The 113,384-nt window shown below is 72.3% G+C and carries 102 protein-coding genes, 1 rRNA gene and 1 pseudogene (1 of these 104 running past the window's edge); 49 read left to right on the top strand and 55 right to left on the bottom strand.

Annotated features, from left to right (window positions below):
- Window positions 1-108: ribosomal RNA gene (locus BLS99_RS12495) — 16S ribosomal RNA — on the bottom strand; the annotation flags it as partial.
- Between the two features lie 663 nt (window positions 109-771).
- Between BLS99_RS12495 and BLS99_RS12500 the strand changes: the two genes are divergently transcribed.
- Complete coding sequence (locus tag BLS99_RS12500; protein ID WP_091049725.1) at window positions 772-1,197, top strand: OsmC family peroxiredoxin; 426 nt, start codon at window positions 772-774, stop codon at window positions 1,195-1,197.
- Window positions 1,198-1,425: 228 nt separating this feature from the next.
- The gene (locus BLS99_RS12505) at window positions 1,426-2,718 is read left to right on the top strand and encodes a KamA family radical SAM protein (protein ID WP_091049727.1); all 1,293 of its coding nucleotides are present in this window, start codon (window positions 1,426-1,428) and stop codon (window positions 2,716-2,718) included.
- A gap of 83 nt (window positions 2,719-2,801) precedes the next feature.
- Here the strand turns inward: BLS99_RS12505 and BLS99_RS12510 are convergent, their stop codons facing one another.
- Window positions 2,802-3,554: an NAD(P)H-dependent oxidoreductase gene (locus BLS99_RS12510; protein ID WP_091051353.1), complete on the bottom strand. Its 753-nt coding sequence runs from the start codon at window positions 3,552-3,554 to the stop codon at window positions 2,802-2,804.
- A gap of 131 nt (window positions 3,555-3,685) precedes the next feature.
- On the opposite strand from BLS99_RS12510, the gene BLS99_RS12515 reads away from it, so the two are divergent.
- A complete protein-coding gene (locus tag BLS99_RS12515) occupies window positions 3,686-4,537 on the top strand; it encodes a helix-turn-helix transcriptional regulator (protein WP_091049731.1) in 852 nt (283 codons plus the stop codon).
- A gap of 18 nt (window positions 4,538-4,555) precedes the next feature.
- On the opposite strand, the gene BLS99_RS12520 is transcribed toward BLS99_RS12515, so the two are convergent.
- Genes BLS99_RS12520 through BLS99_RS12530 form a run of 3 tightly spaced genes read right to left on the bottom strand, consistent with a single transcriptional unit; the run spans window position 4,556 to window position 7,184 of the window.
- The gene (locus tag BLS99_RS12520) at window positions 4,556-5,419 is read right to left on the bottom strand and encodes an NAD(P)-dependent oxidoreductase (protein WP_091049734.1); all 864 of its coding nucleotides are present in this window, start codon (window positions 5,417-5,419) and stop codon (window positions 4,556-4,558) included.
- Window positions 5,420-5,441: 22 nt separating this feature from the next.
- The gene (locus BLS99_RS27420) at window positions 5,442-6,308 is read right to left on the bottom strand and encodes an NAD(P)-dependent oxidoreductase (RefSeq protein WP_091049738.1); all 867 of its coding nucleotides are present in this window, start codon (window positions 6,306-6,308) and stop codon (window positions 5,442-5,444) included.
- Between the two features lie 12 nt (window positions 6,309-6,320).
- A complete protein-coding gene (locus BLS99_RS12530; RefSeq protein ID WP_091049742.1) occupies window positions 6,321-7,184 on the bottom strand; it encodes an NAD(P)-dependent oxidoreductase in 864 nt (287 codons plus the stop codon).
- 149 nt (window positions 7,185-7,333) lie between these two features.
- Here BLS99_RS12530 and BLS99_RS12535 point away from each other — a divergent pair, with 149 nt between their 5' ends.
- Window positions 7,334-7,678, top strand: coding sequence for a winged helix-turn-helix transcriptional regulator (locus BLS99_RS12535; protein WP_342761278.1), 345 nt, complete (start codon window positions 7,334-7,336; stop codon window positions 7,676-7,678).
- A 4-nt stretch (window positions 7,679-7,682) separates the two neighbouring features.
- On the opposite strand, the gene BLS99_RS12540 is transcribed toward BLS99_RS12535, so the two are convergent.
- From BLS99_RS12540 to metH, 4 genes are all read right to left on the bottom strand, one after another.
- Window positions 7,683-8,210 (bottom strand): DUF2087 domain-containing protein, encoded by a 528-nt coding sequence (locus BLS99_RS12540; protein WP_091049748.1) that lies wholly within the window; start codon window positions 8,208-8,210, stop codon window positions 7,683-7,685.
- A gap of 41 nt (window positions 8,211-8,251) precedes the next feature.
- Window positions 8,252-8,941 (bottom strand): HAD family hydrolase, encoded by a 690-nt coding sequence (locus BLS99_RS12545; protein ID WP_245712239.1) that lies wholly within the window; start codon window positions 8,939-8,941, stop codon window positions 8,252-8,254.
- Window positions 8,942-9,013: 72 nt separating this feature from the next.
- Window positions 9,014-9,571, bottom strand: coding sequence for a thymidine kinase (locus tag BLS99_RS12550; protein WP_091049752.1), 558 nt, complete (start codon window positions 9,569-9,571; stop codon window positions 9,014-9,016).
- Window positions 9,572-9,662: 91 nt separating this feature from the next.
- Entirely contained in the window at window positions 9,663-13,211 is a 3,549-nt protein-coding gene (gene metH / locus BLS99_RS12555) for a methionine synthase (protein WP_245712240.1), read from the bottom strand.
- Between the two features lie 100 nt (window positions 13,212-13,311).
- Here metH and BLS99_RS26220 point away from each other — a divergent pair, with 100 nt between their 5' ends.
- The gene (locus BLS99_RS26220) at window positions 13,312-13,461 is read left to right on the top strand and encodes a hypothetical protein (protein ID WP_176953338.1); all 150 of its coding nucleotides are present in this window, start codon (window positions 13,312-13,314) and stop codon (window positions 13,459-13,461) included.
- A gap of 23 nt (window positions 13,462-13,484) precedes the next feature.
- Window positions 13,485-14,120: a pyridoxamine 5'-phosphate oxidase family protein gene (locus tag BLS99_RS12560; protein ID WP_091049758.1), complete on the top strand. Its 636-nt coding sequence runs from the start codon at window positions 13,485-13,487 to the stop codon at window positions 14,118-14,120.
- Between the two features lie 70 nt (window positions 14,121-14,190).
- On the opposite strand, the gene BLS99_RS12565 is transcribed toward BLS99_RS12560, so the two are convergent.
- The 3 genes from BLS99_RS12565 to mshC form a co-directional block, all read right to left on the bottom strand.
- On the bottom strand, window positions 14,191-15,078 hold the full coding sequence (locus tag BLS99_RS12565) for a phenylalanine 4-monooxygenase (RefSeq protein ID WP_091049762.1): 888 nt from the start codon (window positions 15,076-15,078) through the stop codon (window positions 14,191-14,193).
- A 48-nt stretch (window positions 15,079-15,126) separates the two neighbouring features.
- A complete protein-coding gene (locus BLS99_RS12570) occupies window positions 15,127-16,779 on the bottom strand; it encodes an enoyl-CoA hydratase-related protein (protein WP_091049766.1) in 1,653 nt (550 codons plus the stop codon).
- A gap of 72 nt (window positions 16,780-16,851) precedes the next feature.
- Complete coding sequence (gene mshC / locus BLS99_RS12575) at window positions 16,852-18,093, bottom strand: cysteine--1-D-myo-inosityl 2-amino-2-deoxy-alpha-D-glucopyranoside ligase (RefSeq protein WP_091049771.1); 1,242 nt, start codon at window positions 18,091-18,093, stop codon at window positions 16,852-16,854.
- A 117-nt stretch (window positions 18,094-18,210) separates the two neighbouring features.
- Between mshC and BLS99_RS12580 the strand changes: the two genes are divergently transcribed.
- Window positions 18,211-19,185, top strand: a complete 975-nt coding sequence (locus tag BLS99_RS12580) for an aldo/keto reductase (protein WP_091049775.1) — start codon at window positions 18,211-18,213, stop codon at window positions 19,183-19,185.
- Between the two features lie 38 nt (window positions 19,186-19,223).
- Here the strand turns inward: BLS99_RS12580 and BLS99_RS12585 are convergent, their stop codons facing one another.
- On the bottom strand, window positions 19,224-19,706 hold the full coding sequence (locus tag BLS99_RS12585; protein ID WP_091049780.1) for a VOC family protein: 483 nt from the start codon (window positions 19,704-19,706) through the stop codon (window positions 19,224-19,226).
- 73 nt (window positions 19,707-19,779) lie between these two features.
- Between BLS99_RS12585 and BLS99_RS26225 the strand changes: the two genes are divergently transcribed.
- Window positions 19,780-20,616, top strand: a complete 837-nt coding sequence (locus BLS99_RS26225) for an AraC family transcriptional regulator (RefSeq protein WP_091049784.1) — start codon at window positions 19,780-19,782, stop codon at window positions 20,614-20,616.
- Here the strand turns inward: BLS99_RS26225 and abc-f are convergent.
- From abc-f to kdd, 10 genes are all read right to left on the bottom strand, one after another.
- Window positions 20,600-22,225, bottom strand: a complete 1,626-nt coding sequence (gene abc-f / locus BLS99_RS12595; RefSeq protein ID WP_091049788.1) for a ribosomal protection-like ABC-F family protein — start codon at window positions 22,223-22,225, stop codon at window positions 20,600-20,602. The two genes, BLS99_RS26225 and abc-f, sit on opposite strands and share 17 nt — an antisense overlap.
- Before the next feature lie 253 nt (window positions 22,226-22,478).
- Window positions 22,479-23,798, bottom strand: a complete 1,320-nt coding sequence (locus BLS99_RS12600; protein ID WP_091049791.1) for a M20/M25/M40 family metallo-hydrolase — start codon at window positions 23,796-23,798, stop codon at window positions 22,479-22,481.
- A 158-nt stretch (window positions 23,799-23,956) separates the two neighbouring features.
- A complete protein-coding gene (locus BLS99_RS12605; protein ID WP_091049792.1) occupies window positions 23,957-25,150 on the bottom strand; it encodes a cation:proton antiporter in 1,194 nt (397 codons plus the stop codon).
- Window positions 25,150-25,635 (bottom strand): cation:proton antiporter regulatory subunit, encoded by a 486-nt coding sequence (locus BLS99_RS12610; protein WP_091049797.1) that lies wholly within the window; start codon window positions 25,633-25,635, stop codon window positions 25,150-25,152. The genes BLS99_RS12605 and BLS99_RS12610 overlap by 1 nt, the downstream gene beginning before the upstream one ends.
- A 165-nt stretch (window positions 25,636-25,800) precedes the next feature.
- Window positions 25,801-26,820, bottom strand: coding sequence for a serine hydrolase (locus BLS99_RS12615; RefSeq protein WP_091049800.1), 1,020 nt, complete (start codon window positions 26,818-26,820; stop codon window positions 25,801-25,803).
- Window positions 26,821-26,903: 83 nt separating this feature from the next.
- Window positions 26,904-28,235: a glutamate mutase L gene (locus tag BLS99_RS12620; RefSeq protein WP_091049802.1), complete on the bottom strand. Its 1,332-nt coding sequence runs from the start codon at window positions 28,233-28,235 to the stop codon at window positions 26,904-26,906.
- Window positions 28,236-28,240: 5 nt separating this feature from the next.
- Window positions 28,241-28,621: a 3-aminobutyryl-CoA ammonia lyase gene (gene kal, locus BLS99_RS12625; protein ID WP_091049805.1), complete on the bottom strand. Its 381-nt coding sequence runs from the start codon at window positions 28,619-28,621 to the stop codon at window positions 28,241-28,243.
- Window positions 28,618-29,367, bottom strand: a complete 750-nt coding sequence (gene kamE, locus BLS99_RS12630) for a lysine 5,6-aminomutase subunit beta (protein WP_091049808.1) — start codon at window positions 29,365-29,367, stop codon at window positions 28,618-28,620. The genes kal and kamE overlap by 4 nt, the downstream gene beginning before the upstream one ends.
- On the bottom strand, window positions 29,364-30,935 hold the full coding sequence (gene kamD / locus BLS99_RS12635) for a lysine 5,6-aminomutase subunit alpha (protein ID WP_091049810.1): 1,572 nt from the start codon (window positions 30,933-30,935) through the stop codon (window positions 29,364-29,366). Before kamD ends, kamE begins: the two co-directional genes overlap by 4 nt.
- Window positions 30,932-31,981: an L-erythro-3,5-diaminohexanoate dehydrogenase gene (gene kdd / locus BLS99_RS27425; RefSeq protein WP_091049813.1), complete on the bottom strand. Its 1,050-nt coding sequence runs from the start codon at window positions 31,979-31,981 to the stop codon at window positions 30,932-30,934. The genes kamD and kdd overlap by 4 nt, the downstream gene beginning before the upstream one ends.
- Window positions 31,982-32,171: 190 nt before the next feature.
- On the opposite strand from kdd, the gene BLS99_RS12645 reads away from it, so the two are divergent.
- Window positions 32,172-33,614 (top strand): KamA family radical SAM protein, encoded by a 1,443-nt coding sequence (locus tag BLS99_RS12645; RefSeq protein ID WP_091049815.1) that lies wholly within the window; start codon window positions 32,172-32,174, stop codon window positions 33,612-33,614.
- A complete protein-coding gene (locus tag BLS99_RS12650) occupies window positions 33,611-34,450 on the top strand; it encodes a beta-keto acid cleavage family enzyme (RefSeq protein WP_091049819.1) in 840 nt (279 codons plus the stop codon). Before BLS99_RS12645 ends, BLS99_RS12650 begins: the two co-directional genes overlap by 4 nt.
- 47 nt (window positions 34,451-34,497) lie before the next feature.
- Here the strand turns inward: BLS99_RS12650 and BLS99_RS12655 are convergent, their stop codons facing one another.
- The gene (locus BLS99_RS12655) at window positions 34,498-35,055 is read right to left on the bottom strand and encodes a DinB family protein (protein ID WP_091049823.1); all 558 of its coding nucleotides are present in this window, start codon (window positions 35,053-35,055) and stop codon (window positions 34,498-34,500) included.
- 127 nt (window positions 35,056-35,182) lie between these two features.
- Complete coding sequence (locus tag BLS99_RS12660) at window positions 35,183-35,485, bottom strand: hypothetical protein (RefSeq protein WP_091049827.1); 303 nt, start codon at window positions 35,483-35,485, stop codon at window positions 35,183-35,185.
- 164 nt (window positions 35,486-35,649) lie between these two features.
- Here BLS99_RS12660 and BLS99_RS12665 point away from each other — a divergent pair, with 164 nt between their 5' ends.
- From BLS99_RS12665 to BLS99_RS12675, 3 genes are read left to right on the top strand one after another with little or no spacing between them, the layout of a single operon-like run.
- Window positions 35,650-37,299 (top strand): ABC transporter transmembrane domain-containing protein, encoded by a 1,650-nt coding sequence (locus tag BLS99_RS12665; protein WP_091049830.1) that lies wholly within the window; start codon window positions 35,650-35,652, stop codon window positions 37,297-37,299.
- 21 nt (window positions 37,300-37,320) lie between these two features.
- Window positions 37,321-39,063, top strand: coding sequence for an ABC transporter ATP-binding protein (locus BLS99_RS12670; protein WP_091049834.1), 1,743 nt, complete (start codon window positions 37,321-37,323; stop codon window positions 39,061-39,063).
- 50 nt (window positions 39,064-39,113) lie between these two features.
- A complete protein-coding gene (locus BLS99_RS12675; protein WP_218126458.1) occupies window positions 39,114-39,746 on the top strand; it encodes a hypothetical protein in 633 nt (210 codons plus the stop codon).
- A gap of 11 nt (window positions 39,747-39,757) precedes the next feature.
- Here BLS99_RS12675 and BLS99_RS12680 read toward each other — a convergent pair whose 3' ends face one another.
- Both BLS99_RS12680 and BLS99_RS12685 read right to left on the bottom strand, forming a co-directional pair.
- Window positions 39,758-40,960, bottom strand: a complete 1,203-nt coding sequence (locus tag BLS99_RS12680) for a serpin family protein (RefSeq protein ID WP_091049838.1) — start codon at window positions 40,958-40,960, stop codon at window positions 39,758-39,760.
- Window positions 40,957-42,153: a serpin family protein gene (locus BLS99_RS12685; RefSeq protein ID WP_176953339.1), complete on the bottom strand. Its 1,197-nt coding sequence runs from the start codon at window positions 42,151-42,153 to the stop codon at window positions 40,957-40,959. The genes BLS99_RS12680 and BLS99_RS12685 overlap by 4 nt, the downstream gene beginning before the upstream one ends.
- 170 nt (window positions 42,154-42,323) lie before the next feature.
- Between BLS99_RS12685 and BLS99_RS12690 the strand changes: the two genes are divergently transcribed.
- The 10 genes from BLS99_RS12690 to BLS99_RS12735 all read left to right on the top strand — a co-directional run bounded on the left by BLS99_RS12690 (window position 42,324) and on the right by BLS99_RS12735 (window position 54,552).
- Window positions 42,324-44,225 (top strand): elongation factor G, encoded by a 1,902-nt coding sequence (locus BLS99_RS12690; protein WP_091049845.1) that lies wholly within the window; start codon window positions 42,324-42,326, stop codon window positions 44,223-44,225.
- 9 nt (window positions 44,226-44,234) lie between these two features.
- Window positions 44,235-44,984 (top strand): GNAT family N-acetyltransferase, encoded by a 750-nt coding sequence (locus tag BLS99_RS12695; protein ID WP_091049848.1) that lies wholly within the window; start codon window positions 44,235-44,237, stop codon window positions 44,982-44,984.
- Window positions 44,985-45,128: 144 nt separating this feature from the next.
- Window positions 45,129-46,307 carry an FAD-dependent oxidoreductase gene (locus BLS99_RS12700; protein WP_091051357.1) on the top strand — a complete coding sequence of 393 codons (1,179 nt, stop codon included), beginning with the start codon at window positions 45,129-45,131 and terminating at the stop codon, window positions 46,305-46,307.
- Window positions 46,308-46,337: 30 nt separating this feature from the next.
- Complete coding sequence (locus tag BLS99_RS12705) at window positions 46,338-46,595, top strand: (2Fe-2S)-binding protein (protein ID WP_091049850.1); 258 nt, start codon at window positions 46,338-46,340, stop codon at window positions 46,593-46,595.
- Entirely contained in the window at window positions 46,592-47,977 is a 1,386-nt protein-coding gene (locus BLS99_RS27430) for an FAD-dependent oxidoreductase (RefSeq protein ID WP_091049853.1), read from the top strand. Before BLS99_RS12705 ends, BLS99_RS27430 begins: the two co-directional genes overlap by 4 nt.
- A gap of 94 nt (window positions 47,978-48,071) precedes the next feature.
- Window positions 48,072-49,148 (top strand): LacI family DNA-binding transcriptional regulator, encoded by a 1,077-nt coding sequence (locus tag BLS99_RS12715; RefSeq protein WP_218126459.1) that lies wholly within the window; start codon window positions 48,072-48,074, stop codon window positions 49,146-49,148.
- Complete coding sequence (locus BLS99_RS12720) at window positions 49,145-50,497, top strand: ABC transporter substrate-binding protein (RefSeq protein ID WP_091049857.1); 1,353 nt, start codon at window positions 49,145-49,147, stop codon at window positions 50,495-50,497. The genes BLS99_RS12715 and BLS99_RS12720 overlap by 4 nt, the downstream gene beginning before the upstream one ends.
- Window positions 50,494-51,453, top strand: coding sequence for a carbohydrate ABC transporter permease (locus tag BLS99_RS12725; protein WP_091049860.1), 960 nt, complete (start codon window positions 50,494-50,496; stop codon window positions 51,451-51,453). Before BLS99_RS12720 ends, BLS99_RS12725 begins: the two co-directional genes overlap by 4 nt.
- Window positions 51,450-52,367, top strand: coding sequence for a carbohydrate ABC transporter permease (locus tag BLS99_RS12730; protein WP_091049864.1), 918 nt, complete (start codon window positions 51,450-51,452; stop codon window positions 52,365-52,367). Before BLS99_RS12725 ends, BLS99_RS12730 begins: the two co-directional genes overlap by 4 nt.
- 64 nt (window positions 52,368-52,431) lie before the next feature.
- Window positions 52,432-54,552, top strand: a complete 2,121-nt coding sequence (locus BLS99_RS12735; RefSeq protein ID WP_091049867.1) for a beta-galactosidase — start codon at window positions 52,432-52,434, stop codon at window positions 54,550-54,552.
- A 1,088-nt stretch (window positions 54,553-55,640) separates the two neighbouring features.
- Here the strand turns inward: BLS99_RS12735 and BLS99_RS12740 are convergent.
- Together BLS99_RS12740 and BLS99_RS12745 are read right to left on the bottom strand one after the other, a co-directional pair.
- Window positions 55,641-56,543, bottom strand: coding sequence for a sigma-70 family RNA polymerase sigma factor (locus BLS99_RS12740; protein WP_091049869.1), 903 nt, complete (start codon window positions 56,541-56,543; stop codon window positions 55,641-55,643).
- Between the two features lie 58 nt (window positions 56,544-56,601).
- Entirely contained in the window at window positions 56,602-57,171 is a 570-nt protein-coding gene (locus tag BLS99_RS12745; protein ID WP_091049872.1) for a TetR/AcrR family transcriptional regulator, read from the bottom strand.
- A gap of 107 nt (window positions 57,172-57,278) precedes the next feature.
- Here BLS99_RS12745 and BLS99_RS12750 point away from each other — a divergent pair, with 107 nt between their 5' ends.
- Complete coding sequence (locus BLS99_RS12750; protein ID WP_218126460.1) at window positions 57,279-57,704, top strand: DUF4267 domain-containing protein; 426 nt, start codon at window positions 57,279-57,281, stop codon at window positions 57,702-57,704.
- Between the two features lie 90 nt (window positions 57,705-57,794).
- On the top strand, window positions 57,795-58,745 hold the full coding sequence (locus BLS99_RS12755; protein ID WP_091049878.1) for a hypothetical protein: 951 nt from the start codon (window positions 57,795-57,797) through the stop codon (window positions 58,743-58,745).
- Here BLS99_RS12755 and BLS99_RS12760 read toward each other — a convergent pair.
- Window positions 58,742-60,040 (bottom strand): MFS transporter, encoded by a 1,299-nt coding sequence (locus BLS99_RS12760; RefSeq protein ID WP_091049882.1) that lies wholly within the window; start codon window positions 60,038-60,040, stop codon window positions 58,742-58,744. The genes BLS99_RS12755 and BLS99_RS12760 overlap by 4 nt on opposite strands.
- Window positions 60,041-60,100: 60 nt before the next feature.
- Between BLS99_RS12760 and BLS99_RS12765 the strand changes: the two genes are divergently transcribed.
- The gene (locus BLS99_RS12765; protein ID WP_091049885.1) at window positions 60,101-60,646 is read left to right on the top strand and encodes an ArsR/SmtB family transcription factor; all 546 of its coding nucleotides are present in this window, start codon (window positions 60,101-60,103) and stop codon (window positions 60,644-60,646) included.
- Between the two features lie 493 nt (window positions 60,647-61,139).
- On the opposite strand, the gene BLS99_RS12770 is transcribed toward BLS99_RS12765, so the two are convergent.
- From BLS99_RS12770 to BLS99_RS12790, 5 genes are all read right to left on the bottom strand, one after another.
- Window positions 61,140-62,786 (bottom strand): glycerol-3-phosphate dehydrogenase/oxidase, encoded by a 1,647-nt coding sequence (locus tag BLS99_RS12770; RefSeq protein ID WP_091049889.1) that lies wholly within the window; start codon window positions 62,784-62,786, stop codon window positions 61,140-61,142.
- 35 nt (window positions 62,787-62,821) lie between these two features.
- Complete coding sequence (glpK, locus tag BLS99_RS12775) at window positions 62,822-64,351, bottom strand: glycerol kinase GlpK (RefSeq protein WP_091049892.1); 1,530 nt, start codon at window positions 64,349-64,351, stop codon at window positions 62,822-62,824.
- 55 nt (window positions 64,352-64,406) lie between these two features.
- Complete coding sequence (locus BLS99_RS12780) at window positions 64,407-65,180, bottom strand: MIP/aquaporin family protein (protein WP_091049895.1); 774 nt, start codon at window positions 65,178-65,180, stop codon at window positions 64,407-64,409.
- A 275-nt stretch (window positions 65,181-65,455) separates the two neighbouring features.
- Complete coding sequence (locus BLS99_RS12785) at window positions 65,456-66,220, bottom strand: IclR family transcriptional regulator (RefSeq protein ID WP_091049899.1); 765 nt, start codon at window positions 66,218-66,220, stop codon at window positions 65,456-65,458.
- Between the two features lie 254 nt (window positions 66,221-66,474).
- Window positions 66,475-67,719 (bottom strand): cellulose-binding domain-containing protein, encoded by a 1,245-nt coding sequence (locus tag BLS99_RS12790; protein ID WP_218126461.1) that lies wholly within the window; start codon window positions 67,717-67,719, stop codon window positions 66,475-66,477.
- 163 nt (window positions 67,720-67,882) lie between these two features.
- Between BLS99_RS12790 and BLS99_RS12795 the strand changes: the two genes are divergently transcribed.
- Window positions 67,883-68,773 carry an SMP-30/gluconolactonase/LRE family protein gene (locus BLS99_RS12795; protein WP_091049903.1) on the top strand — a complete coding sequence of 297 codons (891 nt, stop codon included), beginning with the start codon at window positions 67,883-67,885 and terminating at the stop codon, window positions 68,771-68,773.
- Window positions 68,774-68,777: 4 nt separating this feature from the next.
- Here the strand turns inward: BLS99_RS12795 and aspT (BLS99_RS12800) are convergent, their stop codons facing one another.
- Genes aspT (BLS99_RS12800) through aspT (BLS99_RS12810) form a run of 3 tightly spaced genes read right to left on the bottom strand, consistent with a single transcriptional unit; the run spans window position 68,778 to window position 73,812 of the window.
- On the bottom strand, window positions 68,778-70,463 hold the full coding sequence (gene aspT, locus BLS99_RS12800) for an aspartate-alanine antiporter (RefSeq protein WP_091049907.1): 1,686 nt from the start codon (window positions 70,461-70,463) through the stop codon (window positions 68,778-68,780).
- A 6-nt stretch (window positions 70,464-70,469) separates the two neighbouring features.
- Entirely contained in the window at window positions 70,470-72,086 is a 1,617-nt protein-coding gene (locus tag BLS99_RS12805; protein WP_091049910.1) for an aspartate 4-decarboxylase, read from the bottom strand.
- Window positions 72,087-72,114: 28 nt separating this feature from the next.
- Complete coding sequence (gene aspT / locus BLS99_RS12810) at window positions 72,115-73,812, bottom strand: aspartate-alanine antiporter (RefSeq protein ID WP_091049913.1); 1,698 nt, start codon at window positions 73,810-73,812, stop codon at window positions 72,115-72,117.
- Window positions 73,813-74,048: 236 nt separating this feature from the next.
- On the opposite strand from aspT (BLS99_RS12810), the gene BLS99_RS12815 reads away from it, so the two are divergent.
- From BLS99_RS12815 to BLS99_RS27770, 12 genes and pseudogenes are all read left to right on the top strand, one after another.
- The gene (locus BLS99_RS12815) at window positions 74,049-75,863 is read left to right on the top strand and encodes an ABC transporter substrate-binding protein (protein ID WP_091049917.1); all 1,815 of its coding nucleotides are present in this window, start codon (window positions 74,049-74,051) and stop codon (window positions 75,861-75,863) included.
- Window positions 75,860-76,921 carry an ABC transporter permease gene (locus BLS99_RS12820; protein ID WP_091049921.1) on the top strand — a complete coding sequence of 354 codons (1,062 nt, stop codon included), beginning with the start codon at window positions 75,860-75,862 and terminating at the stop codon, window positions 76,919-76,921. The genes BLS99_RS12815 and BLS99_RS12820 overlap by 4 nt, the downstream gene beginning before the upstream one ends.
- Window positions 76,918-77,859 carry an ABC transporter permease gene (locus BLS99_RS12825; protein ID WP_091049924.1) on the top strand — a complete coding sequence of 314 codons (942 nt, stop codon included), beginning with the start codon at window positions 76,918-76,920 and terminating at the stop codon, window positions 77,857-77,859. Before BLS99_RS12820 ends, BLS99_RS12825 begins: the two co-directional genes overlap by 4 nt.
- The gene (locus BLS99_RS12830; protein WP_091049928.1) at window positions 77,856-78,839 is read left to right on the top strand and encodes an ABC transporter ATP-binding protein; all 984 of its coding nucleotides are present in this window, start codon (window positions 77,856-77,858) and stop codon (window positions 78,837-78,839) included. Before BLS99_RS12825 ends, BLS99_RS12830 begins: the two co-directional genes overlap by 4 nt.
- Window positions 78,826-79,845 (top strand): ABC transporter ATP-binding protein, encoded by a 1,020-nt coding sequence (locus BLS99_RS12835; RefSeq protein WP_245712243.1) that lies wholly within the window; start codon window positions 78,826-78,828, stop codon window positions 79,843-79,845. The genes BLS99_RS12830 and BLS99_RS12835 overlap by 14 nt, the downstream gene beginning before the upstream one ends.
- Window positions 79,842-80,672 (top strand): M55 family metallopeptidase, encoded by an 831-nt coding sequence (locus BLS99_RS12840; protein ID WP_091049934.1) that lies wholly within the window; start codon window positions 79,842-79,844, stop codon window positions 80,670-80,672. Before BLS99_RS12835 ends, BLS99_RS12840 begins: the two co-directional genes overlap by 4 nt.
- On the top strand, window positions 80,665-81,957 hold the full coding sequence (locus tag BLS99_RS12845) for a M20/M25/M40 family metallo-hydrolase (protein ID WP_091049936.1): 1,293 nt from the start codon (window positions 80,665-80,667) through the stop codon (window positions 81,955-81,957). Before BLS99_RS12840 ends, BLS99_RS12845 begins: the two co-directional genes overlap by 8 nt.
- Before the next feature lie 8 nt (window positions 81,958-81,965).
- Window positions 81,966-83,945, top strand: a complete 1,980-nt coding sequence (locus tag BLS99_RS12850; protein WP_091049938.1) for a S9 family peptidase — start codon at window positions 81,966-81,968, stop codon at window positions 83,943-83,945.
- Window positions 83,942-84,859, top strand: coding sequence for a S66 peptidase family protein (locus BLS99_RS12855; protein WP_218126462.1), 918 nt, complete (start codon window positions 83,942-83,944; stop codon window positions 84,857-84,859). The genes BLS99_RS12850 and BLS99_RS12855 overlap by 4 nt, the downstream gene beginning before the upstream one ends.
- A gap of 128 nt (window positions 84,860-84,987) precedes the next feature.
- Complete coding sequence (locus BLS99_RS12860) at window positions 84,988-86,772, top strand: glycoside hydrolase family 3 protein (protein ID WP_091049940.1); 1,785 nt, start codon at window positions 84,988-84,990, stop codon at window positions 86,770-86,772.
- A gap of 10 nt (window positions 86,773-86,782) precedes the next feature.
- On the top strand, window positions 86,783-88,033 hold the full coding sequence (locus BLS99_RS12865) for an exo-beta-N-acetylmuramidase NamZ family protein (protein WP_091049942.1): 1,251 nt from the start codon (window positions 86,783-86,785) through the stop codon (window positions 88,031-88,033).
- A gap of 263 nt (window positions 88,034-88,296) precedes the next feature.
- Window positions 88,297-89,271, top strand: a pseudogene (locus BLS99_RS27770) (serine hydrolase domain-containing protein); the annotation flags it as partial.
- Window positions 89,272-89,805: 534 nt separating this feature from the next.
- Here BLS99_RS27770 and BLS99_RS12875 read toward each other — a convergent pair.
- Both BLS99_RS12875 and BLS99_RS12880 read right to left on the bottom strand, forming a co-directional pair.
- On the bottom strand, window positions 89,806-90,810 hold the full coding sequence (locus BLS99_RS12875; RefSeq protein ID WP_218126463.1) for an SDR family oxidoreductase: 1,005 nt from the start codon (window positions 90,808-90,810) through the stop codon (window positions 89,806-89,808).
- Between the two features lie 372 nt (window positions 90,811-91,182).
- A complete protein-coding gene (locus BLS99_RS12880; protein WP_091049946.1) occupies window positions 91,183-91,362 on the bottom strand; it encodes a hypothetical protein in 180 nt (59 codons plus the stop codon).
- An 85-nt stretch (window positions 91,363-91,447) separates the two neighbouring features.
- Between BLS99_RS12880 and BLS99_RS12885 the strand changes: the two genes are divergently transcribed.
- On the top strand, window positions 91,448-92,113 hold the full coding sequence (locus BLS99_RS12885; RefSeq protein WP_143034784.1) for a hypothetical protein: 666 nt from the start codon (window positions 91,448-91,450) through the stop codon (window positions 92,111-92,113).
- Here the strand turns inward: BLS99_RS12885 and BLS99_RS12890 are convergent.
- Window positions 92,110-93,039, bottom strand: coding sequence for an AraC family transcriptional regulator (locus BLS99_RS12890; RefSeq protein WP_091049953.1), 930 nt, complete (start codon window positions 93,037-93,039; stop codon window positions 92,110-92,112). The two genes, BLS99_RS12885 and BLS99_RS12890, sit on opposite strands and share 4 nt — an antisense overlap.
- Before the next feature lie 80 nt (window positions 93,040-93,119).
- Here BLS99_RS12890 and BLS99_RS12895 point away from each other — a divergent pair, with 80 nt between their 5' ends.
- Complete coding sequence (locus tag BLS99_RS12895) at window positions 93,120-93,728, top strand: NAD(P)H oxidoreductase (protein ID WP_218126464.1); 609 nt, start codon at window positions 93,120-93,122, stop codon at window positions 93,726-93,728.
- Window positions 93,729-93,779: 51 nt separating this feature from the next.
- On the opposite strand, the gene BLS99_RS12900 is transcribed toward BLS99_RS12895, so the two are convergent.
- The 6 genes from BLS99_RS12900 to BLS99_RS12925 form a co-directional block, all read right to left on the bottom strand.
- Complete coding sequence (locus BLS99_RS12900) at window positions 93,780-94,343, bottom strand: hypothetical protein (RefSeq protein WP_091049960.1); 564 nt, start codon at window positions 94,341-94,343, stop codon at window positions 93,780-93,782.
- Window positions 94,340-94,861 (bottom strand): DUF6286 domain-containing protein, encoded by a 522-nt coding sequence (locus BLS99_RS12905; RefSeq protein ID WP_091049963.1) that lies wholly within the window; start codon window positions 94,859-94,861, stop codon window positions 94,340-94,342. The genes BLS99_RS12900 and BLS99_RS12905 overlap by 4 nt, the downstream gene beginning before the upstream one ends.
- A complete protein-coding gene (locus BLS99_RS12910; protein WP_091049967.1) occupies window positions 94,858-95,226 on the bottom strand; it encodes a hypothetical protein in 369 nt (122 codons plus the stop codon). Before BLS99_RS12910 ends, BLS99_RS12905 begins: the two co-directional genes overlap by 4 nt.
- Window positions 95,216-95,395: a DUF2273 domain-containing protein gene (locus BLS99_RS12915; protein WP_091049970.1), complete on the bottom strand. Its 180-nt coding sequence runs from the start codon at window positions 95,393-95,395 to the stop codon at window positions 95,216-95,218. Before BLS99_RS12915 ends, BLS99_RS12910 begins: the two co-directional genes overlap by 11 nt.
- Before the next feature lie 2 nt (window positions 95,396-95,397).
- On the bottom strand, window positions 95,398-95,889 hold the full coding sequence (locus BLS99_RS26610) for a hypothetical protein (RefSeq protein WP_218126465.1): 492 nt from the start codon (window positions 95,887-95,889) through the stop codon (window positions 95,398-95,400).
- A gap of 63 nt (window positions 95,890-95,952) precedes the next feature.
- The gene (locus BLS99_RS12925; RefSeq protein WP_091049973.1) at window positions 95,953-96,396 is read right to left on the bottom strand and encodes an Asp23/Gls24 family envelope stress response protein; all 444 of its coding nucleotides are present in this window, start codon (window positions 96,394-96,396) and stop codon (window positions 95,953-95,955) included.
- A 172-nt stretch (window positions 96,397-96,568) separates the two neighbouring features.
- Between BLS99_RS12925 and BLS99_RS12930 the strand changes: the two genes are divergently transcribed.
- Window positions 96,569-98,026 carry a glycoside hydrolase gene (locus BLS99_RS12930; RefSeq protein ID WP_091049975.1) on the top strand — a complete coding sequence of 486 codons (1,458 nt, stop codon included), beginning with the start codon at window positions 96,569-96,571 and terminating at the stop codon, window positions 98,024-98,026.
- Window positions 98,027-98,081: 55 nt separating this feature from the next.
- On the opposite strand, the gene BLS99_RS12935 is transcribed toward BLS99_RS12930, so the two are convergent.
- From BLS99_RS12935 to BLS99_RS12955, 5 genes are all read right to left on the bottom strand, one after another.
- Window positions 98,082-99,164 carry a cellulose binding domain-containing protein gene (locus BLS99_RS12935; RefSeq protein WP_091049978.1) on the bottom strand — a complete coding sequence of 361 codons (1,083 nt, stop codon included), beginning with the start codon at window positions 99,162-99,164 and terminating at the stop codon, window positions 98,082-98,084.
- A gap of 228 nt (window positions 99,165-99,392) precedes the next feature.
- Window positions 99,393-99,965, bottom strand: coding sequence for a GNAT family N-acetyltransferase (locus BLS99_RS12940; RefSeq protein WP_143034785.1), 573 nt, complete (start codon window positions 99,963-99,965; stop codon window positions 99,393-99,395).
- On the bottom strand, window positions 99,955-101,454 hold the full coding sequence (locus tag BLS99_RS12945) for an APC family permease (RefSeq protein WP_091049985.1): 1,500 nt from the start codon (window positions 101,452-101,454) through the stop codon (window positions 99,955-99,957). The genes BLS99_RS12940 and BLS99_RS12945 overlap by 11 nt, the downstream gene beginning before the upstream one ends.
- Window positions 101,455-101,481: 27 nt before the next feature.
- On the bottom strand, window positions 101,482-102,153 hold the full coding sequence (locus tag BLS99_RS12950; protein WP_176953340.1) for a GPP34 family phosphoprotein: 672 nt from the start codon (window positions 102,151-102,153) through the stop codon (window positions 101,482-101,484).
- Between the two features lie 263 nt (window positions 102,154-102,416).
- Window positions 102,417-102,791 carry a hypothetical protein gene (locus BLS99_RS12955; RefSeq protein WP_091049988.1) on the bottom strand — a complete coding sequence of 125 codons (375 nt, stop codon included), beginning with the start codon at window positions 102,789-102,791 and terminating at the stop codon, window positions 102,417-102,419.
- A gap of 45 nt (window positions 102,792-102,836) precedes the next feature.
- Between BLS99_RS12955 and BLS99_RS25675 the strand changes: the two genes are divergently transcribed.
- A complete protein-coding gene (locus BLS99_RS25675; protein ID WP_143034786.1) occupies window positions 102,837-103,085 on the top strand; it encodes a VOC family protein in 249 nt (82 codons plus the stop codon).
- Here the strand turns inward: BLS99_RS25675 and BLS99_RS12960 are convergent.
- The gene (locus BLS99_RS12960; protein ID WP_091049991.1) at window positions 103,082-104,239 is read right to left on the bottom strand and encodes a sensor histidine kinase; all 1,158 of its coding nucleotides are present in this window, start codon (window positions 104,237-104,239) and stop codon (window positions 103,082-103,084) included. The genes BLS99_RS25675 and BLS99_RS12960 overlap by 4 nt on opposite strands.
- Window positions 104,236-104,940, bottom strand: coding sequence for a response regulator transcription factor (locus BLS99_RS12965; protein ID WP_091049993.1), 705 nt, complete (start codon window positions 104,938-104,940; stop codon window positions 104,236-104,238). The genes BLS99_RS12960 and BLS99_RS12965 overlap by 4 nt, the downstream gene beginning before the upstream one ends.
- A 135-nt stretch (window positions 104,941-105,075) precedes the next feature.
- Here BLS99_RS12965 and BLS99_RS12970 point away from each other — a divergent pair, with 135 nt between their 5' ends.
- From BLS99_RS12970 to BLS99_RS12985, 4 genes are read left to right on the top strand one after another with little or no spacing between them, the layout of a single operon-like run.
- Complete coding sequence (locus BLS99_RS12970; RefSeq protein ID WP_091049996.1) at window positions 105,076-105,579, top strand: hypothetical protein; 504 nt, start codon at window positions 105,076-105,078, stop codon at window positions 105,577-105,579.
- Entirely contained in the window at window positions 105,576-106,616 is a 1,041-nt protein-coding gene (locus BLS99_RS12975; RefSeq protein ID WP_176953341.1) for a peptidoglycan-binding protein, read from the top strand. Before BLS99_RS12970 ends, BLS99_RS12975 begins: the two co-directional genes overlap by 4 nt.
- Window positions 106,613-107,281, top strand: coding sequence for an ABC transporter ATP-binding protein (locus BLS99_RS12980; protein WP_091050003.1), 669 nt, complete (start codon window positions 106,613-106,615; stop codon window positions 107,279-107,281). Before BLS99_RS12975 ends, BLS99_RS12980 begins: the two co-directional genes overlap by 4 nt.
- A complete protein-coding gene (locus BLS99_RS12985; protein WP_091050007.1) occupies window positions 107,268-108,437 on the top strand; it encodes an ABC transporter permease in 1,170 nt (389 codons plus the stop codon). The genes BLS99_RS12980 and BLS99_RS12985 overlap by 14 nt, the downstream gene beginning before the upstream one ends.
- Before the next feature lie 174 nt (window positions 108,438-108,611).
- Here the strand turns inward: BLS99_RS12985 and BLS99_RS12990 are convergent, their stop codons facing one another.
- Window positions 108,612-112,067: a DUF4132 domain-containing protein gene (locus BLS99_RS12990; RefSeq protein WP_091050010.1), complete on the bottom strand. Its 3,456-nt coding sequence runs from the start codon at window positions 112,065-112,067 to the stop codon at window positions 108,612-108,614.
- Window positions 112,068-112,148: 81 nt separating this feature from the next.
- Here BLS99_RS12990 and BLS99_RS12995 point away from each other — a divergent pair, with 81 nt between their 5' ends.
- Together BLS99_RS12995 and BLS99_RS13000 are read left to right on the top strand one after the other, a co-directional pair.
- Window positions 112,149-113,087: a helix-turn-helix transcriptional regulator gene (locus tag BLS99_RS12995; protein WP_091050014.1), complete on the top strand. Its 939-nt coding sequence runs from the start codon at window positions 112,149-112,151 to the stop codon at window positions 113,085-113,087.
- A 189-nt stretch (window positions 113,088-113,276) separates the two neighbouring features.
- Window positions 113,277-113,384: the 5' portion of an SAM-dependent methyltransferase gene (locus BLS99_RS13000; protein ID WP_091050016.1), read on the top strand. 639 nt of this gene lie beyond the right edge of the window; only the first 108 of its 747 coding nucleotides appear in the window; the start codon lies at window positions 113,277-113,279; its stop codon lies beyond the right edge, outside the window.

Consider the following 113,384-nt stretch of genomic DNA (forward strand, 5'->3'; position numbering starts at 1 on the left):
TCACCCGTTCGCCACTCGAGTACCCGCAAGCGGGCCTTTCCGTTCGACTTGCATGTGTGAAGCACGCCGCCAGCGTTCGTCCTGAGCCAGGATCAAACTCTCCAACAAAAACTTGTCGCGCACCGCGCTCTTGCGAACCCGGTGACTCACAGTATGTGTCGAAGCATGCCCTGACCGATTTTCACGAGACACTCAAGCAAAGTGCCCCAAGGAAAAGACAGTCAAAAACAGTACCAGCCAGAACCACTCAGGAACCTAGCCCCAAGCATCCCAGCCAGCCCACACGCTGACCATCCAAACACCCTGTTGAGTTCTCAAACAACACGCCACAACAAAGACTTCATCCGTTTTGGGATTCGTTCTCCGCCGGAGCAACCCGAACAACATTACTAGTCTCAATTCGCGATGTCCAACCGGGGGTGATTGACCCTGGTCACATGCAATTGAGCCTCTATGGAGTCTCAGGTGATCCCCGCGCTGCGATCCGGACCGCGCCGTGGCTCTGAGAGCCAGTCGCGTGCCTCCGTGATCTCCGAACCGGCTTGGCCGTTCCGTTCCCCCGCGGGCAGAGACAAATATACACACCCTCGAAGGGGCCGAAACCAGGGGGGTCACCTGTCGTTCAACGTTACGCTTGACCTGCGAAGACGGCAAGCACTTCGCAGAACACGGCGGCAGGTCGGCAGGGACGACCGCCGTCGCGGACCGTCTTCAGGCGTCAAGTTCGACTGTTAGCCTGCGAGCGAAGGAACTCCGACTGAAGGAGAAGGCATGTCAGTCACTCGCAACGCACGCACCCGATGGACCGGCGGTCTCCAGGACGGCGGCGGTGTCACCAGCTTCGTGTCGTCCGGCCTGCCGGACACTCCGGTGACCTGGGCGTCGCGCGCGAACGACCCGGAGGGCAAGACCAGCCCCGAGGAGCTCATCGCCGCGGCCCACGCCTCTTGCTACTCCATGGCGCTCTCGGCGGGCCTGGGCAAGGCCGGCTACACCGCGGAGGAGATCGTCTCCGAAGCCGGCGTCGACTTCAAGCCCGGCACGGGCATCACCGGCATCGCGCTCACCGTGCGGGCCGTGATCCCCGGGATCGAGAAGGACGAGTTCGACGAGATCGCGGCGGCGACCAAGGACGGCTGCCCCGTGAGCCAGGCGTTGAAGTCGGTCCCGATCTCGCTGGAAGCGACCCTGGGCTAGGGGGTTGCGGCGGCTCTGGTTAGGGTCGTCACAATCAACTGAAAACTTCATATTCACGCACAGTGTGCGCGAAAGCATCGGGTGCACCATCCGTGGCGGAAACACCACGGAGCCGACAAGGACACGAGTCCGCGGAGGCCGGGTGAGCGTTGGTTTCGCGCACTTGTTTGTAATCAGGGCCCTGCCGGCCGCGTTGCAAACCGACAACCGCAAGAGGAGGGAGTTCTCGTGACTGCTCCTGAAAGCACCGGTAGGCGGTTCCACGCCTACACCATTCGTCATCTCGACGATCTGCTCCAACGAGCGCCGCTGTCGGAGGAGCAGCGGCTTCGCACCAGGGCCGTCGCATCGGTCCTGCCGTTCCGGACGAACCAGTACGTGGTCGATGAGCTCATCGACTGGGACCGGCCGTTCGAGGACCCGATGTTCCGGCTGGTGTTCCCGCAGGAGGACATGCTTCCGGCGGAGGACGTCGACCGCATCGCGGAGCTGCTCAAGGCCGATGCCTCCAAGCAGGAGCTGACGGCCGCGGCGAACGAGGTGCGGTTCCGGCTCAACCCGCATCCGGCGGGCCAGCTCCAGCTCAACATCCCGAAGGAGGGCGAGGAGCCCATCCCGGGGCTCCAGCACAAGTACCGCGAGACGGTGCTGTTCTTCCCGCAGCAGGGCCAGACCTGCCACGCCTACTGCACCTACTGCTTCAGGTGGGCGCAGTTCGTGGGGATCGCCGACCTGAAGATGGCGAACAACGACGTGGAGCAGCTCACCGGCTACGTGCGGGAGCATCCCGAGGTGAGCAGCGTGCTGCTGACCGGCGGCGACCCGATGATCATGGGCGAGCCCGTGCTGCGGCGCTACATCGAGCCGCTGCTGGGCATGGACCACGTCGAGTCGATCCGCATCGGCTCGAAGGCGCTCGCGTACTGGCCGCAGCGGTTCGTGACGGACCCCGACGCGGACGACACGCTGCGGCTGTTCGAGCAGGTCGTGGACTCGGGGCGGAACCTCGCGTTCATGGCGCACTTCTCGCACCAGAAGGAGCTCGAGTCCGACATCGTGCGGGAGGCGGTGCGGCGCATCCGGTCCACGGGTGCGGTGATCCGGACCCAGGCGCCGCTCATCCGGACGATCAACGACGACGCGGACCAGTGGGCCGGGATGTGGAGGACCCAGCACCGCATGGGGATGATCCCGTACTACATGTTCATCGAGCGCGACACCGGTCCGCAGGAGTACTTCTCGGTGCCGCTCGCGCGGGCCTGGGAGATCTTCCGGGACGCGTTCGCGCAGGTCTCCGGCTTGTGCCGGACCGTGAGGGGCCCGTCGATGTCGGCCACGCCGGGCAAGGTCGCGGTGGACGGGGTCGTCCAGATCGGCGAGGAGAAGGTGTTCGCGCTGCGGATGCTCCAGGCGCGGGACCCCGAGATCGTCGGGATCCCGTTCTACGCGAAGTTCGACGAGAACGCCGTGTGGGTGGACGACCTGAAGCCCGCGTTCGCGGACAGGTTCCCGTTCCAGTAGACCCGTCCTCATCGGCTGGACGGCGTCTGCACTGAAGTACGGCGCGAGCCGGAGCGGCCTGGACCGCTCCGGCTCGCGGCGTGTCAGGCGACGTGCAGGGCGAACCCGGTGGCGCCCTCGGGTTCGAGGCCGGGCTTGAGGCGCCGGTCGGCGTCGTAGTCCTCGGCCTGCTTGCGGTAGGCGATCGGCGCGGACTCGGCGACGGTCTCCAGGCGCGAGCGCAGTTCCTTCACGGCGTCGGCGTAGTCGGACTCGCCGAATCCCGGGTGGGCGCCGGTCACCACCACCGGCGGCAGGACCTGCATGCCCGTGTAGAACAGGACGCCGTGCTGGAGCGGGAAGAGCAGGCTGTCGATGTCGCCGTTGACGCCCCGGTCGGAGAGGTGGGACTCGGCGGCGCCGGTGGTCACGACGACCATGGCGCGCTTGCCGGCGAGGACGCCGTCGCCGAAGCGGGGCCAGTCGCGGGAGGTGCCGTAGCCGAAGCCGTTGGTGAAGACCCGGTCGATCCAGCCCTTGAGGATCGCGGGGACGGTGTACCACCACAGCGGGAACTGGAGGATCACCAGGTCGGCGGCGAGGAGCTTCGCCTGCTCGGCCGTGATGTCCGGGGCGATCGTGCCCCGCTCCCACGCCTCCCCGGCGGCGGGCATGAACGCCGCGTTCTCGGTGGGGCCGAAGTCGTCGTAGTCGGCGACGGCCTTCCAGCCCATGGCGTACAGGTCGGAGACCGTCGCGGTGTGGCCGAGGGCTTCGAGGGTCCGGACGGCCTCGTCGCGGAGCGCGGCGTTCAGGGAGGCGGCGTGCGGGTGGGCGTAGACGATGTGGATCTGCATGGGGACCATGCTGCGGCCGATCCCGGAGGTCTGCCAGACGTCTGTTCGACCTGGGGTCGTTCGACCCTAGGACTGACAGACCTAGGCACCGCGGCGCGGACCCGGGCATGCTTGCCGCGGAGGTTTGAGTGATGTCATCTGATGCGACCGGGATCCACAAGCTCGAGGACGTCGTGGACTTGGGCAAGTTCCTGCAGGCCAGGCGGGCTCGGGTGAACCCCGGCGAGGTCGGGCTGCCGGACGACGCGCGGCGCCGGGTCCCGGGCCTGCGGCGCGAGGAGCTGGCCCTGCTGGCCGGGGTGAGCGTGGACTACTACACGCGCCTGGAGCAGGGGCGGGCGAAGCGGCCGTCCGATCAGGTGCTCGACGCGGTGGCGCGCGCGCTGCGCCTGGACGAGACCACGCGGGCGCACCTGCACCGGTTGGCGGGGAACTCCCGGCGCGACATGCTGCGCGAGCGCTCGGGCGTGCGGCCCTCCCTGGAGACGATGCTCGCGGCGATCGACGGCTTCCCGGCGCTGATCCTCAACCACCGGCAGGACGTCCTCGCCTCGAACCGGCTGGCCCGGCTGCTGTACGGCGGTTTCGGCTGGGAGCTGGAGTCGGGTCCGAACTTCGTGCGGCTGCTGTTCGACGACGACTCGCGGGAGTTCTTCCCCGACTGGTACGCGGTGTGCTCGCACGAGACGGTGGCGCAGCTGCGGAAGATGGCGGCGCTGTTCCCCGACGACGCCGAGATGACCGCGCTCATCGGCGAGCTGTCGGTGCGGCACCGGGACTTCGCGGAGATGTGGGCGCACGCCGAGGTCATGGACTGCAACATCGGATGGGTGCGGTTCGAGCACCCGATGGTGGGCCTGCTCCAGCTGTACAAGGACCAGTTCCGGGTCGCGGACGGCTCCGGGCAGATGCTCGTGACGCTGACGGCGGCGCCGGGCACGGACGGGTACGAGAAGCTGGCGCTGCTGGGGGCGGAGGGGTAGTCCCCCGCCCCCAGGCGGCTAGCGGATCGTGAGCTGCTCGGTGACGCTGGTCCAGTCGGCGCCGCCGCGGCCGGTGGCGCTGAGCTCGTCGAGGCGGCTGAGGAGCGGTTCGAGGAAGTCGGCGCCGACGCCCTGCTCGCGGGCGGCGGTGACGAGCGAGCCGATCGCGGCGCGGGTGAAGTCGACGCTCTGGCCGCCTTCGTACGTGCGCTCGTCGATGACGGCGCCGAACTGGTCGAGGTGCGGCAGGATCGCGCCGAGCCAGCCGGTGACCTCGGCGGCCGTGGCGGCGGCGGGGACGCCGACCGTGCGCATCATCGCGGCGGCCTGCACGAGCCCGCTGAACATCTGGTACATCGCGGTGAGCAGGGCCATGTCCTTGAGCGAGGCGAGCCCGGCGTCCTCCCCCTCGTAGTCGGCGGCGCCGAGGACCGCCAGCGCGTCGTGCGCGGTGTCGTAGGCGGTGCGGTCGCCGGAGTAGAGGATCCGCGAGGCCGGGGTGCCGATCATGTCCGGGGTGGCCATGATGGCGCCGTCGAGGTAGGTGAGGCCGTGGTCGGCGGCCCAGGCGGCGGTGTCGCGGGCCTGGTTGGGCGTGGTGGTGGTGAGGTTGACGATCACCTTGTCTTTGAGGTCGGCGGCGAGCGGTTCGAGGTGTTCGCGGACGCTGGCGTGGTCGAGGAGGACGACGAGGATGGTGTCGGCGAGCGCGGCGGCGTCGGCGGGGGTGGGTGCGGCGCGGGAGCCGGCTTCGGTGTGGGGTGCGGTCTTGGCGGCGGTGCGGTTCCATACGACGGTGTCGTGGCCGGTGTCGCGGAGGCGGGCGGCGATGGCGGATCCCATGGCGCCGAGGCCGAGGACGGCGGTGGTCCGGTTCGTCATGTGCGGCTTCCCTTCGATGGTCTTAGCGGGGGACGGTGAGGCGGTCGATGATGCGGGGCCAGTCGCTGGCGCCGTGGCCGGTGGCGGCGAGTTCGTCGAGGAGCCGGCGGTGCGGTTCGAGGAGGGCGGCGCTGACGCCCTGCTCGCGGCTGGCGGTGATGAGTGAGGCGAGGCCGTGGCGGTCGAAGTCGACGCTCTGGCCGCCGGTGTCGTAGGCGGCGCCGTCGATGATGGCGGCGATCTCCCTGCCGTGCGGGAGCATGGCGGCGAGCCAGGCTTCGACTTCGGCGGCGGTGTCGGCCGCGGTGGCGCCGGCGGTGCGCATCATGGCGATGGCCTGGAGGTAGCCCATGAGCATGAGGTCCATGGCGGCGAGCAGGGCCGTGTCCTTGAGTGCGGCGAGGCCGGGGTCGGTGCCGGTGTATTCGGCGGTGCCGAGGGTGTCGAGTGCGGTCCGGGCGATGGCGTAGGCGTTCTCGTCGCCGGAGTAGAGGAGGCGGGCCTCGGGGGTGCCGATCATGTCCGGGACGGCCATGACGGCGCCGTCGAGGTAGGTGATGCCGTGGTCGGCGGCCCAGGCGGCGGTGTCGCGGGCCTGGTTGGGCGTGGTGGTGACGAGGTTGACGACGACCTTGCCGCGGAGGTGCGCGGCGGCGGGGTCGAGGTGTTCGCGGACGCTGGCGTGGTCGAGGAGGACGACGAAGACGACGTCTCCGGCGTCGGCCGCCGCGGCGACCGTGGGTGCCGCGTGTGCGCCGGCCGCGGTGTGGGGTGCGGTCTTGGCGGCGGTGCGGTTCCAGACGGTGACGGTGTATCCGGCGGTGCGGAGGCGGTGCGCGACCGCGCTGCCCATGGCGCCGAGGCCGAGGACGGTGAGGTTGCCTTGCATGGGCGGGCCCTTCTAGTGGTCGCCGCGGAAGAGGCGGTAGACGGGGACGACGGCGCCGGTGCGCTCGGTGGCGTCGAGTGCGCGCTGGTAGTAGTCCTGGATGGTGCGGGTGATGGCGGCGTCGACGCCCGCGTCCTCGCTGGCGTCGATGACGTGCTGGGCGCCGGCGTGCATCATCTTGAGGCTGGCGAGGTCGTCCCAGCCGCCGTTCTTGGCGGCCTGCGCGAAGTAGAGGGAGAAGTCGCGCTGGCTGCCGGCGTCGTCCTTGCTGAGTTCGAGGAAGGTGTCGATGTCGCCGCCGGAGCGCTCGATCATGGCGAACGCCTGCTGGAGCGAGATGAGGTAGGCGTGGAACATGGCGAGTCCGGCCTGGTAGTAGAGCTGGGCGAGGCCGTAGTCGCCGCCGAGGTGGACGTTGGCGCAGAGCGATTCGAGCATGGGCCGCAGCTCCTCGTGGAGGTCGGCGGGGCCGCTGACGTAGAGCTTGGAGGCCGGGTGGGCGATGTCGTCGCTCTGGGTCATGTAGGCGCCGGTGAGGAAGCGCGCGCCGCGGGCGAGGACCCAGTCGGCGCCCTTGGCGGTGTTGGCCGGGGAGTCGGAGGAGAGGTTGACGACGGTCTTGCCGGTGAGGTCGGCCGCTTCCAGGACGCCGTACATGGCGTCGTAGTGGATGAGGGAGAGCAGGACGGTGTCGTTGGCGGCGACGGCTTCGGCGGCGGTGGCGGCGGGTTTGGCGCCGAGTTCGGCGAGGGCCTCGGTCTTGCCGGGGCTGCGGTTCCAGACGGTGACGTCGTAGCCGGCGGCGAGGAGGAGGCGCACGGTGGCGCGGCCCATCGGGCCGAGGCCGAGGACGGAGACGGACTTGATTGCAGACATGTTGGGCCCCTTCGGGAGTGGTGATCCATGGTTCGTGTTGACGGGTTCCATGGTCGGTCGGCCCGGGTAGGCTCGGCAAGACCGCACTTCCAGGTGGGGTTGCTTACGTCGAGGTTCGAAATACGGTCGGGAGGCGTGCGACGGTGGCGATGGGTGACGGAGATCAAACCTGCGGGATGACGATCGCGATCGACGTCGTGGGCGGCAAGTGGAAGATGCACCTCATGTGGGTGCTCGCCGAGGGGCCGGTGCGGTTCGGGCAGATCCGGCGCAAGCTCGACGGGGTGAGCGAGAAGGTGCTCGCGGAGAACCTGCGGCAGCTGGAGGCGAGCGGGGTGGTGCACCGCGAGCTGTACGCGGAGGTGCCGCCGCGCGTGGAGTACTCGCTGACGCGGCTCGGGGAGTCGCTGAACGCGGCGCTCGCGCCGTTGGAGGCGTGGGGCGACGAGCACCGCGAGGCGGTGGAGACGCGGCTCAAGGTCGCGGCCTCCTAGGGGCTCAGAGCGGCGGGGCCTCGCGGCGGCGGTACTCGCGGCCGCCGAGGGTGCGTTCGAGGAGGAGTTCGTCGACGAGTTCGCGGCGGAGCGTCAGCGGGTCGTCGTGGACTTCGGCGAGCGCGTCGGTGACCTCGGCCTGCGTGTAGACGCGGTCGAACTCGAAGAGCCGTTCGGCGAGGTCGCGCAGGACCGCGACGCGGGTGGCGCGGCGGGTGGGGATGACGGTGAGGCGCCCGGCCGTGTAGAGGTGCGCGACGCCCGGGTCGGTGCCCTCGGGCGCGTCGGGGACGGTGGAGCGGGCCGCGGCGGCGGCGTCGCGGAAGACCCGGGGGTCGGCGCGGAGGCCGCTCTCGGCGGAGGTCACGAGTCCGGCGCGGACGAGCCGCGGGATCGCCTGGTCGGCGCCGGGGTGGTCGCCGCGGAGCGCGGCGAGGCCGGTGCCGTTGTCGCCGGCGAGGACGATCGCGGCGAAGACGCGGAGCCGGGCGGGGTCGGCGAGGGCCTTGACGATCTCGTGGCTGGGTTCCATGGACCCACGATCGCCGCGGGCGCCTGCGGCGTCAAGGAGTTTTAGGCCCCGGCGATGGCGCGGAGGCGGTCGAGGGTGACACCGTCGAGCGTGGTGAGCCGGTGCGCGGGGATCTCCGGGGGCAGGGCGACCTCGCTGGGGACGGCGAAGGCGACGGCCCCGGCGGCCAGCGCGGACTCGGTGCCGGAGCGGGAGTCCTCGATGACGGCGGCGCGGGTGATGTCGACGCCGAGTTTCGCGGCGGCGGTGAGGTAGGGCTCGGGGTCGGGTTTGCGGGCCTGGACCTCGTCGCCGCAGATGATGACGTCGAAGTTGGCGGGGTCGAGGGTCCGGAGCAGGACCTCGGTGAGTTCGCGCGCGGTGGAGGTGACCAGGGCGGTGGGGACGCCGGCGGCGCGGACCTCGAGCAGGAGTTCGCGGGCGCCGGGCTTCCAGTCGACGCCGGCGGCGAAGAGGGTCTTCATGCGGTTGCGCAGCCAGGCGACGTGCTCGGGGAAGTCCTCGACGGGGAGGCCGAGGTCTTCGAGCAGGAAGATGACGGAGGCGTCCTCGTTGGAGCCGACCATGCGGTCGCGGACCTCGGGGCGGAGGGTGCCGCCGAGGAGGACGGCGAGTTCTTCGAGGGCGACGTCCCAGCGGGGTTCGGAGTCGAGGAGGGTGCCGTCCATGTCGAAGAGGACGGCCTGCGGGAACACGTCGTGCGCGGGGGCGGTGTCGGTCTGCTCGGTCACGCCTAGAACGGTATCGGTGGCGGGCGCGGGCGCGGCCGTTTCGCCCGTTCCGGGCGAGGAGGCTCACAGCCCTCAGGCGAGCCCGGCGCGGTGGTGGCGGCGGCACAGGACGGTGTAGGAGTCCATGTCGCCGACTTCGACGAGGTCGCCGGAGAAGACCATGACGCCGTCGCGGGTGCGGGCGTTGTGGGTGCCGCGCTCGCCGCACCAGCAGTTGACGCGGACGGGGAGCTCCTCGACGCGGTCGGCGAGTTCGATGAGGCGCTGGGAGGCGGGGAAGAGGCGGCCGAGGAAGTCGGTCTTGAGGCCGAAGGCGTAGACGTCGAGGCCGAGGCCGTCGACGGCGTCGGCGAGGTGGTTGATCTGCTTGGGGGCTTCGAGGAACTGGACCTCGTCGACGACGACGTACGGGGGGCGGAGCGCGGCGAGGTCGTCGTAGATGTCGAAGCCGGGCTTGACCTCGCGGGCCTCGTGGGCGAGGCCGAGGCGGCTGGAGACGACGCCTTCGCCGCCGCGGTCCATGGAGGTGTAGACGACGCCCTGCCCGCCGAGGGAGTGGTGGTACTGGAGGGCGAGCGTGGACTTCCCGGCGTCCATGACGCCGAGGTAGGCGACGAGTTCGTGCGACATGGCCCCTATGGTGCCGTCCCGGCGGCGCGGGGGTGAACGGAGTTCCCGGGTCGGTGCCCGGCGCCGCACGGGCGCCGGGCGCTCGCCGGGGTCACTTGGCGTTGAAGTAGCTCGCCTGGGGGTGGTGGAGGACGATCGCGTCGGTGGACTGCTCCGGGTGGAGCTGGTCCCCTTCGGACAGTTCGACCCCGATGCGGTGGGCGCCGAGGAGGTCGACGAGGGTGGCGCGGTCGGCGAGCTCGGGGCAGGCCGGGTAGCCGAAGGAGTAGCGGCAGCCGCGGAAGTCGACGTCGAGGATGCCCTTGAGGTCGGCGGGGTCGGCGTCGGCGACGGTGCCGCCGCCGGGCAGGGTCCACTCGCGGCGCATGCGGCGGTGCCAGTACTCGGCGAGGGACTCGGTGAGCTGCACGGTGAGGCCGTGCACTTCGAGGTAGTCGCGGTAGGCGTTGGCCGCGAACAGCTCGCCGGTGTACTCGGAGACCTTGGAGCCCAGGGTGACCAGCTGCATGCCGAGGACGTCGAGCTGCTCGCCGTCCTTGGCGCGGAAGAAGTCCGCGAGGCACAGCCGGCGCCCCTGGCGCTGGCGCGGGAAGGTGAAGCGGGCGCGCTCGGCGTGGCCGTTCTCGTCGAGGACGACGAGGGTGTTGCCTTCGGCGTAGGCCGGGAAGTAGCCGTAGGCGACCTTCGCTTCGAGGACGTTGTCGGTGGCGAGGCGGTCGAGCCAGTAGCGCAGGCGCGGGCGGCCCTCGGTCTCGACCAGCTCCTCGTAGGAGGGGCCGTCGCCGCGGGTGGGCTTGAGGCCCCACTGGCCGAGGAAGGTCGCGCGCTCGTCGAGGAGCGCGGCGTACTCGGAGGTCTGGATGCCCTTGAGGACGCGGGAGCCGAAGAACGGCGGCACCGGGATGTCGACGTCGGTGTCGACGTCGGAGCGCACGGACGTGTCGTCGAGGTCCGGGAGGGTGTCGGCGACCATCGTGGCCTGCTTGGCGCGCCGCTGGCGGCGCAGGGCGATCTTCGCGTCCTGCTCGGGGTCGGACATGGGCGTGCCGGTGCGGCGGGCGGTCATGACCTTGTTCATGAGGTCGAGGCCCTCGAAGGCGTCGCGGGCGTAGTGGACCTGGCCGCCTTCGAACATCTCGCGGAGGTCGTCCTCGACGTAGGCGCGGGTGAGCGCGGCGCCGCCGAGGAGGACCGGCCACCGGGTGTGCATGGAGCGGGCCATCATCTCGGCGAGGTTGTCCTTCATGATGACCGTGGACTTGACGAGGAGGCCGCTCATGCCGATGACGTCGGCGGAGTGCTCCTCGGCGGCGTCGAGGATGGCGTTGATCGGCTGCTTGATGCCGAGGTTGACCACGGTGTAGCCGTTGTTGGACAGGATGATGTCGACGAGGTTCTTGCCGATGTCGTGGACGTCGCCGCGGACGGTGGCGAGGACGATCGTGCCCTTGTCGGTGGAGTCGGCCTTGTCCATGTGGGGTTCGAGGTGGGCGACGGCGAACTTCATGGCCTCGGCGGACTGGAGGACGAACGGGAGCTGCATCTGGCCGGAGCCGAAGCGGTCGCCGACGACCTTCATGCCTTCGAGGAGGTGGTCGTTGATGATGTCGAGCGGACGCCTGCCCTCGGCGAGCGCGGTGTCGAGGTCGGTGTCCATGCCGTTCTTGTCGCCGTCGATGATGCGCTGGGCGAGGCGTTCGCCGAGCGGGAGGGCGGCGAGGGCTTCGGCGCGGGCCTCCTTGGAGCCGGCGAGGCTGACGCCGTCGAAGATCTCGATGAGCTTCTGGAGCGGGTCGTAGTCCTCGGTGCGGCGGTCGTAGACCATGTCGAGGGCGACCTGCTTGTGCTCCTCGGGGATCTGCGCCATGGGCAGGATCTTGGAGGCGTGGACGATGGCGCTGGTCAGGCCCGCTTCGACGCATTCGCTGAGGAACACGGAGTTGAGGACCTGGCGGGCGGCGGGGTTGAGGCCGAAGGAGATGTTGGAGATGCCGAGCGTGAAGTTGACGCCGGGGTAGATCCGGGCGATCTCGCGGATGGCCTCGATGGTCTCGACGCCGTCGCGGCGGGTCTCCTCCTGGCCGGTGGAGATGGGGAAGGTGAGGGCATCGACGAAGATGTCCTCGATCCGCATCCCCCAGGTGCCGGTGAGGTCGTCGATGAGGCGGGCGGCGACGCGCACTTTCCAGTCGCGGTCGCGGGCCTGGCCCTTCTCGTCGATGCAGAGGGCGACCACGCCCGCGCCGTGCTCGGCGACCAGGGGCATCATGCGCTGGTAGCGGGAGTTCGGGCCGTCGCCGTCCTCGTAGTTGACGGAGTTGACGACGCATTTGCCGCCGAGGGCTTCGAGGCCGGCTTCGACCACGTTCGGCTCGGTGGAGTCGAGCATGATCGGGAGCGTGGAGGCGGTGGCGAAGCGGGCGGCGAGGACCTTCATGTCCTCGGCGCCGTCGCGGCCGACGTAGTCGACGCACAGGTCGAGGAGGTGGGAACCGCCGCCGGCCTGCTCGCGGGCGATCTCGACGCAGCGGTCGAAGTCGGCGGCGAGCATGGCGTCGCGGAACGCCCTCGAGCCGTTGGCGTTGGTGCGCTCGCCGACGTTGAGGATCGAGGCGTCCTGGCGGAACGGCACGTGGTGGTAGGAGGAGGAGACGCCCGGTTCGAGGACGGGGGTGCGGTCCTTGGGCTTGACGAGGTCCTCGGGGGCGCCGTCGGGGGCGGTGAGGCGGGCGCGGACGGCGCGGATGTGGTCGGGGGTGGTGCCGCAGCAGCCGCCGACGAGGCTGACGCCGAAGTTCGTGACGAACTCCTCGTGGGCGTCGGCGAGCTCCTCGGGGGTGAGCGGGTAGACCGCGCCGTTCGGGCCGAGGACGGGCAGGCCGGCGTTCGGCATGACCGAGATCGGGACGGGCGAGTGGCGCGAGAGGTAGCGGATGCTCTCGCTCATCTCGTCGGGCCCGGTGGCGCAGTTGAGGCCGATGAGGTCGATGCCGAGCGCGGCGAGGCTGGTGAGGGCCGCGCCGATCTCGCCGCCGACGAGCATCGTGCCGGTGGTCTCGACGGTGACCTGGGCGATGATCGGGACGCGGGTGCCGAGGGCCGCGTTGGCGCGCTTGGCGCCGATGACGGCGGCCTTCGCCTGGAGGAGGTCCTGGGCGGTCTCGACCAGGAGCGCGTCGGCGCCGCCCTCGATGAGGCCCGCGGAGCACTCCTCGTAGTGGTCGCGCAGGAGCGCGAACGGCGCGTGGCCGAGCGTGGGCAGGCGGGTGCCGCCGCCCATCGAGCCGAGGACGAAGCGCGGCCACGCGGGCGTGGCGTACTCGTCGGCCTTGCTGCGGGCGAGGGCGGCGGCGGCGCGGGCGAGCTCGCGGGCGCGGTCCTCGATGCCGTACTCGACCAGGCCGCCGTAGTTGGCGTTGAAGCTGTTGGTCTCGACGCAGTCGGCGCCGGCCGCGAGGTAGGCGTCGTGGATGCCGAGGACGATGTCGGGGCGGGTCACGCACAGGATGTCGGACAGGCCCTCGTGGCCGTCGTAGTCCTCCATCGTCGGGTCGAAGGTCTGGAGCATCGTGCCCATGCCCCCGTCGGCGATGACGACGCGGCGCTTCAGGGTTTCGAGGAAAAGACTCTGCTCAGACACGAGGCCAAGGGTACTTGCGGGTGCCGCGGAGTGGGAAGGAGGTTTCACTGGCTGGACATCGAGTACAGCGAAGATCACACCCGGTCAATATGCTGGAGGGATGGTCGTCCTCTTCGTCTTCGTGTGCATGCTCGTCGGCTCGTACTTCGTGTACTGGGCGGTCCGCCAGGGGGTGCGGGACGCCCTCGAGGACGACGAGAAACGCCGGCTCAAGAAGGCGCGTCCGGGGCGTAGCATCGAGACCGAGTAGCCCCCGGCCCCGAAGGGACGCGCATGGACACCGTTGACAGTCGCCTGTGGACCGAGGTGACGGATCCCGCGAAGCTCCGGGAGATCGTCGGCACGCCGATGTCCCGCGCCGCCGAGAAGGAGCGGTTCCGGCTGCACCCCAGGGACCTCGAGTGGCTGGCCGCCTCCCCCTACGTGGTCGTCGCGACCACCGACGCCGAGGGGAACTGCGACGCCTCCCCCAAGGGCGACCCGCCCGGGATCGTCCACGTCCTCGACGACACCACCGTCGCCATCCCCGAGCGCAAGGGCAACCGGCGCGTCGACGGGTACATGAACGTCCTCGCCAACCCCCACGTGGGCCTGCTGTCGGTCCTGCCGGGCCGGCGCGAGACGCTGCGGATCAACGGGCGCGCCCGGGTGGTCTCGGACGCGCCCTTCTTCGAGGACATGGTCGTCAAGGGCCACAAGCCGATCCTCGCGCTGGTGGTCGAGATCGACACGATCTTCTACCACTGCGGCAAGGCGTCGATGCGCTCCGGCATCTGGAACCCGGAGACCTGGGACCCCGACGCGCTGCCCTCGCAGGCGCAACTCGTCAAGGAGACCCAGGTCGTCGCGGAGACCGTCGAGCAGCTCGACGAGTACTACGGCGAGACGTACAGGAAGCAGCTCTACTAGCGCCTCCCGCCGGGCGGTGCTTCGGGGCGGCCCGCCAGGACCGCCCGCTCCGCCGCACGGTGTCGGCCCGCTAGGCCGCGTCCGCCTTCAGCCGCTCGATCGCGTCGTCGTCGCAGTTCTCCCAGAACTCGCCGACGACGTCCTCCAGCCGGTCCATCGAGCCCGCGTCGAACAGCTTGTCCTGGTAGTGCGTGATGTCGTAGTCGATGGTGCCCATGGTGACCAGGTCGAGCGGCAGGATCGTCATGTCGCGGAACTCGTCGATCTCCCCGTACGAGGAGCAGATCCCCGCGCCGTACGCCTTGAGCCCGTCGCCCTCGCTGATGACCCCGAACTCCAGGGTGAACCAGAAGACGCGCGAGACGAACTCCAGCGCCTCCTCCGAGTGCACGCGCCGCGCCGCATCCCCGGCGGCCCGGTACAGGGCCGCGAACCGGGGCGCAGCGAGGGCGTTGGCGTGGCCGATGACCTCGTGGATGACGTCCGGTTCGGGCGTGTACAGCGGCACCGAGTGGTGCCGGATGTACTGGGTCGCGTGGAACCTCCCGTCGGCGAGCACGCCGTAGAACTCGCGCAGCGGCACCAGCCCGGCCGCGGGCATGTAGCTGAAGCCCGTCAGCGGCTCCAGCAGCTCCGAGACCTCGTGGAGCTGCGGGATGTGGTCGGCGGGGAGCTTCAGGCGCTCCGAGCCGTCCAGGTACTCGCGGGAGGCCAGGGCCTGGTGCTTGATGGCGAGCTCGGCGCTCGCGAGGCGCCAGATCTCGTGTTCGGCGTCGGTGTAGTCGACCGTCGGCATGGGTAGGCCGGGCTTCCACTCCAGTGCCAGGGCCGCGATGGCGTTGCGCCGGTCGCGGTATTCGGCGTCGGCGAATCCCGGGTGGGTCTCACCCAGCTCGACGACGACCGTGCCGTCCGCGTCGGTGTTGACCGGCGCGAAGTACTGTCCTTCTTCAAACATGCCTCCAGTCCACCAGGTGGGACGCGGCCTGTCAACGCGGTCGGGACTTCAGGCGAACCTGAGTTTCGCGGGCGTCTCGGCCGGGGCCGATTTGCCCAGGAACGCGCGCCGCATCCCGTGGAAGCCGTGCCGGTCGTCGAACATGTCGCGCGCCATCTCGGCGAGCTCGATCGTCCGGTAGTACGACAGCGGCTTCGACGCGGCCCGGCGCCGCGACTTCGCCGCGAACATGCGCCCGCGCGTCACCGGGTCGTTGTAGCCGAACGCCACCGCGCGCAGCCAGCGCTGGAACTCCTCCCAGTCGCGGGGCCCGACGGCCCCGATGAGGCCCGTGCGGGCGGCCTCGGACGCCGAGATCGGGAGCTTGTCCCCCAAAAGCCGCGCGGCCTGCCGCTCCCCGATCCGGTCGGCGACCGACCAGGTGTGGAGCTCGGAGCCGAAGATGCCCATGTCGTAGTACGGGTTGAGGACGACGCCGTCGCGGGCGACGGTGACGTCGGCGCACAGCCCGGCCATGACCCCGCCGGCGCCGGCGTTCGCGGTGAACGCGGCGACGGTGAGCTGGTCGGCGCCGGCGATGGCGACGCAGAGGTCGTCGATGGCGTTGATGTTCGCCCACGCCTCGGCGGCCGGGTCGGGGGCGGCGTCGATGACGCCGAGGTGGATGCCGTTGGAGAAGGCGTGCTCGGTGCCGGTGAGGACGAGGATGCGGGTGTCCTCGGCGAGGGCCTTCTCGACCGCCTGGGTGAGGCGGTGGCACTGCTCGGTGTGCATGGCGCCGTTGTAGGAGCGGAGGCGCAGGAACCCGATGTCGCCGTCGCGGCGGTAGGCCGTCTCGGCGAGCGCGGCGGGCGCCTGCTTGAACGGGGCGTCCTTGGGGTCGACGACCATCGACGCGGGGAGCTTGGGGCCGCGGCGGCGGTCGAGGGTCGCGGCGTAGCCGACCCAGAGGGTGCCGCAGCCGGTGGCGAAGGCGACGGCCTCGGCGTCGCGGCCGACCACGGTTCCGGGCTCGGCGCCGGTGTGCTCGTCGGTGGCGGCGGCGTCGAAGAGGCAGTAGCCCTGGCCGTTGAGTTCGGCGGGCGCGCCGGGGGCGCCGTCGGCGGCGGCGATGCGGCGGGCGAGGTCGGCCGCTGGTGCGCGCCAGTCGAGCGCGAACGCGGGCCGGCGCAGCAGCGGGAGCTCCCCGGTGCCGGGGACGGCGCGGGGGTGCTCGTCGGCGGGCCGGGGGCGCTCGCCGTTCGCGACCTTGCGGACGACGGCGGCGACGCACTCCATGGCGGCGTCGGCGACCCGGCTGTTGTAGAGCGCGGACTTGGTGATGCCCTCGGGCACGTCGAAGGTGAACGAGGCCCAGACCGGGCCCGCGTCCATCTCCTCGACCGCCGAGAGCGCGGTGACGCCCCAGCGGGGGCTGCGGCCCAGGAGGGCGTGGTCGAGGGAGGAGGGGCCCCGGTCGCCCACCGGGCCGGGGTGCACGATGACGGTGGTCCACCGGCGCCAGACGTCTTCGGGCACGCGGTGCTTGAGGAACGGGCAGAGGACGAGGTCGGGGTCGACCCGCTCCACCGCCGCGGTCAGGGATTCCGGGGTGTGCGCGGGCGCGAGTTCCACGCCGACGTCGTGGCCCTGCTCGCGCAGGGCGCACCACACCCGCTGAGTGAGACCGTTGAAACCGGACGCAAGCAGCAGAATCTTCAATTCGACTCCAGGAGGATGGGGAGTCGGCCACGCTCAGTAGTTAAGCGTACCGATACTCGGCATATCGCACAATCAGCGCGTGCAGTCTATGCCGAGCAATCCTCCGATCGTGTCGCGGGCGAGACCGGTTGCGGAGGGATCCTCCCCGCCTGCGGAGAGTGTCCGCTCGGCCCAGGCGTCAACCACCGCGAGGGCGCCCGGAGTGTCGAGGTCGTCGGCGAGGCGCTCGCGGACGGCCGTGAGCATCGCGCCGGCGGGGACGGCGAGTTCGCGCGAGACGGCCTCGCGCCAGCGTCCCAGGCGCAGCTCGGCCTCGGCGAGGACGGCCGCGCTCCACTGCCGGTCGGCGCGGTAGTGCCGGGCCATGAGGGCGAGGCGCACCGCGGAGGGGTCGACGCCCTCGGCGCGGAGCTTGGAGACGAACACGAGGTTCCCCAGGGACTTCGACATCTTCTCGCCGTCGAGGCCGATCATCCCGGTGTGGACGTACGCGTTCGCGAAGGGCCGCTTGCCGGTCAGGGTCTGGGCGTGCGAGGCGGACATCTCGTGGTGCGGGTAGACCAGGTCCGAGCCGCCGCCCTGGACGTCGATCTGCTCGCCGAGGTAGTCCAGGGCGATGCACGCGCACTCGATGTGCCAGCCGGGGCGGCCGGGGCCGACCTCGGTGTCCCAGGAGGGCTCGCCGTCGCGGGGGGCGTTCCACAGGACCGGGTCGAGCGGGTCGCGCTTGCCCTCGCGGTCGGGGTCGCCGCCGCGCTCGCGGGCGTACGAGGTCATCGTGGCGCGGTCGTAGTTCGACTCCTCGCCGAACGCCGGGTCGGCGGCGACCGCGTAGTAGACGTCCCCGGACTCGTGGCGGTAGGCGGCGCCCTTGGCGAGGAGCTGGGCGACGGCCTTGCCGACCGAGGGGATGGACTCGACGGCGCCGATGTAGTGGCGTGGCGGCAGGACCCGCAGGGCCTCCATGTCCTCGCGGTAGAGCGCGGTCTCGCGCAGGCCGAGGACCTGCCAGTCGGTGCCGTCGCGCTCGGCGCGCTCGAACAGGGGCTCGTCGACGTCGGTGACGTTCTGGGCGTAGTGCACGTCCAGGCCCTGGTCGAGCCAGTAGCGGTGCACGAGGTCGAACGTGATCATGGTGGCCGCGTGGCCCAGGTGCGTGGCGTCGTAGGGGGTGATGCCGCACACGTACATGCTCGCGCGCTCGGCTCCCGGGTCGACCGTCTCCCGAGGCCGCGCGGTCGCGGTGTCGTGCAGGCGCAGGGCGGGGCCGTGGCCGGGCAGGGCGGGTACGTGCGGTGCGGTCCAGGATTCCATGCCCGCGATCCTATTTCGGAAACGCGCCGTGCGGCCAGCGCGGGCGCGGATCGGGACGCGGTCTCATGCGCACCTGAGGCTTTCCCGCGATTCACCTTCGATGTACCTTGTGAACCCATGGAACGCCGACCACTTGGACGCAGCGGCATCGAGGTCTCCTCCCTCGGCCTGGGGACCATGACGTGGACCACCGACGAAGCGGGCCTTGAGGACGCGGCCGCGCAGCTCCAGACGTTCGTGGAGTCCGGCGGCACGCTCGTGGACACCGCCGACGTGTTCGGGCAGGGCATGGCCGAGGCGGCGATCGGCCAGCTCATCGGGAAGGTCGCGGCGCGATCGGAGCTGCACATCGCCACGAAGGCGGGCGTGCGCACCGACGGGGCGCCGCGCAAGCGGGACACCTCGCGCGGGTGGCTGATGCGCTCGCTGGAGGGCTCGCTGCGGCGTCTGGGGACCGACTACATCGACCTGTGGATCCTGCACGTGTACGACCCGGACACGCCGCTGGAGGAGACCATGTCGGTCCTCGACGGGGCGGTGTCCAGCGGGAAGGTGCGGTACGTGGGCCTGTCGAACCACACCGGGTGGCAGACGGCGCGCGCGTACGCGTGGCAGGCGGCGTGGCCGGGGCGGACGCCGGTCGTGGCGAGCCAGGTCGAGTACTCGCTGCTCCAGCGGGGGGTCGAGCGGGAGGTGCTGCCGGCGTGCCTGGCGATGGAGCTGGGGGTGCTGGCGTGGTCGCCGCTGGGCCGGGGGGTGCTCACGGGCAAGTACCGGTTCGGGCGGCCCGCTGACTCCCGGGCGGTGTCGGCGCAGTGGTCGCGGTTCGCGGGCGCGTACCTGGACGAGCGGTCGGCGGGGATCGTGGAGGCGTGCGCGACGGCGGCCGAGGGCCTGGGGGTGAGCCCCCTGGAGGTGGCGCTGGCGTGGGTGCGAGACCAGCCGGGGGTGGCCTCGGCGATCGTGGGCGCGCGGAACGCGACGCAGCTGCGGGCGTCGCTGGCGGCGGAGCAGCTGTTCCTGCCCCCCGAGATCCGCCTGGCGCTCGACGACGTGTCGGCGCCGGCGGTGGGGTATCCCGAGAGCTATTGAGCCGCAGGCGGACTCGCCGCCTGCGGCCCGGGTGCCAGCTAGCTCTGGTCCCCCATGGAGGCCATCCACTCGTTGACGCGGCGCTCGCCCTCCTCGCGGGAGACGTCCTCGACGCGGGTCATGATCGCCCAGCGGCGTCCGAACGGGTCGGCGATCGAGGCGTAGCGGTCGCCGGTGACGAACACGGCCGGCTCCTCGCGGACCCTGGCGCCGTGCTCGACGGCCTTGGCGAAGACGGCGTCGCAGTCCTCGACGTAGAGGACGAGCGAGGCGGTGATGCGCTCGGGGTCGGGCTCGGCCATGCCGAACGCCTCGTTGACGTCGCCGAGCTGGACGATCGAGTTCCCGATCTGGATCTCGCAGTGGGCGACGGTGCCGTCGGGCATGTCGTTGCGGGTGAGGGTCCGGGCGCCGTAGACCTCCGCGTACCAGTCGATGGCCTTGGCCGCGTCCTTGACGACGATGAACGGCGTGATCGAGTGGTAGCCCTCGGGGATCGGATGCACATTGGTTTCGCTCATGTCCCCCAGTCTGGTCGAGGCGCGGGCCCGCTTCTTGTGAAAAAGCGACATACTCCGGAGCTATGTTCGGGGCATGAGTGGACCGACGGCGAGCGACAAGGGCATTCTGCGGCCGCAGGAGGCGGCGAGGCACATCGACCTGCGGCGGTACCCGGTTCCGGGACCGCTCGGGCGGTACGTGGAGCGGTACTGGTCGGTCCACTGGGACCTGCCCGAGGGGTCCTCGTACGAGTCGGTGGTGGTCCCCCACCCGTGCGTGAACCTCAGCTTCATGCCGGTGCTCGGCGCGGAGGTCCACGGGCCGGGCCCGGCGGTGTCGCGCCATCCGCTGACGGGCCGCGGCCGGGTGTTCGGGGCGAAGTTCCGGCCCGGCGGCTTCACGGCGTTCACGGGCATCGAGGGGACCGCGCTCGCGGACTGGGTGGCCGGTGCGGCCACGGTCTTCGGCCCGGAGGCGGACGCGCTCGGAGCGGTGGTGATGGGCGGGGAGGACGAGGCGGGGGCCGCGGCGGTCACGGCGTTCCTGGCGGAGCGGATGCCCGAGCGGGTCGACGCGCGGTACGAGGAGCTGCTGCGAATCGTCGCGGCGATGCTGGAGGACCGGTCGATCACCCGCGTAGACCAGGTGGCGGCGCGGTTCTTCACGACGCCGAAGGCGCTCCAGCGGCTGTTCCAGACCTACATCGGGCTCGGCCCGAAGGCCCTGATCTGCCGGTACCGCATCCACGACGCCGCCGACCGGCTCGCGACCGAGCCGGACGTGGACCTGGCCCGCCTCGCGGCGGTGCTCGGCTGGTCGGACCAGGCCCACTTCACGCACGACTTCAAGGACCTCATCGGGTTCCCGCCGTCCGAGTACGCCGCGCAGTGCGCCTCGGCCGGGCGGGAGCTCGTCATGGCGCACCGGTGAGTGCGCCGGCCTCCATCTCCAGGCGGCGGCCCGCGAAGGACGCGCGGAGCCTGCGGTCGTGGCTGACCAGGACCACCGTGCCCGTGTAGGAGGCCAGGGCCGCCTGGAGCTCCTCGGCGAGGACCGGCGACAGATGGTTAGTCGGCTCGTCCAGGAGCAGGACGTCGACTGGCCGGGACACGAGCCGGGCGAGTTCGAGGCGGCGGCGCTGGCCCGTGGACAGGGCCGCGACCGGGGTCCCGAACTGCTCGGGTGCGAACAGCCCCAGGGCGAACAGCGCCTCAGCGTGCTCTTCGAGCGTCCCTACGCGGCCTTTGGCGAAGGCCCGCAGGACCGAGTCGCGGCCCGAGCCGGGGCCGGCGAGCTGGCGCAGGTGGCCGACCGCGCCGGTGCGCTCGGCCGTCCCCTCGTCGGGCGCGAGTTCGCCCGCGAGGACCCGCATGAGCGTGGTCTTGCCCGCCCCGTTGGGTCCGGTGACGAGGACGCGTTCGCCGCGCGCGACGGTCAGTTCGGGGACCTTGAGCCGGCCCCCGACGCGGACGTCCGCGAGGTGCAGTGCGGGCGCCTCGGACTCCTCGGCGGCCGTCGCGATCGCCGGTGCGAACCGAAGCGGTTCGGGCGGCGGCGGCGCGGGGGCGGCGAAGAGCCGTTCGAGCCGCCGCTTGGCGATCTTGATGCGGCTTCCGGCGCCGTGGTCGCGGTTGCGGGCCCGGAAGGCCCCGGTGGACATGTTCGCCATCGGGAGCTTGCGCGGGATCGCGTCGGCGCGGCCGGCGTTGTGGTCGACGATGCCCTCCTGGCGCGCGACCTCGGCCGCCCACCGCTCGTGGGCCTCGCGCGCCTGCTGGCGCTCGGTGGCCTTCGCGGTGAGGTAGCCGGCGTAGCCGTTGCCGTAGCGGCGGGCCTTGCGGTCGGCAACCTCGATCATCGTGGTGGTGACGGCCTCCAGGAACGCGCGGTCGTGGGTGACGGCCACGACGGTGCCCGGCCACTCCCGCAGCTCCGCTTCGAGCCAGGCCACGGCCGCGTCGTCGAGGTCGTTGGACGGCTCGTCGAGCAGCAGCAGCGCGGGTCGCGACGCGAGGGTCGCGGCCAGCATCAGGCGCGAGCGCTCGCCGCCCGAGAGGGTCCCGAGCGTGCGGTCGCGGTCGAGTCCGGGCAGGCCGAGCGCGGCCAGCGCCAGGTCGACGCGCAGGTCCGCGTCCCAGCCCTCGCGGGCCTCGAAGCGCGCGAGGAGGTCGGCGTAGGCGTCGGCGGCGGTGGCGTCGCCTGCGGCCAGGGCCCGCTCGGTGGCGCGCATGCCGGCCTCGATCTCGCGGAGGTCGGCCAGCGCGAGGTCGATCGCGTCGGCGACGGTGCGGTCCTCCGGCAGGTCGAGCTGCTGGGGCAGGTAGCCGACGCCTCCCGGGGAGGTGATGGTGAGTTCGCCGTTGTCGGGTTCCTCGGTCCGGGCGAGGAGCCGCAGCAGCGTGGACTTGCCGGAGCCGTTGTCGCCGACGACGCCGAGGCGCTCGCCGGGTTTGACGGCGAAGCCGACGCGGTCGAGGACGAGGTGGTCGGCGTAGCGCTTGGAGACGTCGACGAGGGTGAGTTGTACATGGCGGAACAAGAGGGCCTCCAGGAAGCAGTGGTGTGCGGGGACGGAGGCACGCACGAGGTGAAGCGCATTGCTTCGGGAACGGGATTCGATGCGTGCCGTTGGGGCCGTCGCGGAGCGGTGCTCGACGCGGGGGCCCGGCTGCTTCTAGGAGAAGTAAATCAACATCGGGGACGACTATAGGGCAGTCGCGGGGGGCTTGTCCAGGAGTCGGCGGCATCCGGGGCGGTGAGGGTGCTCACCGCCCCGGGTGCCCTTGCGGTGGCTAGGACCTGGAGACGAAACGGTCCATCGCGTCGACGCCGAAGTGGAGGCCCGAGAGCGGGACGCGTTCGTCGATGCCGTGGAAGAGGGCGGTGAAGTCGAGGTCGGCGGGGAGCTTCAGGGGCGCGAAGCCGAAGCAGCGGATGCCGAGGGTCGCGAACGCCTTCGCGTCGGTGCCGCCCGAGAGCATGTACGGGACGGTGCGTGCGCCGGGGTCGGCGAGGCGGATGGCCTCGGCCATGGCGTCGACGAGGGCGCCGTCGAAGGAGGTCTCGTAGCCGGGCTGGCGGATCTCGTACTCGAAGTCGATCCCGGGGCCGGCGAGCTCCTTGAGGGTCGCCTCGAGTTCGTCGTTGCGGCCGGGCAGGGACCGGCAGTCGATGACGGCGTCGGCGGTGGAGGGGATGACGTTGGTCTTGTACCCGGCGTTGAGGCGGGTCGGGTTGGCGGTGTTGCGCAGGGTCGCGCCGACGAGGCGGGCGATCGGGCCGAGCTTGGCGACGGCCTCGTCGGGGTTCGACGGGTCGAACTCGACGCCGGTGAGCTCGGAGACCGACTCCAGGAACTGGCGGACCGTGGGGGTCATCTCGACGGGGAAGTCGTGCTGGCCGATGTTGGCGACCGCGCGGGTGAGGCGGGTGACGGCGTTGTCGTCGTGGAGCATGGAGCCGTGCCCGGGGCGGCCGGTGGCGCGCAGGCGGAGCCAGTCGAGGCCCTTCTCGGCGGTCTGGACCACGTAGACGCGCAGGTCGTTGGGGAGGGTCATGGAGAAGCCGCCGACTTCGCCGACCGCTTCGGTGACGCCTTCGAAGACCTCGGGGTGGCGCTCGACCATGAAGCGGGCGCCGTAGTCGGAGCCGGCCTCCTCGTCGGCGGTGAACAGCAGGACCAGGTCGCGCGGGGGGACCTTGCCGGTGCGCTTCCAGTCGCGGACCAGCGCCAGGATCATGGCGTCGAAGTCCTTCATGTCGACCGCGCCGCGGCCGAAGAGGTAGCCGTCCTTGATCTCGCCGCTGAAGGGGTGGACGCTCCATTCGGCGGCTTCGGCGGGGACGACGTCGAGGTGGCCGTGGAGGAGCAGGGCTCCGCGGGAGGGGTCGGCGCCGGGGAAGCGGCACGCGACGGAGGCGCGGCCGGGGGCCGACTCGTAGATCTTCGGTTCGAGGCCGACCTCGGCGAGTTTCTCGGCCACGTACTCGGCGGCGGCGCGCTCGCCCTTCGCGGTCGCGTTGTCGCCGGTGTTCGTCGTGTCGATGCGGATCAGGTCGCGGGCGATCTCGACGACGTCGTCCTCGGGGCGGGGGTTCGCGGTTTCAGCCATCCCTGAGTTGTATCAAGCCCGCACGGGGGCCGGCACCGTGCGGTGGCGGGAGTCGCAGGTTTCACTCCGGCACCGCCGGAACCGCGACCCCCGCCACCGGTCGGGCGGCAGCGTCGTCATGGATGTGTCGTCATGGATGCGTCGTCATGGAGGCGTCCTCAGGCGGCGCCGGCGTCGGCCAGGCGCCTGGCGCGGGCCTTCTTGCGGCGCTTGGCGACGATCGGCCCCGCGAGGCGCGGGGTGAGCGGGCCGATGGCGGCCATGATGAGGACGTACGCGGCGGCGACCGATCCGAGCTGCGGATCGAGTCCGGCCGCGACGCCGAGGCCGGCGATGACGATCGAGAACTCGCCCCGCGGGAGCAGGACGAGCCCGGCTCTGAGCTTGCCTGTGAAGGCCGAACCGCTTCTGCCCGCGGCCCACCACCCCGTGGCGAACTTGGTGCCGATGGTGACCACCGCGAGCGCGATCGCGATCGGCAGGACCGGTGGCAGCGCGGTCGGATCGGTCTCCAGGCCGAAGTTGACGAAGAAGATCGCCGCGAACAGGTTCTTCAGCGGCTCCAGCGTCTCCTCGGCCTGGCGCGAGACCTCGCCGGACAGGGCCATGCCGACGATGAACGCGCCGACCGCGGCCGAGACGTGCACCTGCTCGGCGAGGCCGGCGATGACCAGGACGATGCCCATGACCTTGAGCAGCAGGATCTCGTCGTTCGGGGACTCCAGGAACCGCGAGAGCAGGTGGCCGCAGCGGGAGGCGATGACGAACGCGCCCGCGACGGCCAGGAGCGCGATGCCGAGGCCCCACGCGGCCTGCGTGAACGCCAGTCCCGCGAGGAGCGTGGTGAGGATCGGCAGGTAGAGGGCCATGATCATGTCCTCGGCGACGAGCAGCGCGAGGACCGTGGGGGTCTCGCGGTTGCCGAGCCAGCCGAGGTCGGAGAGGACCTTGGCGATGATGCCCGAGGAGGACACGTAGGTGACGCCGCCGAAGACGACGGCCGCGATCGGGCCCCAGCCGAGGATGAGCGCGCACGCGACGCCGGGGGCGGCGTTGAGCACGAGGTCGACCACGGCGCCGAGCCAGGAGGTCTTCATGGTCCCGAGCAGTTCGCGGGGGGTGTACTCCAGGCCGAGCGTGAACAGCAGGAGGACGACGCCGACCTCGGCGCCGACGTCGAGGAAGCCGGTGATCGCGTGCATCTCGTAGATGCCGCCGTGCCCGAAGGCGAGGCCGGCGATGAGGTAGAGCGGGATGGCCGAGATGCCGGCCCTGCCGGCGAAGGCTCCGAGGAGTCCGAGGGCTCCTACGAGGAGGCCGAGTTCGAGGAGGAGCTCGACGGTTCCGTGCATTACTCGATCCCGCGCAGGATCTGGTCCACGCCTTCGACCGCCTCCTGCGTCCCGATGGTGACGAGCCGGTCCCCCACGTGGAGGATCGCCGAGGGCGGCGGGCCGGTCTCGACGCCGTCGGCGCGGACGATCGCGACGATGGAGGCGCCGGTGCGGGTGCGGGCGCGGGTGTCGCCGAGCGGGCGTTCGGCGTACGGGCTGGTCGCGCCGACCTTGAGCTGCTGGGAGACCAGGTTGTCGATCTCGTGGTGGAGCCGGTTGAGCTTCTCCACGATGCGGGCGCCGCCGAGCAGTTCACCGATCGCGGCCGACTCGTCGGCCGAGAACACGATGCAGTCGAGCATCGAGTCGGGGTCGTCGGGGTCGTAGATGATGAAGTCGCGGCGGCCCTCGCGGTGGGCGACGATGCCGAGGCGCACATGGCGCTTCGTCTCGAACTCGAACCGCACTCCGATACCGGGCAGCTCGGTGCGCTCCACGTCCACGGTCGATCACTCCTCTTGTGTGGGATACGCACCGAACCGTACATCACCGGCGCCTGCGGAGCGCTGTGCGTCCGGGAAGGCCCGGCGGCGCTGCGCGTCCGCGAAGGCCCGGGTGCCGGGCACGCCGGACCGCCCGGCGGCGGGGCGCCGGGCGGTCGGACGGTGCTAGAGCCCGGAGGTGCCGGTGCCGTGGTCCTGCGGGTCGAACAGGGCGGTGGTCCCGCCGAGTCCGGCCGCGTCGGCGAGGTCGAGGAACTTGCGGCCCATCCTGGCGTGGGCCTGGACGGCCGGGTGCGTGGCCCCGTAGTCGTCCCAGTGGTCCTCGAACTGGGACATGAACGAGTAGACGAGCACCGGGGCGCCGTCGGTGCCGAAGACGACGCCGGACTCGTTGCGGTTGGCGTCGTCGGCGCCGTACTTCATGGCGATGCGCGAGCGCTCGGCCGAGGACATCTCGCGGCGGAACCCGTCGTGGTAGCCCGACAGGCCCGACAGCACGCCCAGGAGGAACCGGGTGGAGGAGGCCGACAGGAGCTCGCCGCGGGCGAGGCGCAGGAGCATGTCGGCGGACTCGGCGGTGGTGGTGTCGCCGAGCCACATGCGGTTGGGGTTGGCCGGGTTGGGCTCGACGCGGGTGTCGGTGAAGCCCTTGGCGGCGAGGGTCTCGTTGATCTCGGCGGGCGGGCAGACCAGGCCGCACAGGCGCACCGAGGTGTTGTCGGAGACCAGGAGCATCGCGACGAGGACGTTCGCGACGGTGATCTCGTCGCCGTACGCGGTCTGGTGGAAGTAGAACCCGGACCCGGTGAGGATGATCTCGGGGGTCAGGGTGATGCGGTCGTCGAGCGCGAGCTCGCCGCGGTCGATCTTGTCGAGTACGGCGAGCGCGATGCCGAGCTTGTTCATGCTGGCCGCGGTCTGCACGCTCGTGGACGCCTGGTCGACGGCGGTGACGAGGGTGTCGCCGTCCACGAGGGTGACGGTGCCCTGCCAGGTGCCGCCGGCGTTCTCGGTCTGGCGGTCCCAGATCCGCTTGATCGCGCGGGCGGCGCTCCGGGCGTCGGTGGCCGTCTCGGTCTCGGCGTGCGCGGTCCCGGCGGTGCCGAGGACGGTCCCGGCGGTGCCGAGGACGGTTCCGGCGGCGGTGAGGCCGGCGCCGAGCCTGACTACGTCGCGTCGTTGCATGGGTGCCTTTCGGTCGGATCGGGTTGCGAAGTCTCCCAGGTACTTACGCCGAACCGGGGGCGATCGGTTGCCCCACCGCGCCCCTAGATCCCGGCGAGGAGGCGGGACGCCAGGTCGCGGCGGCCCGCGGCCGCGAGGAGCCCGGCGGGGGCGAGGCGGTAGTCGGTGTCGACGGTGAAGCGGGCGTCCTTCGGGGGGCGCACGCCGCCGGAGGTGTCGCCGCCGACGGCCTCGCGGAGCCATTCGGCCGCGCCGGGGTCGCGGCGCAGGATGCCGCCGGAGCCGACGACGGCGGCGACCGCGGCGAGGTCCTTGCCGCCGCGCAGCGGCTCGGTGGGGCCGCCGATGCGCTCGCCGCGGGCGTGGCGGCGCACCGCGATCCGGGCGGCGAGGGCGCTCAGCTCCCGGTCGAAGGCGCGTTCGCGGTCGGTGCCGGCGCGGAGCGCGGGGTCGGCGCCGCGCCTGCGGGCGGCCTCGGGGAGGTCCGGGTCGGTCGGGAGGTCTTCTTCTCCGGCGGCCTCGGCGATGCCGACGGCGGTGTGGCGGACCCCGAGGTCGCCTTCGACGGTCCTCGCGCGCCAGGCGGTCCCGGCGACCTCGGCGCGCGGGCCCTGGAGTTCGGCGTCGGGGGTGAGGACGGAGTAGACGTCGGTGGTGGCGCCGCCGACGTCGACCACGAGGAGGTCGCCGGTGCGCTCGGCGAGGAGTTCGACCCCGGTGAGCACGGCGTCGGGGGTGGCGGCCTTGACCATGCGGGTGAAGTCGGCGCTGGCGGAGAGGTGCTTGCCGGCGATCACATGGCGCAGGAAGACGTCGCGGAGGGCGGTGCGGGCGGGGACGGGGTCGAGGGTGCCGATGCGGGGCAGGACGTTGCCGACAGCGGTGACCGGGACCCCGGCGGCCTCCAGGATCGCGGTGACGTCGGCGGCGGCGTTCGCGTTGCCCGCCAGGACGACCGGGGTGGTGAGGCCATCTCGTTCAGAGGCACTGGCAAGGGCGGCGGCGTGGGCGCGCAGGACGGTCTCGTCGCCGCCGTCGGTGCCGCCGGCCAGGAGGATCACGTCGGGCCGGACGGCGGCGAGCGCCGCGAGGTCGGCGGGGCCGAGGGTCCCGGCGCGGACGTCGACGACGCGGGCGCCGGCGCTGAGCCCGGCCCGGTAGGCGGCGCGGGCGGTGACCAGGGGCTCGTTGCCGATGACGGCGAGGCGCAGGCCCCCGCCCGCGGAGGAGCAGACGAGGGTGTCGACCACGGTGGCGCCCTTGGGGAGCGCGTTCGCGACGGCGGCGCGGAGGCCGTCCATGACGTCGGTGCCGAGCGTGGTCGGGTGCGAGGCGGTCCCGGCGAGCGCGCCGGTGTCCGCGTCGACGGCGGCGGCCTTGGTGTAGGTGGAGCCGACGTCGGCGCAGACGATCACACCGGTCAAGGGACCACCACGGTGCCGGTGGCGGTGGTGGCGGTGATGGGCTCGGCGAGGGCGGTCGCGGCGGAGTCGCCGCGCGCGGGGTCGGCGCGGCAGACCACGGTGAGGGTGAACTCGACGGTGCGGCTGCGCGTCCCGGTGCGGACGACGACGGCGGTGGCCTCCACGACGTCGCCGGCCCGCACGGGGGCCTTGAACTGGACGTCGGTGTAGGAGGCGAACAGGCCCTCGTCGCCGTCGGTGAGGATGCACAGCTCGGTGGCGACGTCGCCGAACATGCCGAGCCCGTAGGCGCCGTCGACGAGGTCCCCGCCGTAGTGCGCGTGCGAATAGGGGATGTACCGGCGGTGGGTCACCGTGGTGCCGTTGTGGTCGGTCATGCTGCGGTCTCCCGATTGGTGAAGACGAGTCGGTGGACGAGGTAGGAGGCGACGTCGGAGGGCATGGTGCCGCGGCTGAAGATCCGGTCGACGCCGAGGTCGGCGGCGGCGCCCTCGTCGAAGCGGGGGCCGCCGACGACCAGGAGCGGGCGCTTGCCGGGCGGCAGGGCCTCGCGGAAGGCGGCCGACATCTCGCGGGTGTTGTGGAGGTGGGCGTCCTTCTGGGTCACCACCTGGCTGACGAGGACGGCGTCGGCGCCCTCGTCCACGGCGCGGTTGACGAGGTCGGGCACGGCGACCTGGGCGCCGAGGTTGACCACGCGCAGCTCGCGGTAGTACTCCAGGCCCTTCTCCCCCGCGACGCCCTTGATGTTGAGGATGGCGTCGATGCCGACGGTGTGCGCGTCGGTGCCGATGCAGGCGCCCACGACGGTGATCTTGCGGCCGAGCTTCTCGCGGACGGCGTCGTTGACCTCCTTGGGGCTCAGGTGCGGGTAGTCGCGCTCGACGACCTGCACCTCGTCGAGGTTGACGAGGTGGGTGGAGGCGCCGTAGACGACGAAGAACGTGTAGGACTCGCCGATGGGCTTGGCGTGCACGAGCATCGCGCCGTCGAGGCCCATCTTGGCGGCGAGCTGGAGGGCGGCGCCCTCGGCGCGCTTGTCGTGCGGGACGGGCAGGGTGAACGAGAGCTGCACCATGCCGTCGCCGGTGGTGTCGCCGTAGGGGCGGACGATGCGGCTCATGCGGCGCCTCCGTTCGGAGCGCCGTCGAGGAGGTCGGCGGCGGGGTTCCAGTAGTCGTCGGCGCGCTTCGCGACGCCGTCGAGGCCGCGCCCGCCGTCGGCGGGACGCTTCATGATGCCGAAGGTGCCGTCGGCGATGGCGTCGAGCAGCCCGTCGTCGCAGATGCGCCCGAGGAGGTCGACGGCCTCGCCGAGGACGTGGTTCGCGCGGTTCGCGATGAACCCGTTCGCGGGCGGGTGGAAGTCCTCGGCGAGCCCGGCGCAGGCGCTGAGGACGTACCGGACGTTCTGGAGGGCGATGTCGCGGTCGGAGAGCCAGGGGGTGACCACCGCCTCGGTCATCATGCCCACCAGGAGGATCGACTGCCCGGTCATGACCCCGGCGAGGTTGAAGAACCCGTCGAGGAGGTTGCCGCGGAAGACGTCGCCGGTCATGTGCTTGGTCGGCGGCATCCACTTGAGCGGCGCGTCGGGGAACAGCTGGCGGGCCAGGAGCGCGTGGGCGAGTTCGAGCCGGAACGACTCGGGCACTTCGGGGTTGATCTCGAAGGCGTGCCCGAGGCCGAGCAGTTCGTCGGGGAGTCCGGCCTCGTGCGCGAAGCGCTCGTTGAGGAGCTGGGAGACGGTGACGGTGTGCGCGGCCTCGACCGCGTCGGCCGTGGTCAGGTAGTTGTCCTCGCCGGTGTTGATGATGATCCCGGCGCGGGCGTGGACCTGGCGGCTGAAGCGCTGGTCCACGAAGGTGCGGATCGGGTTGATGTCGCGGAACAGGATGCCGTACATGGAGTCGTTGAGCATCATGTCAAGCCGGTTCATGCCCGCCAGCGCGGCGATCTCGGGCATGCAGAGCCCGGACGCGTAGTTGGTGAGGCGGATGTAGCGCCCGACCTCGCGGGAGGTCTCGTCGAGGGCGGCGCGCATGAGCCGGAAGTTCTCGCCGGTGGCGTAGGTCCCGGCGAAGCCCTCGCGGGTGGCGCCCTCGGGGACGTAGTCGAGGAGGGACTGGCCGGTGGAGCGGATGACGGCGATGACGTCGGCGCCGGCCTTGGCGGCGGCCTGGGCCTGCGGGATGTCCTCGTAGATGTCGCCGGTGGCGACGATGAGGTAGATCCAGGGGCGCTGGGGCGGGTCGCCGATCCCGGCGACGAGGGCGGTGCGCTCGGCGCGGGCGGCGTCGATGCGGTCGAAGCCGGCGCCGACGGCGGCGCTCGCGCGTTCGCGGGCCTCCTGCGCGGCGCGGTCTTTCGGGAGCTCGAAACCGACGCCGCCCGCGGCGGCGGCGTGGGCGAGGCGTTCGAGGTCGGGGAAGTCCTTGAGCGCGTGGAAGACCGGGAGGGCGATGCCGTGCTCGATGCCGGTCTGCTCCTGGACGGCGTCGGCGAGGCGGTTGACCCAGGGGATGCCGTCGGGGTCGGCGCCGGTGAGTCCGGCGAGGCGGAGGGTGGCGCGTTCGACGGAGACGGTGGTGTGGCTGCGCGCGAGGTCGACGACGGGCTGGGCGGCGGTGGCGGCGAGGTCGCGGGCGCGGGCGACGAGTCCGGCGTCGAGGGGCAGGAGCGGGGTCGTCATGCGTGCGCTCCGATGCGGGTGTTGAACAGCTCCTTGAGGCGCGGGTGCGCGTTCATGAGGTGGAGGGCGTAGTCGGCGTGGCCGGGGACGTAGCCGTTGCCGATGAGCATCTCGACATCGGCGGCGAGCCCTTCGGCGCCGAGGGCGGCCTGGGGGAAGGAGGTGGCCATGGAGAAGAAGACAACGGTGCCGCCCGTCGCGGTGGCGAGCACCGCGCCGTGCTCGCAGCCGGGGACGTCGACGCAGACGACGGTGACGTCGGCGCCGCGCCCGCGCAGGGCCTCGGTCACCGCGTGCGAGAGCGCGAGGGGGTCGGTGGCGTCGGCGACGGCGACCTTGTCGGCGAGGCCGAGGCGGCGCATCTGGGCGGCCTCGACCTGGTCGCGGACGACGGCGACGACCTTGGCGGCGTGCGCGTCCTTGGCGGCGGCGAGGGACAGGGACCCGGACTTGCCGGCGGCGCCGATGACGGCGACGGTGGGCGCGGAGTGGTAGCGGCGGGAGACGACGCGGCGCACGAGCGCGGGGGCGCCGCACACGTCGAAGACGGCGAGGGCGAGGGCTTCGGGCATGTCGTCGGGGAGGGGGGCGGCGATGGAGCGGCCGAAGAGGATCGCGGTGCCGGCGGCGGGGACCTGCTCGGACTCGCCGTCCCAGCGCTCCAGGCCGTCGGTGATGAGGAGCGGGGTGAGGGTGAGGGAGACGAGGGTGGCGATCTTCTGGCCGGATTCGAGACCGAGCGGGGAGCGGGGGCCGACGGCGTCGACGGTGCCGATGAGCATGCCGCCGGAGCCGGTGACGGGGTTCTGCATCTTGCCGCGGGCGGCGATGATCGCGAGGACCTCGGCGCGGATCGCGGCGCCGTCGCCGCCGTGCTTGGTGCGCAGCTGCCGGAAGGAGGCGGCGTCGAGGTTGAGGCGCTCGACGCTGACGCGGACCTCGTCGTCGCGGATCTCGGGGTCGGGGTCGAGCCGGACGGCCGCTTGCGGCAGTGCGCCGGCGGGGCTGACGACCCGGTGCGATCCGACCGGTGAGCCTGTCGACATCGTTGTCGCCCTTTCTCGTAACGGGAGTTGATCGAATCTCAATATGCGAGACCTAGCGAGCAACTGTAACGGAAGGTTATCCTCGTCACAAGGCGGTCTACCCCCGCCCGCGACGTTTCCCCGGGCCGAACATCCCGGACATGGAGGTGAGAACGTGGCAGATCGACCATACGGTGCAGAGTCGCCCGTCGTGATCGAACAGCCCTACCAGTACCGGCGGCGCGAGCTGGCCGAACCGGACTGGACCAGGTTCCCCGGCTGGACCGGCGTGACCGAGGCCGACTGGGCCTCGGCGCAGTGGCAGCGCGTGCACTGCGTCAAGAACGTGAAGCAGCTGCGGGCCCTCATGGGCGACCGGCTCCACGAGTCGTTCTACGAGGACCTGGAGGCCGACATCGCGCACAGCGCGACGATGTCGATGCTGCTGCCGCCGCAGATGCTCAACACGATGGTCCCGGCGGTCGAGGAGACCGCGCCGGGCTCGTGGACCGACGCGTTCTACGCCGACCCGGTGCGCCGCTACATGCTCCCGGTCGCCTCGGACCGCCACGCCGAGTGGCCCTCGCACCCCTTCGCGGCGCGCGACTCGCTCCACGAGCACGACATGTGGGCGGTCGAGGGCCTGACCCACCGCTACCCCACGAAGGTCCTCGCCGAGCTCCTCTCCACCTGCCCGCAGTACTGCGGGCACTGCACCCGCATGGACCTGGTCGGCAACTCCACCCCCACGGTCGACAAGCGCCGGCTCGCGCTCAAACCGGTGGACCGGCAGACCGCGATCCTCCAGTACCTGGAGACCCACCCGGGCGTGCGCGACGTGGTCGTCTCGGGCGGCGACGTGGCGAACCTGCCGTGGCGCCAGCTCGAGTCGTTCCTGGAGCGGCTGCTGGAGGTCGAGACGATCCGCGACATCCGGCTCGCCACGAAGGCGCTCATGGGGCTGCCGCAGCACTGGCTCCAGGAGGAGATCGTCGACGGCATGGGCCGCATCGCGAAGACCGCCGCCGAGCGCGGCGTCAACCTCGCGATCCACACCCACGTCAACCACGTCAACTCGGTGACCCCGGCGGTGGCGCGGGCCGCGGCCGCGATGCTCGACGCGGGCGTGCGCGACGTGCGCAACCAGGGCGTGCTCATGCGCGGCGTCAACGACACCCAGGCCGACCTGCTCGACCTGTGCTTCGCGCTCCAGGGCGAGGCGAACATCCTGCCGTACTACTTCTACATGTGCGACATGATCCCGAACGCCGAGCACTGGCGGACCTCGGTCGCGCAGGCGCAGGACCTCCAGACCGCGATCATGGGCTACCTGCCCGGGTACGCGACCCCGCGGATCATCTGCGACGTGCCGATGGTCGGCAAGCGGTGGGTCCACCAGCTCTCGGAGTACGACCGGGAGCTGGGGATCTCGTACTGGACCAAGAACTACCGGACCTCGATCGAGGCCGACGACCCGGACGCGCTCACGCGCCGGTACCCGTTCTACGACCCGATCGACACGCTGCCGAAGGCCGGCCAGGCGTGGTGGGCGAACATGCACGCCCCGCACGCCGCGAAGGAGGCCGGGAACGCGGCCGCCGTGCGCTCGCGCCAGGCCGCAGCTCGCCAGGACGCGGCGGCGGAGGTCGGATGACCGGGACGCTCATCACGGTGGCGCCCACCGGGGCCGAGGTCGACAAGGCCGAGGTCCCGGTCCTGCCGGTGACCGTCGGCGAGCTCGTGGACACCGCGGTGAAGTGCGAGGCGGCGGGGGCGTCGATCGTCCACGTGCACCTGCGCGACGACGACGCGAAGCCGACCCTCGACCCGGTGCGGCTGCGCGACGCGGTGGCGGCCCTGCGGGATTCCACGGACCTCATCGTGCAGCTGTCCACCGGCGGGTCGGTCCGCGACGGCGAGGAGGCCCGCCTCGCGGTCCTCGACGCCGAACCGGACATGGCCTCGTGCACGATGGGCACCGTGAACTTCGGCGACGACGTGTTCACCAACCGCTGGGAGTTCGTGGTGCGCCTCCACGAGCGGATGCGCGAGCTCGCGGTCGTGCCCGAGTACGAGCTGTTCGACCTGGGGCACCTCGCGTCGCTGGAGCGGCTGCTCGACCGGCACGGCCTGCCGTTCGGCGACCACGTGCACGTGGACTTCGTGCTCGGCGTCCCCGGCGGGGCCGCGGGCGACGCGTCGACGGTGACGGCCTTCGCCGAGGGCGTGCGCCGGTACCTGCCGGAGGGGACCACGTTCTCCGCCACCGGGATCGGCCGCACCACGCTGCCGGTCATGCTCGCCTCGCTCGCCCACGGCGGGCACCTGCGGGTGGGCATGGAGGACACGGTCTCGTTCGCGCGCGGGCGGCCCGTCACCGGGAACGACCAGCTCGTGGCGCGGGCCGCCGAGGCCGCCGCACTGGCGCAGCGCCCGGCGATCAGCACCGTGGAGGCGCGCAAGCTCCTGCGGATGCGCGACTCGGACTAGCGGTGCGCGACTGGGCCCGGCCGCACGGCCGGGCCCTGTCGCGTCGCTCAGATCCGGTCGCGGTACAGGTCGCGCAGGAGGCAGATCTCGGCGCCGTGGGCCATGACCTCGCGGTTGAGGTGGAGGACGAGGGCGCCGAAGGGGTCCTCGGCGTAGTCGAGGGCCTTGGGGCCGAGCGGGGCGTCGAACGCCTCGTCGGTGAGGGCGGCGACGCCCTCGCGCCAGTGCGCGTAGGAGCGTTCGAGGGTCGCGATCGCGTCGGCGGCGGTCGCGGGGAGCGGTTCGGGCCACAGGCGCTGGTCGAACATGTGGGCGTCCTCGAGTCCGTCGTGCGGGCCGAAGAAGGCGCGGGCGCGGACGCCGAGGACGTCCCGGCTGACATGGGTCATCCGCCAGGCGATCGTGGTCACCGGCGGGGGCTCGGGGTCGGGGTACACCTGCTCCAGGCGCAGGGCGCCGTCGTCGCCGGGCCTGAGGGACCAGCATCCCTCGACCGGCTCCCACAGGTACTCGTCGTCGGTCAGCCCCTCCAGCCGGGGGCGGAGGTGGAAGTCCCAGTAGAACTCGAGCTGCCCGAGGATCTGCTGGTGCCAGTTCGCGGTCATGGCACCGACCCTAGGGCAGGGGCGCGCCGGTGTGGGCCGGACGGTGCGGTCCCCTCATGCGGGGGCCTTGCGGACACGCGGAGGGGCCCGGCCGGGTGGGTCGGCCGAGCCCCATGCCCGCGTCGCTCTAGTGCGAGCGCCAGCGGCGGCCGGCCCCGGCGATGGCACCGCCGATGAGCAGGTAGACCAGCGCGGCGAGGCCGTAGTTGACGACGGCCCGGACCTTCGGGTCGTCGATGGTGAACATGTCCCGGAACAGCCAGGAGAACCAGTTGGCCATGTCGCCGATGGCGTTGACCAGCGGGTTCCCCGGGTTCGCCTCCAAGAGGACGAACGCGAGGTGCAGCAGGATGATCAGGGCGATGAGTCCGAAGACGACCGTGACGACGTGGGCGATGAGCGAGTTGTGTCGCGAGGCTACGTAGGGCATGACCAGTCCTTCCACAGAGGCACATCGGGGGTCGATGATGGACGCCGGGTTCCCCTGGCAGCGGATTTCCAAACCAGATCCGTAAAGTTCAACGGCCGCAAGGGTTCTCGCGGAGCGAAAACGGAGGAGCCGCAACAGCCGGTCGGCAGGTAAGGTGTGTGCTCATGCCCTCAGAACCCCGGCCGCTCACCCCCGCGCGGCTGCTCCTGCGCCAGGCGCGGCCGAACCGGTGGCGGCTGGTGCTCGGCCTCCTGTGCTACGCGGGCGCCTCGTGCGCGTCGATGCCGCAGCTGTGGATCATCGGCAAGATCATCGACGAGGGGTTCATCGGCCGCTCGGCGCGCGACTTCGCGGTGTGGCTCGCGCTCGCCGCCGCCCTGGTGGTGATCCAGCCGATCCTGTGGGCCAACGGGTTCCGGCAGTTCTCCACCGTCGAGGCGCGGAACCAGCGGGCCCTGGTGCGCGACCTGACCGACCGGCTCAACTCCTCCGGCGCGGCCGTGGGCGCCAGGGTCTCGGCCGGCGAGCTGCTCAACCTCCCGAGCGAGGACGCCAGGCGCGCGGCCCGGGCCGTGAGCGACGCCGGGTTCTTCTTCAACACGCTCGTGATGTTCGCGGTCGGGGCGGCGCTGGTGTGGTCGATCCACCCGCTGCTCGGGATCGTCATCATCAGCGGCAGCATGGTCACGGCCGTGATCGCCGGGCCGCTGCTCGGACGGCTCCAGTCGCGCCAGTCGGACTACCGGGCCCGGATCGGCGACCTGTCGGCGCACGCGGCCGACATCGTCGGCGGACTGCGGGTGCTCCGCGGCATCGGCGGCGACGTGCTGTTCGCGGCCCGGTACCGGGAGCGGTCGACCGGCCTGCGCCGCAAAGGGTACGAGGTCGCGGGGCCGAGCTCGTGGATCCACGCGCTGCGACACTCGATGCCGATCGTGTTCGTCGCGGTCATCACCTGGGCGGGCTCGCTCCTGGCCGCGGGCGGGGAGATCACCATCGGCGGGCTGGCCTCGGCGTTCAGCTTCGCGACGATCTTCATCGCGATCTCGGGGAACTTCATCGGCTGCTCGCAGTACCTCGTGGCGGCCTGGGTGGCGGCCAAGCGGATCGTGCGCGTGCTGCGGATCGAACCGGACCTCGCCGACGACGGGACCGCGACCGGCGGGGGCGGCGAGCTGCGCGACCCCGAATCCGGTCTGGCCGTACCGGTCGCGGGCCTCACCGTGGTGGTGACCGCCGAGACCGCGCCGGCGGCCGCGGCGTGCGAGCGGCTGGCGCGCTACCGCGACTCCGAGGCCGAGTGGGGCGACCGGCCGCTGCGGGCGTACACGCTCAAGGAGGTGCGGTCGCGGATCATGCTGCTGACCGACGAGGACTATTTGTTCACCGGGACGCTCGCCGAGACGATGCGCGTGCCCGAGGCGGAGGCGCGGGCGGCGATCGCGGCCGCGTGCGCCGACGACGTGGCCTCGCAGGGCATGGACCTGCGCATCGACGAAGGCGGCCGGAACCTCTCGGGCGGGCAGCGGCAGCGGCTGCGCCTCGCCAGAGCCCTTGCCGCCGAACCGGAGACCCTGCTCGCGGTCGAGCCGACCTCCGCGGTCGACGCCCACACCGAGTCGCTCATCGCCGCGCGCGTGGCCGCGGCCCGCGCGGGGCGGGCGACGCTCGTGGTCACCGCCTCGCCGCTGTGGCTCGCGCACGCCGACCTCGCGGTGTGGCTGGTCGACGGCAAGGTCCGCGCCGCCGGGACCCACGCCGAACTCCTCGCCGACGCCGCCTACCGGCGGCTCGCCTCGCACAGCGTCGACTGACCCGATGGAAGCGGAGCACGCATGAGCACCATCGACACCGCCCCGGGCCGCCTCCCGGTCGCCGGGCCCGCCGCGGTCCGCCGCGCCGTCGGGCGCCTCCTCGCCGCCGACCCGGGCCGGGCCTCGGCCGTCCTGCTGCTGTACCTGTTCGCGGCCGCGTTCAGCGTCTCGGTGCCGATCCTGCTCGGGAAGGTCGTCGACGGCATCGCCGCGGACTGGACCACCGGGCAGGTGAACCTCGTGTGCGCGGTGATCCTCGCGTGCGTGTGCGTCCAGTTCGTGCTCAGCCGGCTCGGGCGCCTCGCCGGGTACCGGTTCGGGGAGCGGGCGGCGGCGCGGCTGCGCGAGTCGGTCGTGGAGCGGGTGCTGTCGCTGCCGCTGGTGCGGGTCGAGCGCGCCGGGCGCGGCGACCTCGGCACCCGGACGGCCTCCGACGTGAACGTGGTCGCGGACATGCTGCGCGACAACGGTCCCACCGTGGCGACCCTCGTCATCGAGGTGGTCGTGCTGTACGCCGCGACGTTCGTGGCGAGCCCGCCGCTCGGGCTCGTGGCGCTGGTGACGCTGCCGCCGCTGTACCTGGCCGCGCGCCGCTACCTGCGGCGGGCCGCCCCCGCGTTCCTGGAGCAGCGGGCGGCGATGAGCGAGGCGGCCGAGACCGTCGGCGCCTCGGGCGCGGGCGCGCGGACCGTCGAATCGCTGTCGATGCAGCAGGAGCGGCGCGTCCTCGGGTACGCGCGCGGTCAGTCCATGATGGACCGGATGCTGCGGGTGGTGCGGCTCCAGACGGACTTCTTCACCGTCCTGCTCATGATCAACCGCGGCCAGCTCCTCATCGTCACCCTCGCCGCCGGGATCTGGTACTTCCAGGGCGGCCTCACGCTCGGCACCGCCATCGCGGCGATCACGGTGACGGTGCGGATCGCCAACCCCACCAACGGGGTCATGACCCAGCTCGGCGAGTTCCAGCAGGGCGCGGCGGCGCTGGCGCGCATCGAGGGCGTCAATCTCGTCCCCGCCGAGTCGCGGGACGCGTGGCCCGCGGACGCGGAGCTGCGGATGGACGCGGTGACCTTCGGGTACGGCGACGGGCCCGACGTGCTGCACGGCCTCAGCCTGCACCCGGTGCGCGGGGAGCGGCTGGTGGTGGTCGGACCCTCGGGGGCCGGGAAGTCGACCATCGCCCGGCTGCTCGCCGGGATCGACCGGCCCCGGAGCGGGAGCGCGACGCTCGGCGGCGTGCCCGTCTACGACATCGGCGTGGAGGAGCTGCGGCGCCACGTGGTGCTGGTGACCCAGGAGCACTACGTGTTCACGGCCTCCCTGCGGGACAACCTGATCCTCGCCGCCCCCGACGCCACCGACGACCTCCTGGAGGCGGCGCTGCGGCGGGTCGACGCGCGCTGGGCCCTGGACGAGGGCCTGGACGCGATGCTCGGCGACGAGCACCGGCGGCTCACCACGGCCGAGGCGCAGCAGATCGCGCTCGCGCGGGTGGTGATCGCCGATCCGGACGTCGTGATCCTGGACGAGGCCACCGCGGGCATCGACCCCGCCAGCGCGGGCCGGGTCGAGGCGGCGCTCGCGGCGGCCCTGGCGGGGCGCACGGTCATCGCCATCGCCCACCAGCTCCAGGCCGCCCGCTCGGCCGACCGCATCGCGGTCGTGGAGGGCGGCCGCATCGCCGAGGCCGGGACCCACGGCGAGCTGCTGGCGGCGGGCGGGGTGTACGCGGGGCTCTGGCATGCGTGGCAAGGGGACTGAGCCGAGGCTCAAGGGTTCCGTCGATGCGTTGGAGCCGTTAGGCTCCGGACATGGCACGAACCCCCGTCACCGGCGCGCACGTCATCGAGGCGGTCGCGGCCACCGCGGTCGCCCTGGGCGAAGGCGCCCCCGACGCCTGGTCGAACCGGGCGGGCCCCATGGAGGCGTCCTGCTGGGAGGCCCTGGACCACTTGCACAACGGCCTGTTCTCGTACGCGCTGCGCCTCGCGGCGCCGGTGCCGTGGATGCCGGGCACGCCGACCATCCTGTGGGAGCGGCCCGGTGACCTGCCGCTGCCGATCCACTTCGACCGGGCCGAGGGCCCGGCGGCGGGCATCGAGGTGCTGACGATGATGGGCGGCCTGGTCGCGGTCACCGTGGACGCGCGGGGACCCGCCGAGCGCGCCTGGCACATCTGGGGCGTGGCCGACCCGGAGGGCTTCGCGGCCATGGGCGTGGTCGAGACCCTGGCGCACGCGTTCGACCTCACGCAGGGGCTGGGGGTCGGGTTCGAGGCGCCGGAGGACCTGGTCGCCCCCGCGCTCGCGCGCCTGTTCCCGGAAGCGCCGCTCGACACCGACCCCTGGTCGACGCTGCTGTGGGCCACGGGAAGAGGGCCGCTGGACGGGTTCGAGCGGCGCGGGCCCGACTGGTCCTGGCACTCGGCTCCGCTGGAGGAGTGACCAGGCGCGGCTCAGTCCTGTCCGAGGGCGGGGGCCGCGACCCAGCCGGCGACGAGCACCAGGCCCGTGGGGCGGTGGACCGCGAGGTAGGCGAAGGGGCGGTCGAAGGCGACCTCGTGGCGCACGCGCGGGTGCTCGAACACCGGCACCGAACCGAACATCGCCATTCCGACGGCCGTGACCGCCGCGGCCTCGAAGCCGGTGGCGCTGAAGCGGGCCGTGCAGGACTGCTTCGCCTGGCTGACGTAGAGCTTCTTCGCGGTGAGGCGGTCGAACTGGGCCTTGTTCCGGTCGGCGGCGAGGACGAGGCCGAGCGCGCCCTTGTCGGCGGTCAGGTCGAGGTCGTCGGTGGCGTCGAAGGCGACCGTGGTCGCCCCGATCTCGGGGCCGGTCTGCGGTGTGGAGCCCGTGTACTCGCTGACGCGGACGCCGACGGCCCGCTCGCCGGGCTTCAACTCGGTCGCCGAGCGGCCCCAGGCGGGGTCGACCGCGTCGACGAGGGTGTCCATGACCGCGTGCGGTGCGAGGTGGTCGCCGCCGAGGGCGAGGAGCACGTCGACGTCGTCCCGGCCCCGCACGGTCAGGACCGTGGCGTCGCCGGTGCAGCGCAGCACGTCGTCGTGGTAGGTGGCGCGGAGGATCCGCGGCCGCTCCAGCCCGGCCCAGGGGCCGGAGGCGAAGGGCGCGTGGGTCGACTCCTCGAAGTCGGTGGCCCACTCGGTGCGGACCATGAGGGCGCTGGCGAGGAGGAGTTCGATCGGCTCGGGGGCGTCGAGGTCGATCGGCATGGCGTCGATGAGCCCGCCGGTGTTCGCCTCCGCCCACCGGTCCAGGTGGGCCTTGTCGGCGGTGGTGTCGCCGGTGAGCGAACCGACCGCGTCGACCGGCAGGGCCGCGGCCCAGTCGGGGTCGAGGACGACGCCGGGCCCGGCCCAGACGCCGAGGGCGACGTTGAGCGCGGGTGCGCTGCGGACGCCGTCGAGGAGCGCTCGGGGCAGCGCGGCGGCCCGGTCGGCGTCGAGGCCGAGGGCGGCGAGGAGTTCGGCGCGGGTCTCGTCGACCGCGCCGGTCGAGAGCATGGCGAGGAGGGGCCAGATGCCGAGACCTGAAGCGGCCGAGGGCAGCTGGTCGCGGCCGACGAGCCAGCGCCGCGTGAGCGCGTTGGCGGCGGCGACATCGGCCGGGGTGAGGAGGTCCTGGAGGGCGGTGCTCATGCGGTCTCCGGTCGGTCGACCCAGCCGGCGACGAGGACGAGGCCGGTCGGGCGGTGGCGGGCGAGGTAGGCGAAGGGCCGGTCGAAGGCGATGCGGGCCTGGACGTGCCGGTGGTCGAGCTTCGGCACGCCGGCGGCGCGGGCCATGGCCACGGCGGTGAGCGCGGCGGCCTCGAAGCCGGTGGCGCTGAAGACGGCGGTGCACGCCTGCTTGGCCTGCGACACGAAGACCGGTTCGGCGGCGAGGCGGTCGAAGCGGGCGCGGTCCTCGTCGGCGGCGAGGACGAGGCCGAGCGCGGCGGCGTCGTCGGCGAGGTCGAGTTCGGCGTCGAGGCGGAAGCGGACGGTCTCGACGGCGGTCTCGGGCCCGGTCTGGGGCCGCATGGACTTGTACTCGGCGACTTCGACGCCGACGGCCCGCTCCCCCGGCTTCAGCTCGGTCGCCGAGCGGCCCCAGTCGGTGGCGGTCGCGGCGTCGAGGAGGCGGCCCATGACGGCGTGCGGGGTGAGGTCGTCGCGGCCGAGGCCGAGGAGCACGTCGATGCCGCCGTCGCCGGGCACGGTGAGCACCGAGGCGTCGGCGGTGATCCGCAGGGCATCGCCGAGGGTGGCCGACAGGCCCCTGACCTGGCCGAGCCCGGCCCAGGGGCCGGTCTTGAAGGCGCGCCGGCGGTCGGTGAAGGGGGTGTCCCAGGTGGTCTGGAGCGAGAGGGCGCTGGCGAGGACGAGGTCGACGGGCTGGGCGAGGTCGAGGGGCATCTCGGGGATGAGGCCCCGCGTGTGCTCGGCGGCCCAGGCGTCGAGGGCGGTCTTGTCGGCGGCGGGGTCGCCGGTGAGGGAGCCGACGGCGCCGCCGGGGAGGCCGGCGGTCCAGTCGGGGTCGAGGGTGACGCGTGCTCCGGTCCAGACGGCGATGGCGGCGCTGAGCGCGGGCGATTCGCGGACGGCGTCGAGGAGCGCTGCGGGGACGGCGGCGGCGCGGTCGGCGTCGAGGCCGAGGGCGGCGAGGAGTTCGTCCCGGGTGTCCTCGACGGCGCCGGACGCGAGGACCGCGAGGAGGGGCCAGACGCCGAGACCTGATGCGGCCGAGGGGATCTCGTCTCGCGCGAGGAGCCAGCGCCTGGTGAGCGCGTTCGCGGCGGCGGTGTCGGCGGGGCGCAGCGCCCGCTGGAAGGTGTCCTCGCTCGTGCCCATGCTGCGGAGCCTAGCGCAGGCGCACCCGCCGAAAACGGGTTGCGGGATCGGCCGCGGGGGCCTAGCGTCGCTCGGGTCAGACGAAGGACGAGTCAGAGAGGGGTCCGACATGCGCCGGACTTCGGAGTTCACCCAGCGAATCCAGCCGAACTCTGCTCTGAGGACTGTCCTTGTCATTTCTGAACCTTGGGATTCTCGCCCACGTCGACGCCGGTAAGACCAGCCTGACCGAGCGGCTGCTGTTCGACGCGGGGATCATCGCCCGCGTCGGGAGCGTCGACTCCGGCAGCACCCAGACCGACTCGATGGAGTTGGAGCGCCGCCGCGGGATCACGATCCAGTCGGCCGTCGTCGCGTTCCGCTTGGGCGCCACCACCGTCAACCTCATCGACACACCGGGGCACACCGACTTCATCGCCGAGGTGGAGCGGGCCCTGCGCGTGCTCGACGGCGCGGTCCTGGTGGTCTCCGCCGTCGAGGGTGTGCAGGCCCAGACGCGGGTCCTGTTCCGCACCCTGGAGCGGCTCGGCGTGCCGACGCTCCTGTTCGTCAACAAGATCGACCGGCGCGGCGCCCGCGAGGCGGACCTGCTGGACGACCTCGCCGCGATGCTGAGCCCGCGGCTGCTGCCGATGGGCACCGTGACCGCGATCGGCTCGGGCGCGGCGGACGCCGTCCCGTTCGCGTTCACCGACCGCGACTTCGCCGACCGGGCCGCCGACCTGCTCTCGGCGGGCTCGGACGACTTCCTCGCGGCGTACCTGGAGCGGCCCGAATCGCTCGACTACGACGCCGAGCTGGCCGCGCAGGTCCGGTCGGGGACGGCGCACCCGGTGTACTTCGGGTCGGCCGTGACCGGCGCGGGCGTGGCGGCGCTGACCGAGGGCGTGCGCCGGTACCTGCCGGTCCCGCACGGGGACCCGGACGCCGAGCCGCGCGGCACGGTGTTCAAGGTCGAGCACGAGCACCAGAAGATCGCGTACGTGCGAGTGCGCCAGGGCCGGATCGCTCCGCGGGACGTGCTGACGGCGTACCGCCGCGGCGAGTTCGGCGCGGTCGAGGCCCACGAGGGGAAGGTGACCGCGGTCGAGGTCTTCGACCACGGCACCGCCACCGTCCTGGGCGACGCCGTGCCCGGTTCGATCGCGAAGGTCAAGGGCCTCAGCGACATCCGCATCGGGGACGCGATCGGGTCGCCCGAGGGCCTGGCGAGCGGGGGCCTGTTCACGCCGCCGACGCTGGAGACCGTGGTGCGCCCGGCCGACCCGGACGACCGCGTCCGACTCAACCGGGCGCTGCTGAACCTCGCCGAGCGCGACCCGCTCGTGGACCCGCACCTGGACGAGCTGTCCGAGGAGATGGCGGTGCGCCTGTACGGCGAGGTGCAGAAGGAGGTCGTGGCCTCGCTCCTCGACGAGGAGTTCGGGATCGGCGTCGAGTTCGAGGAGACCCGCGCGATCCACGTCGAGCGGCCCCTGCGCGCGGCCTCGGCCCTGCACGAGATGGGGCCGTGGGCGCAGACGACGAACGTGGCGACCGTGGGGCTGCGGCTGGAGCCGGGCGCGCCCGGCTCGGGCCTGAAGTACGGGCTGGAGGTGGAGCGCGGCTCGCTGACGCGGGCGCTGCGCAACGCCGTCGAGGAGGGCGTCTTCGAATTCATGCGCCGGGGCCTGTACGGCTGGGCGGTGACCGACTGCGAGGTGTGGCTGACCGCGACCGGGTACGTCGGGCGCACCAGCACCGCCGGGCACTTCCGCGAGACCACGAAGTACCTGCTCGGGGTGATGCTCCGGGAGTCGGGGACGGCGGTGTGCGAGCCGGTGAACGGCTTCCAGGTGGAGTTCCCGGCCGGGACGGGCAACGCGGTCCTCAAGACCCTCGGGGAGGCGCGCGCGGACATCAAGGGCCAGTTCTCGACCGAGACCACCGGGTACGTCTCGGGGTTCATGCCGACTGAGGCCGTCCACGGCGTCGAGCGGCGTCTGCCGGGCCTCACCGAGGGCCTGGCCCTGTTCACCACCGAGTTCGCCGAGTACCGGCCCGTGTACGGCCCGCCGCCGCACCGGAAGTAGGAGCGGCGCATGCGGATCGAGACGACCCCGACCGGCTGGACCGCGGTCGATGGCGAGCGCCGGGTGGGCGCGTCGGGCAGGTGGGAGCGCCCGGACGGGAAGCGCTTCGCCTGGATCGAGACCGCCTCGGCGGAGGCGGCGGCCGCGCTGTGCGCGGCGATGGCCGAGGGCCGGCCGCTGTACACCAGCGCCGACGGCGACGACCGGGACGCCCTCCTGCGCTTGGGGGCGGCCGGGTTCGTGGGCGACCGGTACGGGCACCGCTGGCGACTGCGCGTCCCGGTGGCGGCCGCGTGGAGCGAGGAGCCCCTGCGCGCGTTCGCGGTCGGGCCGCCCGAACGGTACGCGGCCGGGGCGCTCCGGCGCTTCGACGACGAGCTGCGCGCCGACGTCCCGGGACTGCACGGCTGGCGCTGGAAGTCCGAGGGCTGGGAGGCCGAGCACTCGGGCCCGAACTACGACCCCGAGCTGCACCCGGTGGCGCACGATGCGGACCGGGACCGGTTCGCGGGCCTGGTGCGGGTGTGGGACAACCCGGCGCGGCCGCGCCTCGACCTCGTGGCCGCGGCCCGGCCGTACCGGGGCACCGGTCTCGCGGCGGCGCTGCTGGGGCGGGCGTTCCGGGTCCTGCGCGAGCGCGGCTGCACCGAGGTCGACGCCGAGTGCGACGCGTCGAACGGCGCGGCGAAGTCGTTCCTGTACCGGGCGGGCGGACGGATCACGGGCGGCCGGGTCGAGCTGGTGTACCGGCCCGGATGAGCGTTCGGGGCGCCGCGGGCCTGCCCCGCGGCGCCCCGGTGCGCGGTCCGGCGCCGTCCGCGCGGCGGCGTGCAGAACGCGAATATCCCGGGCGGAATCGGGCATACTGTCACCCGGCCTGCAGTGAGGACGGGGGTGAGTCCGATCGAGTCCGCCGACGTCGTCGTCGTGGGAGCCGGGATCGTCGGCGCCGCCTGCGCCGAAGCCCTGAGCGCGGACGGGCGCCGCGTCATGGTGCTCGACCGCGGCGCGCCCGCCGGGGCGACCACCGCCTCCGGCGAAGGCAACGTGCTCCTGTCCGACAAGGCGCCCGGCCCCGAACTCGACCTCGCGCTCGCCTCCCGGCGCCGCTGGCCCGAACTCCTCGACACCCTCCGCGACGAACTCGGCGAACGCCTCGCCGACGTCGAATGGGAGTCCAAGGGCGGCTTGGTGGTCGCCGTCAACCCCGACTCCGTCTCCCCCCTCCGCATCCTCACGGCGGCCCAGCGCGAGGCCGGCGTCGAGGTGCGCGACCTCGGCCAGGCCGCGGCCTGCGCCATGGAACCGCACCTGACGACCGGGGTCACCGCCGCGGCGCACTACCCCGGCGACGCCCAGGTGCAGCCGGTCCTCGCCGCCACCGCGATGCTCGCGGCCGTGCGCGCCCGCGGCGGCCTCGTGCACGGCGGGGTCGAGGCCGAAGGGCTCGTCGTGCGGGGCGGGCGGGTCGCCGGCATCCGCGTCGGCGGGACCGCGGTCCCGTGCGGGGCGATCGTGAACGCGTGCGGGCCGTGGGCCGGGCACTTCTCGGTGGCCGCGGGCGCGCCGATCGAGGTGCTGCCGCGCCGGGGCATGGTCCTGGTGACCGCCCCGCTCCCGGCGGTGGTCGGGCGCAAGGTGTACGCCGCGGACTACGTAGCGGCCGTCTCCAGCGGCGACGTGGACCTCCAGGTCTCGCCGGTGGTCGAGTCGACCGCGACGGGCGCGGTCCTCATCGGGTCGAGCCGCCAGCGCGTCGGGTTCGACGAGACGCTGGAGGTGGAGGTGCTGCGGCGCCTGGCGCGCAGTGCGATCCGGCTGTTCCCGGTGCTCGCGGGCGTGCCGGTGATGCGCGCGTACGGCGGGTTCCGGCCGTACACGCCCGACCACCTGCCGGTGATCGGCGAGGACCCGCGGATCCCGGGGCTGTGGCACGCGGGCGGGCACGAGGGCGCGGGGGTCGGGCTGGCCCCGGCGACGGGGCGGATGCTCGCGGACCTGATGGAGGGGCGGCGGCCCGAGGTGGACCCGGGCCCGTTCCGGGTGGCCCGGCCGGCGCTGATGGCGGAGGTGCGCACGTGAGGGCGGTGCAGTTGTGAGGACGGTGCAGGTGTGAGGGTGCGGTGGGACGGCGTCGAGGTCGAGGCCCGGGAGGGCCAGACGGTCGCGGGGGTGCTCATGGGCCTGGGGGTCCGGTCGTGGCGGACGACGCGGGGCGCGCAGCGTCCGCGCGGGCTGTTCTGCGGGATCGGGGTGTGCTTCGACTGCCTGGTGAAGGTGAACGGGGTGCCCGACGTGCGGGCGTGCCGGCGCGTGGTCGCGGACGGGGACGACATCCGGCCGCAGTCCGGGGCGGAGCTGCCGTCGTGAACCGGGTCGTGGTGGTCGGGGCGGGCCCGGCGGGGCTGGCGGCGGCGAGCGCCGCTGCGGAACTCGGCGTGGAGGTCGTCCTCGTGGACGCGGGGGCGAAGCTCGGCGGGCAGTACTTCCGGCAGGACGCGCTCGCGCGCGGGGACCGGTTCGCGCTGCCGCTCGCGGTGGAGCACGTGGCGAACGCGTCGGTGTGGGCGGTGGAGCCGGTCGAGGGCGGGCACCGCGTGCACGTGCGGATCGGCGAGGCCGACGACCCGTCGCGGACGGGCCGGGTGCTGGAGACGCGGGCGCTGGTGCTGGCCACGGGCGCGTACGACCGCGCGGTGCCGTTCCCGGGCTGGGACCTGCCGGGGGTGTTCACCGCCGGTGCGGCCCAGGCGATGGCGAAGGGCCAGGGGGTCGCCGTGGGCGACCGGGTGCTGGTGGCCGGGACGGGTCCGTTCCTGCTGCCGGTGGCGGTCGCGCTCGCCGCCGCGGGGGCGCGGGTGGTGGAGGTCGCGGAGGCGAACGCGCCCGTCGCGGGGTGGCTGTCGCGCCCGCGCGGGGCGGCGGCGGGGACGCGGAGGTTCCCGGAGCTGGCGCGGTACGCGGGGATGCTGGCGCGGCACCGGGTGCCGTACCGGACGCGGACGGCGGTGGTGGCGGCGCACGGGTCGGACTCGGTGGCGGCGGCGACCGTGGCGCGTCTGGCGAAGGACTGGACGCCGGTGCCGGGGTCGGAGCGGCGGGTCGAGGTCGACGCGGTCGCGGTCGGGTTCGGGTTCACACCGCAACTGGAGCTGGCGGTGGCGGCGCGATGCAGGATCGAGGGCGGGTTCGTGGCGGTCGACGCGACGCAGGGGACGTCGGTGCCGGGCGTGTTCGCGGCCGGGGAGCTGACGGGGATCGGCGGGGCGGAGCTGGCGGCGTCGGAGGGCGCGGTGGCCGGTGCGGCGGCGGCGAAGCGGCTCGGGGCGGTGGTGGAGCCGCCGCTGGGGGCGATGGCGCGGGTGCGGTCGGGGCGGCGGTTCGCGGCGGCGCTGGCGGCGGCGTACCCGGTGCGTCCGGGGTGGACGGGCTGGGTGCGGGACGACACGGTCGTGTGCCGGTGCGAGGAGGTGCCGCTGGGGCGCCTGCTGGAGGCGGTGGACGAGCGGGACCTGTGGGGCGTGCGGCCGTTGAAGCTGGCGAGCGGTGCGGGCCTGGGGATGTGCCAGGGGCGCGTGTGCGGGGCGAACGTGGCGGAGCTGGTGGGCCTGGACGACGGCGTGTTCGCGCGGCGGCGGATCGCGGCACCGCTGCGGCTCGGTGAGCTGGCGGGCGCGGCGTCCACTGCGGAGGAGGCGGGCGGGAGTCCGGCGTCCCGTGCGGACCAGTCGTTCGGGCAGGATTTGGGGTAGTTTCCGGCTTTCGCCGCGGATGTCTTGACATGGCATGTGAGTGTGACGTAGGTTTCATCTGACAACGTAGTCAGAGCCCGTATGGAGCCCCCTCATGGCCCCCGTGACCCCCTCCGGCGCCCCGCGGCGCCGCCCGCCCGGCATGACCGACGTGGCCCGCCTCGCCGGGGTCTCGCAGAAGACCGTCTCCCGCGTGGTCAACAACGAGCGCTACGTCTCCGACGAGGTCCGCGAGAAGGTCCAGGCGGCCGCGAATGCACTCGGGTTCCGGCCGAACACGGCCGCGCGGGCGCTCATCACGGGCCGCTTCGGGCGCATCGGGGTCGTCGCCCTCGGCACCGCCCTCTACGGGCCCGCCTCGCTGCAAGTGGCGATCGAGCGCGCGACCCGCGCCGCGGGGATCTCGGTCATGGTGGCGAACACCCTTGAGGGCCAACCGGACTCGATCGGCGACGCCGTGGACTGGCTGCTGCGCCAGGGCGTGGACGCCATCATCGTCTCCGACCCGATCGACGAGGGCGTGGAGCTGCGCGTCGACCCCGACGTGCCGATCTACTCCGTCGGCCGCAGCCTCCCCCAGGCCGAGAACGTGCTCGGCGGCGACTTCAACGCCGACGCCACCCGCGAGGCCGTCGACCACCTCCTCGACCTCGGGCACGAGCGGGTCTGGCACGTCGCCGGGCCCGCCGCCTGGTTCGCCGCGCGCGAGCGGGCCGACGGCTGGCGGGCCGCCCACGAGGCCCGCGGCATCGAGGCGCCGCCGCCGATCGAGGGCGACTGGACCCCCGCCTCCGGGTACGAGGCAGGGCGGCGGCTCCTGCGCGCCCCGGGCGTCACGGCCGTCGCGTGCGCGAACGACGACATGGCGATCGGGGTCATCCGGGCCTTCACCGAGGCCGGTGTCGTTGTGCCCGAACGGGTCAGCGTCACCGGCTTCGACGACATCCCCGCCGCCGCGTACCTCACCCCTCCCCTGACCACCGTCCGCCAGCAGTTCGAGGCCGACGCCGTCCGCGGCCTCGGCACCCTCCTCCGGCGGCTCCAGGGCGCGCCCGCCGGCGCGCCGGAACCCGCCGATCCGCCCCCGGACGCACGCCGGCTCGTCGTCCGCCGATCCACCGCACCGCCCCCGAACCGGCTCGACGAGGAGCCAGGAAAGGACGCACGATGAACCCCCGCTTCAGACGACGGACGGGGCTCGGCGCCGCGCTCGCGAGCCCCCTCGCGTTCGCCGCGTGCGGCCGCACGCCCGTCCGGCCGCCCGGACACGTGAGCCGGGCCGAGATCGACGAGGCCATGCGCACCCCCACCGAGCTCGACTTCTGGACCTGGGTGCCCGGCATCGAGAAGCAGGTCGCCCTCTTCGAGGAGGCGTACCCCGCCATCACAGTGGACGTCACCAACGCGGCGCAGGGCGCGGGCCACTACGCGAAGATCCGCACCGCCCTGCGGGCCGGGCGCGGCGCGCCCGACGTGGCCCAGATCGAGTACGAGATGGTCCCCGCGTTCACCATCACCGACCACCTCCTCGACCTCCGCCCCTACGGCGCGGGCGAGCTCGAATCGCAGTTCGTCGACTGGGTCTGGGCCCAAGTGAGCGGTAAATCGGGCGAGGTGTGGGCGATCCCGCAGGACACCGGTCCGATGGGGATGCTGTACCGGGCCGACATCTTCGAGGAGCACGGCATCGAGGTCCCGGCGACGTGGGAGGCGTTCGCCGAGGCCGCCCGCGCGCTCCACGAGGCCGACCCCGAGGTGTACCTGACGAACTTCCCGCCCAGCCAGGGCGCGTTCTTCGCCGGGTCGCTGTGGCAGGCCGGCGCCGACCCGTTCGCCGGCTCCGAGGGCGCGGACCTGCGAGTGGACGTCACCTCCGACGCGGCGCGGCGGGTCACCGAGTTCTGGGCCGGACTCGCCGCCGAAGGCGTGGTCTCCACCGACCCCGACTTCTCCGACCAGTGGTACCAGGCCGCCAACCGCGGCAAGTACGCCACGTGGATCACCGCCGCGTGGGGGCCGGTGTTCCTCCAGTCCACCGCGGCCTCCACGAGCGGGAAGTGGCGCGCGGCGCCGCTGCCGCAGTGGGCCGACGGCGAGCAGGTCGCCGGCAACTGGGGCGGGTCCACGAACGGGGTCTTCAACCTCACGCGCCACCCGATCCAGGCCGCGGTCTTCGCCCAGTTCATCAACACCGACCCCGAGTGCACCAAAGCCATGGCCACCGAGCAGTTCCTGTTCCCGCCCACCAAGGCCCTCCTGGAGGACCCCGAGTTCACCGGCATGGAGCTGGAGTTCTACGGCGGCCAGCGCGTCAACGAGGTGTTCGCGCAGATCAGCGAGACCGTCTCCCCCGACTTCCAGTGGCCGCCGTTCAACGACCAGGTCAGGGCCGACTACGGCGCCACCGTGGGCACCGCCATCGCCGAAGGGGGCGACGCCGTCGCCGCGCTCGGCGACTGGCAGGACCGCATCGCCGAGTACGCCGAGTTCCAGGGCTTCACCGTGGAGGAGGCGTCATGAGCACCGAGTCCACCGCGCCGCGGGCCCAGGCCGCGCTCCCCGTCGGGCGGATCGGGCAGCGCGGCAGAGCGAACAAGGGCGGCAAGGGCCCGCGGTACGCGAGGACCGGGTACCTGTTCGTGGCGCCGTTCATGATCGGGTTCACCGCGATGTTCCTGGTGCCGCTCGCGTACGCCGCCTGGTTCAGCCTCTTCCGCGAGCAGATGATCGGCGGCAACGTCTTCGTCGGCCTCGACAACTACACGCGGGCGTTCACCGACCCCCAGCTCATCGCCGGGCTCGGCCGGGTCGCGCTGTTCTTCCTCATCCAGGTGCCGCTCATGATGGTCCTGGCGCTGTTCTTCGCGCTCGCCCTCGACTCGGCGCTGCTGCGCCTGTCGCGGACGATCCGCCTGGCGATCTTCATGCCCTACGCGGTGCCGAGCGTCGTCGCCGCCCTCATGTGGGGCTTCCTGTACGGGCCCGACTTCGGGCCCCTCGCGCAGCTCGCCGACAGGATCGGGGCCGCCGCGCCGGACTTCCTCGGCGCCGACCTCATGCTCGGGTCGATCGCGAACATCGTCACGTGGGAGTTCACCGGCTACAACATGATCCTGCTGTACGCCGCGCTGCGCGCCATCCCCACCGAGCTGTACGAGGCGGCCGCGGTGGACGGCGCCGGGCCGTGGCGCACGGCCTGGTCGATCAAGATCCCGCTGCTGCGGCCCGCGATCGTCCTGTGCATGGTCTTCTCGGTCATCGGCTCGTTCCAGCTGTTCAACGAGCCCAGCATCATGCGGACCCTGGCGCCCAACGTGATCGTCGCCGACTACACCCCCAACCTCTACGCGTACAACCTCGCGTTCGTCGGCCAGGAGTACAACTACGCCGCCGCCGTCTCCTTCGTGCTCGGCTTCGTCATCATGGCCGGCTCGTACCTCTTCATGCTCGCCACCAACCGCAGGAGCCGGTCATGAGCACCACCACCGCGCAACGCGAGACGACCGGGGCGAGCGCCGCCCCGGCGCGACGCCGCAACCGCCCCAAGCGCAGCACCATCCTCACCATCGGGATGGTCGCGGCCGCCGCGTACTTCCTGCTGCCGCTGCTGTGGCTCGTCGTCGCCTCCACGAAGACCACCGGGGACCTGTTCTCGACCTTCGGGCTCTGGTTCGCCGGGGAGAACAACCTCTTCACCAACATCGCAAACACGTTCAAGGCCGACGACGGCGCGTTCGGGGGCTGGCTGGGGAACTCGCTGCTGTACGCGGTCGCCTCCGCGCTCGGCGGCACGTTCCTCGCCGCGCTCGGCGGGTACGGGTTCGCGAAGTACCGGTTCCGGGGCAACCAGGCCATGTTCATGCTGGTCCTCGGCGCCATGGCGGTGCCATCGACGGCGCTCGCGATCCCGACGTACCTGCTGTTCAGCCAGGCGGGGCTGACGGACACGCCGTGGGCGATCATCCTGCCGTCCATGGCGAGCCACCCGTTCGGGCTGTACTTCATGCGGATCTACGCCGACAGCGCCGTACCCGACAGCCTCATCGAGTCCGGGCGCATCGACGGGGCCGGGGACTTCCGGATCTTCTTCCAGGTCACCGGCAGGCTCCTGACGCCGGCGCTCGCCACGGTCATGCTGTTCATGCTGGTGCAGACCTGGAACAACTACTTCCTGCCGCTCATCATGCTCAACGACCCCGACCTGTACCCGGTGACCGTCGGCCTCGCGAACTGGCAGGGCCAGGCGTCGAGCTCGGGCGGGGCCAGCGGCGACTACATACCGCTGGTGGTGACCGGGTCGCTCGTCTCGATCCTCCCGCTCATCATCGCCTTCCTCTTCCTCCAGCGCTACTGGACGACCGGCCTGGTCTCCGGCAGCGTCAAGCAGTGAGAGCGGCCGGTCCGGGCGCCGCGCCCAGACCGGCCCTCCGTCCACCACCACCCGAAGGAACCCGATGTCCCACTGGCCCAACCCGATCCTCTTCGGCGCCGCCTACTACTACGAGTACCAGCCCGCCGCCGCGAACGGCCTCGGCGGCGAGGCCGGGCTCGCGCGCTTGCGGACCGACCTCGACCTCATGGCCGAGGCCGGGTTCTCCGTCATCCGCGTGGGCGAATCCGTCTGGAGCACTTGGGAACCCGAGGACGGGCGCTTCGACCTCGACTGGCTGGAGCCGGTCCTGGACGGCGCCCGCGAGCGCGGCATCGCCGTCGTCCTCGGCACCCCGACCTACGCGGTCCCGCCGTGGCTCGCGCGCCTGTACCCCGAGATCGCCGGCGAGCACCGCACCGGCGAGCGGATCGCCTGGGGCGGCAGGCAGGAGGTCGACTACACGCACGCGGCGTTCCGGTTCCACGCCGAGCGCGTCATCCGCCGGATCCTGGCGCGGTACGCCGACCACGAGGCCGTGATCGGCTTCCAGGTCGACAACGAGCCGGGCCTCCAGCTCTTCCACAACCACGGGGTGTTCCAGAGGTTCACCGACCACTTGCGCCGCCGCTACGGCGACGTCGAGACGCTCAACCGCGAATGGGGCCTCGTGTACTGGTCGCACCGGCTCTCGACCTGGGCCGACCTGTGGACGCCAGACGGGAACGCGCAGCCGCAGTACGAGCAGGCGTGGCGGCGCTTCCAGACCGAGTTGACCACCGACTTCATCGGTTGGCAGGCCGACATCGCGCGCGAGTACGCGCGCGAGGGGCAGTTCGTGACCACGTGCATCTCCTACCCGCGCCCGGCGATCGACGACCGCGCGCTCGCCGAACGGCTCTCCATCACGGCCGGGAACCCGTACTACCGGATGCAGGACGCGTTCGCGCTGCCGCATGGGGGCGGCGGCGACGCGGCGAACTGGAACACGCAGGGCACCTGGGCGCTGTACCACTCGGCCGACCGGATGTACTCCTCGCGGCAGGAGCCGTTCCTGGTGACGGAGACGAACGCGCAGGCCATCGGCGAGCCGTGGCGCAACGAGCCGGCGTTCGACGGGCAGTGGCGCCAGGCCGGATGGGCGCTGGTGTCGCGGGGCGCGCGGATGATCGAGTACTGGCACTGGCACACGCTCCACTTCGGCACCGAGACGTACTGGGGCGGGGTCCTCCCCCACAGCCAGGAGCCGGGCCGGGCGTACCGCGAGCTCGCACGGCTCGGCGCGGAGTTCCGCAAGGCCGGGGCGGCCCTCGACGGGCTGGTGCCCCACGCCGACGTCGCGGTCCTGTACTCGAAGCCGAGCGAGTGGGCACTGTCGGCGCAACCGCCGCTCCAGAACGGCGAGGGCGGGCCCGACCGGCGCTCGTTCGAGTCGATCACGGGCCCGTTCTACAAGGGCGCCTTCGACGCCGGGCTCCAGGCGCGCATCGTCCACACCGAACAGCTCGGCGACCCGGCCGCGGCGGTCGCGGAGTTCCCGGTGCTCGTGGCGGCCGGGATCTACGCCGCCGACGACGACCTCCTCGACTGGCTGGAGCGCTACGCCGCCGCGGGCGGGCACCTGATCCTCGGCCCGCGGACCGGATACGGCGACCACGAGGCGCGGGCGCGCCTGGAGGTGAAGCCCGCGCGGCTCACCGAGGCGGCCGGGCTCTGGTACGAGGAGTTCGCGAACCTGTCAGGCGAGGTCGCGGTCCACGCGGCCGAAGGCTCAGCCCTGACACTCGATGCCGGAGCGGCGGCCCTGAAATGGGCCGACGGCGTATACCTCGACGGCGCCGAGGCCCTGGCCGAGTACGCCCACCCCCACTACGGCAAGTTCACCGCGGCGGCGACCACGGTCCACGGCGAGGGCCGCGTGACCTACGTCGGCACCATCCCCAACGACGCCTTCGCGAAGTCCCTCTTCCAGTGGGCCGCAACCGACACCGCCTGGAACCCGCCCAACCCGACCGTGACCGCCACCAGCGGCACCGCAGGCGACGGCACCACGATCCACTTCCTGCACAACTGGTCCTGGACCGAAGCAGAGGTAGAACTCCCCTTCGCCGCCCTCGACCTCCTCAACGACACCTCCTATGCCTCCGGTGCGTCCCTGCACCTCGGCCCCTGGGACGTCAAGGTCCTCCGCGAACAGAACACCTAAGCGGGATAGCCGAAGGCCCTCCTCAGGCAGCCCCGCTCAGGTTGCCCCCGCCCGGGTAGCCGGTGCTCGTGTAGGCCCTGCCCGGGTAACCGGTGTGCCCTGGTAGCCGGTGCTCAGGTTGCCCCCGCTCGGGTAGCCGGTGTGCCCTGGTGGCCGGTGCTCGGGGTCCGCCTGCTCGGGTAGTCGGTGCTCGTGTAGCCCCCCTGCCCGGGTAGCCGGTGTGCTCTGACGGCAGGCGCTTATGTAGCTCCTGCTCGGATGGCCGGTGTGCCCTGGTGGCCGGTCCGAGCGCCTTGGAGGGCGCGGCGGAGCCCTGGCCGCCGGTGGTGCGCATTTCATGTGCGTGAGCCGGTTCGTGCCCAGGCTTGGTGGCGGGCAGAGCGGGGGTGAGTGTGCGCGTGCTGGTGTGCCGATGCCGGGTCCTCAATGCCCGGCCGGTGGCAATCCCGCCCTCGCCGTCATCCTCGCTTTCGCCCTCATCCTCGCTTTCGCCGACGCAGTCGCAATCGCTTTCGCCATCGCCTCCGCCTCCGCTTTAGCCTTCGCTATCGCATTGGCGCATGCGCCGGTCCTATTCCTGGTGGTCTCACTGCGATCGGTCGCCTCGGTGTTCCGGTCGTGTGCCTCGTAGCGGACACTGCCTGTGGTCGGGGTGATCCCTCCCCCAGGTCCCCCGCCCGATCACCATCTCCCCAATTGGGGCGGTTGACTGCTGCGGGTCCCGATAGCACTCTCGGGATGAGATCTGCCGACGATCCGACACCTTGCGTCGGCGGCCGCCTCGGAAACGATCCAGTTTGCCGATAGGCCAGAGGCTTGGCTCAGTCTGCTTGCACCTACTCGACACCTGTACGGTTTCCCCGTCCCTGTGCGTACCCCAATTCTCCTCCACCCAGCACCGACCGTCATCACCCGCAAGCGGGCAATAACCTCACATTCCGAACCCGACCCCATTGCACCCCAAGGCGACCGAGCCAACCCGCCGCCCCGCCCCACCCCTTCGTCGCCGCCCGCTCTCACCTCAGCAACCCGCCCACCCCGAACCAGCCCACAACACCAACCCAAAGCCCCACACCTGGCGAATGCACCTAGATATCCACCAGCTCCAAGGCGGCGATCGTGTCGGGGTCGTTCATGATGGCCATCGCGGTGATGCGGCCGCCTTCGACCGTGATCGCGAGGACCGAGCGCGGACTGCCGCCCGGGGCCCACATGGCTCCCACGTAGCCGTCGACCAGAACCGGGATCGCGGCGCGCGCCTGGCCGTTGAAGATCTTGGCGACCTCGCGGGCGCCGATGACCTCGCGGCCGGCGAAGCCGGTGGCGACGGCGGCCTCGTCGGCGACGACCTTGATGTCGGGGTCGAGGACCTCCAGCAGGTCCTCGAAACGGCCCTCGCGTGCCGCGGCGAGGAAGGCGTCGACCACCGTCTTCTGCAGGGGCGCATCGGGGACGGGGCTGCCGCCGCGCACGCGGCGCCGGGCGCGGCTGGCGAGTTGGCGGGTGGCCTCGGGGGTGCGGTCGAGGATCGGGGCGATCCGCTCGAAGGGCACCCCGAAGAGGTCGTGGAGGACGAACGCGACCCGCTCGGCCGGGTTGAGCGAGTCGAGGACGACCTGGAGGGCGAGCCCCACCGAGTCGGCCAAGACCGCCTGGTCCTCGGGGGCAGACGCGGTGTGGACACCACCGTGAAGGGCACCGTCAGAGAGGACACCGTCGTGAAGGGCCTCGTCGAGCTCGTCCTCGCGGCGGGTCCGGCGGGCGCGGAGCAGGTTGAGGCAGACGCGGGAGACGACGGTGGTGAGCCAGCCGCGGAGGTTCTCGACCTCGGCGGTGTCCGTGCGCGCGAAGCGCATCCAGGTCTCCTGGACCGCGTCGTCGGCCTCGGCGGAGCTGCCGAGCATGCGGAACGCCACCGCCCGCAGGTGGTCGCGGTGCTCCTCGAAGCGCTGCACCGGGAAGTCGTCGTGCAGCGGGTGGTCGTCGCCCATGGTTCCTCCGTGAAAGTCGCTCAACAGTACTGACCCGCGGAGCGCACCGGATGTGACATCAGGTGCTTGTGAACTTCTCCAAGAGGACCGCCAGGCGCTCGCGCTGGTGCCTCGGCCGCAGGCGGCCGTCGCGGGCGAGGACCGCCAGGCCGTGGATCGCGGCCCACCCGGCCTCGGTGACCGCCTCGGGGTCGTGGTCGCCTGCGAGCGGCGCGAAGACCGCGAAGAGCGGGGCGAACCCGGCCTTGAGCTCGTCCGGAGCGTCGGGGCCGAACGGGAGTCCTTCGGCGAGCGTGAACGCGGCCTCGAAGACCGCCGGGTGCTCGGCCGCGAAGTCGAGGTACGCCTGGGCGACGGCCTCCAGCTCCTCCCCCGGGGCCGCGCCGACGCGGGCCGCTTCGAGGGAGGCGGCGAGTTCGCCGATGCCCAGGAGCGCGACGGCGTCGACGATCGCGCCGCGGCCGGCGAAGTGGCTGTAGAGGACCGGCTGGCTGTACTCGATGCGCTCGGCGAGCCTGCGGACGGTGACCGCGGGCCAGCCGTCGGCCTCGGCCATCTCGCGGGCGGCGTTGACGATGAGGGTTTCGCGCTGGGCGCGTTCGCGTTCGCGGCGCTGCTGGGTTGCCATGATCACGATCCTAGCATCGCTAGACATCCGAGCAAGGCTATGCTAGCGTCATTCATGTTCCTAGCAACGCTAGATTTCCTAGCCGCCCGCACATCAAGGAGACCCCCGTGAAAGCCCTCCGCATCACCGCCGACGCCCTCACCGTCATCAGCGTCCTCTTCGTGTTCTCCTTCGGCCTCCAGTACCTCCTCGCCCCCGCCGCGGTCGCCCCGAGCATGGGCTTCGCCCACTGGCCGACCGGCGAGGCCGCCGAATTCCTCAGCGTCAAGGGCGCCCGCGACCTCGGCTCGGCCATCGTGCTCCTGGTGCTGCTGGTCATCCGCGAGCGCCGCGCCCTCGGCTGGGCCCTGCTCGCCACCGCCCTCATCCCGATCGGCGACGGCTCGCTCATCCTCGCCCACGGCGGCAGCGCCGCCATGGCGTTCGGCGTCCACTACGCCACCGCGGCCGGCGTCATCGTCATCGGACTGCTCCAGCTCAAGGTCGCCAAGGGCGCCAAAGCGGTCAAGGACGAGACGGCCGCGACCGCTTAGCAACGATTCGACAAATTCGCACTCTTGCGCGAAAAACCGAATATCCGTAGCGTCGTTCCGGACCGTTCCGCACGATCCGAGGAGGACCCGATGTTCCTGCCGTACACCGGCTCCAGCGACAACTGCTACGCCAGCTCGCTCTCGATGGCGCTCGGCCCGGACTCCCCCGGGGCGGGCGCCGTCGACGTGCTCACCGGCTCGCCCTTCGGCATGCAGCTCCACTCCGGCGAGACCCCGTTCTTCGACCCGGCCGGCTGGGACTGCGAGATCGGGCTCGACGCCGTGATCGCGGCGCTCGGCTGGACGTGCGTCCGCGAGGCGGCCGGGAGCGAGGAGGAAGCCGCCGAACGGCTGCGCAGCGCGAGCCCGGCCGAGCCGCTGCTGGTGGGACCCGTGGAGATGGGGCTGCTGACGCACGTCCGCGGGCGCGGAGCCGCTTGGGGCGCCGACCATTACGTGGTGGTGATCGGGGTTGAAAAGAGCGCGGCTGAAAGGGGAGCGGCCGGAGGAGACCTGGTCCGGTTCCACGACCCCAAGGGCTACCCGTTCGCGAGCCTCCCGCTGGCGCAGTTCCTCACCGCGTGGCGCACCGATTCGCTCGTGTACGGGGAGTCGTTCAACTCGCGCCGCGCGTTCGAGCGGACAGCCGAAGTGACTGCGACGCAGGCGGTCCGGTCGCAGCTCGAGGCCTTCGCGCAGTGGCTGCGCGGCGGCCACGGGCACCCGGTAGAGGCCGGGAACCTCGCCAATGCCGAAGCGGCCGAAGGGCTCGCGGCGATGTGGGAGGCGGGGCTGTCCGAGAAGACGTACCAGGACCTGGCGTTCATGGTCCCCGCCGGAGCGCGGCGGCTCAGTGACGCAGGGGCCTGCCTGGCGGCGGCAGGCGTCGACGAGGCATCGGCGATCGCCGCCAGGCAGGCCCGGCTGGTGGGCGGGCTCCAGTACGACCTCGCGGCCGGTCGGGCCGCGGAGGCGGCCGGGGCGCTGCGGGCGCTCGGGCCGACGTACCTGGAGCTCGCGGTGGCGTTGGAGCGGGCCTAGGCGGCCGCCCCCACGGTCTCGTGCTCCGGATCGGGCAGGGTCCGCATGTTCCGCAGCGGCGAGAAGAACACCGGCAGGAACGCGATGCTCATCCCGGCCGCGGCCACCCACAGGGTGGTGCGGGCGCCGAACGCCTGCCCGAGGGCCCCGCCGAGGAGCGCGCCGACGGCGTACGTGCCGTAGACGACGAAGCGCACGGTGGCGTTCATGCGCCCGAGCATGTTGTCCGGGGTGAGGCGCTGGCGGAAGCTCACCTGGGTGATGTTGTAGACGACGCCGCCGACCCCGACGAACGCCATCAGGGCGGCGCCGAGCCAGATGCGCCAGCCCGGTTCGGCCGCGGGCACCAGCAGGATCCACGGCGAGGTCACGGCGACCGAGACCCACACGACGCGCCCCTCCCCCAGCAGCCGCGTCAGGGTGCCGACCGCGAACGCCCCGCAGACGCCGCCGACGCCGAAGAGCGCGAAGAACAGGCCGATCTCGCCGGGGCTCAGGCCCATGTCGCGGGGCAGGAAGACCACGATCATCGCCATGAACGCGCCGGTCCAGAAGTTGTAGGAGCCGGTGCACGTCACGATCGAGGCGAGGATGCGGTTGCCGAAGACGAACTTCAGGCCGTCCTTGATCTCGGCGCTGACGCGGGAGCCGTGGGCCACTTCGGGTTTGGGCTCGCGGCGGCGGATGCGCAGCAGCAGGAGCGCGGAGGCGCCCAGGGCGGCGGCGTCGAAGGCGATCGCGACCGGCGCGGTGAGCCACTGGATGAGCTGGCCGGCGATGACGGGCCCGCCGAGCTGGGCGGTGGCGCGCACCGCCTCGAGTTTCGCGTTGCCCTCGACGAGGTGCTTGCGGCCCACGAGGTGCGGCAGGTAGCTCTGGTAGGAGACGTCGAAGAAGACGGTGAAGACGCCGATGACGAGGGCGACGGCGTACAGCTGCCAGACCGTGAGCACCCCGGCCCACCAGGCGATCGGCACGGTGAAGAGGACGACGGCGCGCACGAGGTCGCTGACGATGAGGACGCGGCGGCGGCGCATGCGGTCGACCCACGCGCCCGCGGGGAGCCCGATGATGACGAACGCGATCATCGTCATCGAGGAGAGGACGCCGACCTCGAACTCGCTGACGTCGAGCGCGATGACGGCCGCGAGCGGGAGCGCCAGCGTGGTGATCTGGTAGCCGACCTGCGCCACGGTGGTGGAGAGGAACAGGTCGCGGAAGTCGTGGTCGCGCAGGAGGCCGACGCGGTCGCGCTTCGGTGGTGCGACCGCGTCCGGGTCGCCGAGGGAGATCATGCGATTGAGTATTCCCAATCAGTTGGGTTTTGTCAATCGGTCATTCGCTAGGATGGGGTCGTGGCAGAGCAGCGCGCACCAGAGGGCTTCAAGGACGACCGGCCGCTGGCCTCCGAGGCAGAGGCCAAGGCGGTGGCCTCGGCGGTGCGCCTGCGGATCCTGCGGCTGTGCCTGGACCAAGCCCTGACGAACAAGGAGATCGCGCTGCGGCTCGGGTCGAACCCGGCGACCGTGCTGCACCACGTGCGCAAGCTGGTCGAGACGGGTTTCCTGACGGCCCAGGAGGAGCGGATCGGCGCGCGCGGGGCGCGGGAGATCCCGTACCTGGCCACGCGGAAATCGTGGGCGCTCCAGTTGGGCGAGGAGTTCCGGACGGACATGTCAGTGGCGATGCTGGAGGCGTTCCGCACCGAGGTCGAGCTGCTCCCCGACCCCGGGCAGGTGAACGCGGGGCGGATCGGGCTGCGGCTCAACGACGAGCAGTACGCGGAGGTCAGCCAGCGCTTCAAGCTGCTGTTCGACGACCTGGCGACGATGCGGCCCGGCCCGGGCGCGCGGCCCTTCTCGGTGTTCATGGCGATCCACCCGGACGCCGGGCGGGACTAGCGCCGAACGCGAGAACCGCTCGATCCCGAGGCGCCCCCGGTCTCAACGGTGCCTCGGGGGTCCGACACCGCCGCGCCGCGGCGGTCCGGCACCGAAATCCGAAGGTGAGGGGTGCTCGATCCGCAGGCACCCCCGGTTGCAAAGGTGCCTTGGGGGTCCGACACCGCCCTGGAACTGCGGTCCGGCACCAAAATCCGAAGATGAGGGGTGCTCGATCCGTGGGCGCCCCCGGTTACAAGGGTGCCTTCGGGGTCCGACATGCCTACGGATCGGCGGTCCGGCAGCGGAGTTGAAAGACGAAGGTTGCTCAATCCGGAGGCGCCCCCGGTTAGAAGGGTGCCTCGGGGCTCCGACACAGACTGGTTCCACCAGCGACGCCAAGACGGTAAAGGGCGGGACGGGGACCCCTCAGACCCCGTCCCGCCCGTCGAGGCAGTTGCCTGCCTCGTGTGTGCGGAGAAAAGTTCGTGTGCGGTGTGCCGGCGGACCGGGCCTACCGCTGGTCGAGCAGCAGCTGCACCTGTGCGCGGATCTCGGGCGTGTCGAGGCCGCGGATGGTGAGCGTGGTGCGGCGGCGCAGGACGTCGTCGGGTGTCTCGGCCCACTCCATGTCGCGAGCGTAGACCACCTGGGCCCAGATCTCGGGTGCGTCCGGGTGGACGCGCCGGGCGAGCTCCGGGTGCTCGCCCGCGAGGCGGGCGATGTCGAAGGCGATGGAGCCGTAGTGGGTCGCCAGGTGCGCCGCGGTGTCCTCGCCGAGGTTCGGCAGCGGCGAGCCGCCGTCGGACAGGAGCCGGTGCTGCACCGCGTGCGGGTTCGCGATGCCCGGCAGCGGCAGGCGCCGGGGCAGGTTCCGCATGGGCTCCATCTCGGCGCCGATGGTGTACCCGGGCATCTCGGCGAGCTTCTTCATCACGGTGCGTCCGATGTGGCGGAACGTGGTCCACTTGCCGCCCGCTACGGAGAGCATCCCGCCGCGGCCTTCGGTCACGACGGTCTCGCGCTTGGCCTTGGCGGTGCTCCCGGGCCCGCCGGGCAGGACCCGGAGCCCGGCGAACGAGTAGGTCATGAGGTCGCGGCGCAGCTGCTCGGGCCGGACGGAATGGCCGGCCTCGTCGAGGATCTGGGCGATGTCCTTCTCGTTGACCGCGACGTCGCCGGGGTCGCCCTCGTACGCCTCGTCGGTGGTGCCGAGCAGGAGCATGTCCTCCCACGGCAGCGCGAACGTGATGCGGTACTTGTCGATCGGCGTCGCCAGCGCGGCCTGCCAGTGGGAGGTGCGCTTGAGGACGAGGTGGGCGCCCTTGGAGAGGCGGATCGAGGGGTCGGCGCCGGCGTTCTCCATGCGGCGCAGGTGGTCGACCCAGGGTCCGGTGGCGTTGAGGACGACGTGGGCGTCGACGCCGAACTCGGTGCCGTCGAGGCGGTCGCGCAGTTCGGCGCCGCTGACGCGGCCCTTGACGCCCTGCCTGCCGGTGAAGCGCAGGCCGGTGACCTCGGCGTGGTTGAGGACGACGGCACCGGCGTCGGCGGCGGCGCGGACGGTCATGAGGGCCATGCGGGCGTCGTTCATCTGGCTGTCGCCGTAGACGGCGACGGCCTTGAGGTCGTCGATGCGCAGTTCGGGCACGGCCATGCGGGCCTTGACCGGGTTGAGGAGGTGGCCGACGCCGTCGCCGAAGCCGGAGAGCGCGGAGTAGGCGAAGACGCCGGCGCCCATCTTGGCGGCGCCGTGGGGCCCGTTCTTGTAGATGGGCAGGTAGAAGGTGAGGGGCCGGGAGAGGTGCGGGGCCACTTGGCGGGTGAGGGCGCGGCGTTCGAAGTGGTTCTCGGCGACGAGTTTGACGGCGCCGGTCTGGAGGTAGCGGAGTCCGCCGTGGAGGAGTTTGGAGGAGGCCGAGGAGGTGGCTCCGGCGAAGTCGCCGGAGTCGACCAGGGCCACCCGCAGTCCCGACTGGGCGGCGTGCCAGGCGGTGGAGATGCCCAGGATGCCGCCGCCGATGACGAGCAGGTCGAACGTGGTGTTCGACAGCGCGTCGCGCTGCTCGGCCCGGTCCGCGCGCTCGGTCCAGTGCGCGTTCGCGATCCGCGCGACGGTCGGGTCCTCCCAGTTGGCGGGGAGGTGCTGCAAGGTGGTCATGGCCGACTCCTCATTCCACGGTGTTCATAGGGCGTCTAGTCCTCGAGCCAGCCCATGGTGCGCTCGACGGCCTTGAGCCAGTTCTTGTATTCGCGGTCCCGCAGGTCCGAGTCCATGTCGGGGGTCCATTCCGCGGCCCGGCGCCAGTTGGCGCGCAGGTCCTCGGTGGAGTTCCAGAAGCCGACGGCGAGCCCGGCCGCGTAGGCGGCGCCGAGGCAGGTGGTCTCGGCGACCATCGGGCGCACGACGGGGGCGTCGAGGACGTCGGCGAGGAACTGCATGAGGAGGTTGTTCGAGGTCATGCCGCCGTCGACCTTGAGCGCGGAGAGTTCGACGCCGGAGTCCTTGGTCATGGCGTCGGTGATCTCGCGGGTCTGCCAGGCGGTGGCCTCCAGGACGGCGCGGGCGATGTGGGCCTTGGTGACGTACCTGGTGAGGCCGGCGATCACGCCGCGGGCGTCGGAGCGCCAGTAGGGCGCGAAGAGCCCGGAGAAGGCCGGCACGAAGTAGGCGCCGCCGTTGTCCTCGACGGAGAGCGCGAGGGTCTCGATCTCGGCGGCGGTGCTGATGAGGCCCATCTGGTCGCGCATCCACTGGACGAGCGAGCCGGTGACGGCGATGGAGCCTTCGAGGGCGTAGACCGGGTCCTGCTCGCCGATGCGGTAGCCGATGGTGGTGAGCAGGCCGGATTCGGAGTGGATGAGCTTCTCGCCGGTGTTCATGAGCATGAACGTGCCGGTGCCGTACGTGGACTTGGCCTCGCCGGTGGAGAAGCAGGTCTGCCCGAAGAGGGCGGCCTGCTGGTCGCCGAGGGCGGAGGCGACGGGGACGCCGCCGAGGAGCTGGCCGAGGGTGCCGCCGGTGACCTCGCCGTAGATCTCGGAGGAGGAGCGGATCTCGGGGAGGACCTGGAGGGGGACGCCCATCTCGGCGGCGATGTCCTCGTTCCAGCTCAGGTCCTCGAGGTTCATGAGGAGGGTGCGGGAGGCGTTGGTGACGTCGGTGACGTGGACGCCGCCGTTGACGCCGCCGGTAAGGTTCCAGATGACCCAGGAGTCCATGGTGCCGAAGAGGAGGTCGCCGGCTTCGGCCTTGGCGCGCAGGCCGTCGACGTTGTCGAGGAGCCAGGCGATCTTGGGTCCGGCGAAGTAGGCGGCGAGGGGGAGGCCGGTCTCGCGGCGCCAGCGGTCCTGGCCGGCGTCGCCGCCGAGCTGCTTGCAGAGCTGGTCGGTGCGGGTGTCCTGCCAGACGATGGCGTTGTGGGCCGGCTGGCCGGTGTGCTTGTCCCACAGCATGGTCGTCTCGCGCTGGTTGGTGATGCCGATCGACAGGATGTCGTCGCGGCGGGCGCCGGCCTTGACCATGGCCCCGGCGACCACTTCCTGGACGTTGCGCCAGATCTCCGCGGCGTCGTGCTCGACCCAGCCGGGCTTGGGGAAGATCTGCTCGTGCTCCTTCTGGTCGACGGCGACGATGCGGCCGTCGCGGTCGAAGATGATGCACCGGCTGGACGTGGTGCCCTGGTCGATGGCCGCGATGAACGGGCCGCTGTGCGAGTCGGTCATGGTGCGCTCCAAAACGTCGTTGTCGAGGCGGGATAAGTCGATTGTGTCGTCATGGCTAGGCGAAGGCAACGTTGTAGAGGAGGCCGGCGAGGACGGCGCCGACGACGGGCCCGACCACCGGGACCCAGGCGTAGCCCCAGTCCGAGCGGCCCTTGTGCTTGAGCGGCAGGAGGGCGTGGACGATGCGGGGGCCGAGGTCGCGGGCGGGGTTGATGGCGTAGCCGGTGGGCCCGCCGAGGGAGAGGCCGATGCTGACGACGACGAGGGCGGTGATGAGGACGCCGAGGGTGCCGAGTCCTTCGCCGGAGCCGTTGAGGCCCTGGGTGAGGATGGCGATGAGGAGGACGAAGGTGCCGATGACCTCGGTCGCGAGGTTCATGGCGGCGTTGCGGACCTCGGGGCCGGTGGAGAAGATGCCGAGGACGGGGCCGGCCTTGGCGTCGTCGGGGCCTTCGGCGGGTTCGGGCTGGCCGGCGAGGTCGGCCATGTGGGCCTGGAACTGGCCGTAGTAGGCGACCCAGACGAGGAACGCGCCGATCATGGCGCCGACCATCTGCGAGCCGATGTAGAGGGGGACCTGGTCCCAGTCGGTGCCGCCGGTGACGGCGAGGCCGATGGTGACGGCGGGGTTGAGGTGGGCGCCGGAGACGCCGGCCGAGACGTAGGCGGCGGTGAGCACGGCGAAGCCCCACCCGAAGGTGATCGCGAGCCATCCGGCGTTCTGGGCCTTGGACTTCTTGAGGGTGACCGCGGCGCAGACGCCGCCGCCCAGCAGGATCAGCAGGGCCGTGCCGACGACCTCGCCGATGATGATGTCTGTGTTGGACACTTGCGACTCCTTTGTCCGTGCCCGAGTGGGGCCCCGGGGGTGCCGCACTCGTTGGAAGGGCTTTGTTCACGCCAGTGGCCAGAGTGACCGCTGAAGCCGTTTAGCGTTCGACAATGTCGACCGGCGTACGCAAAGCGTCCTCCTATGTTACCTGCACGTCAATAGATATGTGACGACCACCACAATCCAATCCTCGAACCATGCGAAACGCCTGCAAGACAGGCATAGCAGGACCACAGCCGGCCCGCAGCAAAGTGGAGGAAATGGGCAGAACGCTAGAAGGGCTTGGCCCCGAGGTCGCGCGAGACCGAGCGGGCGGTGTCGCGGACGGCCGCGACCAGCTCGGGACGCAGGTCGCCGTCCTTGCAGACGCGCTCGACGGCGCCGGTAATGCCGACCGCGCCGACGGGGAGGCGGTGCCGGTCGAAGATCGGCGCGGCCACCGAGGCCACGCCCTCCCAGGTCTCGTCGAGGTCGGTCGCGTAGCCCTGGGCGCGGGTGCGCTCCAGGACCCGCTCGATCTCGGGCAGGCCGGTGAGCGTGCGAGCGGTGAACGCCTCGCGCTCGGCCTCCACCAGCTCCGCGTGCGCCACCGGGTCGAACGCGGTGAGCACCTTGCCCAGCGCGGTCGAGTGCATCGGCTGCATCGCGCCGACCTCCAGGACCTGGCGGCTGTCGTCGGGGCGGAAGACGTGGTGGACGATGAGGACGCCGTGCTGGTGGACCACCCCGAGGTAGACCGCCTCGCCGCCCGAGCGGGCCAGGTCGTCGGTCCACACCAGCGCGCGGGCGCGCAGCTCGTGCACGTCGAGGTAGGTGGTGCCCAGGCGCAGCAGCTCGGCGCCGAGCTGGTACCGGCCCGAGCCGGGGTCCTGCTCCACGAAGCCCTCGTGCTGGAGGGTGCGCAGGATGCCGTGGGCCGTGGCCTTGGCCAGGCCGAGCGCCGAGGCGATGTCCGACAGGCCGAGCCGCCGCTCGCCGCCCCCGAGCAGCCGCAGCATGGCCGCCGCGCGCTCCAGCGACTGGATGTGCTTCGCCATCCGCCCGCCTCCGTTCCGGTCCCGTCAAGGATGCGGCAGGACGTTCGGTCGAACTCCGCCGCGCTTCGGCCGCGATTCCTTCGAACTCTGCCGCGTTCGGCTGCGCTCAGGTGAACACCGCCGTTCGACAATGCTAAACACTATCGGCCCTTGCCGACCAGATCGGGACCGACACCGCACTCGACCGGACGATGGGAACGCGAAGCGGCGGCGGGCCGGGGCCCGCCGCCGCCGGATCGTCGTGTCAAGGGGCGCTAATAGCCGTAGCGGCTCTTGAGGTGGCGCCACCAGTCGCGGAGCATCCACTGGTCGAACGCGGTGATCGTGCTGGAGGAGCCGGCCTTCATGATGAAGCAGCACTGGCCGGTCGGGGTCCAGTCGTAGAAGTCGTCCAGGCCGAACGTGTGCCCGAGCTCGTGCAGGTAGATGTGAATCTGCGCCGAGTCCAGGGCGTTCACGAAGTACTCCTGGCCCATGCGCTGGCCCCAGTCGCCGCCCGCGCCGCCGCCCATGCCCTGGGTGAGCCACAGGCTCTGGTCGTAGTGCCGCGCCGCGCCGCCCGGGCACTGGGAGTAGTTCCCGTCCTGGTGGAAGAAGCGGCCGCACTCCTCGGCGCACTGCGGGGCGTCCTCGCGGATGTCCCCGATGTAGACGTCGACCGAGTCGTCGCTCCACTGGAGGAGGTCGCGGTCGTAGGCGGCCCAGCCGACCACGTTGACCTCGATCCGGTCGAACGGCCACTCGTTCCAGCCGGCCATCTGGTCGAACCAGCGGTCGTACTGGTCCTGGAGCTTCGCGGCGATCCGGTCGCGGGTCTGGGCCGTCACGGTGTTCTGCGAGTCCCAGCGGACGCAGTAGCTGATCGTCCCGCCGGTGGCCATGACCTGGTCCCAGCCGAAGTTGCGGAAGTTCAGGTCGTAGGTGTCCTCGACGTGGTCCCACACCTCGCCCAGGGGCTGCACCAGGTTCGCGGGCGGGTTCCACTCGTCCTGGCCGGGGTTCCCCGTCGGGGTCGCGGTGGGGGTGGGCGAGGCGCTGGTGGGGGTCGGCTGGACGGCGCCGGTGCACTGGACCCCGTTGAGCTTGAACGAGGCCGGGGCCGCGTTCTGGCCGCCGGAGGTGGTGCCGGAGAAGCCGAAGCTCACGGTGGCGCCGGTGGCGAGGCGCCGGTTGTACTCGACGCCGACGGCGGTCACGTGCGCCCCGGACTGGGTCGCGGTGGCGTTCCAGGCGTTCGTGACCTTCTGGCCGCCGGCGTAGTCCCATTCGAGGCGCCACGGGTCGACCGCGGCCGCACCGAGGTTGGTGACCTCCACATCGGCGTTGTAGCCGCCGGGCCACTGGGCCGTGAGCCGGTATTCGACGTCGCACCCGGCGGTCTGGGCCGAGGCGGGGTTCATGGCGAAGGAGGCGAGGCTCGCGGCGATGGCGACGGCGGCCATGCCCGCCAGCACCATGCCGAGTCTTCGTCCGCGGATCTTGGGGAGTGCCGGTCCCATGTCGTTGTCCCGTCTGTTCAGACGCGGCCGGGCCTGTTCCCGGCTCAGCAGTCTCAGGGTAGAGCGGTAACACGGGCGACACAACGAACCGCGCACAGAAAATCGAAAAGTTTCGATACCGTAGATTCGGCGGCGACACGACTGCGACTCCGGGAGGTCTCCGTTGATCAAGACGCCAGTGCGCTTCGAGGTGCACGACGGCCGCTTCGACGTCGGCGGCGACGACTACCTCGAACGCCTCTTCTTCGGCGGCCGCTGGACCGAGGGCCCCGTCTACGTGCCGCACGGGAAGTACCTGCTGTTCAGCGACATCCCGAACGACCGGATCATGCGGTGGGACGAGACCGACGACTCCGTCAGCGTCTTCCGCTCCCCCGCCGGCCACACGAACGGGCACACCCTCGACCGGCAGGGCCGCCTGGTCTCCTGCGAGCACGGCGGGCGGCGCGTGACGCGCACCGAGCTCGACGGGTCCGTGACCGTGCTCGCCGACCGGTGGGAGGGGAGGCGGTTCAACAGCCCCAACGACGTCGTCGTGGACTCGACCGGCGCGGTCTGGTTCACCGACCCGCCCTACGGCATCCTCAGCGACTACGAGGGGCACGCGGCCGATCCGGAGATCGACGGCTGCCACGTCTACCGGATCGACCCCGCGAGCGGCGAGGTCGCGCGGGTCGCCGCCGACTTCGAGCGGCCCAACGGGCTCGCCTTCTCCCCCGACGAGCGGACCCTCTACATCGCCGACACCGCCCGCGGCCACCTCCGCGCGTTCGCCGTCGACGGCGGGACGCTGCGCGGCGGCGACGTGTTCACCGAGTCGCCCGGCGGGAACTTCGACGGGCTCCGCACCGACACCGCCGGCCGCGTCTGGGCCGCCGCCGCGGACGTGTACTGCTTCGACCCCGACGGCACCCACCTGGCGACGCTCCCGATCCCCCAGCCCGCGGTGTCCAACCTGGTCTTCGGCGGCCCCAAGCGCAACCGCCTGTTCGTGACCGCCACGGACTCGGTCTACTCGATCATGCTGAACACGGGCGGGGCCTGGCGGCTGTAGCCGCCTACTGGAGCGCGTGCGCCATCGCGACGACGATCGGGCCCAGCAGCGGCAGGACGACGTTCGAGAAGGCGTAGACGATCGTGTAGGCCATGAGCGGCGTCGCGTTGCCCGCCGCGGCCTGGACCGCCGTGACGCCCGGCGTCGAGCACTGCTGGCCCGTGACCGAGCCGAGCGTGAGCGGCGCCGGGAGCTTCATGACCTTCCAGGCCACGAACAGCGAGACGAACGCCGGGATCGCGGTCATCGCGATGCCCGCGATCGGCAGGCCGATCCCGAACTCCTTGACCAGTTCGACCGCCTGCGGGCCGGACGAGAGCCCGACCGCGCAGATGAACGTGGCGAGGCCCAGCGTCTTGATGACGTCGGCGGCCCCTGAGTCGTACTGCCCGAACGTGGGCCGCTTCGAGCGGATCCACCCGAACAGCAGGCCCGCGAGCAGGCAGCCGCCGCCGGTGCCGAGCGTCAGCGGGATCGTCCCCACCGTCCACACCAGCATGCCGATGAGGAAGCCGAGCACCACGCCCACGGCGATGAAGACCATGTCGAAGGTGACCTTCGGGTCGACCCGGAAGCCGATCTTCGGGATCGCGCGCTCCATGTCCCGCGCCGCGCCCGAGATCCGCACGGTGTCGCCGCGCTGGATCAGCGTCTCCGGCTGCACCGGCAGCTCGTGGTCGCCGCGGGTGATCCGCTGGAGGAACACGCCGCGGCGCTCCTCCGCGAAGTCCCGCCGGATGTCGGCGAGCGTCGAGGACTTGTAGTCCTTGCGGGTCACCACCACGTCGGCGAGGTCGAGGTTCATCGCCATCGACTCGTCGAGGTCGACCTCCGCGCCGATGCGCGGCGTCGACCCGGCCAGGGCCTCGCGGCGGCCGACCACGAGGATGCGGTCCCCCTCGGCCAGCCGCAGGTCCTGGGACAGCGGCAGCGCCGCCCCTTGGCGCGAGACCTCCTCCACGGAGACCTCGCCGAGGTCGCTCTGGAGCTCCCCGACGGTGCGCCCGGCGGCCGCGGTGACGCGGTACTCGCGGCCCACGACGGCCGGCGCCGCGGGCGCGGCGGTGGCCTCGTCGGCGGCCCCGCCGAGCTTCTTCCACAGCTTCGCCGCCTCCTCGCGCAGGTCGATCCGCATGATGAGCGGGAAGAACTGGCTGGAGAGCAGCACGATCGTGATGAGACCGCAGATGTAGGAGATCGAGTACGCGGTGCCGACGTTGGCCTGGAGCGTCGCGATCCGGTCGGCCGACAGGTCGAGGCGCCCGATCGCGTCGGTCGCGGTGCCGACCGCGGCCGACTCGGTGGCGCCGCCGGCCAGGAGCCCCGCGGCCGTGCCCTCGTCGAGGTTCATGACGAGGATCGCGACCGCGGTGATCGCCAGGACCGAGACGACCTCGATGCCGGTGAAGGTCGCGTACCGCAGGCTCTTGCGGTTGAGGCTGGCGAAGAACGTCGGCCCCGAGATGTAGCCGAGGGTGAAGATGAACAGCGCGAACGCGATCGTCTTCACCTGGTCGTTCAGCGTGATGTCGGCGAACATGCCCAGGAAGATCGCCACGATGAGCGTCCCGGCGACGCCGCCGAGCGAGATCTTCCAGATCCGGACCTTCCCCACCGCGAAGCCCAGTGCCAGGCACACGAACAGCGCGATCTCGGGCGTGTCCGAGAGGGTCTGCTTGATCCAGTCCATGCCGCGCTACCTCCTGCTCGCCTGGAACGCCTCGTGGTACTCGTCCCCGATGCGGCGCAGCGCGGCGCCGATGCGCTTGTAGGCGTCCATGCGCAGGTTCGCCATGCTCACGCGCACCGACCACTCCGGACCGTCGAAGCCCCCGCCGTTGAGTAGGACCACCGACTCCTCCTGCGCCAGGCGGAAGACCGGGTCCACCGGCTCGTAGTTCGCCTGCATCCAGTCGGCGAACTCCGGGCCCCAGGTGCGCCGCGCCCAGTTGAGGAGGTCGAGCTCGACGTAGTAGTGCGCGGCCTCGGGGTCGTCGGGGTAGGGCACGTCCAGGCCCTCCACGAGCTGCTTGAGGCGGCGGGCGATGACGGCGCGGCAGTCGCGCTTGTACGCGCCCTCCGCGTCGGTGAGGCAGTGGAGCGAGAACAGGACCATCTGGACCTGCTGCGGGGTCGACAGGCCCGCGGTGTGGTTGAGCGCGACGTCGCGCGAGTCGGCCACGATGCGGTCGATGAACTTGAGCTTCTCGGGCTCCAGCGTGATCGACGCGTACCGCTCGCGCAGGGCCGCGGTGCGGGTCTCCTCCAGAGCGGCGATGCGCTGGTCGAAGACGTTGTCCTTGGCGATGGCGATGACGCCCAGGCGCCACCCGGTGCAGCCGAAGTACTTCGAGAACGAGTACACGCCGATGGTGTTGGCCGCCTGGCTCGACATGAGCGAGGTGAAGCCCTCGGTGAACGTGCCGTACACGTCGTCGGTGATGATCGTCAGGCCCGGGTTGTCGTTCGCGACGATCCCGCGGATGCGCTCCAGGGTGGCCTCGGCGAGCTTGACCGACGGCGGGTTCGACGGGTTGACCAGGAACAGCGCCTTGATCGACGGGTCCTTGAGCTTGTCGATCTCCTCGTCCGGGTACTGCCAGGTGTGGATGCCCTCGGCGGTGTCCTTGGACGCCTCCAGGGAGACGATGTCGAACGCGTAGCGGTCGAGCAGCGGGATCTCCAGGTAGGGCGTGAAGATCGGGACCATGAGCGCGATCCGGTCGCCGCGGTGGAGCAGGCCGTTGACCTGCGCGGAGTCGAACAGGTAGCACATGGCGGCGGTGCCGCCCTCGACCGCGTAGAGGTCCCAGCCGCCCTTCGGCGCGCCGCCCATCTCGGCGTCGAGGTAGGCGTGGACGACCTGCTCGGCGTGGACGAGCATCCGGTCGGGGACCGGGTAGTGGTCGCCGATGATCGCGTCGGCGAGCTCGCCGACCCAGGCGTCGGCCTCGAAGCCGAGGACGTCGGTGCCGTGGGCGACGTAGGCCGCCAGCGCGCTCGCGCCGGGCGCGTCGGCGTTGGACTTGAGGTAGTCGTCGAGGCGCTGGGCGATGCCGTCGCTCTGGGGCATGCCGCCGAAGCTCTCGAACTCGTCCCAGTCGCGGCGGGTCTCGGTGACCGCGAACTGGCCGAGGAGGAAGAACGCGTCGCGCGGGGCGGTGGCGGTCCAGTTGGGGTTGCCGCGGCCGGCGTTGACCATGGCGAGGGCGTTGGCCTTCTCGTTCTCTCCGGCGAGCTCGATGAGCCGGTTCTTGAGTTCGAAGGGGCTGAGCCCTTCGAGGCGGCGTTCTTCGTCGCGGTCGACGGTCATGGCGGTTCCCTTTCGGATGAGCGTGCGTTCAGGCGAGGACGGCCACGATGACCGCGCCCCAGATCGTCAGCAGGACGTTGCCGATGGCGTACGGGATCGTGTAGCCGAGGACGGGGATCTGGCTCTTGGCGGTGTCGGTGATGGCGCCGATGGACGCGGTGGTGGTGTTGGCGCCGGCGGTGATGCCGAGGTTGACCGGGACCGGGATCTTGAAGAGCCACTTGCCGAGGTACATGGTGAGGACCATCGGCAGGAGGGTGACGACGAGGCCGGCGAAGACGAGGCTGAGTCCTTCGGACTTGACGCCGGAGATGAAGTCGGGGCCGGCCATGATGCCGACGATGCCGACGAACATGCAGAGGCCGCCGGTGGAGAGCATCCAGTTGGCGGCGGGCGGGAACTGGCCGAAGGTGGGCGACTTGGCGCGGAGCCAGCCGAAGACGAGGCCCATGATGAGGGCGCCGCCGGAGGTGGTGAGGCCGATGTCGGCGCCGGCGACGGCGATGGTGGGGACGCCGATGAGGGCGCCGACGACGATGCCGAAGCCGACGTAGCTCATGTCGGTGGCGTCCTTGGCGCGGTTCGGGTAGCCGAGGTCGCCGGAGACGGCCTCGACTTCGTCCTTGCCGCCTTGGACGGTGATCTCGTCGCCGCCGTGGATGACGGTGGCGTCGCTCCAGGGGATCTCCTGGCCGCCGCGGACCACTTTGGTGACGAACAGGCGCGGGGCGTGCTCGGCGAAGGCGGGTCCGATCTGCTGGCCGGCGAGCTTCTTGCTGGTGATGACGATGGGGAGGGTCTCGACGCGGTAGTCGAGGAGTTCTTCGTCGTCGACCTCCTCGCCCCACTGGTCGACGCTGAGGGCGACGAGGTCGGGGCGGCGGGCGGCGAGGGTGACGACGTCGCCGGTCTCGAGGACGGTGGCGGGTTTGACCTTCTGGACGGTGGTGCCGCGGCGGAGGTCGTGGAACATGATGCGGTGTCCGAGGTCGAGGGCGCGCTGTTCGAGGTCGCCGACGGTGCGGCCGACGACGGAGCCGCCGGTGACGCGGTAGGAGCGGCGGACGACGGAGTAGTAGGCGGGGCCGATGCCGGGTTCCTTGGCGACCCCGAGCCGCTGCTCCATGGCGTGGGCGTCGGCGGCGAGGCTCTTGGAGCCGAGCATGCGGGGGGCGATGGTGGAGAGGAAGAACGCGGCGGCGGCGGTGCCGAAGAGGTAGCAGACGGCGTAGCCGACGGCGACCTGCGACTCCATCTCCTTGATGTCGTCGGCGCTGAGGCCGGGGAGGGCGGCGATGGCGGAGTCGGCGACGCCGATGACGGCGGACTGGGTGAGGCCGCCGGCGAGGAGGCCGGCGCCCCAGCCGGGGCCGTAGCCCAGGGCCTTGGCGAGGGCGATGACGACGAGGAGGCCGAAGACGCAGTTGATGACGGCGAGGAGGACCTGCTTGAGGCCGTCGCCTTTGAGTCCGGCGAAGAACTGGGGGCCGACGTTGTAGCCGAGGGCGAAGAGGAAGGCGACGAAGGCGACGGTCTTGACGAGGTCGGGGATGTCGATGCCGGTGAAGACGATGCCGACGAGGACGCCGGCGAGGAGGGTGCCGGTGACGGGGCCGAGGGCGATGCCCTTGATCTTGAGCTTGCCGACGAGGAAGCCGAGGCCGAGCGCGAGGAAGATCGCGATCTCGGGGTGCGCGACGAGCGAGTCCTCAAGCCAGTTCCACACCGTGACCCCCGAATGACCGACAGTAGTCAGGTGAATCTACTGGAAAGGCGGGGCCTCCTCATCCGATTCGCGGCTTCACGGTCGCCCCATGTTGCAGCATTGAAAACTTTCTTCACATCGTTGACAAGTCAAGAAGTGTTCCGTCATGCTGTCCGGTACATTCCAGGACCCGCCGCGCCCCGGCGCCCGCGGGCGATCCTGGCGCCCGGAACCGAAAAGCGAGGACCTGCACCCCGATGAATCCCCATGCCATGACGCGGCGGTTCCTCGCCGCCGCGGCCGCGCTCCTGATGTCGGCCGGAGCGCTGGCCGTCGCCGCGCCGAGCGCCGCGGCCCAAGAGGACGAGACCGACTCCCTGCTCATCGCCACGAGCCAGGAGGTCGACACCTTCAACCCCTTCAAGCGGCGCTTCGTCATCACCTACAACACCAGCATCATGACGTACGAGACGCTCGTGCGCATGGGCACCGACTACGAGCCGGTGCCGGGTCTGGCGACCGAGTGGGAGGAGTCCGCGGACGGTCTCACCTGGACGTTCCAGATCCGCGAAGGCGCGAAGTGGTCGGACGGCGAGCCGCTGACGGCCCAGGACGTGGCCTACACGTACGGCCTGCTCATCGAGAACCAGGCCATCCGCGACTGGAACATCGACTTCGCCGGGAACCTGGTGAGCGCCGAGGCCCCCGACGACACCACGTTCGTGCTCACGCTCGCCCAGCCGTCCCCGTGGGACGTGCTCACCCGCGAGGTGTTCATCGTCCCCGAGCACGTCTGGTCGGAGTTCCCCGACCCGTCGGCCGACGACGCGAACGAGCTGCCGCTGGTGGGCTCGGGCCCGTTCCAGGTGGCCGAGTACGCGACCGACGAGTTCATCCGGCTCGAGGCCAACGAGGAGTACTGGGACGGCGCGCCCGGCTTCGACGAGGTGGTCTTCGACTACTACGCCGAGAACGACGCCGCCGTGGCCGCGCTCGAAGCGGGCGAGGTCGACATCGTCAGCGGCCTGAACCCGGCCCAGATCGGGGCGCTGGAGGGCCAGGACGGGATCACCGTCAACAACGCCCAGGGCCGCCGGTACGTCTCCCTCACCATCAACTACAACTCGGTGACGCAGGACGGCACCGAGTTCGGGAACGGGCACCCCGCGCTCAAGGACCCGGTCGTCAGGCAGGCCATGCACATGGCGATCGACAAGCAGGCCCTCGTGGACACCGTCCTCGACGGCAACGGCCAGCCCGCGACCTCGATCATCCCCACTATCTTCGAGCAGTACCACTGGGACGGCGGCGACCAGCTCCTCGGCTTCGACATCGCGGGCGCCAACGCCCTCCTCGACGAGGCCGGGTACGTGCGCGGCGACGACGGCATCCGGACCATGCCCGGCACCGGCGAGCGCCTGAGCTTCCGGTTCTACCAGCACGCCGACAACACCGACTACGCCACGATCGTGCAGTTCGTGTCCGAGTGGTGGGCCGAGCTGGGCCTGGAGATCAAGCCCGAGGCCATCGAGCAGGGGAGCCTGAACGACCTGGCGTACCTGGGCGAGTTCGACATCGCGTTCTCGGGCTGGGGCGTGGGCCCGAACCCGACCGAGCAGCTGGGCATGCACACGTGCGCGGTGCTCCCGACCCTCACCGACGGGTCGGAGCGGTCGAGCGAGAACAACTACTGCAACGCCGAGTTCGACGCGCTCCACGAGCAGCAGAAGGTCGAGTCCGACCCCGACGCGCGCGCCGAGCTGGTGCGCCAGCAGCAGGCGCTCATGTACGCCGACACCCCCGTGATCTACCTGTACTACCAGAACACGCTGGAGGCGTACAACAGCGACAAGATCTCCGGCATGGTGCTCCAGCCCAGCGAGGGCGGCATGATCACCGGCCAGCAGGGCTACGCGTGGGCGTACGTGACGGCGCAGCCGGCCGGCGGCGCCGAGGACGAGGGCACCCCGGTGTGGGTGTGGATCGCCGTGGCCGCCGCGGTCGTGGTGGTCGTCGCCGGCGGCGCCGTGTTCGCGCTGCGGCGCAGGAAGACGGCGGACGAGCGCGAATGACGGCCGACGGTCCGACACCCGCGGGCGGGGCTCCGGCCCCGTCCGCGGGGCGCCGCCCGGGCAGCGCCGCCCGCGAGCGCGGCTCCAGCGGCTTCGGGCGCTACCTCTTCAAGCACGTCAGCGGCGCCGCGGTGTCGCTCCTGCTGGTGCTGTTCTCGTCGTTCTTCATCTTCCGGCTCATCGCCGGGGACCCGATCGACCAGCTCACCAAGGAGCGGCCCGTCTCGCCGGAGGAGCGCGCCGCGCTCCGGGCCGAACTCGGCCTCGACCGGCCCATGTGGCAGCAGTTCTGGGACTACATCACCGGCACGCTCACGATGGACCTCGGCGACTCGTTCCAGTACCGGCGCCCGATCTTCGACCTCATCGTCGAGCGGCTGCCGGCCACGATCCTGCTCTCGGGCACCGGCATGGTCCTGGCGGTCCTGCTCGGCTTCTGGATCGGGACCCGCTCGGGCTGGAAGCAGGGCAGCCGCTTCGACCGCGGGCACGTGGCGACCGGCCTGCTCCTGTACTCGGCGCCGACGTTCTGGCTCGGCATGATCGTCATCCTGGTCTTCGCCCGGTACCTGGGCCTCTTCCCCGTCAACGGGATGCGCTCGCCGAGCACGCCGCCGGAGTTCTGGCCGCAGGCGCTCGACATCGCGCACCACCTGGTGCTGCCGGTGCTCACGTACACGGCGGTCGTGTACGCCGGGTACCTCATGATCATGCGGTCGTCCATCCTGGACGAGATCGGGAACGACTACCTCACCACCGCGCGGGCCAAGGGCCTGCGCGACGACCAGGTGCGCGACCGGCACGCGGTGCCCAACGCGCTGCTGCCCACGGTGACCCTGGTGTTCCTCGCGATCGGCGGGGTCGTCAACGGCTCCATCGTGACCGAGACGGTCTTCTCCTGGCCGGGCCTGGGGAGCCTGTTCGTGCAGGCGATCTTCTACCCCGACCGGCCGGTCCTCCAGGCGCTGTTCGTGCTGTTCTCGGCCTCGACCATCCTCGCGGTGCTCGCCGCCGAGGTCCTCTACTGGTTCATCGACCCACGGATTCGGAAGTCATGACGGCATCCCCAACCCCGCCCCCGCCCCTGGCGGCCTCGCCGCGGCGCGCGCGGCGCCAGCTCGCCCGGTCGCGCCGGCGGCAGTCGTTCCTGCGGTCCTGGGCCGCCTACCGGGCCCAGCGGACCGGCATGATCGGGCTGGTCCTCCTGGGCGTCATCGTGGTCCTCGCGCTCGCGGCCCCGGTGCTGGTCGACGAGTCCGCGCTCTCGGTCACGCAGGCGACCGGCGGGCGCATGGAGCCGCCGAGCGCGGCGTTCCCGCTCGGCACCGACGAGGTCGGCCGCTCGATCCTGGCCCTGACGCTGTGGGGCTCGCGGCTCTCGCTCCTCATCGGGCTCACCGCCACGGTGGTCGCCATCGTCATCGGCACGACCGTGGGGGTCACCAGCGGCCACGTGGGCGGCTGGTACGGATGGTTCGCGCTGCGGATCTCCGACTGGTTCATGGTGCTGCCGAGCCTGGTCGTGGCCATCGCGCTCCTCGCGGTGCTCGGCCGGAGCATGGGCACGACCATCGCCGTCATCGCGCTCGTGTCGTGGTCGGGCACGACCCGGCTGGTGCGGGCGCAGACGCTCACCGTCCAGTCCCGGCCCTACCTGGAGCGCGCCAGAGCGCTGGGCGCCGGGCACTGGCACCAGATGACCAAGCACATCCTGCCGAACGTCCTCCCCCTCGTGCTCGCCAGCGCGACGCTGCTGGTGCCCTCGGCGATCCTCATGGAGTCCTCGCTCGCGTGGCTGGGCCTGGGCGACCCGAACGTGGTGTCGTGGGGGTCGATCCTCAACCGCGCCAGCGACAACGGCGCGGTGTCGGCGCACGCGTGGTGGTACCTGCTGCCGCCGGGCCTGGCGATCCTCATCGTGGTGCTCGCGTTCATGATGTGCGGGCGGGCCCTGGAGGCCGTGTTCAACCCGAGGCTGCGAGGTGAGCCCTCATGACGCTCCTGGAGTTCCGGGACGTGCACGTCACGTACACCGGGTCGCGGGGCCGCATCCCGGCCGTGCGCGGCGTGGACCTGAAGGTGGAGGCCGGGACGACCGTGGGCATCGCGGGCGAGTCGGGCTGCGGCAAGTCGACGCTGGCGATGGCGGTGCTGCGGCTGCTGCCGAAGTCCGCGGAGGTGCGCGGGGAGATCCTGCTCGACGGCGAGGACCTGCTCCGGATGGGGTGGGGCCGGCTGCGGGCGGTGCGGTGGACGGGCGCGTCGATCGTGTTCCAGGGGGCGATGCACTCGCTCAACGCGGTGCAGCGGATCGGGCGGCAGGTGGCCGAGCCGATGCTGGTGCACGACAAGGACTTGAGCCCCGCGGCGGCCGCGAAGCGGGCCGAGGGCCTGCTGGAGCGGGTGGGGCTGCCGCCCTCGCGGACGCGCAGCTACCCGCACGAGCTGTCGGGCGGGCAGCGCCAGCGCGTGATGATCGCGATGGCGCTCGCGTGCGACCCCGACCTCATCATCGCCGACGAGGCGACGACGGCCCTCGACGTGATGGTGCAGGCCCAAGTGCTGCAGCTGATCTCGGGCCTGGTGTCGGAGCGGGGCGTGGGCATGGTGATGATCAGCCACGACCTGTCGGTGCTGTCGGCGGTGTGCGACACCGCGGCGGTCATGTACGCGGGCCGGATCGTGGAGCAGGGGCCGGCGCACGAGGTGTTCGCGCAGGCGCGGCACCCGTACTCGGCGGCGCTGGGGGCCGCGTTCCCGGTCATCGGGGACCCGGCGGCGCGGCTGCGGCCGGGGGGCCTGGCGGGCGACCCGCCGGACCCGGCGCGGCTGCCGGAGGGCTGCTCGTTCCGGCCGCGGTGCGCGGTGTCGGTGGAGCGGTGCGGCGAGGAGTCGCCGGAGCTGCTGCGGATCGAGGGCGCGCGGTCGAGCGCGTGCTTCGTGGCCCAGGAAGGGGAGCCCGTTGTCATCGGTTGAGGCGCGAGTGGACGCGGTGGCGGACAAGGTCCTGACGGCCCGGGGCCTGCGGGTCGCGTTCGGGCTGCCGGGCGGGAGGACCGCGCGGGCCGTGGACGGGGTGGACCTGGACGTGGCGCCCGGCGAGATCGTCGCCCTGGCCGGGGAGTCCGGCTGCGGGAAGACGACGCTGGCGCGCACGCTGCTGGGCCTGGAGAAGGCCACGAGCGGGGAGGTCGCGTTCGGCGGGGTGCCGCTGGGGCGCTCGTCGAAGGCGCTCAAGGCGTACCGGCGGCAGGTGCAGCTGGTGCTCCAGGACCCGTCGGGGGCGCTGAACCCGCGGCACACCGTGTACGACGCGGTGGCCGAGGGGCTGCGCATCCACGGGATCGGCGACGACGAGCCGGGGCGGGTCGCGGACGCGCTCGCGCGGGCGGGGCTGCGGCCGCCGGAGCGGTTCTTCCTGGCGTACCCGCACGAGCTGTCGGGCGGGCAGCGCCAGCGCGTGGTCATCGCGGGGGCGCTGGTGCTGGAGCCGAGCATCCTCGTGGCGGACGAGCCGGTGGCGTCGCTGGACGCGTCGGTGCGCGGGGAGATCCTGTCGCTCCTGCTGCGGCTCAAGGAGGACGCGGGGCTCGGGGCGCTGGTCATCACGCACGACCTGGGTCTGGCGTGGAGCATCGCGGACCGGATCGCGATCATGTACCTGGGGCGGATCGTGGAGCAGGGGCCGGTGGAGCAGGTGCTCACCGACCCGCGGCACCCGTACACACGGGCGCTGGTGTCGGTGCTGCCAGGGTCGTTGGAGAGAGCGCAGTCTCCTGTCGCGGAGCCGATCGTGCTGGCGGGCGAGCTGCCGGACGCCTCGCGCATCCCGGGCGGGTGCCGGTTCCGGCCGCGCTGCCAGGAGGTGGCGTCGGGGAACGCGCTGGCGGTGCTGGGGCAGTGCGAGGGCGAGGACCCGGCGCTGGACGCGGAGGCGCACGCGGCCGCGTGCCACCTCGTGCATGCGAGGATGGCGGCGTGAAGATCCTCATCAGCGCCGACATGGAGGGCGCGACGGGTGTCACCTGCCCGGCGGACGTGCTGCCGGGCGGGCCGGGCTGGGAGCGGATGCGGCCGGTGTTCACCGGTGACGTGAACGCGGCGGTCCAGGGCCTGTTCATGCAGGGCGCGGACGCGGTGGTGGTGAACGAGGCCCACTGGTCGATGCGCAACCTGCTGCTGGAGCGCCTGGACGCGCGGGCGGCGATGATCACCGGCCGCCACAAGGACCTGTCCATGATGGAGGGCGTGCAGCACGGGGACGTCGACGGCGTGGTGTTCCTGGGGTACCACGCGGGGGCCGGGTCCGAAGGGGTGCTGGCGCACACGTACCTGGCGAACTCGGTCACGGGCGTGTGGCTCGACGGGGTGCGCGCGAGCGAGGGCCGCCTGAACGCGGCGGTGGCCGCCGAGTTCGGGGTCCCGGTCATCATGGTGATCGGCGACGACAAGACGATCGAGGACGCGGAGGGCTATGCGCCCGAGGCGGTCGGCGTCCGGGTGAAGACGTGCGTGTCGCGGTACGCGGCGCTGTGCGACCCGCCGGAGGTCACGGCCGAGGCGATCGCGGCGGGGGCCGCAGCGGCGGCGTCGCTCGCGGTCAGGCGTGAACCGGTCGTGACCGAGCACCGGGTGGAGGTCGAGTTCGACGCCGACCACCTGGCGCGCGCGGCGACGGTGGTCCCGGGCGTGGAGGTGTGCGGGGAGCGTCGCATCGGGTACGACTCCCCGACGATGTACGAGGCGATCCGCTGCTTCAAGGCGGTCACGACGCTGGCGAGCGCGGCGATGGAGGAGGAGTATGGCTGACGGTCGGGCACTCGAGGAGGTCGTGGCGTTCACGCGGGACCTGATCCGGATCGACACGACCAACCGGGGCGGGGGCGAGGGGAACGAGCGCGGGGCCGCCGAGTACGCGGCCGCGAAGCTCGCCGAGGCAGGCTTGGAGCCGGTGGTCGTGGAGAAGGCCCCGAACCGGTCGAACGTGGTGGCGCGGCTGGAGGGCACCGACCCGTCGGCGCCGGCGCTGCTGGTCCACGGGCACCTGGACGTGGTGCCGGCCGAGGCCGCCGACTGGACCGTGGACCCGTTCTCGGGTGAGATCGACGACGACGGGATGCTGTGGGGCCGCGGGGCGATCGACATGAAGGGCATGGACGCGATGATGCTCGCGGCGGCCCGGTCGTGGGCGCGCGAGGGCGTGCGGCCGCGGCGGTCGATCGTGTTCGCGTTCGTCGCCGACGAGGAGGCCAGCGCCGAGTACGGGTCGCGGTTCCTCGCCGAGCAGCACGCGGACCTGTTCGCGGGCTGCACCGAGGGCGTCTCGGAGTCGGGCGGGTTCACGTTCCACAGCGGCGGCATGCGGATCTACCCGATCGCCGCGGGCGAGCGGGGCACGGCGTGGCTGGAGCTGACCGCGCGCGGCCGGGCCGGGCACGGGTCGAAGAAGAGCCCGGACAACGCGGTGGTGAAGCTCGCGGCGGCGGTGGCGCGGATCGGCGCGCACGAGTGGCCGCTGCGGGTCACGCCCGTGGTGGAGGCGGCGGTGACGGAGCTGGCGGCGCTGCACGGCGTCGAGCCCGACTTCGCGGACCTGTCGGGCCTGGGCGAGGCGGCGCAGCTGGTCGAGGCGACCCTGCGCAACAGCGCGAACCCGACGGTCCTGGAGGCGGGCTACAAGGTGAACGTGGTGCCCGAGCACGCCCGCGCCGAGGTGGACGGCCGGGTGGTGCCCGGCGGCGACGCCGAGTTCGAGGCGACCATGGACGAGCTGTGCGGGCCGGACGTGGCGTGGCGGTACGCGCACCGGGACCGGCCGCTGACGGCGCCGGTGGACTCGCCGACGTTCGCGGCGATGCGCGCGGCGGTGAAGAAGTACGACCCGGAGGGGCACCCGGTGCCGTTCTGCATGTCGGGCGGGACCGACGCGAAGCAGTTCTCGCGCCTGGGGATCACCGGGTACGGGTTCTCGCCGCTGGCGCTGCCGCCCGAGTTCGGGTACGGGAAGCTCGCGCACGGCGTGGACGAGCGGGTCCCGGTCGAGGGGCTCCGGTTCGGCCTGCGGGTCCTGGACGACTTCCTGCTCAACGCTTAGGAGACGACGTGAAGCGAACCCCGTACGGCGCCTGGGACTCCCCCATCGGCACGGACCTGGTCGCCGCCTCGGACGGCAGGCCGGGGTTCCTCGGCGCCGTCGGCGGCGAGCTGTGGTGGACCGAGCCGCGCCCGTCCGAGGGAGGGCGGCGGGCCCTGGTGCGGCGCAAGGAGGACGGCACCACCGAGACGGTGCTGGCGGCGCCGTGGAACGTGCGCAGCCGGGTCCACGAGTACGGCGGCCGCCCGTGGGCGGGCGCGATCTCCGACGATGGCGACCCGATCGTGGTCTTCGCGAACTACGCCGACCAGCGCCTGTACGTGCACCTGCCCGAGCGCTGGGACGAGCCGCTGCCGGTGACGCCGGCGCCGGCGGTCCCGGGGGCGCTGCGGTGGTCGGAGCCCGTGATCGACCTGGAGCGGTTCGAGGCGTGGGCGGTCCTGGAGGAGCACACCGGGCCGAACCCGACCGACGTGCGGCGCGTGATCGCCGCGGTGGACCTGACCCGCTACGGGGACGACGCGAAGGTCCGCGAGCTCACCGACGACGCGTACCGGTTCCTCGCCTGCCCCCGGATCAGCCCGAGCGGCGGCGGGATCGCGTGGATCGCCTGGAACCACCCGCACATGCCGTGGGACGAGACCGAGCTGCGGGTCGCCGAGATCACCGCCGACGGGGAGCTGGCCGAGGCCCGCACCGTCACCGGGGGCGGCGGCGAGTCGATCGCGCAGGTCGAGTGGACCCGCGACGACACGCTCGTGTTCGCCGGGGACCGCACCGGCTGGTGGAACCTGCACTGGATCGACCCGCACACCGGCGAGCGCGGGGCGGTCCTGGAGGCCGAGGCCGAGTTCGCAGGTCCCCTGTGGACGCTCGGGTCGCAGTGGTTCCAGATCCTCGCCAGCGGCGACATCGCCGCCGTCCACGGCAAGGGCGAAGGGCGCCTGGGGATCTTCGACGCGTGGGAGCGGCGGATGAACCTCGTCGAGGGCCCGTGGACGGACTGGGCGCCGGGGCTCGCCGCGCTCGGCGACACCGTGTACGGCCTGGCCGCGAGCCCGCACACCGGCTACGAGGTGGTCGAGGTCGACTCCCGCACCGGCGCCGCGAAGGTGGTGGCCGCCGAGCACGTGGACCGGGTCGACCCCGCGTACCTGCCGGTGCCGCAGGACCGGGTGTTCACCGGTCCGGGCGGGCGCGAGATCCACGCCCACGTCTACCCGCCGCGCAACCCGCTCCACGAAGGGCCCGAGGGCGAGCGGCCCCCGTACGCCGTGTGGGTCCACGGCGGGCCCACCAGCGGCGTGCGGGCCGTGCTCGACATGGAGCTGGCGTACTTCACGTCCCGGGGCATCGGCGTCGTGGAGGTGAACTACGGCGGGTCGACCGGGTACGGGCGGGCCTACCGGGAGCGGCTGCGCGAGGCGTGGGGCGAGGTCGACGTCGAGGACTGCGCGGCGGTCGCCAGGGCGCTCGCGGCCTCGGGCGAGGCGGACGCGGGGCGGATCGCGATCCGCGGCGGCAGCGCCGGGGGCTGGACCTCCGCGGCGTCGCTCGCCTCCCCTGCGGCGCAGGGGGTGTACGCGTGCGCGGTGGTGAAGTACCCGATCCTGGACCTGTCGCTGTGGAGCGGCGACGACACGCACGACTTCGAGTCCCAGTACGTGTACTCGCTCGTGGGCGGGCCGGAGGTGCTGGAGGAGCGGTCGGTCGAGCGGTCCCCGGTGCACCACGCCGGGCGGATCGAGGTCCCGTTCCTGCTCCTCCAGGGCCTGGAGGACGAGATCTGCCCGCCCGCGCAGGCCGAGCTGCTGCTGGAGCGCATCGCGGGCCGCGGGGTGCCGCACGCGTACCGGACCTACGAGGGCGAGCAGCACGGGTTCCGGCGGGCCGAGACCATCGCCGACGCCGTGCTCGCCGAGCACGCCCTGTACGCGGAGGTCTTCGGGTTCGAGGGGCCCGGCTTCGACCTGGGGCTGGCGCCGTGACCCCGCTGCACCGGCCGCGCCGGCTCGTCCCCGGCGACCGGGTCGCCGTCGTCTCCCCCGCCGGGCCGACCCCGCCCGCGAACCTCGAAGCGGGACTGGGGGTCCTGCGCTCGTGGGGTCTGGAGCCGGTCCTGGCGCCGCACGCGGCGGCGCAGGGCGCGTACCTGGCCGGGAGCGACGCCGAGCGGGCCGCGGACTTCGAGGCCGCGTGGGCCGACCCGTCGTTCGCGGCCGTGGTCTGCGCGAGGGGCGGCTACGGGGCGCAGCGGATGCTCGACCGCGTCGACTGGGTCCGCCTGCGCGGGGCCGAGCCGAAGGCGTTCGTCGGCTTCAGCGACATCACCGCCGTGCACGAGGCGATCGCGCTCAACCTCGGCACCGCCACGGTCCACGGCCCCATGCCGGGCTGGTCGGCGTTCGTCGCCGACGCGGCGATGCGCGAGCACCTGCGGCTGACGCTGTTCGAGCCCGAACGCGTGCAGACGCTCGCGCCGCCGGGCGCGAAGGCGATCGTCGGCGGGACGGCGGAAGGCGTGACCGTGGGCGGGACGCTGACGCTGCTGGCCTCGGGGATCGGCACCGCCGAGCACCGGGAGAGCCTCTCGGGAGCCCTGCTGCTCCTGGAGGACGTCGGGGAGGCGCCGTACCGGCTCGACCGGGCCCTGACGCAGCTGCTGCGGGCCGGATGGTTCGACGGGGTCGCCGGGGTGGTCCTCGGATCGTGGACCGACTGCGGGCCCGAGGCGGAGGTCCGGGCCCTGTTCGAGGACCTCCTCGGGGGCCTCGGCGTGCCGGTGGCGTGGGACTTCGGGTTCGGGCACTGCCCCGGTTCACTCTCGGTGCCGTTGGGGCTCAAAGGGGTCCTCGACGCCGACGCCGGGACGCTCCAGTTCGGAGCCCCCGCGCTGCGCTGAGGCCGGCCGCGCCAGTTCTGAAAATTCTCTCCGTAGTCTTGCCTTCACATGAAATCTTCTGCCAGGATGAGCGGATCGGGCAAACCCCATCGAATGAGCCCCGGATCCGCACAGACTGGAGTCGCCCCATGGAGACGCATCCCCGCCGGACCGTGCTCGCGGCAGCCCTCGGCGCCGCCGCGGCGGCGGCCGCCGCAGGCACCGCGCAGGCGCACGGCGGCCACGGCGACCGCGACGAGCGCCGCTTCGTCAAGCGCCGCCTCAAGGCCATGAGCCTGGAGGAGAAGGTCGGCCAGCTCTTCACCACCTACGCCTACGGGCAGACCGCCGACACCGCGGTCGCCGCCGACGTCGCGAGCAACCAGGCCGCGCACGGGGTCGACAACGCCGCCGAACTCGTGCGGACCTACCACCTCGGCGGGATCATCTACTTCGCCTGGTCGAACAACGTCGCGAACCCCGACCAGATCACGGCCCTCTCCAACGGCCTCCAGGACGCGGCCCTCGACGGCTGCGGCACGCCCCTGTTCATCGCCACCGACCAGGAGCACGGCCTCGTCACCCGCATCGGCCCGCCCGCGACCCAACTCCCCGGGGCGATGGCCCTCGGCGCCACCCACGACCCCGAGGCCGCCCGCGCCGCGGCCGTCGTCGCCGGGACCGAGCTGCGCGCGATGGGCCTGAACCAGAACTTCGCGCCCGACGCCGACGTCAACGTCAACCCCGCCAACCCCGTGATCGGCGTGCGCTCCTTCGGGTCCGACGGCGAGCACGTCGCGGCCTTCGTTGCCGCCCAGGTCGAGGGCTACCAGGCGCGCGGCGACCTCGCCGCCACCGTCAAGCACTTCCCCGGGCACGGCGACACCGAGGACGACAGCCACAGCGAGCTGCCGCGGATCGACCACACCTACGAGGAGTGGCGCGAGATCGACGCCCCGCCGTTCCGCGCCGCCATCGAGTCCGGCGTCGACCTCGTGATGACCGCGCACATCCAGTTCCCCGCCCTCGACGCCTCCCTGCGGCCCGCGACGCTGTCGGAGGAGATCCTCACCGGGCTGCTGCGCGACGAGCTCGGCTACGACGGGGTCGTCATCACCGACTCCCTGCGCATGGAGGGCGTGCGCAACGGCTACGGCGACGACCGCATCCCCGTCCTCGCGCTCCTCGCCGGCGCCGACATCCTGCTCATGCCCGAGCACATCGACATCGCCTACAGCGCGGTGCTCGCGGCCGTCCGCGGCGGCGAGCTCTCCCGCCGGCGCATCGACGAGTCGGTCACCCGCATCCTCGGCCTGAAGTACCGGCTCGGCCTGTTCGGCGACCCGTACGCCGACCCCGCACTCGTCGACGACGTCGTGGGCGTCCCGGCGAGCCTCGAAGCGGCCCAGGCGCTCTCGGACCGGACCACGACCCTCGTCACCAACGACGGCACCCTCCCGGTGCCCACCGACGGCGGCTCGGTGCTCGTCACCGGATGGGGCGCGACCACCGTCCCGCGGATCGCCGCCGAGTTCACCAACCGCGGCTGGAGCCCCGCGAGCCTGGTCACCGGCGCCGCGCCCACCCAGGCGCAGATCGACGCGGCCGTGGCCGCCGCCGCGGGCAAGGGCCTGGTCGTGGTCTCCACCAACAACACCAAGCTCAACCCCGGCCAGGTGTCCCTCGTGGCGGCGCTCGCGGCCACCGGCGTCCCGGTCGTCGCCCTCGGCGTCCAGAACCCCTACGACATCGCGTACCTCGGCGACCACCCCAACGCCTACCTCGCGACCTACTCGTACTCCCTCGACGGCCTCGAATCGGCCGTCCACGCGATCCTCGGCTCGGTCAACCCCGCCGGACGCCTGCCGGTCGACATCCCCACCGCCGACGGCACCGGGATCCTGTTCCCGTTCGGCCACGGCCTGAGCTACTAGGAGGCGCGCAGTGAAACGCAGGACGGTCATCGGCGGCGCCGCCGCAGGCGCCGCGCTCGCACTCGGCACCGGCGCCTCGGCCGCCGCCCACGGCGGACGGCGGGTCCGCACCGGCGTGGAGGTCCTCGCCCGCAAGGACTTCCGCGAACTCTCCGGCCAGAGGGTCGGCGTCATCTCCAACCCGACCGGCGTGCTCCCGGACCTGAGCCACGAAGTGGACCTCATGCACGCCAGCGGCAAGGTCGACATCGCGGCGGTCTTCGGGCCCGAGCACGGCTTCCGCGGCGTCTCCCAGGCCGGCGAGGGCGAGGACTTCTTCCTCGACGCCAAGACCGGCCTGCCGGTGTACAACGCCTACAACGACATGGACCGCATGGCCGAGGTCTTCGCCGAGACCGGGATCGAGACCGTGGTCTTCGACATCCAGGACGTCGGCGCCCGCTTCTACACCTACATCTGGACCATGTACCTCGCCATGGAGGCCGCCGGGCAGCTCGGCCTGCGGTTCGTGGTCCTCGACCGGCCCAACCCCGGGTCCGCGCTCGCCGCCAGCGGGCCGGTCCTCCACCCCGAGCACGCCACGTTCGTGGGCCTCAAGCCCATCGCCCAGCGCCACGGCATGACCGTGGGCGAGCTCGCGAAGCTGTTCAACGGCGAGTTCCTGGCGGCCCCCGTCGACCTGACGGTGGTGAAGATGGAGGGCTGGCGCCGCGGCATGTACTTCGAGGACACCGGGCTGCCGTGGGTGGCCCCGTCCCCGAACATGCCCACCGTGAACACGGCCGTCGCCTACCCGGGCACGTGCCTGTTCGAGGCCACCGCGCTCTCGGAGGGGCGCGGCACCACCAAGCCCTTCGAGTTCCTCGGCGCGCCCGAGATCGACCACGCGTGGTCGGAGTCGCTGGAGGGGCTCCCGGGCGCTTACTTCCGTGAAGCGTATTTCACCCCCACATTCTCGAAATGGTCCGGAAAGGTCTGCGGCGGGGTCGAAGTGCAAGTCACCCGCAGGGATGAATTCGATCCGATCAGGACGGCGCTGGCGATGATCGTCGCCCAGCGCCGGGCCTTCCCGCAGTACGGCTGGCGGTCGCAGGACGTGACGTCGTTCTGGCTGGACAAGCTGTCGGGGAACCAGGCCGTGCGCCTCGCGATCGAGGCCGGCGCCGACGTCGACGAGGTGGCGTCGGTCTGGACCGACGAATTGGATGCGTTTTCCGAGCAAAGAGAGTCGTACTTGCTCTATCGCGGCACCGCTCAGTGATGGCACGATAACCAGGAGACACGATGCAGCGTCGAACCATGCTCGGGGGCGCGGCGGGGGCGCTGTGGTCGGCGTTCGCGCTCGGCTCCCGCGCCAACGCCGAGGAGCGCCCCTCCATGCCCGACCTGACCGGCCCCCCGAGTGCCGGACCGTACGACGTGACCTTCCCCGAACATCCGCGCGAACTGCGGTACGGGCCCTGTTCGGAAGCGCGCCTGACCGCCGCCCACGTCGACCTCATCACCCCCCGACTCAAGTCCTATATGGAAGGATCGGCCCCCTCCTTCCCCGGTTTCACCGTGCTGGCCGCGCGCCGCGGCGTGGTCGTCGCGCACGAGGCCGGCGGGCACCGCCTGCGCTACTCCGGGTGGGACGACGAGACCGAGACCGCGGCCGAGCTGCCCGAGTCCGAGTGGCTGCCGGCCGAGACCGGCACGGTCTACGACCTCGCCTCGATCTCGAAGCTGTTCACCGCCACCGTCACCGGCCGCCTCATCGACGACCACGTGGTGGACCTGAAGCTCCCGGTGGTGGACTACCTGCCCGAGTTCGACTCCGCCGACCCGGCGAAGTCCCCGATCACGCTGGAGCAGCTGCTCTCCCACACCTCGGGGATGATCTCGTTCATCAACCTGTACGACAAGCCCGACGACGCGGCGCGGATGGCGGCGATCTACGCGCAGCCGCTGCGCCGGGTGCCCGGCAGCGGCTACGAGTACTCCGACCTCAACCTCATCGTCCTGGGCAAGGTCCTGGAGCGGGTGACCGGCCAGCGCCTCGACGAGCTGGTGGCCGAGTACGTGTGCGAACCGCTGGGCCTCAGGGACACCGGGTACAACCCGGTGGACCGGGCGCGGACGGCGGCGACCGAGTTCCAGCCGTGGACGGGCCGGGGCACGGTGCACGGGGAGGTCCACGACGAGAACGCGTGGGCGTTCGGCGGCGTCGCCGGGCACGCGGGCGTGTTCGCGACCGCGTGGGACCTGGCGGTGTTCGGGCAGATGATCCTCAACGGCGGCCGGTACGGCGACGCGGAGATCGTCAGCGAGGCCACGGCGCGCTCGGTGTTCACCGACATGAACGCCGGGATGGGCGAGGCCGCGGCCCGCGGGCTCGGCTGGCAGCTGGGCCAGCGCTGGTACATGGACGCGATGAGCTCGCCGGTCACGGTGGGGCACACGGGGTACACGGGCACGTCGATCGTGCTCGACCCGCTCGCGGGCACGCTGCTGGTGCTGCTGACGAACCGGGTGCACCCGACGCGGAACCGCGGGACGGCCAGCGCGTACCGGCGGGCGGCCTCGCGGCCGCTGGGCCGGGCGGTGCCGGTGCGGCCCGAGCGGGGCCGGGACGCGTGGTTCGCGGGCCAGGTCGACGCCTCGACCGCGACCTTGACGGCGTCGCTGCCGCGCGCGACCGACTGCGCGACGGCGGCGTTCGCGCTCTGGTACGACACCGAGGCGACCGACGTTGGCGTGCTGGAGGCGAGCCCGGACGGGACGGCGTGGACGCCGGTGCCGCTGGACCTGCGGACCGAGGACCACTGCTGGCGGACCGAGGGGGCGTTCTCGGGCTACTCGGGGCGCCAGTGGATCAGGGCGTCGGCGGCGCTGCCGGACGGCAGCCGGAAGGTGCGCTGGCGGTACACGTCGGACCCGGTGTACCAGGGCCGGGGCGTGTACGTGGACGCGATGGAGGTCCGCGAGGGCCGCGCCGTCCTCTGGGAGGACGGCGACGGCGCCGACGCGGTGGGCTGGGAGAAGGCCCGGGAGTTAATCCATCGGGTGCGGGGCGTAGCGGTCGGCGAGCCAGTCCATGACTTTGTCGCGCTGCGCCTCGACCACCTGCTGCTCGGGGTGGGCGTCGTACCAGGCGACCACCTCGCGCGCGCCCAGCCGGTAGGGCGTGGTGCGGAGGCCGAACTCCGGTACGAGTGCCTTGATCTTGGTGTTGTCGAAGACCATCGAGTGGGCCTTGTCGCCCAGGAGGCCGGGGCCCCAGCCGGGGTCGGCGGCGGCGATCGCGTCCGAGGGGACGTGCACGAGCTTCGGGTCTGCGACCCCGGCGGCCTCGGCGACGTGGAGGAAGATCTGGTTCCAGGTCGGCGCCTCGTCGCCGGTGATGTGGAACGCCTCGCCGATGGCGGCCTCCTTGCCGAGGAGCCCGGTGAAGCCGACCGCGAAGTCGCGAGCGTGGGTGATGGTCCACAGGGAGGTGCCGTCGCCGTGGACGACGACGGGCTTGCCGGCGCGCATGCGCTCGACGACGGTCCAGCCGCCGTCGAAGGGCAGCAGGGTCTCGTCGTAGGTGTGGGAGGGCCGCACGATGGTGGCGGGGAAGCCGTCCTCGCGGTAGGCGGCGGTGAGGAGGTCCTCGCACTCGATCTTGTCGCGCGAGTACTGCCAGAACGGGTTGCGCAGGGGCGTGGACTCGGTGACGGGCAGGTGCGTGGGCGGGGTCTGGTAGGCCGAGGCGGAGGAGATGAACAGGTACTGCCCGGTGCGGCCGGCGAACAGCTCGATGTCGCGGCGGACCTGCTCGGGGGTGAAGACGACCCAGTTGACGACGGCGTCGAAGGTCCGGTCGCCGAGGACCTCGCGCACGGCGGCGGGGTCGGAGGCGTCGGCGGTGAGGACTTCGGCGCCTTCGGGGACGGTGCGCTCGCTGGTGCGGCCGCGGTTGAGGACGGTGACGTCGAGGCCCTGGGCGACGGCCTCGCGCACGCAGGAGGTGGAGATCCGGCCGGTTCCGCCGATGAACAGCACGCTGACGCTCACGTGAAACCCCTTTCTTGTTTGACGACGGTCCCACCCTACTCGCGCGGCGGTGTCGGACCCGGGGGTTACGGTGACGGGCATGGTCGAGGTGCCGGTCCGCGGGGCCGGCGATGCGGTCCGGTGGGGCGCCGCCAGGCGATGCCGATGGTGGTGCCGCTGGTGAGGCACGGCCGCCCGGCTCGTCGCGGTGGAGCCGGACGGTGAGTGCCCGGCGGTCGCGGAGGCGGCCCGCGCGGGGCGTCTCGGCCGTGGCCGCCGGTCCCGGGCTGGAGCCGGACGCCTCACGGCTCCAGTCGGTCCGGGACCCCGGTCGCACCGCGTTCGGCGGTGCGGGCCGGGGCCTGCGGGTCGTGTGTCCGGGCGGGAGTCGGGTCAGCGGCGCACGCGGCGGTTGAAGCGGCGGAACGAGCGGGTCTCGCCGCCGACGAGCATGCCGATGACGAATCCGACCGCGCCGAGGAGGATCGCGAGCACGAGGCCGTTGACGCCGCCCGCGATGAACGCGACGGCGATGAGGAGGCCGGCCACGAGGCCGGTGGTGGAGGCTTGCATCTGGGGCTCCCTTCGAACGTTCCACTGTGGTTACCCATGCGGCGGCCGGCCAACCGTGTCGGAGGGTCCGGGCACAATCGGATGCGTGAGCAACCCTGATGCCGCCCCAGACAGCGCCGCCCTTGATAGCGCGGTCCCGTGGGGCCGACCCGCGGTCGACTCGATCCCCCTGCCGCCGTTCGCGACCCCCGAGGAGCATCGGCGGTTCACGCGGGCGCTCCAGCTCCACGTGGCGCTCGCCGACGAGGGCGCGCCCTCGCTCGCGGCGAAGGTCCTCGCCGAAGCGCTCGCGCAGCAGGGGCAGGGGCCGGACCTGGGGCCCGTGGAGCTGACCGCGGCGCTGGCGACGTTCTTCCCGGCGCCGTGGACGCCCGCCGCGCTCGCGGCGGTGCTCGGCGCCCGTGACCGGTTCGGGCCGCGCGAGCTCGCCGGCGGGGCCTGGAACTGGCAGTACGACCCCGACTTCACCGCGGTCCCGCGCGCGGGCGGCGGCTGGGAGGTCGAGCGGCACGAGCGGGGCTCGCGGCGGCCGTTCGCGACCCTGGAGCGCGAGGGCGACCTGGTGCTCATGTGGATGGACCACTACCACTCGCGGTTCGCGTACCCGTACGCGTGGCGGGTGGAGGACGGCACCGCGGAGGCGCTGGCCGGGCCGGCGCGGGCGGTCCGGGCCGCGCACGCGGCCGACACCGCGAAGCCGTACCTGGCGAACTGGCGGGCCGAGCGCGAGCGGTTCCTCGCGGAGGACTAGACCGGCTGGGCCGCGAGGGCGAGCCGGGCCCCGCGGAAGGCCCGTGGGCTCATGCCCTGCACGCGCTTGAACGCGGTGCTGAACGCGAACGGGTCGGCGTACCCGACGCGGCGGGCGACGGTCGCCACCGGGACTTCAGGGTCGGCCAGCAGATCCTCGGCGAGGGACATGCGCCATTCGGCGAGGTAGGCGAGCGGCGGGCGGCCCATGACCTCGGTGAAGCGCTTGGCGAAGTGGGCGCGTGAGACCCCGGACTCGGCGGCGAGGGCCGCCACGGACCAGCGGCCGGCCGGGTCGCGGTGCATCGCCTCGATCGCGGGCCCGGTGACCGGGTCGAGGACGCCGAGGTACCAGGCGGGGGCGTCGGCGCCCTGGAGGTCGAACCAGCAGCTCAGCGTGCAGACCAGGCCCCAGTCGAGGACGCGGTCCACGAGCGAGCCGCCGCCGGGCCTGCGGCTGCGGGCCAGCGCGTCGTCGAGGGCCTTGAGCCACAGCACGTCCTCGGTCTCCTCGTCCAGGACGAGGGCCTTCGGGAGGGTCCGCAGCAGGCGCTCGTGGCGGGGCCCGAGGTCGCGGTAGGCGCCGACCACGATCGCGGTCGGGCCGTGCGGGTCGCGCTTGGGCTCGCAGTCGGCGTCGGGGTCGAAGCAGGAGACCTGGTAGGCGGGGCCGGTCGCGCCGGGCGCGGCGTCGCGGTCGAGGAGGTGGAACGGCTCGGTGTCGCGCACGAGCGCGGTGGAGCCTGGCCCCAGGGGGTGCTCGGTGCCGTCGGCGAGGACGAGGCGGGCGCCGCCGTGGACGACGGTGATGAGCGTCAGGGGCGCCTTGTCGGGGAAGCCGATGCGCCAGGCCGGTTCGAGTGCCGCGCGGGTGACGGCGGCGCGCTCGGCGCGGATGCCGCGGAGCATGTCGCTCAGAGGGTCCATAGGGCAATGGTAGACGCTCGCGAAGGTATCCCCCGGTTTCGGCCATGGCCCGTCCGCGGGAATGCGAGTGTACTTGCCTCATGAGCGAAACCGAACCCACCGCCCTCGTCGTGATCGGCCACCACCGGTCCGACTCCCTGACCGCGGCCGTCGCCGAGCGGGCCGCCAAGCGCCTCGCCGCGGGCGGCTACCGCGTCGACGTGCTGCACCTCGAAGAGGAGGCGTTCGATCCGCGCGGGAACACCGCCGACGAGCCCGACTACGGGAACCGCGACAAGCGCTACAGCGAGGAGGTCCACCGCCACTTCGCGCGCGTGCGCGCCGCCGACGTGATCGTGCCGGTGTTCCCGGTGTGGTGGTACGGGCTCCCGGCGCTGCTCAAGGGCTGGATCGACCGGGTGTGGAACTACGGGCTGACCTACGGGCGGAGCAGGTCGCCGATGGCGGGCAAGCGGATGCTGTGGATCGCGCTCGCGGGGCTGGCCGAGGACGACCCGAACTCGCGGCTGACGCGGGACTTCCTCGACGGGCCGCTGCGGGTGGGGATCTCCGAGTACTGCGGCATCCCGGACGCGGCGACGGTCGCGCTGTACGACTCGGAGGGCCAGGGCCTGACCGGGTCCGAGCGGGACCGGCACTACCGGGAGCTGTTCGCGCGGGCCGACGCCGCGGTGGACGGGCTGCTCTAGCCGCGGCGAGGGCGGTGCCGCGATCGGTGCGGTGCCGCCCTGGAACGGGCCCTAGTGGACGCGGGGCGTCTTGCGGGCGCGTTCGCGCCGCGGGCCCTCCACGAGGACGCGCACGGCGACCTCCCCGCCGGGGAACGCGGCCTTGACCGCCTCGTCGAGGCCCGTGGCGGCCTTGACGAGGGACTCGCCGTCGGCGCGCGGGTCGACGTGGGCGCGGAGCACCACGAGCTGGCCGCCGTGCACGTCGAAGCGGCGGCTGGTGACCCGGTCGACCGGGGCGGCGCGTTCGAGGTCGGCGCGCAGGCGCGGGGCGACCGAGCGGGCGTCGAGGTCGATGCGGTCGGTCGAGGCCGAGGCGAGGGCCACGCGGCCCTCGGCCGGGCGCGGCATCCGCGCGAAGAGCCACCACAGGGCCAGGACCACCAGGACGACGGCGGCCGCGAGCGCGGCCCACGCGAACCACTCGGCGTCGACGACCTCGTGCACGGGTCCGGTGTCGAGGCGGGTCCAGGCGCCCGCGAGGTCGAAGCGCCAGTCGATCACGGCGGCGCCCGCCGCGAGCAGCAGCAGGCCGATGAGGACGGCCAGGGGCCGGTCGAGTGCGGGTCGCCTCATCGTCCGCCCTCCTTGGCCTGCACGGCGACCTCGAGTTCGGCGATGCCGGCGAGCCGGTCCCCCACCGATTCGAGGATGTCGGCGATCGCGGCCTCGTGGCCCGGCGCGAGCAGGGCCTTGACCTTGAGGCGGCGGCGCCGCAGTTCGGAGGCGGCGTGGAGCACGCCCGGGGCGCGTTCGGCGGCGTCGGAGGCGATGGCCTCGACCGCGCGCGGGGAGACCCACAGGTCGCCGTCGCCGTCGGCGGGCAGGTGGCTGCGGCGGGCGGGCAGGCACGCGCCGATGAGGAACCACAGTCCGAGCACGGCGGCGGCGATGCCGCCGGCGAGGACCCAGACGGAGGGCTGGCGGTCGTCAAGGGCCGCGAGCGCTTCGCGCAGCCAGGAGTCGGCGTCGATCCAGCCGCGCTCGGCGGCGGCGTGCTCGGCGAGGAGCGCGGCGAGCGCGAGGAGCAGGATCGCGCCGAGGACGGCGAGGCCGGAGGCGGCGGGCCGGCGGCGCGGGTCGCGGACCTTCATCGGACCCTCCGTTCGGCCTGGACGGGGGCGTCCACGAGGTGCACGGCGACGTCGACCGCGACCACGTCGTAGCCGGTGATCCGGGCGGTCTCGGCGCGCACGCGGCGGGCGAGTTCGCGGGCGGTGCCGGAGACGGGGCCGGGCCACTCGACGCCGACGTCGAGGCTGGCCCAGATGCGGCCGCGGCTCACGGTGGCCTTGGCGCGCGGGCGCTTTGACGCGGCGGTGCCCTCGCAGGTGCGCGCGGCGCCTTCGAGGATGTGCGCGACGGCGGTGTCCGAGAGGCGCAGGCTGCCGCGCTCCTCGGGCGGCCGGTCGGCGCCGGAGCCGGGGAGGTCGGCGAGGGCGAAGGCGTCATCGGTCACGGCGGCCTCGGAAGCGCTCGAAGAGGTCGACCTCGCCGCTGAGCTTGCCCGCGACGGCGAATCCGATCGCGCCGAGGACCACGGCGAGGAGGAACCCGGTGAAGCCGCCCGTGATGACGGCCAGCGCCAGCAGCAGCCCGGCCACCAGGCCGGCGAAGGATGCCTTCATGGTCAGTCCCCTTTGCTCGTTCGGTCCGCGGACGGCGCGGCACCGGTTGGGCGCTCGGCGGTGCGTTTCACGGTGGCGCGCCGAGCGGCGGTGGGCACAGTGTCCGAGGCTTGGGCGGTCTCGCCCGGACTCTTGGAGTCGGTGCCCTCGCCCGTCCCGTTGACGTCGATGTCCTCGACTGTCCCCCTGACGTCGATGTCCTCGCCCGTCCCGCCGAAGTCGATGTCCTCCACGGTGACGACCACCGGCCGTCCGCCGACGAGGGGGGCGACCGCTACGCGGACCGCGGCGGCGGTCAGCGGGATGTCGGCGCCCCAGTCGACGGCCACGTGGACCTCGCACTCGGTGTCGCCGAGCCGCAGGCCCGGGATGCGGCGACCCGGGAGAAGGACGGCGATCTCGCCGAGCTGCCCGCCGTGGAGGCCGCTGACGCCGGGCACGGCGCGCACGGCGTCGGCGATGGCGTCGACCCCGGCGGCGAAGTCCTCGGTCATGTCCGCTCCCCCGCTACCCGACCGTGTTCCCGATCCCAGTTCTCGATGCGCTGTCCGACCGCGCTACTCGACCCTCGGTTCGCTGTCGGCGCCGTCGTCCGAGTCGTCGGGCAGGTGCACGTCGTGGACGACCAGGTTGACCTCGGTGACTTCGAGGCCGGTCATGCGCTCGACGGAGGTGACGACGTTGCGGCGCACCCCGGCGGCGAGGTCGGCGATGGCGACGCCGTACTCGGCGACCACGTCGAGGTCGATCGCGGCCTGGCGCTCGCCCACCTCGACGGAGACGCCCTGGCCGTGGTTGGTGCGGGAGCCGGGGATGCGCTCGCGGAGGGCGCCGACGGCGCGGCTGCCGGCCCCGCCGAGCTGGTGCACGCCCTCGACCTCGCGCGCGGCGATCCCGGCGATCTTGGCGACCACCTGGTCGGCGATCACGGTCCTGCCCTGGTCGCTCGCGAGCGGGCCGCCGTCGTCCTTCGACACGGCCGCCGTCGTCTTGTCCGCCATCTCTGACCTCCCCTGTCGCGATCCGTCCCCCACCGTCGCACACAACGGCGGGGGACGTCACGGAAAGTGACGAACCGAGGCGGACTACTTATTCTCATGCTTTATCGAAGGAGTTGACTTTATCCATGCCCTCTGTAATCATCGAAGAATCTCGATGTATTGGAGGGCCGCCATGCGCCGTCGCACACTCTTCACCGCCGCCGGGACCGGGGCGCTGGCAGCGGGCGCGGTGCCCGCCGCCGCCCGGGCCGACTACACGACCGCCGTCGACCCCGCGACCACGTGGGGCACCTGGGAGGGGTGGGGCACGTCCCTGTGCTGGTGGGGCCGGGCCTTCGGGAACCGGAACGACCTGGCGGACCTCATGTTCACCCGCAACAACGTGAGCTACAACGGGACCTCCCTGCCGGGCCTGGGCATGAACATCGTCCGGTACAACGCGGGCGCGTGCTCGTGGAACTCGATCAACGGCGAGTCCATGGTGGTCTCGCCGAACATGATGCGCTCGCGGCAGATGGACGGGTACTGGACCGACTGGAACTCCAGCGACCCGGCCTCGGCGAGCTGGAACTGGAACGTCGACGCGAACCAGCGCAACCTCATGTGGAAGGCCCGCGACCGCGGCGCGAACCTGTTCGAGCTGTTCTCGAACTCGCCGATGTGGTGGATGTGCGTCAACCACAACCCCGCGGGCGGCCCCAGCGGCAGCGTCGACAACCTCCAGTCGTGGAACCGGCAGCAGCACGCGGTCTACATGGCGACGATTGCGAAGTACGCGCACGACAACTGGGGCGTGGACTTCGACTACGTGGACCCGTTCAACGAGCCGATCGCCACCTGGTGGACGGCGACCGGGACCCAGGAGGGCTGTCACTTCAACGTCGCGACCCAGTCGGTCGTCATCGACCACCTGCGGTCCGAACTGGACGCGCGGGGGCTCTCGTGGATGCCGATCACCGCCTCCGACGAGTCGCTGTACGACCAGGCCGTGAGCACCTGGAACGGGCTGACGGCCTCGGCGAAGGGCAAGGTGGCCAAGGTGAACGTGCACGGCTACCAGTACGAGGGCGGGCGCCGCGACTCCGTGTACAGCGCGGTGCGCGCGGCCGGGAAGCGCCTGTGGAACTCCGAGTACGGCGAGAACGACGGCACGGGGATGCGCCTGGCCCGCAACCTCAACCTCGACTTCCGGTGGCTGCACCCGACCGGCTGGTGCTACTGGCAGGTCCTCGACGGCGGCGGCTGGGGCCTGATCCAGGCCGACAACGAGACCGGGACGCTCGGTGCGGTCAACGCCAAGTACTTCGTGTACGCCCAGTACGCGCGGCACATCCGGCCCGGCATGACGATCATCGACGGCGGCGAGGGCAACACCATCGCCGCCCACGACAGCGCCTCGGGGAAGCTCGTCATCGTGACCACCAACTACGGGACGGCCCAGACGATCACGTACGACCTCTCGGCGTTCGGCACCGTCCCCGACGGCACGGCGGTCCGCTGGTCCACCCAGACCGGCGGCTCCGAGCGCTACGCCCGCCACACCGACACCGCGGTCACCGGGAAGCGCTTCTCGCGGGCCTTCCCGGCGAACACGGTCATGACCTTCGAGATCGAGGGCGTGCGGCGGTAGGACGCGTGAACGGCGCCCCGGTCCTGGGACCGGGGCGCCGTTCACGCTGGGGTGCTCATGCGGCGTCGAGGATCGGGTCGAGGGCCGCGAACCAGTTGGCGGCGAGTTTGACGTAGCCGTCCTCGTCGGGGTGGACCCCGTCGTAGGTGTCGACGGAGGGGACCCAGCCGGTGTACTGGTCGACCACGACGATCGGCGACTGCGCGGTGGAGTTGGCGGCGGCCCAGGCCGGGATCTGGGAGTTGAAGTTGATCGTGCGCTGCGGGCAGTCGGCGCAGTCGGTCGGCGCCAGCGGGATGAGCTGCGCGGCCAGGATCACGGCGTCGGGGTTGAGTTCGCGCAGGTCCTGCACGATGGTCGTGTAGGCGGCGAGGATCGTGGCCGGCGGGATCGAGGACCAGACGTCGTTGGTGGCGAAGTGGAGCAGCAGGACGTCGGGCGTGTTCTGCTCCAGCCAGCCCCGGACGCTGCCGTTGTTCACCGACTGGGTGACGAGGAACCCGCCGTGCCCCTCGTGGTCGGGGTCGGAGCCGGACGGGTTGCACGCCTGGGAGAGCGAGCCGACGAAGTCGACGTCGTGGCCGGCCTGGTCGAGGAGCTGCCACAGGTTGCCGCGCCAGCAGCCGGGGCTGCCGGTGATGGAGTCGCCCAGGGGCATGATCTTGACCGGGCCGCCGCCGGGCGGGTCGGTCGGGTCCTCGGTGGTGGGCGGGTCGGTGGGGTCGACCTCGCCGTCGCAGAGGTCGCCGTTGATGGAGATCCCGGTCGGGTCGGCGGTGCTGCCGGAGCCGATGAAGCCGAAGACCTGGCGGGTCTGGCCCGAGGCGACGGTGCCGTTCCAGCCGACGTCCGAGCCGGTGAAGCGGGTGCCGCTCTGGCTCCAGGAGACGTTCCAGGCGCTGGAGACGGTGGTGCCGGAGGGGAAGGTCCAGGCGAGGTCCCAGCCGTCGATGGCCTCCCCGGCGGTGATGGCGACGTTGGCCTGGAAGCCGGAGCCCCAGCTGCTGACGACCGTGTACTCGACCTCGCATCCGTCCTCGGCGAATGCCAGGTCCGCCGGGCCGAGCGCGAGTGCGCCGGCGCCTAGTGCCGTCGCGGCGGCCGCCGCGAAGGCGGTGAGCTTGCGGTTTCTGCGCATGCCATGCTCCTTTGCCATGGTGCCGAGAGCTGAGGGAGCGCTCCCAGTGCAATGTGGAGATCATAGCAACTCGGGATTTGTATAGTCAAGTGTGTCAATATTCGCGGACGCTTGCGCCGCAAGCGGTCATTCCGTCGCGCCGTCGGAGTCGTGCTCCACGGGAAGCGGGGCCGCGCCGGCATCGCTCATGATGAGGGCGGCGGGCCCTTCCGGGCCCGCCGCCGCCGTTCACGCCGTCTGCGGCTCGCGCCACATCGGATAGAGCCACGGGCCGCCGTCGACCAGGCCGTACCGGTCGCCGAGGGGCCGGTAGCCGAGGGTCGCGTACAGCTTCGCGGTCTGCGGCGAGACCGCCTCCAGGTAGGCGGGGATACCGTCGCGGTCGAGGGCCCGGTGGTGGCGCCGGAGCATCGCCGTGGCGATCCCCTTGCCGCGCCGCTTCCTGCGCACCCCGACCAGCGCCACGTAGTGGTGCGGGGCCTGGGGGTGGTGCTCCTCCATGACCCGGTCGAGGTGCCGGAACCGCTCGGTGTGGGCCCCGCAGGCGGCCAGGAGCCGGTCGTCGTAGTCGGGGATCACCGGCGCGGCGACGGTGTGGTCGAACCACACCACCGCACCGTCGAGGTCGCCCGAGGTGACCACGCCGCCGTGCCCGAGCGCGTGCTCGACCAGCAGTTCGAACTGGCCGCGGACCGCCTTGAGCCGCTCGTCGGGGTCCGCCACGAGCCACTTGGCGGTCGGCAGGTCGTTGAACTCGTCGGCGAGCATCGCCGCGACGGCTCCGTACGCGCTAACGGTCACCGGCGGCTCCAACCGGGACCGCGGCCCGCTCGGCCGCCTGGACCAGGGGCGCCTTGGCGCCGTGCCCGATCCCGGCGTAGACGTCCGGGCGGGCCCGCTTCAGGAACAGGGCCCACAGGGCGCCCAGGAGCGCGAGCACCGCGAAGACGATCGGGACGAGCTTCGGCAGGAGCGAGCCCTTCTCGACGCCCAGCAGGGTGTGGAAGTGGATGACCGACAGGTACAGGACCCCGCCCATCGCCAGGATCGCCAGGACCGGCGCGATCCGGCTGGCCCACAGGGACTCTTCACGCCGATCCCGCGCGAAGTAGACCAGGACCGCGATGGCGCAGGTGAGGATGAGCGCGATCAGGCCGATGCCCGACGCGGTGCCGAGGTAGTAGAACAGGTGCACCACCGGGTCGAGGCCGAGCACGGCCCACAGGACGATCACCAGGCCGCCCGCGACGGTCTGCGTGACCGAGGCGGCGACGGGGGCGCAGGTGCGGACCGAGGTGCGGCCCAGCCAGGAGAAGACGACCTGCTCGCGGCCCAGCGCGAAGAGGTAGCGGGCGGTCGTGTTGTGGAAGCTCAGCGCCGCGGCGGTGACCGAGGTGAGCAGCAGGATGCGGCCGATCGTCTCCCACGTGGACCCGAGCTGGTCCCCGGCGAGGCTGAACATCAGGTCGAAGTCGGCGGTGGCGGCGGCGACCACGTTGTCGTCGCCCGCGGCCGTGATGATCGACCATGACGAGACGATGTAGATGAACGCGAGGATGAGGACCGTGGCGATGGTGGCGCGGGCGACGGTGCGCTTGCGGTCGCGGGCCTCCTCGCCGTAGACGGTGGGCGACTCGAAGCCGATGAAGCCGATGACGGCCAGCGCGAGCACGGCCCCGGCGGCCTCGCCGCTCAGCGCGGTCGGCGAGAACGCGCCGAACGAGACGCCGTCAGCGGCGTTGGCGAAGTTGGAGGCGCTGAACACCAGGACGACCGCGACCTCGACGGTGAGGAGCACCGCCAGGACCTTGGCGTTGATGTCGACCGCGCGGGTGCCGAGCAGGCCGACCAGCAGCCAGGCGACGAGCGCGAAGGCCCACCACGGCAGGTCGAGCCCGATGGAGGCGAACAGGCTCTGGGCGACGTAGCCGAGGTAGCCGTAGAGGCTCACCTGGAGGGCGCAGTACGAGGTGGCGGCGACCCACGCGGCGGCGACGCCGGGGACCCGGCCCAGGCCCCGGGCGACGAACGCGTACATCGCGCCGGCGTTGGCGATGTGGCGGGCCATCGCGGTGTAGCCGACGCTGAACAGCAGCAGGGAGGCCGCGATGATGACGTACCCGATCGGGATGCCGATCTGGCCGGCCACGGCGAACATGACGACGACGCCGCCGGCGATCACGGTGAGCGGGGTGGCGGCGGTGAGGGAGAAGTGGAGGAGGCTGAGCGTGCCGAGTTTGTCGCGGGCCAGCGCGGATTGGACCGCGCTGGCGGGTGAGGGAGCTGACATGGGGCGTGACTCCTAATCTGGGCTTGCTTAGAGGTTGCCGGTGATGGCGGTGTCCGCCACCGCGGCGGTGAGGTGCCCGCGGATCGCCTGGAGCGGTGCGGGCAGCACCCGCAGGTGGCCTTCGGCGTATTCGCGCGCGCCGGCGGGCATCTGGGAGTACAGGGATTTCGACAGGCCGACGGATTCGGTGAGCGCGAGCAGGAATGCGTCGAGCAAGGGCATTCGTCGGTCCATCGAGGACAGATAGCGGCGCAGCCGGGCGAGCGGCGCCTGGGCGATGAGGGCGTCGGCGGCGTCGTAGGTGACCTGCACCTTGCCGAGCCAGCGGCTGCGCTGCTCGCCGCGCACCATCAGCCCGGCCACGACCATGTGGTCGGCGGTCTTGGTCTGGGTGTCGGCGATCGCGAGGTATTCGAGCCACTCGGGGACGGCGAGGTGCTCGGGCTCGCTCTGGACGAGCTCGGTCAGCCACAGCCCCAGGGAGTCTCGCGGCGGGCCGCCGCGCGACTCCGCGATGACCAGGTCCCGTCCCGCGTGGCTGCGCACCGCGAGTTGGCCCGAGAACACCAGCTCCGCCAGCAGCGCCGCGCCGAGACCCAGGCCGATCACGCGAGGCGCGACCGCGGGTTTGTAGAAGTCGTGGTAGGCGGTGATGAGAAAGGCGTCGTACACCAGCCGGGGGGTGGGTGCGTCGGGCACCGGGAGTGATCCTTCCAGTACAGGAGCGTTCGATCGGATTATGATACGGTCACGCGTTTTCGAAGTTGAATTCGGTATTCCGACTATTTCGAACCAGCTAGAAGGCTTGTTGTCAATTCGCGCGCTCTACCCTGCGCGCGATGCGAACGCGCAGAAGCTCCGCACGAATTGGACAGTGCGGAGCTTCGGTGCGCGTGGTGCTATTGCGTTGTTTCGTGATTCTTGTGGAGTGCGGGGGCCGTGGTGTTCGGCCCCGGGCGGTGTCAGCCGATGACGTCGCAGTACGGCTGGACCGTCTCGACGATCGTCGGGCCCTCGGCCTCCTCGACGCCGAAGAGGGAGGCGGCGTCGCGGGCGAGCTGCTCCTCGTCGGCGCCGTCGGCGGCGGACTGGCAGAGCTCCTGCGCGCCGGAGACGATCTCGGCGGCCGAGAGGTCGGGGGCGAGCTCCTGGAGGTCGGACGCGACGTCCGCGGGGAAGTCGGGGGCGAGGCTGCTGAGCGAGTCCTCGAGGTCGGGCAGGCTGGGCGTGTCGATGGGCAGTTCCCCTTCGCCGCAGGCGGAGAGCGCCAGTGCGGTGCCGAGGGCGAGTGCGAGCGCGGCGGCGGTCCGCCGTGCCGTCGTGAGTGCGCGTGCCATGTGAACAGCTCCTTTGCGAGACGTGGCGCCAACCTATCAACCGGGGTGCGGCCCGACGAGGCGATTCGTGATGCGTTCGGTCACAAGCCCGGTCACGGGGCGGCCGCGCCCGCCGGACCGCGCTTCGCCCCCGCGGTGCGCGGCGGCGACGCCGAAGAGCTGGCCGGGTTCTGGAAGGGCCTGGCGGAGGACGGCGCGGTGGTGGCGCCGTTCGGGCCCTCGGCGTGGGCGACCGCGTACGGCATGGTGCGGGACCGGTTCGGGATCACGTGGGTCCTGGACGTGCCGAACTAGGAGGCGTGCCCGCTTGAGAAGGCGACGGTGACGCGCAGGCCGCCGTCCGGGTTCGGGACGGCGGTCAGCGCGGCGTCGTGGACGCGGGCGACCGACTCCACGATGGAGAGTCCGAGGCCGACGCCGCGCACGGACTCGATCCGGTCGCGGCCCTCGCCGCGCCGGAACGGCTGGAACAGGGCGTCGACTTCGTAGGCGGCGACGGCGGGGCCGGTGTTGGTCACGGTGAGGCGGGCGCGGCCGTCGACGGCGGCGGTGCGCACGGTGAGGGCGCCGCCGGGGTGGTTGTGGCGGATGCCGTTGGCGATGAGGTTGGCGACCAGGCGCTCCAGGAGCGCGGCGTCGCCGACGGCGACCGCCTCCTCGCAGGAGACGTCCACGGACACTTGCGCTTCGGCGGCCTCGGGGGCGAACTGGGCCGCGAGGTGGGCGACGATGTCGGCCAGGTCGACGGGCACGGGGTCGGCGGGGTCGCGGTCGGCGCCGGCGAGGGTGAGGAGGCCGTCGATGAGGCGTTCGTGGCGCTCGTTGACGGCGAGGAGGTTCGCGGCGAGGTCGCGCACGCGGTGGCCCGCGTCGGGTTCGGCGGCGGCGACTTCGAGGAGGGTGCGGTTGATCGCCAAGGGGGTCTTGAGTTCGTGGGAGGCGTTGGCGACGAAGCGGCGCTGGCCCTCGAAGGCGCGGTCGAGGCGGGCGAGCATCCCGTCGAAGGTGTCGGCGAGGCGCTTGAGCTCGTCGCCGGGCCCGTCGAGGTTGATGCGCTCGTGGAGGGAGCGGTCGGCGACGCGCTGCGCGGTGGCGGTGATGGCGTCGATGGGGCGCAGGACCCGCCCGGCCATGAGGAAGCCGAAGACGACCGCGAGGAGGCCGACGACGCCGAGCGCGATCCCCGAGCCGAGCAGGACGGCCTGGAGGGTGGCGTCGTTGGCGGCCTGCTGGCGTTCGATGACGGTGTCGATGAGGTACGCGATCTGCGCGTCGGTCATGCCGAACTGGGAGCCGGAGGTGAACAGGGCCTCCAGGGACTCGCCGGGCTCGGGCATGTTCGCGGTGATGCGGCTGCGGACGACGAGGTAGACGACGGCGGTGAGGACGGCCCCGGCGGCGAAGAACGCGCCGCCGTACCAGAGGGTCAGTCGCGTGCGGAGCCTCATCGGCGGTCCTCTCCCGTGGGTGCGGATTCCAGGACGGCCGGCGCCTCGCGGACGACGTAGCCGGAGCCGGGGACGGTCTCGATGACGGGCGGGTCGCCGAGCTTGCGGCGCAGCGTCATCATCGTCACCCGCACCACGTTCGTGGCGGGGTCGATGTGCTCGTCCCAGACCTTCTCCAGCAGGCGCTCGGAGGAGACGACGGCGGCGCCCGGGCGCAGGAGTTCGGCCAGGACCCCGAACTCCTTCTTGGACAGCGGCAGGTACCGGCCGCCGCGGAAGACCTGCCGGCCCGCGGTGTCGAGGGTGATCCCGGCCCGTTCGAGGACCGGCGGCGCGGCCGGGGCGGCGCGGCGGGCCAGGGCGCGGACCCGGGCGACGAGCTCGGCGAACGCGAAGGGCTTGGCGAGGTAGTCGTCGGCGCCGAGCGCGAGCCCGTTGACGCGGTCGTCGACGCCGGAGGACACGGTGAGCATGAGGACCCGGGTCGAGTGCGGCCCGGCCACCACCTTCCTGGTGAGGTCGTCGCCGCCGACGCGCGGCAGGTCGCGGTCGAGGACCGCCACGTCGTAGTCGTAGGCGGCCAAGCGCATCCGCGCGGCGTCGCCGTCGTAGCAGACGTCGACGGCCATGCCCTCGCCGCGCAGGCCCTTCGCGATCGCGTCGGCGAGCATCCGCTCGTCCTCGACCACCAGTACGCGCATCCCCCGGCTCCTTCCCTCTCGGTGTCGATGCTGCCAGGCCCGGTGTAAGGACCGCATAAGCGCCCGCGCTCACGGAGACCACATGCCCGCGGCGCTTCACTTGCGGCGTCCGTCAACGAGTGAAGGAGACGCACGATGAGACGAGTACTGATCGCCGCGGCCGCGCTGTCGGCGCTGTCGCTGCTGGCCGCCTGCGGCGACGACCCGGACGACGGGGTCGCGAGCGCCGGGGGCACCGCCTCCGCGGAGGCCGGCGAGGAGGGCGCGAGCCTGGAGCAGAGCCTCCAGGACTTCGCCGAGTGCATGCGCGAGCAGGGGGTCGACTTCCCCGACCCCGACCCGGACGGCGGCTTCGAAGGGGCCGAGGAGCTGCGGGAGGCCATGGAGAACGAGCCGGAGGCGGTCGAGGCGTGCGAGGAGCACCTGGCGTCCGGGGAGATGAGCCTCGACGACCCCGAGATCCAGGCCGCGCTGCTGGACTTCGCGCAGTGCATGCGCGACAACGGGGTCGAGGACATGCCCGACCCGGGCACCGACGGGTTCGGGCCCGACCTCATGGACCAGGAGTCGGCCGACCCGGACTGGGACGCCGCGATCGAGGCGTGCCAGGACCTCCTCGGAGAGGTGCGCGACCAGTGAGGCGGCGGACGGCGGTGATCGCGGCCGGCTCGGTCGCGGCGGCGGCGCTGGCGGCGGGCGGGGCGCTGTACTGGACCGGCGGCGACGACCCGGCGGCCACGGCGCAGACCGCGGCGGCCACGGCCGCCGTGGAGCGGCGGGACCTCGCGCGGTCGGAGGAGGTCGTGGGGACGCTCTCGTACGGGGAGGCGCGGACGCTGACCGGCGCGAAGCCGGGGGTCGTGACGTGGCTGCCCGCGCCCGGGACCGTGGTCGGGCCGGGCGACGCGGTGTACGAGGTCGACAACGCGCCCGTGGTCGCCATGGCCGGGGACCTGCCGCTGTGGCGGGACCTCGCGCCCGGCGTCGAGGGACCCGATGCGGCGCAACTCGAGTCGAACCTCGCCGAGCTCGGCTACGACGGGTTCACCGCGGACGACGAGTACACGTCGGCGACCGCCGACGCGGTCGAGGCGTGGCAGGAGGACCTGGGGGCGGCGGAGACGGGGACCGTGGCCGTGGGCGACGTCCTGTTCTCCCCCAACGAGGTCCGCATCGCCGACCAGCTCGCGGCCGTGGGCGACCCGGCGGGCGGGCAGCTGCTGACCTACACCTCCGGGGAGCGGCGGGTGAGCGTGCAGCTGGAGATCGCCGACCAGGACCTGGTGGCCGTGGACCAGGCGGTCGCGGTGACGCTCCCGGACGGGACCGAGGCCGCGGGCGTGGTCAGCGAGGTCGGGCAGACCGTGACCGCGGCCGAACCGGGCTCCGACGAGCCCGAGACGATCGAGGTCACGGTCGCGATCGCGGACCAGGCGGCGCTCGGCGCGCTCGTGTCGGCCCCGGTCGAGGTCGTGCTGGTCGCCGAGACCCGCGAGGACGTGCTCGCCGTCCCCGTCGAGGCGCTGCTGGCGCTGCGCGAGGGCGGGTACGGCGTCGAGGTCGTCGACGGCGGCGAGAGCGTGCTCGTGCCGGTCGAGACCGGCGTGTTCGCGGACGGGTTCGTCGAGGTCGCGGGCGACCTGGAGGCGGGCATGGCCGTGGCGGTGCCCTCGTGAGCGTCGTGGTCCTGGAGGGGGTCTCCAAGACGTACCCGGGGGTCACCGCGCTCGACGGGGTGTCGCTGGAGATCGGCGACGGCGAGCTGGTCGCGATCGTCGGCCCCTCGGGGTCGGGCAAGTCGACGCTCCTCAACCTCGCCGGGACCCTCGACCGGCCCACCGCGGGGACGGTGCGGGTCGCGGGCGAGGACGTCGCGGCCCTGTCGGACCGGCGGCTCTCGCGCCTGCGCGCCGCCGAACTCGGCTTCGTGTTCCAGCAGTTCCATCTCGCGCAAGGGGTCCCGGTGCTCGACAACGTCGCCGACGGGCTCCTCTACCGGGGCGAGCCGCGCGCGCGGCGCCGCGAGGCCGCCGCCCAGGCCCTCGCCAGGGTGGGGCTCGGGCACCGGACCGGGCACCGCCCGCACGAGCTGTCCGGCGGCGAGCGCCAGCGCGTCGCCATCGCGCGGGCCATCGTCGGCGGGCCGCGGCTGCTCCTCGCCGACGAGCCGACCGGGAACCTCGACTCGGCCTCGGGCGCGGTGGTGATGGGCCTGCTGCGGGGCCTGCACGAGGCCGGGACCACGGTCGTGGTCATCACGCACGACCGGGACATCGCCGCGGGCCTGCCGCGGCGCGTGGAGATGCGCGACGGGAGGGTGGTGCGCGATGCGCTGGACTGACCTGCTGCGCGTGGGCGTGCACGGCCTGCGGTCGCGGCCGCTGCGGGTGACGTTGTCGGCCGTGGGGATCGCGATCGGCATCGCGGCGATGGTCGCGGTCGTGGGGATCTCGGCGTCGAGTTCGGCCGAGCTCGACCGAAAACTCGACGAGCTGGGCACGAACCTCCTCACCGTCGCGCCGGGGCAGTCGATGTTCGGCGAGGCGTCGGAGCTGCCGCTGGAGGCGGTGGCGATGATCGAGCGGATCGGCCCGGTGGAGTCGGCCGCCGCGACCGGGACGGTGGACGCGAAGGTGTACCGGACCGACCGGATCCCGGCCAACGAGTCGGGCGGGATCGCGGTCAAGGCCGCCGAGGCGGACCTGCTCGACGTCGTCGGCGCCGCGCTCGCGGAGGGCCGGTGGCTCGACGGCGCGGCCGGGGACTTCCCGGCGGCGGTGCTCGGCGCCGGGACCGCGGCGGCGCTGGGCGTGGGCGCGGGCCCGGACGTGCAGATCTGGCTGGGCGGGCAGTGGTTCGCGGTGGTCGGGGTGCTCGAACCGGTCGCGCTGGCGCCCGAGCTGGACACCGCGGCGCTGGTCGGGTGGGACGCCGCGGCGGCGTACCTGGGCTTCGACCTGCACGCCACGGAGGTCTACGCGCGGGCCGCGGAGTCGGCGGTGACCGAGGTGCAGGCGGTGCTGGGGGCGACGGCGAACCCCGAGCACCCCGAGGAGGTCGACGTGTCGCGGCCCTCGGACGCGCTGTTCGCGGCCGAGGCGGCGGAGGCGTCGTTCACGGGGCTGCTCTTGGGGATCGGCGCGGTGGCGCTGCTGGTGGGCGGGGTCGGGGTGGCGAACACGATGGTCGTGTCGGTCCTGGAGCGGCGCGGGGAGATCGGCCTGCGGCGGTCGCTGGGGGCGACCCGGGCGGACGTGCGCGGGCAGTTCCTCGCCGAGTCGCTGCTGCTGTCGCTGCTGGGCGGCGCGGGCGGGGTGGCCCTGGGGTCGCTCATCACCGCGTCGTACGCGGCGTGGCAGGGGTGGCCGCCGACGGTGCCGGCGTGGGCGCTGGGCGGCGGGGTCGCGGCGACGGCCGCGATCGGCGCGGTGGCGGGGCTCTATCCGGCGGTGAAGGCCGCCCGGTTGTCCCCCACCGAGGCCCTGACCTCGCCTTAGGGCGGGTGCGGAGGAAAGGGCGGCCCCCGGTGCGAACCGGTCGGGCCGCCCTGGTAACTTATAAGGGGAAGGCGCCGACGGGCCCTTCTTTTTTTTGCGTTCGGGGCCGGTTCGGCCCGGAGGCTCCAGAGGTTTCGACGGGCGGGCCCTCCTGCGGGAGGGCCCGCCCGTGCGTCATCTGCCGGTGCCTGCCGCGACGACCTTCGCGAGCGCGGTGAGCGCTTCGGAGGCCGCGACCGGGTCGCCCGCGGGCAGGCCGGGGGCGGCCTGGGCGCGGGACCAGCCGTCCATGCCGCTGCGGGAGAGCACGACCTGGGAGAGGCCCTGGATCCACTGGTCGTTGACGTCCCCGGCGAAGATGCCCGGGTCGAGGTCGAGCACGAGGTAGCCGGTGCCCGGGAGCGGGCACCACATGCCGTGCTCGATGCCGGCGTCGAGCGCGCCCGCGCGGATCCAGCCCTTCTTGACCAGGCCGAGGAGGCCGCCGACGGTGACCTGGGTGTTCTCGAAGCGGGTGAGGCGGCCGGTGGCGAGCTCGTCGTCGGTGAAGGCCATGACCTCGCGGCCGAGCTGCGGGAAGGGCTGCACGATCTCGTAGTCGGCGAAGATCTCCGACCACGCGGCGACGTCCTCGCCGAGGTGGACGGGGTGCGCGATGCGGATGGCGGCGGTGTCGGCCACCGCGAGTTCGTTCTCGTCGAGGTCGGTGCGGGTGCGGTCCTCGGCGAGGCGGAACGCGACGGGGCCGGCGCCCTCCTCGGCGGTCCACACCAGGCGCCGGGCGAGGTGCCACACGAGGGGGTGCTCGGCGAAGTGCTCCTGGAACTCGGCCGGAGTCCAGGTGCGGCCCGCGACCATGGCGCGTTCGAGGCGCTTGACCTGGTCGGCGGCGACGGTGCGGAGTTCCTTGCGGAGGTTGGCGAAGCGCTTGTAGGCGGCGTCGGCGAGGTCGGCGTCGTCCTTCGCGGCGGGTTTGGGCAGGGACTTGCGGGGCTTGCCGTCGGCGTCGGTGACGAAGGGCTTGAGCTGCTCGTCGAAGCCGACCCGGAACCGCCGGGGCCCGTAGTCGAGGACGAGGGCGTCGTCGTCGCGGAGCCCGAAGTCGGGGACGAGCCGGTCGGCGAGCTGGTCGGCGGACAGGCCGAGGTGCGCGGCGATGGCGGTGATCTGGTCGCGGGCCTCCTGTTTGATGGCGGCGAACTTGGCCTTCTCGCCGATGCCCTGGATGGCGCGCAGGGCGGTCTCGGAGCCGATCGCGCCGAGGACCTTGAGGCCCTTGACGGCGCGGTGGTGCTGGTTCTCCCCCGGCCAGCGGCCGATGAGCGGGGTGAGTGCGCGGACGGTGTCGTCGTCGCCGAAGTGCATGAGCTGCATGAGGGCCCACGACTCGTCCGAGGGGGCGCCGGCGGTGAGCCACTGCTCGAACAGGGCGCGGGAGAAGCGGGTGAGCGAGGCCCGGTCGCAGGCGTCGGCGAGGACGGCGACGCCGGGGTAGTCGTAGTCGGGGGAGCCGAGGGCGAGCACGGCGGCGGCGTTGCGCACGGCCGCGTCAGGGAGGGCCCGGTCGCCTCCCTTGAGGAGGATCTGCGGGAGCGCGGGCGGGGAGACCCAGGGGCCGAGGGCCGGGACCCGGACGGCGGGGGTGAGCGGGTCGACGTCCACGAGGGTGCCGATCGCGGCGGCCGCCTCCGGGCCGTAGTGGGCGGCGGCCTCGCGGACGGTGTCGGCGCGGCCGGAGGCGGCGAGGTAGCGCAGCGCGGCCTCGGCGGCGGCGCGGGGCTTCTTGGTCCTGCCGAGCGCGTCGGGGACGAGCAGGGCCGCGGCGTCGGCGGCGTGGCGGTCGAGCCACCCGAAGGCCATGGGGCGCATGGTCTTCAGCCGCACGAGGGCGTCGACGGCGAGGCGGGCGGCCTCCAGGTTCGCGATGGGGGTGATGAGGTCGCGGAGCGAGGCGTCCCAGCCGGCGGCGGTCACCACGTGCCCGGCCGCGGCGGCGCCGTGGGCGGCGAGCAGGCGGCGGAGGAGCTCCGGGGAGAGGTAGCCGGGCGCGGGCTTCCAGTCGGGCAGCAGGTGCGCGGTGAGCTCACTCGGGGCGAGCGCCAGCACCCGGACCTGGTAGTGGGTGGCGAGGTTGTCGAACCGGGCGGCGTCGGCGGCCCAGTCGCGGTCCGGGCCGCCGACGCGGGCTTCGGCCCACCGCTCGCGCTCGCCGTCGGCCCAGACGACCCGCTCGATCGCGGGCGGGGTGAGGGCGAGGACGACGGGCGCGGCCGCGGGCGCGGTGCGCTCCCACGGCGGGGAGGTGAGCAGGGGCGGGACCTCGTCGGCGGGGGCGGCGGGGAGGCGGCCGGAGGTGGTGGTGACGCCCGCGACGATCTCGCGGACGGCGTCGGTCTGGAGGTCCAGGGCCGGGCCGAGGACGACCGGGTCGCCGTAGAGGATCGCGGTGAGCCGCTTGAGCGCGGCGGGTTCGGCGCCGGGGATGCGGGCGGCGACGGCGCGGAGGGCGCGCTGGGGGAAGCGCGCGGCGGCCTCCATCGCGTAGCCCATGGCGACCGGGTCGTCGAGGCGGTCGAGGATCAGGTCGAGGGCGGCGTCGGTGGGGATCGCGGCCAGTGCCCGGTAGAGGACCTTGCGGTCGCTCGTGTCGAGCCACCTGGTGAACATCTGCTCCAGGACGGGCGCGGCGTCGGCGCCGAGCCGGTGGAGCAGGTCGGCGATGCCGGCGGTCTGGAACCAGTAGAGGAAGACGCCGCCGCAGTCGAGGCCCTGGAGCTGGTCGGCGCTGGTGATGACGCCGAGGAGCAGGTTGGGGACGGCGCTGTCGGGTTGCCGGGCGCGGATTTCGGCGCACACCTCGTCGAGCCAGGCGGTCTCGCCGGGGACGAGGAGGCTCGCACCGAGGCGGCGCATCGGGTCGGTGCGGCGGGCGGCGAGGGCGTCGGTGACGGCGGCGTACTCGTCGTCCGGGAGGGCGGTGAGGTGGCCGCGGACGGCGGTGAGCTCGCTGGAGTGGAGGCGGCTCCAGCGGTGGCTCTGGAGGGTCTGCGCGATGAGGCCGATGGCGCCCTCGCGGTCGGCGGCGGTGATGTCGAGGGTGAAGAACTCGGTGAGCGCGGCGGCGGCGAACGGCGTCCCGTGCTCGGCGGCGGCGAGGTCGAAGAGGGGCCGCTGGAGGTAGGGGTTCGCGGTGGCGGTGGTGCGGGCGAGGGCCCAGACCGCGGCGGCGCCGGCGATGTCGGGCTCCCCGGCGAGGAAGGCGAGCCCGGCGTCGCGGTGGTCGGCGTTGGCCTCGTGGTCGAGGCGTTCGCGCACGCGGATCTCGTACTCGGCGAGGAGCTTCCGGCCGGCCTCGGGGTCGAGCCGCGTCCGCTTCGGCTTGCCCTGGCCGCGCCGGGGCCGCACGAACCGGTTCCAGGATTCGGGGAAGGTCACCGGCTCCGCGTCGAAGTCCGCCTCCGAGCGGCTCCACAGCGACAGGTGGACGCGCCCGGGGGTCTCCGGCAGGAGGTCGAACGAGATGTAGCCGGGGGTCTCGAAGACCGGCTTCATGTCGAACAGGTCCCCGTAGAAGCGGGCCGAGGCCGGGGCGTCGGCGACGAAGACGATGAACAGGTTCGGTGCGGGCATGGTGCCCTCCTTTCCGTCGGGAACGCCACCGTAGGCGCGGAACCTGACGGATCCTGTCAGGTTCTCGGAGAGAATCGGGCCATGACTCCCGACAGGTTCTTCTCGCTCATGCTCGCGCTGCGCACCCGCCCGGAGACGACCGTGGCCGCGCTCGCGGCCGAGGCCGGCGTCTCGGACCGCACCGTGATGCGGGACCTGCGCTGGCTCCAGGACGCGGGCTTCCCGGTCCTGGTGCGCCGCGGCCGGTACGGCGGCGTCTCGATGCTCCCCGGCGGCGGGCTCGACACCGGGCGCCTGACGCCGCCCGAGCGGGAGCACCTGGCGCTCACGGGCCTCGACGGGGACCAGCGCCGGCGCCTCGGGGTCGAGCAGGTGAGCGGCCGGGCCCTGCGCAAGGTGACCGGGGCGCGCCCGCCCGACGACCTGCTGCCCGTCGGCGACCTGGTCGTCAGCGACAACCGGCCGTGGTTCGGGCCCGAACCCGAAGGGGTCTCCCCCGCCGCGCTCATCGGCGACCTGCGCCGCGGCGTGCGGCTCAAGATCCGGTACGAGCGGTCGAGCGAGGACGCCCGGTGGCGGACCGTGGACCCGTACGGGCTCTTGGCGAAGGGCGGCCGGTGGTACCTCGTGGCCGACGAGGAGGGGCGCCCGCGCCTGTTCAACCTCCTCAAGATCGCGCGCTGGGAGCCGCTGCGCACCGCGCGGCGGCTGCGCCCAGGCGCGGGCCTGGCCGCGGTCGCCGGGGAGCTGACGGCCGGATGGGAGTCGGGCGGGGACCTGGAGGTGCGCCTGCGGATCAAGGAGTACCAGGTGGAGCGAGCGCGGCGGATCTTCGGCTCGCGCCTGTCGATCGGCGGGGCGCAGGCGGACGGGTGGCGCGAGGCGGTACTGCGGTGCCGGGTCCTCGACGAGATCCGGCAGGTCCTGGCGTTCGTCGACACGGCCGAGGTCACCGGCCCGCCGGAGGCGGTCGCGCGCATGAGGGAGCTGGCGCGGATGGTGTTCGACCACTACGCGTGAGCCCGGGAAAACCGCTGGACACGTGCGGTAAGGGGCGGTAGCGTCGCTGGGTTCCGATGGCAGGGTCCTTCCCGTCCCGAGTAGAGAAGCAGGTGCGTTCCATGGTCGTCCAGGTGTCCGCGGCCGGTGCCGTCCGGCCGCGATCCTCAGCAGCCCGCACCGCTTCACAGAGAAGGACGACCGATCACAGTGGATCTCCCACGTAGCTTCACCATCCGCGAGAGCAGCCACCGCCTGCTCAACCCCTTCACGCCCGAGAAGCTCGCCGCGCTCGGCCGCGCGGTCGGCCCCGCGCCG

This window comes from Glycomyces sambucus (assembly GCF_900102815.1).
Taxonomy (GTDB): Bacteria; Actinomycetota; Actinomycetes; order Mycobacteriales; family Micromonosporaceae; genus Glycomyces; species Glycomyces sambucus.

Coding starts and splice junctions, on each gene's coding strand:
- BLS99_RS12860 (WP_091049940.1), top strand. CDS start 84,988: ATGGAGACGCATCCCCGCCGGACCGTGCTCGCGGCAGCCCTCGGCGCC.
- BLS99_RS12585 (WP_091049780.1), bottom strand. CDS start 19,706: ATGAGCGAAACCAATGTGCATCCGATCCCCGAGGGCTACCACTCGATC.
- BLS99_RS12970 (WP_091049996.1), top strand. CDS start 105,076: ATGAGACGAGTACTGATCGCCGCGGCCGCGCTGTCGGCGCTGTCGCTG.
- kal (WP_091049805.1), bottom strand. CDS start 28,621: ATGACCGACCACAACGGCACCACGGTGACCCACCGCCGGTACATCCCC.
- BLS99_RS12925 (WP_091049973.1), bottom strand. CDS start 96,396: ATGGCGGACAAGACGACGGCGGCCGTGTCGAAGGACGACGGCGGCCCG.
- BLS99_RS12790 (WP_218126461.1), bottom strand. CDS start 67,719: ATGGGACCGGCACTCCCCAAGATCCGCGGACGAAGACTCGGCATGGTG.
- BLS99_RS12900 (WP_091049960.1), bottom strand. CDS start 94,343: ATGAGGCGACCCGCACTCGACCGGCCCCTGGCCGTCCTCATCGGCCTG.
- BLS99_RS12520 (WP_091049734.1), bottom strand. CDS start 5,419: ATGACGAACCGGACCACCGCCGTCCTCGGCCTCGGCGCCATGGGATCC.
- BLS99_RS12890 (WP_091049953.1), bottom strand. CDS start 93,039: ATGGACCCTCTGAGCGACATGCTCCGCGGCATCCGCGCCGAGCGCGCC.
- BLS99_RS12880 (WP_091049946.1), bottom strand. CDS start 91,362: ATGCAAGCCTCCACCACCGGCCTCGTGGCCGGCCTCCTCATCGCCGTC.
- BLS99_RS12670 (WP_091049834.1), top strand. CDS start 37,321: ATGAGCACCATCGACACCGCCCCGGGCCGCCTCCCGGTCGCCGGGCCC.
- BLS99_RS12990 (WP_091050010.1), bottom strand. CDS start 112,067: ATGCCCGCACCGAACCTGTTCATCGTCTTCGTCGCCGACGCCCCGGCC.
- BLS99_RS12955 (WP_091049988.1), bottom strand. CDS start 102,791: ATGGCACGCGCACTCACGACGGCACGGCGGACCGCCGCCGCGCTCGCA.
- BLS99_RS12740 (WP_091049869.1), bottom strand. CDS start 56,543: ATGGGCGACGACCACCCGCTGCACGACGACTTCCCGGTGCAGCGCTTC.
- BLS99_RS27420 (WP_091049738.1), bottom strand. CDS start 6,308: ATGCAAGGCAACCTCACCGTCCTCGGCCTCGGCGCCATGGGCAGCGCG.
- BLS99_RS12510 (WP_091051353.1), bottom strand. CDS start 3,554: ATGCAGATCCACATCGTCTACGCCCACCCGCACGCCGCCTCCCTGAAC.
- BLS99_RS12725 (WP_091049860.1), top strand. CDS start 50,494: ATGAGCACCGAGTCCACCGCGCCGCGGGCCCAGGCCGCGCTCCCCGTC.
- BLS99_RS12540 (WP_091049748.1), bottom strand. CDS start 8,210: ATGGAACCCAGCCACGAGATCGTCAAGGCCCTCGCCGACCCCGCCCGG.
- BLS99_RS26220 (WP_176953338.1), top strand. CDS start 13,312: ATGGTCGTCCTCTTCGTCTTCGTGTGCATGCTCGTCGGCTCGTACTTC.
- BLS99_RS12830 (WP_091049928.1), top strand. CDS start 77,856: ATGACGCTCCTGGAGTTCCGGGACGTGCACGTCACGTACACCGGGTCG.
- BLS99_RS12845 (WP_091049936.1), top strand. CDS start 80,665: ATGGCTGACGGTCGGGCACTCGAGGAGGTCGTGGCGTTCACGCGGGAC.
- BLS99_RS12565 (WP_091049762.1), bottom strand. CDS start 15,078: ATGTTTGAAGAAGGACAGTACTTCGCGCCGGTCAACACCGACGCGGAC.
- BLS99_RS12935 (WP_091049978.1), bottom strand. CDS start 99,164: ATGCGCAGAAACCGCAAGCTCACCGCCTTCGCGGCGGCCGCCGCGACG.
- BLS99_RS12785 (WP_091049899.1), bottom strand. CDS start 66,220: ATGGCGAAGCACATCCAGTCGCTGGAGCGCGCGGCGGCCATGCTGCGG.
- BLS99_RS12665 (WP_091049830.1), top strand. CDS start 35,650: ATGCCCTCAGAACCCCGGCCGCTCACCCCCGCGCGGCTGCTCCTGCGC.
- BLS99_RS12985 (WP_091050007.1), top strand. CDS start 107,268: ATGCGCTGGACTGACCTGCTGCGCGTGGGCGTGCACGGCCTGCGGTCG.
- aspT (WP_091049907.1), bottom strand. CDS start 70,463: ATGGACTGGATCAAGCAGACCCTCTCGGACACGCCCGAGATCGCGCTG.
- BLS99_RS12600 (WP_091049791.1), bottom strand. CDS start 23,798: ATGGCTGAAACCGCGAACCCCCGCCCCGAGGACGACGTCGTCGAGATC.
- BLS99_RS12580 (WP_091049775.1), top strand. CDS start 18,211: ATGGAACGCCGACCACTTGGACGCAGCGGCATCGAGGTCTCCTCCCTC.
- BLS99_RS12660 (WP_091049827.1), bottom strand. CDS start 35,485: ATGCCCTACGTAGCCTCGCGACACAACTCGCTCATCGCCCACGTCGTC.
- BLS99_RS12655 (WP_091049823.1), bottom strand. CDS start 35,055: ATGACCGCGAACTGGCACCAGCAGATCCTCGGGCAGCTCGAGTTCTAC.
- BLS99_RS12730 (WP_091049864.1), top strand. CDS start 51,450: ATGAGCACCACCACCGCGCAACGCGAGACGACCGGGGCGAGCGCCGCC.
- BLS99_RS12650 (WP_091049819.1), top strand. CDS start 33,611: ATGACCGGGACGCTCATCACGGTGGCGCCCACCGGGGCCGAGGTCGAC.
- BLS99_RS12745 (WP_091049872.1), bottom strand. CDS start 57,171: ATGGCAACCCAGCAGCGCCGCGAACGCGAACGCGCCCAGCGCGAAACC.
- BLS99_RS12500 (WP_091049725.1), top strand. CDS start 772: ATGTCAGTCACTCGCAACGCACGCACCCGATGGACCGGCGGTCTCCAG.
- BLS99_RS12760 (WP_091049882.1), bottom strand. CDS start 60,040: ATGATCTCCCTCGGCGACCCGGACGCGGTCGCACCACCGAAGCGCGAC.
- BLS99_RS12755 (WP_091049878.1), top strand. CDS start 57,795: ATGTTCCTGCCGTACACCGGCTCCAGCGACAACTGCTACGCCAGCTCG.
- BLS99_RS12895 (WP_218126464.1), top strand. CDS start 93,120: ATGAGCGAAACCGAACCCACCGCCCTCGTCGTGATCGGCCACCACCGG.
- BLS99_RS12945 (WP_091049985.1), bottom strand. CDS start 101,454: ATGTCAGCTCCCTCACCCGCCAGCGCGGTCCAATCCGCGCTGGCCCGC.
- BLS99_RS12905 (WP_091049963.1), bottom strand. CDS start 94,861: ATGAAGGTCCGCGACCCGCGCCGCCGGCCCGCCGCCTCCGGCCTCGCC.
- BLS99_RS26610 (WP_218126465.1), bottom strand. CDS start 95,889: ATGACCGAGGACTTCGCCGCCGGGGTCGACGCCATCGCCGACGCCGTG.
- BLS99_RS12815 (WP_091049917.1), top strand. CDS start 74,049: ATGAATCCCCATGCCATGACGCGGCGGTTCCTCGCCGCCGCGGCCGCG.
- kamD (WP_091049810.1), bottom strand. CDS start 30,935: ATGACGACCCCGCTCCTGCCCCTCGACGCCGGACTCGTCGCCCGCGCC.
- BLS99_RS12530 (WP_091049742.1), bottom strand. CDS start 7,184: ATGTCTGCAATCAAGTCCGTCTCCGTCCTCGGCCTCGGCCCGATGGGC.
- glpK (WP_091049892.1), bottom strand. CDS start 64,351: ATGACCGACTCGCACAGCGGCCCGTTCATCGCGGCCATCGACCAGGGC.
- BLS99_RS12820 (WP_091049921.1), top strand. CDS start 75,860: ATGACGGCCGACGGTCCGACACCCGCGGGCGGGGCTCCGGCCCCGTCC.
- BLS99_RS12735 (WP_091049867.1), top strand. CDS start 52,432: ATGTCCCACTGGCCCAACCCGATCCTCTTCGGCGCCGCCTACTACTAC.
- BLS99_RS12560 (WP_091049758.1), top strand. CDS start 13,485: ATGGACACCGTTGACAGTCGCCTGTGGACCGAGGTGACGGATCCCGCG.
- BLS99_RS12615 (WP_091049800.1), bottom strand. CDS start 26,820: ATGCAACGACGCGACGTAGTCAGGCTCGGCGCCGGCCTCACCGCCGCC.
- BLS99_RS12680 (WP_091049838.1), bottom strand. CDS start 40,960: ATGAGCACCGCCCTCCAGGACCTCCTCACCCCGGCCGATGTCGCCGCC.
- BLS99_RS12695 (WP_091049848.1), top strand. CDS start 44,235: ATGCGGATCGAGACGACCCCGACCGGCTGGACCGCGGTCGATGGCGAG.
- mshC (WP_091049771.1), bottom strand. CDS start 18,093: ATGGAATCCTGGACCGCACCGCACGTACCCGCCCTGCCCGGCCACGGC.
- BLS99_RS12770 (WP_091049889.1), bottom strand. CDS start 62,786: ATGACCACCTTGCAGCACCTCCCCGCCAACTGGGAGGACCCGACCGTC.
- BLS99_RS12930 (WP_091049975.1), top strand. CDS start 96,569: ATGCGCCGTCGCACACTCTTCACCGCCGCCGGGACCGGGGCGCTGGCA.
- BLS99_RS12685 (WP_176953339.1), bottom strand. CDS start 42,153: ATGGGCACGAGCGAGGACACCTTCCAGCGGGCGCTGCGCCCCGCCGAC.
- BLS99_RS12550 (WP_091049752.1), bottom strand. CDS start 9,571: ATGTCGCACGAACTCGTCGCCTACCTCGGCGTCATGGACGCCGGGAAG.
- kamE (WP_091049808.1), bottom strand. CDS start 29,367: ATGAGCCGCATCGTCCGCCCCTACGGCGACACCACCGGCGACGGCATG.
- BLS99_RS12915 (WP_091049970.1), bottom strand. CDS start 95,395: ATGAAGGCATCCTTCGCCGGCCTGGTGGCCGGGCTGCTGCTGGCGCTG.
- BLS99_RS26225 (WP_091049784.1), top strand. CDS start 19,780: ATGAGTGGACCGACGGCGAGCGACAAGGGCATTCTGCGGCCGCAGGAG.
- BLS99_RS12720 (WP_091049857.1), top strand. CDS start 49,145: ATGAACCCCCGCTTCAGACGACGGACGGGGCTCGGCGCCGCGCTCGCG.
- BLS99_RS12515 (WP_091049731.1), top strand. CDS start 3,686: ATGTCATCTGATGCGACCGGGATCCACAAGCTCGAGGACGTCGTGGAC.
- BLS99_RS12605 (WP_091049792.1), bottom strand. CDS start 25,150: ATGCACGGAACCGTCGAGCTCCTCCTCGAACTCGGCCTCCTCGTAGGA.
- BLS99_RS12805 (WP_091049910.1), bottom strand. CDS start 72,086: ATGACCGTCGACCGCGACGAAGAACGCCGCCTCGAAGGGCTCAGCCCC.
- BLS99_RS12995 (WP_091050014.1), top strand. CDS start 112,149: ATGACTCCCGACAGGTTCTTCTCGCTCATGCTCGCGCTGCGCACCCGC.
- BLS99_RS12715 (WP_218126459.1), top strand. CDS start 48,072: ATGGCCCCCGTGACCCCCTCCGGCGCCCCGCGGCGCCGCCCGCCCGGC.
- BLS99_RS12675 (WP_218126458.1), top strand. CDS start 39,114: ATGGCACGAACCCCCGTCACCGGCGCGCACGTCATCGAGGCGGTCGCG.
- BLS99_RS12535 (WP_342761278.1), top strand. CDS start 7,334: ATGGGTGACGGAGATCAAACCTGCGGGATGACGATCGCGATCGACGTC.
- BLS99_RS12825 (WP_091049924.1), top strand. CDS start 76,918: ATGACGGCATCCCCAACCCCGCCCCCGCCCCTGGCGGCCTCGCCGCGG.
- BLS99_RS12960 (WP_091049991.1), bottom strand. CDS start 104,239: ATGAGGCTCCGCACGCGACTGACCCTCTGGTACGGCGGCGCGTTCTTC.
- kdd (WP_091049813.1), bottom strand. CDS start 31,981: ATGTCGACAGGCTCACCGGTCGGATCGCACCGGGTCGTCAGCCCCGCC.
- BLS99_RS12965 (WP_091049993.1), bottom strand. CDS start 104,940: ATGCGCGTACTGGTGGTCGAGGACGAGCGGATGCTCGCCGACGCGATC.